General features: G+C 33.8%; 139 protein-coding genes, 1 pseudogene and 1 riboswitch (1 of these 141 running past the window's edge). Of the genes and pseudogenes, 106 read left to right on the top strand and 34 right to left on the bottom strand.

All coding sequences use genetic code 11. From position 1 onward, the window contains the following. Positions 1-106 precede the first annotated feature (106 nt). A complete protein-coding gene (locus ACSULM_RS02560; RefSeq protein WP_436860283.1) occupies positions 107-754 on the bottom strand; it encodes a hypothetical protein in 648 nt (215 codons plus the stop codon). 213 nt (positions 755-967) lie between these two features. On the opposite strand from ACSULM_RS02560, the gene ACSULM_RS02565 reads away from it, so the two are divergent. Continuing rightward, entirely contained in the window at positions 968-1,870 is a 903-nt protein-coding gene (locus tag ACSULM_RS02565; RefSeq protein WP_436860285.1) for an alpha/beta hydrolase fold domain-containing protein, read from the top strand. A 100-nt stretch (positions 1,871-1,970) separates the two neighbouring features. On the opposite strand, the gene ACSULM_RS02570 is transcribed toward ACSULM_RS02565, so the two are convergent. Beyond that, positions 1,971-2,375, bottom strand: coding sequence for a hypothetical protein (locus ACSULM_RS02570; protein ID WP_436860287.1), 405 nt, complete (start codon positions 2,373-2,375; stop codon positions 1,971-1,973). Positions 2,376-2,386: 11 nt separating this feature from the next. Beyond that, a complete protein-coding gene (locus ACSULM_RS02575) occupies positions 2,387-2,854 on the bottom strand; it encodes a thioesterase family protein (RefSeq protein ID WP_436860289.1) in 468 nt (155 codons plus the stop codon). 145 nt (positions 2,855-2,999) lie between these two features. On the opposite strand from ACSULM_RS02575, the gene corA reads away from it, so the two are divergent. Together corA and fni are read left to right on the top strand one after the other, a co-directional pair. Continuing rightward, positions 3,000-3,947 (top strand): magnesium/cobalt transporter CorA, encoded by a 948-nt coding sequence (gene corA / locus ACSULM_RS02580; RefSeq protein ID WP_436860291.1) that lies wholly within the window; start codon positions 3,000-3,002, stop codon positions 3,945-3,947. A 64-nt stretch (positions 3,948-4,011) separates the two neighbouring features. After that, a complete protein-coding gene (gene fni, locus ACSULM_RS02585) occupies positions 4,012-5,055 on the top strand; it encodes a type 2 isopentenyl-diphosphate Delta-isomerase (protein WP_436860293.1) in 1,044 nt (347 codons plus the stop codon). Between the two features lie 96 nt (positions 5,056-5,151). Here the strand turns inward: fni and gltS are convergent, their stop codons facing one another. Further along, positions 5,152-6,360 (bottom strand): sodium/glutamate symporter, encoded by a 1,209-nt coding sequence (gene gltS, locus ACSULM_RS02590; RefSeq protein WP_436860295.1) that lies wholly within the window; start codon positions 6,358-6,360, stop codon positions 5,152-5,154. A 244-nt stretch (positions 6,361-6,604) separates the two neighbouring features. On the opposite strand from gltS, the gene ACSULM_RS02595 reads away from it, so the two are divergent. From ACSULM_RS02595 to ACSULM_RS02610, 4 genes are all read left to right on the top strand, one after another. Further along, on the top strand, positions 6,605-6,928 hold the full coding sequence (locus tag ACSULM_RS02595) for a PadR family transcriptional regulator (protein ID WP_069995146.1): 324 nt from the start codon (positions 6,605-6,607) through the stop codon (positions 6,926-6,928). Beyond that, positions 6,921-7,481 (top strand): DUF1700 domain-containing protein, encoded by a 561-nt coding sequence (locus ACSULM_RS02600; protein WP_436860296.1) that lies wholly within the window; start codon positions 6,921-6,923, stop codon positions 7,479-7,481. The genes ACSULM_RS02595 and ACSULM_RS02600 overlap by 8 nt, the downstream gene beginning before the upstream one ends. After that, the gene (locus ACSULM_RS02605) at positions 7,478-8,278 is read left to right on the top strand and encodes a DUF4097 family beta strand repeat-containing protein (RefSeq protein ID WP_436860298.1); all 801 of its coding nucleotides are present in this window, start codon (positions 7,478-7,480) and stop codon (positions 8,276-8,278) included. The genes ACSULM_RS02600 and ACSULM_RS02605 overlap by 4 nt, the downstream gene beginning before the upstream one ends. Before the next feature lie 100 nt (positions 8,279-8,378). Next, positions 8,379-9,704 carry a Na+/H+ antiporter NhaC family protein gene (locus tag ACSULM_RS02610; RefSeq protein ID WP_436854612.1) on the top strand — a complete coding sequence of 442 codons (1,326 nt, stop codon included), beginning with the start codon at positions 8,379-8,381 and terminating at the stop codon, positions 9,702-9,704. Positions 9,705-9,803: 99 nt separating this feature from the next. Here ACSULM_RS02610 and ACSULM_RS02615 read toward each other — a convergent pair whose 3' ends face one another. After that, entirely contained in the window at positions 9,804-10,415 is a 612-nt protein-coding gene (locus ACSULM_RS02615; protein WP_436860300.1) for a DNA-3-methyladenine glycosylase, read from the bottom strand. A gap of 199 nt (positions 10,416-10,614) precedes the next feature. Here ACSULM_RS02615 and ACSULM_RS02620 point away from each other — a divergent pair, with 199 nt between their 5' ends. Further along, entirely contained in the window at positions 10,615-11,382 is a 768-nt protein-coding gene (locus ACSULM_RS02620; RefSeq protein ID WP_436860302.1) for a DUF805 domain-containing protein, read from the top strand. A 68-nt stretch (positions 11,383-11,450) separates the two neighbouring features. Here ACSULM_RS02620 and ACSULM_RS02625 read toward each other — a convergent pair whose 3' ends face one another. Then, positions 11,451-13,067: a ribulokinase gene (locus tag ACSULM_RS02625; RefSeq protein WP_436860303.1), complete on the bottom strand. Its 1,617-nt coding sequence runs from the start codon at positions 13,065-13,067 to the stop codon at positions 11,451-11,453. Between the two features lie 301 nt (positions 13,068-13,368). On the opposite strand from ACSULM_RS02625, the gene ACSULM_RS02630 reads away from it, so the two are divergent. The 3 genes and pseudogenes from ACSULM_RS02630 to ACSULM_RS02640 all read left to right on the top strand — a co-directional run bounded on the left by ACSULM_RS02630 (position 13,369) and on the right by ACSULM_RS02640 (position 17,033). Continuing rightward, on the top strand, positions 13,369-14,268 hold the full coding sequence (locus ACSULM_RS02630) for an ABC transporter ATP-binding protein (protein ID WP_436860305.1): 900 nt from the start codon (positions 13,369-13,371) through the stop codon (positions 14,266-14,268). After that, positions 14,261-15,499 carry an ABC transporter permease gene (locus tag ACSULM_RS02635; RefSeq protein WP_436860307.1) on the top strand — a complete coding sequence of 413 codons (1,239 nt, stop codon included), beginning with the start codon at positions 14,261-14,263 and terminating at the stop codon, positions 15,497-15,499. Before ACSULM_RS02630 ends, ACSULM_RS02635 begins: the two co-directional genes overlap by 8 nt. A gap of 523 nt (positions 15,500-16,022) precedes the next feature. Beyond that, a pseudogene (locus tag ACSULM_RS02640) lies at positions 16,023-17,033 on the top strand (aldose epimerase family protein). Between the two features lie 83 nt (positions 17,034-17,116). Here ACSULM_RS02640 and ACSULM_RS02645 read toward each other — a convergent pair. Beyond that, entirely contained in the window at positions 17,117-17,776 is a 660-nt protein-coding gene (locus tag ACSULM_RS02645; protein ID WP_436860309.1) for an MOSC domain-containing protein, read from the bottom strand. Positions 17,777-17,934: 158 nt separating this feature from the next. Here ACSULM_RS02645 and ACSULM_RS02650 point away from each other — a divergent pair, with 158 nt between their 5' ends. Further along, positions 17,935-18,621 (top strand): ribose 5-phosphate isomerase A, encoded by a 687-nt coding sequence (locus ACSULM_RS02650; protein WP_436860310.1) that lies wholly within the window; start codon positions 17,935-17,937, stop codon positions 18,619-18,621. Between the two features lie 83 nt (positions 18,622-18,704). On the opposite strand, the gene ACSULM_RS02655 is transcribed toward ACSULM_RS02650, so the two are convergent. Next, positions 18,705-20,006 (bottom strand): CPBP family glutamic-type intramembrane protease, encoded by a 1,302-nt coding sequence (locus ACSULM_RS02655; protein WP_436860313.1) that lies wholly within the window; start codon positions 20,004-20,006, stop codon positions 18,705-18,707. Positions 20,007-20,259: 253 nt separating this feature from the next. Here ACSULM_RS02655 and hutG point away from each other — a divergent pair, with 253 nt between their 5' ends. Beyond that, a complete protein-coding gene (gene hutG, locus ACSULM_RS02660) occupies positions 20,260-21,189 on the top strand; it encodes a formimidoylglutamase (protein ID WP_436860314.1) in 930 nt (309 codons plus the stop codon). Here the strand turns inward: hutG and ACSULM_RS02665 are convergent. Next, entirely contained in the window at positions 21,179-22,054 is an 876-nt protein-coding gene (locus ACSULM_RS02665; RefSeq protein ID WP_436860316.1) for a LysR substrate-binding domain-containing protein, read from the bottom strand. The two genes, hutG and ACSULM_RS02665, sit on opposite strands and share 11 nt — an antisense overlap. Positions 22,055-22,196: 142 nt before the next feature. Here ACSULM_RS02665 and ACSULM_RS02670 point away from each other — a divergent pair, with 142 nt between their 5' ends. The 8 genes from ACSULM_RS02670 (at position 22,197) to ACSULM_RS02705 (ending at position 31,868) form a co-directional block, all read left to right on the top strand. Then, positions 22,197-23,471 (top strand): YjiH family protein, encoded by a 1,275-nt coding sequence (locus tag ACSULM_RS02670; protein ID WP_436860317.1) that lies wholly within the window; start codon positions 22,197-22,199, stop codon positions 23,469-23,471. A 51-nt stretch (positions 23,472-23,522) separates the two neighbouring features. After that, a complete protein-coding gene (hutU, locus tag ACSULM_RS02675) occupies positions 23,523-25,184 on the top strand; it encodes a urocanate hydratase (RefSeq protein ID WP_436860318.1) in 1,662 nt (553 codons plus the stop codon). Further along, positions 25,184-26,419: an imidazolonepropionase gene (hutI, locus tag ACSULM_RS02680; RefSeq protein ID WP_436860321.1), complete on the top strand. Its 1,236-nt coding sequence runs from the start codon at positions 25,184-25,186 to the stop codon at positions 26,417-26,419. The genes hutU and hutI overlap by 1 nt, the downstream gene beginning before the upstream one ends. A gap of 239 nt (positions 26,420-26,658) precedes the next feature. After that, positions 26,659-27,783 carry an amidohydrolase gene (locus ACSULM_RS02685; protein ID WP_436860323.1) on the top strand — a complete coding sequence of 375 codons (1,125 nt, stop codon included), beginning with the start codon at positions 26,659-26,661 and terminating at the stop codon, positions 27,781-27,783. Between the two features lie 93 nt (positions 27,784-27,876). Next, positions 27,877-28,758 carry an SDR family oxidoreductase gene (locus ACSULM_RS02690; protein ID WP_436860326.1) on the top strand — a complete coding sequence of 294 codons (882 nt, stop codon included), beginning with the start codon at positions 27,877-27,879 and terminating at the stop codon, positions 28,756-28,758. A 208-nt stretch (positions 28,759-28,966) separates the two neighbouring features. Next, entirely contained in the window at positions 28,967-29,578 is a 612-nt protein-coding gene (locus ACSULM_RS02695) for a flavin reductase family protein (RefSeq protein ID WP_436860328.1), read from the top strand. A gap of 55 nt (positions 29,579-29,633) precedes the next feature. Then, positions 29,634-29,734: riboswitch (SAM riboswitch) on the top strand. Between the two features lie 112 nt (positions 29,735-29,846). Beyond that, a complete protein-coding gene (locus ACSULM_RS02700) occupies positions 29,847-31,139 on the top strand; it encodes a Na+/H+ antiporter NhaC family protein (protein WP_436860329.1) in 1,293 nt (430 codons plus the stop codon). Between the two features lie 222 nt (positions 31,140-31,361). Next, positions 31,362-31,868 (top strand): SRPBCC family protein, encoded by a 507-nt coding sequence (locus tag ACSULM_RS02705; protein WP_436860332.1) that lies wholly within the window; start codon positions 31,362-31,364, stop codon positions 31,866-31,868. Positions 31,869-31,963: 95 nt separating this feature from the next. Here the strand turns inward: ACSULM_RS02705 and ACSULM_RS02710 are convergent, their stop codons facing one another. Continuing rightward, complete coding sequence (locus ACSULM_RS02710; RefSeq protein WP_436860335.1) at positions 31,964-32,731, bottom strand: MurR/RpiR family transcriptional regulator; 768 nt, start codon at positions 32,729-32,731, stop codon at positions 31,964-31,966. Positions 32,732-32,946: 215 nt separating this feature from the next. Between ACSULM_RS02710 and ACSULM_RS02715 the strand changes: the two genes are divergently transcribed. Further along, complete coding sequence (locus ACSULM_RS02715) at positions 32,947-34,533, top strand: alpha-glucoside-specific PTS transporter subunit IIBC (RefSeq protein ID WP_436860338.1); 1,587 nt, start codon at positions 32,947-32,949, stop codon at positions 34,531-34,533. Positions 34,534-34,676: 143 nt separating this feature from the next. Here ACSULM_RS02715 and ACSULM_RS02720 read toward each other — a convergent pair whose 3' ends face one another. Next, the gene (locus ACSULM_RS02720; protein ID WP_436860340.1) at positions 34,677-35,207 is read right to left on the bottom strand and encodes a hypothetical protein; all 531 of its coding nucleotides are present in this window, start codon (positions 35,205-35,207) and stop codon (positions 34,677-34,679) included. A gap of 268 nt (positions 35,208-35,475) precedes the next feature. Between ACSULM_RS02720 and ACSULM_RS02725 the strand changes: the two genes are divergently transcribed. The 3 genes from ACSULM_RS02725 (at position 35,476) to ACSULM_RS02735 (ending at position 37,570) form a co-directional block, all read left to right on the top strand. Further along, positions 35,476-36,390, top strand: a complete 915-nt coding sequence (locus ACSULM_RS02725) for a bile acid:sodium symporter family protein (protein ID WP_436860341.1) — start codon at positions 35,476-35,478, stop codon at positions 36,388-36,390. 340 nt (positions 36,391-36,730) lie between these two features. Continuing rightward, positions 36,731-37,375, top strand: a complete 645-nt coding sequence (locus ACSULM_RS02730; RefSeq protein ID WP_436860590.1) for an HAD family hydrolase — start codon at positions 36,731-36,733, stop codon at positions 37,373-37,375. A gap of 3 nt (positions 37,376-37,378) precedes the next feature. Further along, positions 37,379-37,570 carry a hypothetical protein gene (locus tag ACSULM_RS02735; RefSeq protein ID WP_436854662.1) on the top strand — a complete coding sequence of 64 codons (192 nt, stop codon included), beginning with the start codon at positions 37,379-37,381 and terminating at the stop codon, positions 37,568-37,570. 58 nt (positions 37,571-37,628) lie between these two features. Here ACSULM_RS02735 and ACSULM_RS02740 read toward each other — a convergent pair whose 3' ends face one another. From ACSULM_RS02740 to ACSULM_RS02750, 3 genes are all read right to left on the bottom strand, one after another. Beyond that, complete coding sequence (locus ACSULM_RS02740; protein ID WP_436854664.1) at positions 37,629-37,811, bottom strand: hypothetical protein; 183 nt, start codon at positions 37,809-37,811, stop codon at positions 37,629-37,631. Beyond that, positions 37,808-38,167, bottom strand: coding sequence for a hypothetical protein (locus tag ACSULM_RS02745; protein ID WP_436860342.1), 360 nt, complete (start codon positions 38,165-38,167; stop codon positions 37,808-37,810). Before ACSULM_RS02745 ends, ACSULM_RS02740 begins: the two co-directional genes overlap by 4 nt. A gap of 64 nt (positions 38,168-38,231) precedes the next feature. Continuing rightward, entirely contained in the window at positions 38,232-39,068 is an 837-nt protein-coding gene (locus ACSULM_RS02750; RefSeq protein ID WP_436860344.1) for a formate/nitrite transporter family protein, read from the bottom strand. 405 nt (positions 39,069-39,473) lie between these two features. On the opposite strand from ACSULM_RS02750, the gene ACSULM_RS02755 reads away from it, so the two are divergent. Together ACSULM_RS02755 and ACSULM_RS02760 are read left to right on the top strand one after the other, a co-directional pair. Further along, entirely contained in the window at positions 39,474-40,862 is a 1,389-nt protein-coding gene (locus ACSULM_RS02755) for an amino acid permease (protein WP_436860346.1), read from the top strand. 254 nt (positions 40,863-41,116) lie between these two features. Continuing rightward, a complete protein-coding gene (locus tag ACSULM_RS02760) occupies positions 41,117-42,547 on the top strand; it encodes an alkaline phosphatase (RefSeq protein ID WP_436860348.1) in 1,431 nt (476 codons plus the stop codon). A 141-nt stretch (positions 42,548-42,688) separates the two neighbouring features. Here the strand turns inward: ACSULM_RS02760 and ACSULM_RS02765 are convergent, their stop codons facing one another. From ACSULM_RS02765 to ACSULM_RS02790, 6 genes are all read right to left on the bottom strand, one after another. Beyond that, entirely contained in the window at positions 42,689-43,564 is an 876-nt protein-coding gene (locus ACSULM_RS02765; protein ID WP_436854674.1) for a MurR/RpiR family transcriptional regulator, read from the bottom strand. A 2-nt stretch (positions 43,565-43,566) separates the two neighbouring features. Beyond that, positions 43,567-45,006, bottom strand: a complete 1,440-nt coding sequence (locus ACSULM_RS02770; protein WP_436860350.1) for a PTS transporter subunit EIIC — start codon at positions 45,004-45,006, stop codon at positions 43,567-43,569. A 79-nt stretch (positions 45,007-45,085) separates the two neighbouring features. Then, positions 45,086-45,973 (bottom strand): N-acetylmuramic acid 6-phosphate etherase, encoded by an 888-nt coding sequence (gene murQ, locus ACSULM_RS02775; RefSeq protein WP_436860353.1) that lies wholly within the window; start codon positions 45,971-45,973, stop codon positions 45,086-45,088. A gap of 3 nt (positions 45,974-45,976) precedes the next feature. Continuing rightward, positions 45,977-47,026, bottom strand: a complete 1,050-nt coding sequence (locus ACSULM_RS02780) for a MupG family TIM beta-alpha barrel fold protein (protein WP_436860356.1) — start codon at positions 47,024-47,026, stop codon at positions 45,977-45,979. Positions 47,027-47,130: 104 nt separating this feature from the next. Then, positions 47,131-47,460, bottom strand: coding sequence for a hypothetical protein (locus ACSULM_RS02785; RefSeq protein WP_436860358.1), 330 nt, complete (start codon positions 47,458-47,460; stop codon positions 47,131-47,133). Between the two features lie 308 nt (positions 47,461-47,768). Further along, complete coding sequence (locus tag ACSULM_RS02790; protein ID WP_436860360.1) at positions 47,769-48,461, bottom strand: helix-turn-helix transcriptional regulator; 693 nt, start codon at positions 48,459-48,461, stop codon at positions 47,769-47,771. A gap of 403 nt (positions 48,462-48,864) precedes the next feature. Here ACSULM_RS02790 and ACSULM_RS02795 point away from each other — a divergent pair, with 403 nt between their 5' ends. The 7 genes from ACSULM_RS02795 (at position 48,865) to ACSULM_RS02825 (ending at position 56,947) form a co-directional block, all read left to right on the top strand. After that, a complete protein-coding gene (locus ACSULM_RS02795) occupies positions 48,865-49,659 on the top strand; it encodes an inositol monophosphatase family protein (RefSeq protein ID WP_436860362.1) in 795 nt (264 codons plus the stop codon). Between the two features lie 116 nt (positions 49,660-49,775). Then, a complete protein-coding gene (locus tag ACSULM_RS02800) occupies positions 49,776-50,738 on the top strand; it encodes an LCP family glycopolymer transferase (RefSeq protein WP_436860364.1) in 963 nt (320 codons plus the stop codon). Positions 50,739-51,050: 312 nt separating this feature from the next. After that, the gene (gene fdhF / locus ACSULM_RS02805) at positions 51,051-54,005 is read left to right on the top strand and encodes a formate dehydrogenase subunit alpha (protein ID WP_436860366.1); all 2,955 of its coding nucleotides are present in this window, start codon (positions 51,051-51,053) and stop codon (positions 54,003-54,005) included. After that, entirely contained in the window at positions 54,005-54,475 is a 471-nt protein-coding gene (locus ACSULM_RS02810; protein WP_436854693.1) for a DUF1641 domain-containing protein, read from the top strand. Before fdhF ends, ACSULM_RS02810 begins: the two co-directional genes overlap by 1 nt. Before the next feature lie 243 nt (positions 54,476-54,718). Continuing rightward, positions 54,719-54,940, top strand: a complete 222-nt coding sequence (locus tag ACSULM_RS02815) for a hypothetical protein (RefSeq protein WP_436860367.1) — start codon at positions 54,719-54,721, stop codon at positions 54,938-54,940. Between the two features lie 25 nt (positions 54,941-54,965). Then, on the top strand, positions 54,966-55,742 hold the full coding sequence (locus ACSULM_RS02820; protein ID WP_436860369.1) for an N-acetylglucosaminidase: 777 nt from the start codon (positions 54,966-54,968) through the stop codon (positions 55,740-55,742). Between the two features lie 80 nt (positions 55,743-55,822). Continuing rightward, positions 55,823-56,947, top strand: a complete 1,125-nt coding sequence (locus ACSULM_RS02825; protein ID WP_436860371.1) for an FAD-dependent monooxygenase — start codon at positions 55,823-55,825, stop codon at positions 56,945-56,947. Between the two features lie 104 nt (positions 56,948-57,051). On the opposite strand, the gene ACSULM_RS02830 is transcribed toward ACSULM_RS02825, so the two are convergent. The 5 genes from ACSULM_RS02830 to ACSULM_RS02850 all read right to left on the bottom strand — a co-directional run bounded on the left by ACSULM_RS02830 (position 57,052) and on the right by ACSULM_RS02850 (position 60,089). Next, positions 57,052-58,008 (bottom strand): 2-hydroxyacid dehydrogenase family protein, encoded by a 957-nt coding sequence (locus ACSULM_RS02830; protein ID WP_436860373.1) that lies wholly within the window; start codon positions 58,006-58,008, stop codon positions 57,052-57,054. A 135-nt stretch (positions 58,009-58,143) separates the two neighbouring features. Then, positions 58,144-58,458 carry a DMT family transporter gene (locus tag ACSULM_RS02835; protein ID WP_436860374.1) on the bottom strand — a complete coding sequence of 105 codons (315 nt, stop codon included), beginning with the start codon at positions 58,456-58,458 and terminating at the stop codon, positions 58,144-58,146. Beyond that, positions 58,458-58,778, bottom strand: coding sequence for a DMT family transporter (locus ACSULM_RS02840; RefSeq protein WP_436860376.1), 321 nt, complete (start codon positions 58,776-58,778; stop codon positions 58,458-58,460). Before ACSULM_RS02840 ends, ACSULM_RS02835 begins: the two co-directional genes overlap by 1 nt. A 138-nt stretch (positions 58,779-58,916) precedes the next feature. After that, a complete protein-coding gene (locus tag ACSULM_RS02845; protein WP_436860377.1) occupies positions 58,917-59,381 on the bottom strand; it encodes a CHAP domain-containing protein in 465 nt (154 codons plus the stop codon). Between the two features lie 327 nt (positions 59,382-59,708). Further along, the gene (locus tag ACSULM_RS02850; RefSeq protein WP_436860379.1) at positions 59,709-60,089 is read right to left on the bottom strand and encodes a DUF4870 domain-containing protein; all 381 of its coding nucleotides are present in this window, start codon (positions 60,087-60,089) and stop codon (positions 59,709-59,711) included. 280 nt (positions 60,090-60,369) lie between these two features. Between ACSULM_RS02850 and ACSULM_RS02855 the strand changes: the two genes are divergently transcribed. Together ACSULM_RS02855 and nhaC are read left to right on the top strand one after the other, a co-directional pair. After that, positions 60,370-61,440, top strand: a complete 1,071-nt coding sequence (locus ACSULM_RS02855) for an NAD/NADP octopine/nopaline dehydrogenase family protein (RefSeq protein ID WP_436860381.1) — start codon at positions 60,370-60,372, stop codon at positions 61,438-61,440. A 29-nt stretch (positions 61,441-61,469) separates the two neighbouring features. Then, entirely contained in the window at positions 61,470-62,873 is a 1,404-nt protein-coding gene (gene nhaC / locus ACSULM_RS02860) for a Na+/H+ antiporter NhaC (RefSeq protein WP_436860383.1), read from the top strand. A 764-nt stretch (positions 62,874-63,637) separates the two neighbouring features. Here nhaC and ACSULM_RS02865 read toward each other — a convergent pair. Continuing rightward, on the bottom strand, positions 63,638-64,351 hold the full coding sequence (locus ACSULM_RS02865) for a CHAP domain-containing protein (protein WP_436860385.1): 714 nt from the start codon (positions 64,349-64,351) through the stop codon (positions 63,638-63,640). A 518-nt stretch (positions 64,352-64,869) separates the two neighbouring features. Here ACSULM_RS02865 and ACSULM_RS02870 point away from each other — a divergent pair. From ACSULM_RS02870 to ACSULM_RS02885, 4 genes are all read left to right on the top strand, one after another. Beyond that, on the top strand, positions 64,870-65,922 hold the full coding sequence (locus ACSULM_RS02870; RefSeq protein WP_436860387.1) for an LLM class flavin-dependent oxidoreductase: 1,053 nt from the start codon (positions 64,870-64,872) through the stop codon (positions 65,920-65,922). Between the two features lie 14 nt (positions 65,923-65,936). Beyond that, entirely contained in the window at positions 65,937-66,296 is a 360-nt protein-coding gene (locus tag ACSULM_RS02875) for a hypothetical protein (protein ID WP_436860389.1), read from the top strand. 443 nt (positions 66,297-66,739) lie between these two features. Then, complete coding sequence (locus ACSULM_RS02880) at positions 66,740-67,087, top strand: transcriptional regulator, SarA/Rot family (protein ID WP_436860391.1); 348 nt, start codon at positions 66,740-66,742, stop codon at positions 67,085-67,087. Between the two features lie 176 nt (positions 67,088-67,263). Continuing rightward, positions 67,264-68,346 (top strand): PTS sugar transporter subunit IIC, encoded by a 1,083-nt coding sequence (locus ACSULM_RS02885; RefSeq protein ID WP_436860394.1) that lies wholly within the window; start codon positions 67,264-67,266, stop codon positions 68,344-68,346. A gap of 123 nt (positions 68,347-68,469) precedes the next feature. Here the strand turns inward: ACSULM_RS02885 and ACSULM_RS02890 are convergent, their stop codons facing one another. From ACSULM_RS02890 to ACSULM_RS02905, 4 genes are read right to left on the bottom strand one after another with little or no spacing between them, the layout of a single operon-like run. Next, a complete protein-coding gene (locus tag ACSULM_RS02890; protein ID WP_436860395.1) occupies positions 68,470-69,168 on the bottom strand; it encodes an amino acid ABC transporter permease in 699 nt (232 codons plus the stop codon). Positions 69,169-69,180: 12 nt separating this feature from the next. Then, positions 69,181-69,864: an amino acid ABC transporter permease gene (locus tag ACSULM_RS02895; RefSeq protein WP_436860396.1), complete on the bottom strand. Its 684-nt coding sequence runs from the start codon at positions 69,862-69,864 to the stop codon at positions 69,181-69,183. After that, positions 69,864-70,715 (bottom strand): amino acid ABC transporter substrate-binding protein, encoded by an 852-nt coding sequence (locus ACSULM_RS02900; RefSeq protein WP_436860397.1) that lies wholly within the window; start codon positions 70,713-70,715, stop codon positions 69,864-69,866. The genes ACSULM_RS02895 and ACSULM_RS02900 overlap by 1 nt, the downstream gene beginning before the upstream one ends. Next, positions 70,715-71,461, bottom strand: a complete 747-nt coding sequence (locus ACSULM_RS02905) for an amino acid ABC transporter ATP-binding protein (RefSeq protein ID WP_436860399.1) — start codon at positions 71,459-71,461, stop codon at positions 70,715-70,717. The genes ACSULM_RS02900 and ACSULM_RS02905 overlap by 1 nt, the downstream gene beginning before the upstream one ends. A gap of 155 nt (positions 71,462-71,616) precedes the next feature. Between ACSULM_RS02905 and ACSULM_RS02910 the strand changes: the two genes are divergently transcribed. Further along, on the top strand, positions 71,617-72,771 hold the full coding sequence (locus ACSULM_RS02910) for an acyl-CoA dehydrogenase family protein (RefSeq protein WP_436860400.1): 1,155 nt from the start codon (positions 71,617-71,619) through the stop codon (positions 72,769-72,771). A gap of 37 nt (positions 72,772-72,808) precedes the next feature. Here ACSULM_RS02910 and ACSULM_RS02915 read toward each other — a convergent pair whose 3' ends face one another. The 3 genes from ACSULM_RS02915 to ACSULM_RS02925 form a co-directional block, all read right to left on the bottom strand. Next, a complete protein-coding gene (locus ACSULM_RS02915; protein WP_436860402.1) occupies positions 72,809-73,855 on the bottom strand; it encodes a tyrosine-type recombinase/integrase in 1,047 nt (348 codons plus the stop codon). A 205-nt stretch (positions 73,856-74,060) separates the two neighbouring features. Next, positions 74,061-74,504, bottom strand: a complete 444-nt coding sequence (locus ACSULM_RS02920; protein ID WP_436860403.1) for a hypothetical protein — start codon at positions 74,502-74,504, stop codon at positions 74,061-74,063. Positions 74,505-74,558: 54 nt separating this feature from the next. Next, the gene (locus ACSULM_RS02925) at positions 74,559-75,185 is read right to left on the bottom strand and encodes a LexA family protein (RefSeq protein ID WP_436860404.1); all 627 of its coding nucleotides are present in this window, start codon (positions 75,183-75,185) and stop codon (positions 74,559-74,561) included. Positions 75,186-75,403: 218 nt separating this feature from the next. Here ACSULM_RS02925 and ACSULM_RS02930 point away from each other — a divergent pair, with 218 nt between their 5' ends. The 3 genes from ACSULM_RS02930 to ACSULM_RS02940 are packed head-to-tail and all read left to right on the top strand — an operon-like array spanning position 75,404 to position 76,273. Further along, the gene (locus ACSULM_RS02930; RefSeq protein WP_436860406.1) at positions 75,404-75,601 is read left to right on the top strand and encodes a helix-turn-helix domain-containing protein; all 198 of its coding nucleotides are present in this window, start codon (positions 75,404-75,406) and stop codon (positions 75,599-75,601) included. A 35-nt stretch (positions 75,602-75,636) separates the two neighbouring features. Beyond that, on the top strand, positions 75,637-76,080 hold the full coding sequence (locus ACSULM_RS02935) for a hypothetical protein (protein ID WP_436860408.1): 444 nt from the start codon (positions 75,637-75,639) through the stop codon (positions 76,078-76,080). A 28-nt stretch (positions 76,081-76,108) separates the two neighbouring features. Continuing rightward, positions 76,109-76,273, top strand: a complete 165-nt coding sequence (locus ACSULM_RS02940; RefSeq protein WP_436860409.1) for a hypothetical protein — start codon at positions 76,109-76,111, stop codon at positions 76,271-76,273. Here the strand turns inward: ACSULM_RS02940 and ACSULM_RS02945 are convergent. Continuing rightward, positions 76,256-76,588: a hypothetical protein gene (locus ACSULM_RS02945; RefSeq protein WP_436860411.1), complete on the bottom strand. Its 333-nt coding sequence runs from the start codon at positions 76,586-76,588 to the stop codon at positions 76,256-76,258. The genes ACSULM_RS02940 and ACSULM_RS02945 overlap by 18 nt on opposite strands. A 65-nt stretch (positions 76,589-76,653) precedes the next feature. Here ACSULM_RS02945 and ACSULM_RS02950 point away from each other — a divergent pair, with 65 nt between their 5' ends. The 62 genes from ACSULM_RS02950 to ACSULM_RS03255 form a co-directional block, all read left to right on the top strand. Beyond that, a complete protein-coding gene (locus ACSULM_RS02950; protein WP_436860413.1) occupies positions 76,654-77,394 on the top strand; it encodes a phage antirepressor KilAC domain-containing protein in 741 nt (246 codons plus the stop codon). Positions 77,395-77,405: 11 nt separating this feature from the next. Then, positions 77,406-77,609 (top strand): ICEBs1 excisionase, encoded by a 204-nt coding sequence (locus tag ACSULM_RS02955; protein ID WP_436860414.1) that lies wholly within the window; start codon positions 77,406-77,408, stop codon positions 77,607-77,609. An 11-nt stretch (positions 77,610-77,620) separates the two neighbouring features. Beyond that, positions 77,621-77,803, top strand: a complete 183-nt coding sequence (locus ACSULM_RS02960; protein ID WP_436860415.1) for a hypothetical protein — start codon at positions 77,621-77,623, stop codon at positions 77,801-77,803. Positions 77,804-77,863: 60 nt separating this feature from the next. Next, positions 77,864-78,355, top strand: a complete 492-nt coding sequence (locus ACSULM_RS02965; RefSeq protein ID WP_436860417.1) for a siphovirus Gp157 family protein — start codon at positions 77,864-77,866, stop codon at positions 78,353-78,355. Continuing rightward, positions 78,356-79,030 carry an ERF family protein gene (locus ACSULM_RS02970; RefSeq protein ID WP_436860419.1) on the top strand — a complete coding sequence of 225 codons (675 nt, stop codon included), beginning with the start codon at positions 78,356-78,358 and terminating at the stop codon, positions 79,028-79,030. Next, a complete protein-coding gene (locus ACSULM_RS02975) occupies positions 79,027-79,440 on the top strand; it encodes a single-stranded DNA-binding protein (RefSeq protein WP_436860592.1) in 414 nt (137 codons plus the stop codon). The genes ACSULM_RS02970 and ACSULM_RS02975 overlap by 4 nt, the downstream gene beginning before the upstream one ends. A gap of 13 nt (positions 79,441-79,453) precedes the next feature. Continuing rightward, entirely contained in the window at positions 79,454-80,122 is a 669-nt protein-coding gene (locus ACSULM_RS02980; protein WP_436860421.1) for a putative HNHc nuclease, read from the top strand. Next, positions 80,119-80,385: a helix-turn-helix transcriptional regulator gene (locus ACSULM_RS02985; RefSeq protein WP_436860423.1), complete on the top strand. Its 267-nt coding sequence runs from the start codon at positions 80,119-80,121 to the stop codon at positions 80,383-80,385. The genes ACSULM_RS02980 and ACSULM_RS02985 overlap by 4 nt, the downstream gene beginning before the upstream one ends. After that, the gene (locus ACSULM_RS02990) at positions 80,357-80,605 is read left to right on the top strand and encodes a helix-turn-helix domain-containing protein (protein ID WP_436860425.1); all 249 of its coding nucleotides are present in this window, start codon (positions 80,357-80,359) and stop codon (positions 80,603-80,605) included. Before ACSULM_RS02985 ends, ACSULM_RS02990 begins: the two co-directional genes overlap by 29 nt. Further along, positions 80,577-81,371 (top strand): phage replisome organizer N-terminal domain-containing protein, encoded by a 795-nt coding sequence (locus tag ACSULM_RS02995; RefSeq protein WP_436860426.1) that lies wholly within the window; start codon positions 80,577-80,579, stop codon positions 81,369-81,371. The genes ACSULM_RS02990 and ACSULM_RS02995 overlap by 29 nt, the downstream gene beginning before the upstream one ends. Before the next feature lie 11 nt (positions 81,372-81,382). Continuing rightward, positions 81,383-82,168, top strand: coding sequence for an ATP-binding protein (locus tag ACSULM_RS03000; RefSeq protein WP_436860427.1), 786 nt, complete (start codon positions 81,383-81,385; stop codon positions 82,166-82,168). Then, positions 82,165-82,326 (top strand): hypothetical protein, encoded by a 162-nt coding sequence (locus tag ACSULM_RS03005; RefSeq protein ID WP_436860428.1) that lies wholly within the window; start codon positions 82,165-82,167, stop codon positions 82,324-82,326. The genes ACSULM_RS03000 and ACSULM_RS03005 overlap by 4 nt, the downstream gene beginning before the upstream one ends. Further along, positions 82,327-82,548, top strand: a complete 222-nt coding sequence (locus tag ACSULM_RS03010; protein WP_436860429.1) for a DUF3269 family protein — start codon at positions 82,327-82,329, stop codon at positions 82,546-82,548. Between the two features lie 10 nt (positions 82,549-82,558). Next, entirely contained in the window at positions 82,559-82,960 is a 402-nt protein-coding gene (locus ACSULM_RS03015) for a DUF1064 domain-containing protein (RefSeq protein WP_436860431.1), read from the top strand. Positions 82,961-82,965: 5 nt separating this feature from the next. After that, a complete protein-coding gene (locus tag ACSULM_RS03020) occupies positions 82,966-83,169 on the top strand; it encodes a hypothetical protein (RefSeq protein WP_436860433.1) in 204 nt (67 codons plus the stop codon). A 13-nt stretch (positions 83,170-83,182) separates the two neighbouring features. Then, entirely contained in the window at positions 83,183-83,530 is a 348-nt protein-coding gene (locus ACSULM_RS03025) for an SA1788 family PVL leukocidin-associated protein (RefSeq protein ID WP_436860435.1), read from the top strand. Next, positions 83,531-84,301 carry a DUF3310 domain-containing protein gene (locus ACSULM_RS03030; RefSeq protein ID WP_436860437.1) on the top strand — a complete coding sequence of 257 codons (771 nt, stop codon included), beginning with the start codon at positions 83,531-83,533 and terminating at the stop codon, positions 84,299-84,301. Beyond that, positions 84,302-84,607 (top strand): DUF1140 family protein, encoded by a 306-nt coding sequence (locus ACSULM_RS03035; RefSeq protein ID WP_436860439.1) that lies wholly within the window; start codon positions 84,302-84,304, stop codon positions 84,605-84,607. It abuts the gene before it with no gap. A gap of 189 nt (positions 84,608-84,796) precedes the next feature. Then, the gene (locus ACSULM_RS03040) at positions 84,797-85,168 is read left to right on the top strand and encodes a hypothetical protein (protein WP_436860441.1); all 372 of its coding nucleotides are present in this window, start codon (positions 84,797-84,799) and stop codon (positions 85,166-85,168) included. Then, entirely contained in the window at positions 85,169-85,525 is a 357-nt protein-coding gene (locus ACSULM_RS03045) for a YopX family protein (RefSeq protein ID WP_436860443.1), read from the top strand. 6 nt (positions 85,526-85,531) lie between these two features. Continuing rightward, complete coding sequence (locus ACSULM_RS03050; RefSeq protein WP_436860445.1) at positions 85,532-85,810, top strand: hypothetical protein; 279 nt, start codon at positions 85,532-85,534, stop codon at positions 85,808-85,810. After that, on the top strand, positions 85,811-86,341 hold the full coding sequence (locus ACSULM_RS03055) for an NUMOD4 domain-containing protein (protein WP_436860447.1): 531 nt from the start codon (positions 85,811-85,813) through the stop codon (positions 86,339-86,341). A 14-nt stretch (positions 86,342-86,355) separates the two neighbouring features. Then, positions 86,356-86,502 (top strand): hypothetical protein, encoded by a 147-nt coding sequence (locus ACSULM_RS03060; protein WP_436860450.1) that lies wholly within the window; start codon positions 86,356-86,358, stop codon positions 86,500-86,502. Next, a complete protein-coding gene (locus tag ACSULM_RS03065; protein ID WP_436860453.1) occupies positions 86,492-87,076 on the top strand; it encodes a dUTP diphosphatase in 585 nt (194 codons plus the stop codon). Before ACSULM_RS03060 ends, ACSULM_RS03065 begins: the two co-directional genes overlap by 11 nt. Positions 87,077-87,123: 47 nt before the next feature. Continuing rightward, complete coding sequence (locus ACSULM_RS03070) at positions 87,124-87,330, top strand: DUF7366 family protein (protein ID WP_436860455.1); 207 nt, start codon at positions 87,124-87,126, stop codon at positions 87,328-87,330. Between the two features lie 12 nt (positions 87,331-87,342). Further along, positions 87,343-87,732, top strand: coding sequence for a DUF7448 domain-containing protein (locus ACSULM_RS03075; RefSeq protein WP_436860457.1), 390 nt, complete (start codon positions 87,343-87,345; stop codon positions 87,730-87,732). Continuing rightward, complete coding sequence (locus ACSULM_RS03080) at positions 87,732-88,010, top strand: DUF1381 domain-containing protein (protein ID WP_436860459.1); 279 nt, start codon at positions 87,732-87,734, stop codon at positions 88,008-88,010. Before ACSULM_RS03075 ends, ACSULM_RS03080 begins: the two co-directional genes overlap by 1 nt. A 3-nt stretch (positions 88,011-88,013) precedes the next feature. Next, positions 88,014-88,148: a transcriptional activator RinB gene (gene rinB / locus ACSULM_RS03085; protein ID WP_436860462.1), complete on the top strand. Its 135-nt coding sequence runs from the start codon at positions 88,014-88,016 to the stop codon at positions 88,146-88,148. 1 nt (position 88,149) lies between these two features. Next, positions 88,150-88,497, top strand: coding sequence for a hypothetical protein (locus tag ACSULM_RS03090; protein ID WP_436860465.1), 348 nt, complete (start codon positions 88,150-88,152; stop codon positions 88,495-88,497). 9 nt (positions 88,498-88,506) lie between these two features. Beyond that, positions 88,507-88,830, top strand: a complete 324-nt coding sequence (locus tag ACSULM_RS03095; RefSeq protein WP_436860468.1) for a hypothetical protein — start codon at positions 88,507-88,509, stop codon at positions 88,828-88,830. 17 nt (positions 88,831-88,847) lie between these two features. After that, positions 88,848-89,081, top strand: a complete 234-nt coding sequence (locus ACSULM_RS03100) for a helix-turn-helix domain-containing protein (RefSeq protein WP_436860471.1) — start codon at positions 88,848-88,850, stop codon at positions 89,079-89,081. 12 nt (positions 89,082-89,093) lie between these two features. Next, the gene (locus tag ACSULM_RS03105; RefSeq protein ID WP_436860473.1) at positions 89,094-89,492 is read left to right on the top strand and encodes a hypothetical protein; all 399 of its coding nucleotides are present in this window, start codon (positions 89,094-89,096) and stop codon (positions 89,490-89,492) included. A 282-nt stretch (positions 89,493-89,774) separates the two neighbouring features. Continuing rightward, positions 89,775-90,086, top strand: coding sequence for an HNH endonuclease (locus tag ACSULM_RS03110; protein WP_436860476.1), 312 nt, complete (start codon positions 89,775-89,777; stop codon positions 90,084-90,086). A gap of 143 nt (positions 90,087-90,229) precedes the next feature. Further along, positions 90,230-90,595 carry a hypothetical protein gene (locus tag ACSULM_RS03115; protein WP_436860479.1) on the top strand — a complete coding sequence of 122 codons (366 nt, stop codon included), beginning with the start codon at positions 90,230-90,232 and terminating at the stop codon, positions 90,593-90,595. Then, positions 90,592-92,244, top strand: coding sequence for a terminase TerL endonuclease subunit (locus ACSULM_RS03120; RefSeq protein ID WP_436860482.1), 1,653 nt, complete (start codon positions 90,592-90,594; stop codon positions 92,242-92,244). The genes ACSULM_RS03115 and ACSULM_RS03120 overlap by 4 nt, the downstream gene beginning before the upstream one ends. A gap of 11 nt (positions 92,245-92,255) precedes the next feature. Then, positions 92,256-93,419 (top strand): phage portal protein, encoded by a 1,164-nt coding sequence (locus ACSULM_RS03125; protein WP_436860485.1) that lies wholly within the window; start codon positions 92,256-92,258, stop codon positions 93,417-93,419. Next, positions 93,409-94,188 carry a head maturation protease, ClpP-related gene (locus tag ACSULM_RS03130; RefSeq protein WP_436860487.1) on the top strand — a complete coding sequence of 260 codons (780 nt, stop codon included), beginning with the start codon at positions 93,409-93,411 and terminating at the stop codon, positions 94,186-94,188. Before ACSULM_RS03125 ends, ACSULM_RS03130 begins: the two co-directional genes overlap by 11 nt. A 24-nt stretch (positions 94,189-94,212) precedes the next feature. Then, entirely contained in the window at positions 94,213-95,424 is a 1,212-nt protein-coding gene (locus ACSULM_RS03135) for a phage major capsid protein (protein ID WP_436860489.1), read from the top strand. A gap of 18 nt (positions 95,425-95,442) precedes the next feature. After that, positions 95,443-95,613 carry a hypothetical protein gene (locus ACSULM_RS03140; RefSeq protein ID WP_164905593.1) on the top strand — a complete coding sequence of 57 codons (171 nt, stop codon included), beginning with the start codon at positions 95,443-95,445 and terminating at the stop codon, positions 95,611-95,613. Positions 95,614-95,618: 5 nt separating this feature from the next. Beyond that, positions 95,619-95,903, top strand: a complete 285-nt coding sequence (locus ACSULM_RS03145) for a hypothetical protein (protein ID WP_436860492.1) — start codon at positions 95,619-95,621, stop codon at positions 95,901-95,903. Continuing rightward, complete coding sequence (locus ACSULM_RS03150) at positions 95,890-96,237, top strand: phage head-tail adapter protein (RefSeq protein WP_436860495.1); 348 nt, start codon at positions 95,890-95,892, stop codon at positions 96,235-96,237. The genes ACSULM_RS03145 and ACSULM_RS03150 overlap by 14 nt, the downstream gene beginning before the upstream one ends. After that, a complete protein-coding gene (locus ACSULM_RS03155) occupies positions 96,234-96,629 on the top strand; it encodes a hypothetical protein (RefSeq protein ID WP_436860497.1) in 396 nt (131 codons plus the stop codon). Before ACSULM_RS03150 ends, ACSULM_RS03155 begins: the two co-directional genes overlap by 4 nt. Continuing rightward, positions 96,630-97,040 (top strand): hypothetical protein, encoded by a 411-nt coding sequence (locus tag ACSULM_RS03160; protein WP_436860500.1) that lies wholly within the window; start codon positions 96,630-96,632, stop codon positions 97,038-97,040. It abuts the gene before it with no gap. Positions 97,041-97,102: 62 nt separating this feature from the next. Further along, positions 97,103-97,741 (top strand): major tail protein, encoded by a 639-nt coding sequence (locus ACSULM_RS03165; protein ID WP_436860503.1) that lies wholly within the window; start codon positions 97,103-97,105, stop codon positions 97,739-97,741. 105 nt (positions 97,742-97,846) lie between these two features. Further along, positions 97,847-98,173: a phage tail assembly chaperone G gene (gpG, locus tag ACSULM_RS03170; RefSeq protein WP_107562647.1), complete on the top strand. Its 327-nt coding sequence runs from the start codon at positions 97,847-97,849 to the stop codon at positions 98,171-98,173. 95 nt (positions 98,174-98,268) lie between these two features. Beyond that, entirely contained in the window at positions 98,269-98,415 is a 147-nt protein-coding gene (locus ACSULM_RS03175; protein WP_308886828.1) for a hypothetical protein, read from the top strand. A 41-nt stretch (positions 98,416-98,456) separates the two neighbouring features. Then, positions 98,457-103,787: a peptidoglycan DD-metalloendopeptidase family protein gene (locus ACSULM_RS03180; RefSeq protein ID WP_436860506.1), complete on the top strand. Its 5,331-nt coding sequence runs from the start codon at positions 98,457-98,459 to the stop codon at positions 103,785-103,787. A 13-nt stretch (positions 103,788-103,800) separates the two neighbouring features. Further along, entirely contained in the window at positions 103,801-104,625 is an 825-nt protein-coding gene (locus ACSULM_RS03185; RefSeq protein WP_436860509.1) for a phage tail domain-containing protein, read from the top strand. A gap of 8 nt (positions 104,626-104,633) precedes the next feature. Next, positions 104,634-106,217 (top strand): prophage endopeptidase tail family protein, encoded by a 1,584-nt coding sequence (locus ACSULM_RS03190; protein WP_436860511.1) that lies wholly within the window; start codon positions 104,634-104,636, stop codon positions 106,215-106,217. Further along, positions 106,210-106,776 (top strand): hypothetical protein, encoded by a 567-nt coding sequence (locus ACSULM_RS03195; protein ID WP_436860513.1) that lies wholly within the window; start codon positions 106,210-106,212, stop codon positions 106,774-106,776. Before ACSULM_RS03190 ends, ACSULM_RS03195 begins: the two co-directional genes overlap by 8 nt. Before the next feature lie 16 nt (positions 106,777-106,792). Continuing rightward, positions 106,793-108,718: a phage baseplate protein gene (locus ACSULM_RS03200; RefSeq protein WP_436860515.1), complete on the top strand. Its 1,926-nt coding sequence runs from the start codon at positions 106,793-106,795 to the stop codon at positions 108,716-108,718. Between the two features lie 15 nt (positions 108,719-108,733). Beyond that, positions 108,734-110,209 carry a BppU family phage baseplate upper protein gene (locus ACSULM_RS03205; RefSeq protein WP_436860518.1) on the top strand — a complete coding sequence of 492 codons (1,476 nt, stop codon included), beginning with the start codon at positions 108,734-108,736 and terminating at the stop codon, positions 110,207-110,209. Then, positions 110,190-110,588 carry a DUF2977 domain-containing protein gene (locus tag ACSULM_RS03210; RefSeq protein WP_436860520.1) on the top strand — a complete coding sequence of 133 codons (399 nt, stop codon included), beginning with the start codon at positions 110,190-110,192 and terminating at the stop codon, positions 110,586-110,588. The genes ACSULM_RS03205 and ACSULM_RS03210 overlap by 20 nt, the downstream gene beginning before the upstream one ends. Before the next feature lies 1 nt (position 110,589). Beyond that, positions 110,590-110,751 carry an XkdX family protein gene (locus ACSULM_RS03215; RefSeq protein ID WP_436860522.1) on the top strand — a complete coding sequence of 54 codons (162 nt, stop codon included), beginning with the start codon at positions 110,590-110,592 and terminating at the stop codon, positions 110,749-110,751. Between the two features lie 36 nt (positions 110,752-110,787). After that, the gene (locus ACSULM_RS03220; protein ID WP_436860524.1) at positions 110,788-111,210 is read left to right on the top strand and encodes a hypothetical protein; all 423 of its coding nucleotides are present in this window, start codon (positions 110,788-110,790) and stop codon (positions 111,208-111,210) included. Next, the gene (locus ACSULM_RS03225; protein ID WP_436860526.1) at positions 111,185-111,649 is read left to right on the top strand and encodes a hypothetical protein; all 465 of its coding nucleotides are present in this window, start codon (positions 111,185-111,187) and stop codon (positions 111,647-111,649) included. The genes ACSULM_RS03220 and ACSULM_RS03225 overlap by 26 nt, the downstream gene beginning before the upstream one ends. 42 nt (positions 111,650-111,691) lie before the next feature. Continuing rightward, complete coding sequence (locus ACSULM_RS03230; RefSeq protein ID WP_436860528.1) at positions 111,692-111,943, top strand: phage holin; 252 nt, start codon at positions 111,692-111,694, stop codon at positions 111,941-111,943. 1 nt (position 111,944) lies between these two features. Then, positions 111,945-113,018: an N-acetylmuramoyl-L-alanine amidase gene (locus tag ACSULM_RS03235; RefSeq protein WP_436860530.1), complete on the top strand. Its 1,074-nt coding sequence runs from the start codon at positions 111,945-111,947 to the stop codon at positions 113,016-113,018. Between the two features lie 71 nt (positions 113,019-113,089). Next, complete coding sequence (locus tag ACSULM_RS03240) at positions 113,090-113,674, top strand: hypothetical protein (RefSeq protein WP_436860533.1); 585 nt, start codon at positions 113,090-113,092, stop codon at positions 113,672-113,674. Between the two features lie 227 nt (positions 113,675-113,901). Next, positions 113,902-114,369, top strand: coding sequence for a hypothetical protein (locus ACSULM_RS03245; protein ID WP_436860534.1), 468 nt, complete (start codon positions 113,902-113,904; stop codon positions 114,367-114,369). Between the two features lie 373 nt (positions 114,370-114,742). Next, positions 114,743-114,922 carry a hypothetical protein gene (locus ACSULM_RS03250; protein ID WP_436860535.1) on the top strand — a complete coding sequence of 60 codons (180 nt, stop codon included), beginning with the start codon at positions 114,743-114,745 and terminating at the stop codon, positions 114,920-114,922. Beyond that, positions 114,919-115,343: the 5' portion of a hypothetical protein gene (locus ACSULM_RS03255; protein ID WP_436860537.1), read on the top strand. It continues 202 nt past the right edge of the window; only the first 425 of its 627 coding nucleotides appear in the window; the start codon lies at positions 114,919-114,921; its stop codon lies off the right edge, out of view. Before ACSULM_RS03250 ends, ACSULM_RS03255 begins: the two co-directional genes overlap by 4 nt.

The raw sequence follows: 115,343 nt of genomic DNA on the forward strand, positions 1-115,343 counted from the left end.
GGACGATCTACTCCTCTCTATAACTATAAAAAATAGCTATGAAAAAATCTATCGTCATAGATTTCTTCATAGCTAATCTTAGTATGTTTTTGATATTTAAATGATATTATATTTTTTGATAAGACTTACGATTTCTAAAAAATAAACTAATGATTAACAAAGCAATACTACAACCTAAAAGTGTAATAGAATTATGAATAGCATCAGCTTCTGTTAACACTTGAGTCGGTTTAACAGTAAGATAGTATTGACTCATAGACTCAGCAATGCGCGTTGCTATATTTTTAATGAGGTATGAAAAACCAAAAGTAATAATAAACATGATTGCAATGATTAGTAAATTAACGATTTTTAAAGCAGTTCTATTAAATATTAGCGTCAAAATCGTCAATATTAAACTTAAGATACAAGCTATAAAAAACACATAAAAAACTAAAATCAGACGATCGATACTTGTTTGTAAATCATTAATATTGTCAATATTGAGATTTAAATTTGCTACATCATTCATCGTATTTTGAAAATTTGTAAGTTGATGGAAATTAATAGGTGTTTTAGCAAAAACCAAATTAAATAAAGGTTCTTTAAACATGCTATAACCTGAAATTGCGACTAAAATAAGGACGATAATCTGTATAATCATACTTACCCATGATTTTTTCTTCTTTCCAAAACGTGTTCCACGTTGCATGGGTTCACTGGTAAAGCTATGTTCAAAATTTTTGAATTGATTGCTACTATTATTTTCGGTCATAATATGTACCCTCCTTTTATTATTATTACTCCAGTATGATTTTATTACTTTTATTTTGTTATAATGTTCAATAACTGTTACATTTTAGTTATTACAAAAATTAACTTGAAAATTTTCGTCATATTATAACTATATTTTGATGCATTGAATTAATTTTACCATAAAATTAATTTAAATAAATTAAAGATTAAAAACAGATTGGATTGAATTTGTATGAAATCAAGATTAACTAGTAAGTTTATTAATAAGTATTTATTACCGCATCGTTCTATCATTTTTAATTCTGAACAAGCATTCGATGAATTCTTGACTAAACGAAAAACGCTCAATGAAAAGAAACATAAGCAGCCAGAAACGTTAAATGTAAAATCTGATTTAGATAAACAAATGTTAGGTGATATGCAAGTTTTTAGATTCCGTTTTAGACATAGTCATGAAAAGAAAATACTGTATATACCTGGTGGTTACAATATATTACAACCTTCTGCATTTCATTGGAGGTTTATGGATAAGCTTGCATTAAGTACTTTAAATGAAGTAGTGATGCCAATTTATCCGAAAGCACCTAATTATAATATTGATGATACATTTAAGGCTATTTTTGAAATATATAATCAATTATTAACTGAAGTTAAAAGTGAAGATATTGTGATTATGGGTGATGGTACAGGTGGCGCGCTAGCACTAAGTATGATCCAACAATTGCGCGAAAGAAATGAACCGTTACCTAGCAAGTTGTATTTAATCTCACCTATGCTAGACGCACAATTAGATAATGAAGGTATCACTGAAGCGCTAGATAAGAAGGATGTAATTGTTGATAGAGAAGGCGTTCAAAAAATATTAGACGTATGGTCACAACATTTACCATTAGCAGACAAACGTGTATCACCAATTAATGGGACTTTAGAGGGATTACCACCGATATTTATGTATGGTGGAGCTTATGAAATCTATTTACCAGATATGCAACGTTTTGCGGAAATGTTGAGAGACAATGATCAAGAAATTCATTTTTATGAATATAAGCGCATGATACATGCATTTCCACTATTACCAATTCGTGAGTCGCATAAAGTAGTTAAACAAATTGTAGAAACGTTGAACTTTGATTAAATCAAAGCATTATGAGGCTAGGGCATAAAAATGTCCTAGCTTGTTTAGTATTGTTTATAATAGGTAAGATCAAAAATCACTATACTCTGCATGTTAAAATTTAAGATTGTGTAACTGTACTATTTACTGCATCGACAACTGATTTTTGTCCCATTAATGTATAATGGTGAGCCAAAATAACATCGTAATCAGCTGGTGGATAGCCGATATTTTTAAAATTTGTAAACGAACGGTTATAACTATTTAAAATGGATAAAGTATAGGTATTGAAGTTAGTTATAAATGAAGTATCATCATGATTATCTTTTAAAATTGTGTCTATAGCATCGATAGCTTTTTTCTGACCTTGCAGGTAACTAATATCAAGACCACGTTTGATTAGCTTATTATCTGGTCCATTTAATACAAGGGACTTACTTTGATTTAGTTCGCTAAGTTCATATTTAGTATTATCGAATAAATCGTACAATTGGCTTTCAACTGCTGTATGAATATCCTGTGTCATTTTACCACTCCTTATCTTGAAATGCTGATACGGTGACCCAACTGCTTTGGCCATTCAATCAGTTGTTGATTATCGTAATAGGTGATGATTTGTGATGCATACTGTTCTGGGAAAGGGGCAGTTTTTTGCGTTTTACGATCGATTCCTAACATTAATGCTTCATTAGTAGCAACTGTAGTCCCATCTTCCTTAGATAAGATAGAAAAGAAATGAACACTTTTTTCATTATAGTCATATAGATAAATCGCAATTTGATAATGCTCGTTTGCAGTTAATTGGGCTAAATATGCAGTGTGTTCCTCTACTGTAAAAAGGGTATAATCTAATGCTTCGCGTTCGTCTAATGATAAGCCATGTTCATAATTAAATTGATTTATAGCTTCACTAAAGACGATATTGTAATGTGCATCGTGTACATGGTTATTATGGTCAATCATGTCATTTGTGACTTGTTGCGACACAGTGAAAGTCGTGTTCATTAGTACAACTCCTAAAGTTAAGATTAATGCTTAAATTTTAACATGTTTATATGAATTTTGTAGCTTGTTTGCATCAAACAAAGCTTCACCTTACATACAACCCATTTCATGGTAAAATGAAGGAAATGATTTGAGGAGGTACGTCGTGAGTTTAACAATCAAATATCAAACTACCGAGCAATCATTAACACAAGTTTCACATTTCAGTGAAATACCTCAATCAGCAACGTTTATATGGTGTGATTTTGATGACCCAACACAAGCGGAAAATGCAATTTTAGAATCACATTTTAATTTTAATAAACTAGAAATCGATGATACAGTGAATGGTACACCAAGAGCGAAATACAAGGCATATGAATCCTATCAATACTTAGTCTTTCATAGTATGGATACCCGTATGAATGGAGATAAAGCACTAAATTTATTTATCAAAGACAATACACTCATCACATATCACCATAAGCCTTTCGAGAGTTTAAAAGAAATTGAACAAAAAATTGTAACACAATTTAACAAAGATTTAGATACATCAGATGTAGCTTTGTTTATTTTAGATCAACTAGTAGATAATTATTTTCATCTTATAAATGAAATTGAAGATAAAGTATTTGAATTTGAAGATTTTCAGTTAAGTGAACAATCAACAAAACGAATTATGGAAGATGTATTCAAAATACGTTCTAATATCATAAAAATGAAGCGCGTTATTTATCCAATGCATGAATTGATTGATGATATCAAAGAAAGTAAGCTATTACTTGTAGATGCAAAAAATCATATGTATATTCAACATATAGAGGATCATATTATCAAGCAACAGAATATCCTGAAAATGGCGCAAGAGATGACAAATGAGATTAGAGATAATTATGCATCTTACACTTCATTTAAAATGAACAATATCATGCAAGTATTAACATTAGTGTCTGTAATATTTTTGCCACTCACATTAATTACAGGTATATACGGCATGAATTTTACAAATATGCCTGAATTGAAATGGCATTATGGTTATTATATTGTCTTATCATTGATGTTAGCGATCAGTGTAGGATGTATATATTATTTTAAAAGGGAAAAATGGTTTTAGAAACTTAAGTAATGAATGTAGCGCACGATGATTTTACAAAATTGATTGAAAGTAGGAGCAGAAGATGAGCGATAACAAAAGAGAACAAAGAAAAAATGAACATGTAGAAATTGCAATGGCACAACAGGATGCTACCGTTTCTGATTTTGATGGCATAAGGTTTGTCCACCATTCAATCCCTAACATTGATGTAGATGATGTAGATTTAACAAGTCATTTAAAAGATTTCACATTAAATCAACCTTTGTATATTAATGCAATGACAGGTGGAAGTGAATGGACGAAACAAATAAACGAAAAATTGGCAGTAATTGCACGTGAAACTGGTATGGCAATGGCTGTTGGTTCAACACATGCAGCATTGCGAAACAGTAAAATGGCATCGTCATTTACAGTAGTTAGAGACACAAATCCTAATGGTATTATCTTTAGTAATGTAGGGGCAGATGTACCTGTTGATAAAGCTATTGAATCAGTAAGATTGCTAGATGCACAAGCGCTACAAGTACATGTAAATGCACCTCAGGAACTTGTTATGCCAGAGGGAAATAGAACATTTTCAACATGGATGGATAATCTTGCTCAAATTGTTAAGCGTGTAGATGTTCCAGTCATTGTAAAAGAAGTTGGCTTTGGCATGAGCAAAGAAACGATTAAAAGCTTAAATGAAATTGGTATTTCATATGTAGATGTAAGTGGTAGAGGTGGTACGAATTTTGTTGATATTGAAAATGAAAGACGTACATACAAAGATATGGACTATTTAGGGCAATGGGGGCAAACTACGGTTGAGTCACTATTGGAAAGTACTGCACATCAACAAGATATGAACATTTTAGCAAGTGGTGGAGTAAGAACACCATTAGACGCAGTGAAATGTTTAGCATTAGGTGCAAGTGCGGTTGGTATGTCACGTCCATTCTTAAATCAAGTAGAACATAATGGCATTACGGAAACATTGAATTATACAGAACAATTCATTGAGCATATGAAGAAAATAATGACAATGTTAGATGCTAGAACAATAAAAGATTTAAAACAAACGCAAATGGTTTTAAGTCCAAAGTTACAATCTTGGATAGAACAAAGAAACCTAGATATTCACTAATATTTTTAATGCTATTTAATAATAGAATAAATGGAGGGGAAGACATATCAGATGTCTTCTCCTCCATTTTATTGTTTCATATGACTTAAACAAGATTTATTTGAAAACGTTAATAAATGTTGTGACGATGGGTACACCGAGTAAGTCGATTAGAAATGCGCCAACGATTGGCACGACTAGGTATGCTTTTGGTGAAGCACCGTATTTTTTAGTAATAACGTCTAAATTTGCCATCGCATTGGGTGTAGCACCAAGTCCGTGACCAATAAAGCCACCAACCATCACTGCAGCATCATAATTTTTACCTAAGCCGCGGAATAAAATAAATACCGAGAATAGAATAATAAATATGACTTGTACCAAAACGATGATAATTAATGGTATTGCTAATTGATAAATTTCAGTCAATTGTATACTCATCAATGCAATAGATAGGAATAGGCTCAATGAAATGTCGCTAATACTGTCTACGATTTTCATATCAATCAATTGTAAGTTTCCGTATTCAGAGATATTGCGAATAATTACGGCAACAAACATTGCACCTACGTAAATAGGGATATTAATACCTGTTAAATCCGTAAAAGTATTACCTATGTAAGAACCGATAGCCATACAAATAGCAACAATAGAAAATTGTAATAAGAATATTGTTGTTGGAGCCATGCGTTGATGTAAGTATGAGTTACTCTCGCTCTTTCCATAATCTTTAGTCATGGCTTCGGCTTGTTTAGGTTGTAGTTGATGTTTATTGATTAAATATTTTACAACGGGACCGCCTATTAAACCGCCAGCCACTAATCCTAACGTTGCAGCTGCTAGAGCTGCAGTAACAGCGGAATCTATACCTAGGTCTTTGATTGTTTGACCATATGCAGCTGCATTACCATGTCCACCTTCCATTGACATTGAACCTGCAGTAAGACCGAGCAGTGGCGGAATATTTAACACTTTCGCCAAAGATACACCGATGACATTTTGGAAAAATGCAAGAATTCCACAGAAAATGAAATAAAGAATGAGTACTTTACCACCCAATTTGAGTAATTTAAGTGAAGCGCCTAGACCAATTGTTGTAAAGAATGCGAGCATGAAGAAATTCTGGATAAATTCAGAATCTAATTTAATAGTTAATATATTTAAAGACTGTAAAATGGCAACAAGTATTGCAAATAGCAATCCTCCAATAACTGGTGCAGGTATGCATAAACGTTTCAAAATATTGACATGATTAACGATATAAACACCTAGCAAATATAAAATGCTTGCTAGCGCTAAGGTCGTTATCGCATCTAACGTTAACATAGAGATTCCCCCTTATTTTAGATTTAAAAACAACTGTAATTGTAGTAAACGCTTACAAAACCCATGCTTACTATTATACAGATTATAAAACGAGAATGATAGTGTCGCTCATTTTTTAAAGTAAAATTTGAATATAACTAATCATTAATCAGTACCTTGCAATGTATAGTAGTATATGGTATATTCTTTTTGAAAGCACTACTGTATTATGTATAGTACGGATTTTTAGCAAAGGAGGACTTGAATGAACAGTCAATTTAAAAAAGGTGCACTTGAACTCATCGTATTATTAATTATAAAACGAGATGATCAATATGGTTATTCACTCGTTCAAAATATTTCACGATATATGACAATAGCAGAAGGTACAGTTTATCCGTTGCTTAGAAGATTAGTAAAAAGCGGTGAATTAACAACATATTATCAACCCTCAACAGAAGGTCCAGCAAGAAAATATTATCAAATTACGGATCAAGGTAAAGAACGATTACAACTATTATTAGAAGAATGGCGTGCATTTTCTCATGCGGTAGATCAATTTATTAAGGAGAGTGACTCTAATGCGTAGAAATGAATATTTAAAACAATTACATAAACATTTAAAACATGTAAACGATAATGAGCGTCAGGATATTATTAATGAGTATGACACGCACTTTTATAGCGGGTTACAAGAAGGTAAATCAGAGGAACAAATTGCAGAAGAGTTAGGAAATCCAAAACAGTTGGCAAAGGAATTAAATGCAAGTGCGGCAATTGAAAAGGCGGAACAAAGTAATCAAGTTGGAGATGTAAGTCAAGCTATTTTAGCCGTAATGGGACTTAGTATTTTAAACTTCTTCGTCATCTTAATCCCATTTATTATTATTTTGAGTATTGTGTTGACGTTCATACTGACGACAGTATCATTTATTCTTTCGCCATTAGCACTGATTTTTAAAGGTATGGTTGAAGGATTTCAAGAAATAATCTTGTTAGATATTTTCGTAACGGGCGCAATGTTTGGTGCTGGATTGATGCTATTTGTTATAACGTACCTTATTACTAAAGGATTTTATATATTATGCGTTAAATATTTAAAATGGAATATTCAAGTAATGAAAGGGAGTGTTGGCAAATGAAGAAAGCATTAATAGTCATTTTTATTATTGGATTTATTTTAACGGTCGTTTGCGGCATTGGTGGTGTTCAACAATTTAAAGAAGAATATAAAAAAGCAAATCACACGACGACAAATTTTAATGAAACGTATAATGATTCAAAAATTAAATCTGCTGATATAAAGATAAGATATAGTAATTTGACCATTAAAAAAGGTAATGAATTTAAAGTCACATCAAAAGGATCGAATGACAAAATTAACATGGATGCGAAAGTAAAAGGCGATAAATTAGTAGTAAGCGATTATAAAGGATCGTCTAATATTAATATTTCATTTTTAAATTTAAGATATAATGATGTTGTTGTTACAATTCCTAAAAAGTTAAAGGATTTAGATGTCACTACAGATAATGGACTTATCAATATTCAACAAATCGAAGCGGATCAAGCGAAACTATTTTCAGATGTAGGAGACTTAACATTAAAGCATTCTAAATTTAATAATTTAGTTGCTACAGGAGATACAGCTGAAATTGATATTAAACATACAACTTTTAATCGCGGAGAGTTTAAAACGGATACCGGAGATGTGAAGATAGAACAAGTACCTGCTGATAAACCAATACAGATTCGCACAGATACCGGGAATGTAGAGTTAGTATATGGTCAGAATGAACCTAAAAATAGTCAAATTGATTTTACTGGCGATACTGGAGAGTTAGATATAGAGCATGAACGTTTTAAAGATAAGAAAGTGGGATATGGTGATAATCGAATTACCATTGAAACAGATACAGGTGATGCAACAATAAAATAATACGTTTAGTAGAAAGGATAGTGTCAATTCAATGACATTATCTTTTTTTTGATTTACTATATATAACATATGGAAATCCTAAGAAATAAGGAGAAAATTTATGGAACAATCATTACGTAGTGAAAAACAATATGGTGCTTTAGCATTGTTACCATTACTTATATTCTTAATATTGTATATTGGTGTGGGTATTACATTTACGATTATGGGAAAAGCTGATGCTTTCGATCAACTTCCACGCCATGTTGCAATCCTTATCGGTATTGTTATCGCATGGACTTGCTATGATAGAAAAACGGCTTTCACTAAAAAAGTTCAAATTTTTACAGAGCATGCAGGTAATTCAGGCATTGTGAATTTAGGATTGATTCTATTATTAGCAGGTGCATTTTCAACCGTAACGTCTGAAATGGGCGGAAAAACAGCAATGGTCAACATGGGGTTATCCGTTATTCCACCGAGTTTACTCATTCCAGGCATATTTATAATGAGTGGATTTGCAGCGTTAACGCTAGGTACATCAACTGGAGCGCAAGCGGCGTTTATTCCAGTGGGTGTCGCAGTAGCACAAGCAGCTGATTTAAGTGTAGCTGCAGCAGGTGCAGCCGTAATTGCTGGTGCATATTTTGGTGATAATTTGTCGATTATTTCGGATACAACAATTGCTGCTACCAATGGTGTTGGTGCCAAAATGCGCGATAAATTCAAAATGAATGTCTTAATTGCTATACCAGCGGCGACCATTACAGCTATCTTCTATGCAATTGTAGGCGGTACAGGAAAAGTTGACGGTGATTTAAGCTTTAACTTTATTAATATTTTGCCGTATTTATTTGTGTTAATTGCAGCGATTGCAGGGTTAGATGTTATTCTGGTGTTAATTATTGGAATTGTTATGGCAGGTGTTTTGGGAATTGTACAAGGTCAAATGGGCGTATTCCAATTTACAAAAGCAATAGGTGATGGTATGGAAAGTATGTTTACCATCTTCTTAGTGGCGTTCTTGGTTTCAGGTCTTGTTGCGCTCATTCGTTATTATGGTGGTATAGATTGGATTATTAAAACGATGAAAGCGAAGGCCAAAGGGCGTAAAAGTGCAGAATATGTCATCAGTTTAATGTCTGGTGTGTTATCAGCGGCGTTATCACATAACACACTTGCTATTATTATATCTGCACCGATTGCTAAAGAAATTGGAGATGAATATAAAGTGCCACCAAAACGCATGGCGAGTTTACTTGATATTTTTGCTTGTTGTGCTTTGATGGTATTGCCACATGATAGCGGTATGCTTATGGTAGAAAAATATGGGGACGTATCCTATCTAGAAGTTTTAAAATATTCATTTTATCCAGTGATATTTGTGATTTGTACGATTATCACAATACAATTTGGTCTTTTAGATAAAAATAAATCAACAAGATAACTGATGGTCTCAGAGTTGAAATAAAATTCTGATATAACAAATAAAGACATGTGACTCTTATCATTTTTTGTGAATAGAGTACATGTCTTTTTTGTATGATTAAGTTCGCCAAGTTGTATCTGGTTGTAACATATCTGATTTACGCATACGTGACACATATGGGTTGCCTTTGACAGTAAAGCGTAAGGGTTTATGTGTCCATTCTCCTTTGTTTGGTATACCAATACGACTGCTGGCTTCTATTGATTTTGGGTATTTACGATGTTTTGTATCTATTTTAAGGCGACCTTCATTCACTCTTGAACCGTCTAAATGTCTAGGTATATTAAAGGCTTTTGTCCATTTACCAGGACCATTGGTAAGTGAAACACCTGATTTACCACGATTTAATTGCATTAATTCTATGCCTTCTTCAGGCTCAACTGCTCTTATAAGGACGCCTTCAGGTTGTCCTTCCTGTTGTGTAACAAAATTTATTAATAAATGAGTGTGCATGACATGTGCGTAAATTGTGCCACCACGCTTATATAAAGACTCTACTTTAGGTGTTCGCTTACCTTTATAACCATGAGCAGCTTGATCATTTTTTCCGATATAAGCTTCTGTTTCTACAATATATCCTGTGAAAGTTTGTAACTCATCTTGATAGATGATACGTACCCCTAATAAATCTTTCGCTATTGTAATTGTATCTCGTTGTAAAAAATCCATAATGCATCCTCCAATTGAAGATTGTAAAACTAAATTTTTTTAAATGTTTTTAAAATATTTGTAAAATTGTGTTACTAGTACTATAAATATTTGGTACACTATTTATTATAAGATTAGTAGGGAATATACATACAAAGTTATTATACTAAGTATAAAATAATTCTAATCTAAAACAAACAATTATGAAACGAGGGATAATATGGAGAGGAAAGTTGGTTTCAAAGAAGCATTAAAAATGTTTTGGAAAAACTATGTTAATTTCAAAGGGCGTTCTCGTAGAAGTGAGTATTGGTACATGGTGCTTTGGCATTTAATCTTTATGGCACCTGCACTTGTATTGTATTTCTTCGCTTTAATCTTTTTGGCATCAGGAGCTGCGTCAAATTCTGAGGGTATGTTGGCATTTGGTGTTATTTTAATGTTCTTAGGCATTGGTTATTCATTAATTTACAGTTTGGCAACACTTGTACCGAACTGGGCGCTTATGATTAGACGATTCCATGATACGGGCAGAACAATGTTATTACCATTAATCTTTTTAGGGGTATTTGTCGTTACTTATCCAATTACTATTGTAATCAATATTCGTGACGAACAACTAACAAATCCAATCAACATGGTACTTATGATTTTAATTTGTCTAATTTATTTTGGTTTTAGTATCTTTATGATTGTGATTGCATGTCTTGATAGTGAACGAAAAACTAACAAATATGGTCCAAGCCATAAATATGGTAATCATATTCCGGCATCTAATAAGGACACACAAGCTTATAATCAAAATCAATCAACAAATCAAACATCGAATCAATCAACAAATCAAGCGGCTAATAATGCACAACACAATAGCAACTTGAACGAAGACAATAGCGATACGAAACAATTCAATCGCAATAATTATCCTTTTGGCGAACATCAGGATGATAAAAACCCTTCATCAAATCATAATAACGACCATAAATATTAAGTTGTCGTGAAATATAAAGGCCAGCAACTTCACCCTAATATCAGGGCTGTTGCTGGTCTTTTTTTGATTTAAACAAGATAGGATAACTCAGGGTGCTCTTTACCTAATAAATCATGCAATGCTTTATATCTTTGAAACAACACTTCATATTGTTTAACTTTGTTAGAATCAGGTTGTTTACGATAATAAACAGGTTGCTTCATATGTTGTACAGTTTCTTTTAAAGTTGGATAAGCACCGCCTACGTTCGCGCCTAACATAGCTGCACCGAGTGCAGTCGCATTACTTGAATCAATAACAACGACTTCTTTATTTAATACATTTGCGTAGATATCGACGAGTAACTCACTTTTAATAGGTATTCCACCTGCTGCATATACAGTTTGTACAGGAATATCATTATTTTCGAATTGCTGCATAATCATCTTTGTACCAAATGCTGTAGCTTCTATATAAGCGCGGTGTATCATAGCGAAAGGTGTCTGTAGGGTTAGACCAAAGATACTTCCAGTGAGATGACTATCACTTAAGATGCTACGATTACCATTATGCCAATCTAATACAGTCACATGTTGTTTTTCAATAGGAATTTCTTTTGCAAGTGCTTCTAAATATTCTAGAACTGTTATACCTTGCTGTTCTGCCTCATCAACGATGTCTTTAGGCGCAAGACTTGCAGAATAATTAAATAAATCTCCAACAGCTGCTTGTCCAGCTTCATAAGCATAGAGACCAGGGATGATGGCATCCTTTACAGAACCAGTAATAGCAGGGATAGGTGCTTGTTTGGCATCAAGCATCAAATGACAAGTACTTGTCCCTATAACGGGTGTGAATTCACCTTGTTCTATTGCACCTACACCTAATACACCAGAATGTGCATCAATTATGTATGGTGATATTTGTACGTCAGCAGATAGTCCCCATAAATTTTGATAATAAGGACTCAGTGATCCTGCACTTTCACCAATGTTTACGACAGGCGCTTCACATTTACTTTTTATAATTTCGGGTAATTCAGGATCGACTGCTTCGAAAAATGAATAGTTATAGCCATTTGATTCATTGTAAAACCCTTTAAAGCCAATACCACAGTTAGAACGAATATTCTTATCAGTAAGTAAGCTGACGAGATAATCTCCTGCTTCCATGATGTAAGCACACTGATCTAGTATTTCTGGCGCTTTATGTTTCACTTCTAAAATTTTAGGAATCATCCATTCACTATTGACACTATGTCCATAAAAATCTAGCCAGGAAGGATTCACTTTATCACTGATTTCCTTCATATATGTAGCTTCATCTTGTGCACCATGATGTTTCCATAATTTTACATATGCATGAGGATTATCTTTTAAATTATCATGTAAGTGCAGTGGTTTGAAATCTTTGTCTAAAAATACAATCGTACAACTTGTAAAGTCTAAACCAATACCCACTACTGACGATGGATCTACATCGCTATCTTCTAAGACATAATTTATGCCTTCTTCTAGAATAGAAGTATAATCTTCTGCATGTTGTAAAAAATAATTGTGTGGTAATTCTGTACCATTTAATGAACCAGAAATCGTACCATGTGGATATGTTTTAATGTAGGTTGAAATAATTTCTCCATTAGCGGTATCTACTAAAAATACGCGGCCTGAAGCGGTACCATAATCGATGCCGATACTATAAGTCATGTTACATTGCCCCCTAATATTATTTTTAGAAATAAGCCGATATCTTATTTAATCTAATGATAGTGCTTACATATAGTGATGTAAAGTTAAGTCTTTTACAAAAAATGAAAGTAGGCGTGTCGTCATTATTTAAAATTTGTGCAGCAACGTTACGAAATAATTAATTTTAAAGAAGTGATTGCTATTTCATGAATGAAGCTAATTTTAATTGGTAATTAACATAAAATTTAAAATGTATATTTGATATCACAAATGGTATCATCAAGGTAGTATATTTATAAAAGAGAGGTGTTAAGGCAGTATGTCATTAAACATAGAGCATGTCACAAAAAAATATAAAAATTTTACTGCGGTAAATGATATCTCATTATCGTTAGAAAAAGGAAAGATGCTAGGCTTTTTAGGCAGAAATGGTGCGGGCAAAACAACAACGTTTAGAATGATATTAGGACTGACTCCAATTACCGAAGGACACATTACATATAATGGACAAAAAGTTGATCGTGCGATTTATGATCGTATCGGTTATTTGCCAGAAGAGCGAGGATTACATCCAAAGATGAAAGTGGAAGACGAATTACGTTATTTGGCCACTTTAAAAGGGATGAAGTCCAAAGCGATAACGAAAGAGATTGATTACTGGTTGGAACGATTCGATATCAAGGAAAATAAAGAAAAGAAAATCGAAGCACTTTCAAAAGGTAATCAACAAAAAATTCAACTTCTAGCAAGTATGTTACATAAGCCAGAATTATTAATTTTGGACGAACCTTTTAGTGGATTAGATCCGGTTAATGTTGAATTATTAAAGTCTGCAGTGCAAGATTTAAATGATGCGGGTACAACAATTATATATAGTTCACATAGAATGGAACATGTGGAAGAACTTTGTGATAATGTCTGTATTTTGAATAAAGGCGAACTGGTTGTTTCAGGGGCAATTGATGATGTGAAAGCAAACCATGGTAATAAGAGCGTGGTTATTGAGACACATCATGAAATGCCAGAAATAGAGCAAGTTCCAGGCGTACTAAAAGTAGATAGGAATAAACGTGAAATTAAGGCAATGATTGAGACAGAACATGTAGCTGAAAAAATTTATGACATCGTAACACAGTATGGTTTTGTTAAACGATTCCAAGTAGTAGAACCAACACTCAATGAAATATTTATAGATAAAGTAGGTGATATCCATGGATAAGTTTTGGGCTACGTTTTCACTTACTTATAGAAATAAAGTTAGAACTAAATCATTTATGATATTCACAGGGTTAGTCATTCTGTTAATGCTTGCTGCATCTAATGTTAATAAAATTATCGATTTATTCGATGATGGTCCGGATAAAATAGGTGTTGTTGCTTCAAATACAGAAATTTATAAAGCATTGACAGCGCAAGGAAAGCAGCTAGATGATGGTGCTAAATTTAAGAAAGTTACAGAAAAGCAAGCGAAAGCACAAGTGAAAAATGAAAAGTTAGATAAAGCGTATATCATTAATATGAAAGACAATAATAAACTTTCAGGTAAAATTGTTAGTAAAGATACAGTGTCAGATCAAGAAAAACAAAAATTGCAAGTCACTTTATCAACGATACAAACACAATTAGTTGCGTCGAATTTGAAGTTGTCACAAGAAAAGTTGCAACAATTGCAGGCACAAAGTGATGTTACTTCAGAAATTGTTGCAGATAAGGCAAACAATTCAAACTTAAATGAAGCTCAAAAAGGCTTTAATACATTAATGGTTTATGCAGGTTTAATGCTTATCTTCTTTATCGTATTTAATTATGCGAGTCAAGTTGCTATGGAAATTGCTACTGAAAAAACATCACGCGTAATTGAAATGATCATCACGAGTGTTTCACCAGTAACACATATTTTGGCTAAGATTACCGGTGTGATTGCAGTAGCGATTACACAACTTGTCATATTTGCAGTCTTTGGTGCATTATGTTTCTTAATATTCGATATCGGTGATATGTTGAAAGGATTTAAAATAGAACCGAATGAATTAACACTGCAAATTTCAATCGTTGGCGTTATTTCACTTGTAATCGGGATTCTGTCATATGTTATTATGGCAGCGATTTTAGGAGCGATAACGGCACGTATTGAAGATATCAACCAGGCATTGATGCCAATGACTTTAGTCAGCATGATTGCCTTCTATGTTTCACTATTTAGTGTTATGAACCCAAATACATTATTGACGAAGATAACAAGTTTTATCCCATTATTATCACCATTTGTAATGTTTGTACGTTCGTCTTCACCAGAAGTGGCTGTATGGGAAATTGTGGTTAGTATCATATTATCAATTATCACGATTTTCATCTTATTGTGGATTGCTGTTCGTAGTTATAAAAATACGATTCTTAGTTTCGATAAAGGATTTAAGCATTCTATGAAGCGCATATTTAATAAAAATTAATAGTTTCATATATAAAGCTGCCCTCAATTATGAGAAGGGCAGCTTGTTTAATTAAAAAATTAAAAAATATAGAAAATGAAGTAAGAGTAAAAATTCATAATTTTAGCATTTTTTAGTATAAAATCAGAAAAAAATATAACAATTATCAATATTGTCTGATAGAATTTAGAGTGCATATAAAAAATATGTTATATCAACGCTACATTATAAAGATATAATTTTTCGAAATTGACTCGATACGCATCGACTTTACCAACTATATGCAGGAGGGAAACATAGCGCGTTGCTATGCATGTTGGATTCGATAGCTAATAGTATGTGTTATTAAACGTTTAACGATGAAGAATAGGTGAGGGAACATCTATTTATTATTGTCTTGAAATTGAAATGGCTGATCTAAATTTATGACGATACCCCTCGAAATAAATGAATGGATTGCTGCTTTTACAATTTGAGATATATTCATGATTAAACGTCATATCTAAACATTAAAAGTACAATGTTTGAAAGGGAGTAATGAATGATGTTTGCAAAAGTAGAAAGTCAAAGTAATGGTATTGATTTGATTAAAATTGATAATGAAGAAACAAAAATTGTTTTTACTAACTATGGAGCGAGAATTGTATCTTGGAAATATGATGATAATAATATAGTGCTAGGTAATGTTGTCGAAGCTGATGAATTTTATGAGGCGAATCCTTATAACTTTGGTGCAACAATTGGCCGTTATGGTGGTAGAATTGCGAATGCAACATTTGAATTGGACGGTAAGACATACGTCTTAGATGCAAATAATGGTGGGCATAATTTACACGGAGGACCAAAAGGTATAGACCGTCGTTTCTTTGAATATAAAATATAAGAGCAAGTTGGGCAAGTGAAGGTTATTTTTTCAACAACAATTAAAAGTGAAGATGATTATTTCCCGGGTGATATAGACTTAGAAGTGATACATACATATGATGTTGATCACAAATGGACGGTTGAATACAAGGCAGTTGCAACAGAAAAAACTTTATTCAACCCTATGAACCACGTTTACTTTAATTTAAATAGAGATAATAATGTTATAGATAATCATGCAATTTCAAGTTCTAAATTAGATATGTATTTATTAGGTGAAGACAATATTGTAAAAGATCTGCAACCATTAAATTTAGTCGATGTGTTTAACGAAGAAACTATACAATTTAAAGATATTTTTAATAGTGAGCATCCTATAGTGAAACAGCAAATGACTCAATTTGGTGGTATAGATCATCCATTTGATATTGGTGGGCAAGAAATGAAGGTTGAAAATAAGCATTTCGTACTAAAAGTTAATACGGACATGCCAAATATTGTTATTTATACATTTAATGATACTACTGGATGGCAAAGTGATTTTAATATTTATAAGTCACATTCTGGATTTACATTGGAAACGCAATATTTACCAAATGATATTAATTTATTAGGTGATAAAGCACCATCAATCTTAGAAGCCAATGAACCATTCTATTCTAAAACATCATATAAAATATCTGAAAAATAAATAAAATAGTACTTATAAATAGGAGTGAGGCGATTCGTTAATTAGATGAATTATCTCACTCCTGTGTTATATAAGTACTATTATTATGCTTTTTGAGCACGTTTTAGAAATCGTTCGAGTTTTGAAATCCGTTGAGCAGTTAGATAAGGATTCTTGAGGGCATATTGTAAACGTTCAGTATTTTTATTGTCATTATAGTATAGGTCATTGAGCTCGAAAACTGAAAGCTTTGCTTCATTTTCTGCATTTTTCAACAATTTCAAATGTGCATCTGCAGGTACATTGCCCTCTTGAATAACTCTAAAATAGAACCCTGTTTTACATGTTTTGGACATGCGTTTGACTAAATCAGATATTTTATATTTTTCTTGAATCTTCCAACAAGGTTCTCTAATTTCCGATACTTCTATAATGGCATCACCTAACTGAAATTGATCGCCAAAATGTACATCTCGTTCGTCTAAATTTTGAGCGGTTAAATTTTCGCCAAACATTGCATATTCCGGAAGTTCAGCGATGTCATTTTTCCATAATTCATAATTGTGTTTACTATACAAACACACTGCTTTATCTGGCCCACCATGGTCTTTGTATTCTTGTTCATCTTCAGTAAATCCCGTCTGTGTGAGCCACATGTGACCTGTGAATTTTTCTTTGTTTAAAGCAGAACGCATTGGTCGCTTGGAACTGTATGGTAAGTCTTGTATTTTTCCTGTTGAAATGGCATCTAATGCATAAATCATAATGTTGTACCCCCATCGTCTAATTATTTTAATTTTAAAACAAACTACTAATTATGCAAGTAATGAGATAATTTAGTCACAGAAAATTATTTTACAACTAGGTATTTTAATAAATCTCATGTACAATAAAAGTAAAAGTACAGTGTAAAAGGGGAAGCATGATGGATAAGAAACAGTTGAAAATGAGTACATTTAATGATGCATTAGCACAAATAAAAGATGGTATGATTGTTGGTATCGGCTCTGGATCAACAATTGAATTGCTTGTCCCAAAAATTGCAGAAAAACTTGAACAAGAGCAAATCAATATTACAGGTGTATGTACGTCTAATAAGACTGCATTTATCGCTAAAAAACTAGGCATACGTATTATTGATGTGAATGATGTAGAAAGTATGGATATTGCAATCGATGGTGCGGATGAAATTGATAATGACTTGAATCTAATTAAAGGTGGCGGTGGTGCACTGTTTAGAGAAAAAGTTATCGATGCTATGGCGGATCGATTTATTGTATTGGCTGATGAAAGCAAATGTGTCGACTATTTAGGCCAAACATTCAAGTTACCAGTGGAAGTAGATAAGTTTAATTGGTTGTTAGTTTCAAAAAAAATTACTGCTTATGACAATTTGATTGTTGAACGTCGTATGGTAGATGACGTCCCATTTATAACAGATAATGGAAATTATATTTTGGATGTTGTACTTAATGAACGTATCAAACCTTTAGAGATGCATGAATTTCTCATTCATCTTATCGGGGTATTAGAAACAGGGTACTTCTTGAATGTTACTGATCAGGCGATTATTGGGACAACGTCTGGCGTTAAAATTATAGATAAATAAGAAAACACCGTTATTCCTAAATTGCTAGGAATAACGGTGTTTTCATTGTGAAGTAATTTTAAGTGAATCGTTCACAAATTCTCTTAACGACGGTGGTTTCGATTGTTTTTTCTATCAAAAGAAGTACGCTCAGATGCAGTATCACGTGTATTTTCTTGATAATCTTGTTCAATCTCTGCTTGGGCATCAGTTACCGCAGAAGATTTACGATTTGAAGCATAACGTGCATTTGTTTTTAAATCGTCAGTCGATGAATTCGTGTTTGCTTTTTCAGTAGAAGCTTCTACCGCACTGTTTGCACGTGTATTTGATTGTTCTTGCTGATGCGTTGTTTCGTTATTAGGTGTATTTTCAGAAATGATATTGTTACGACTAGCATCTTGTTCGCTTTGATGTGTGTATGTGTCATCATGCGTAACATTATCTGTTTGTGATGCTTCATCTGAATGCTCAGTTGTATGACTAGGCGTTGTTGTATCTGAGTCCGAATTTGAATAAGTTTCAGTGTTGTGGTTATCTGTTGCTACATCATTAATATTGTCTTCACTGTCATCATTTACGTGATCTAGATAATTATTTTCATCAACTTCATCTAAATTACGTTTAGTAAAGAAGTAGAGTAACACGCGAATGATTAAGCTAAGTAATATATATACGATAGCTACAACTACTGTAGAAAGTGCAATCACTTTCATTGCAAATACTTCACCTAATTCTTCATTAAATAAGAATACTAAACCAAATGACATTGCCGCGTGAAAGACCATTGCGATATATATCGTACGTCCTTTTGTTGCGCGGATTAATTCACCAATAATCATTGAGAATGCAAATGAGTATAAGAAACTGAACATTGCAAATTCAAAGCTGAACGCAATATTCGCATTCCATACAGCATACATAATACCGACAATGATTGAAGAGAAGAAAGTATTCATTTTATTTTCAACAATATGTTGTAAATAAGAACGGAATCCAATTTCTACTAGGAATGCCATTACTAGTTGTCCTATAAGAATTGTGAAGACTGACACTGATAAATCTTTAGCTTGTAATAATACAAAGCTATCTGCAAATATATTAAAACTTGTCATGGCTATTATAAAAATGATTAAAGGTAAAACAAGTGCTAAAATAAGACGTTCAATCACTTTTAAGCTTATTGTGAATTTCAAACTTTCAATTTGTGTGCCTTTGTCCTTAAATACTGCAATACAAATAATCATTGCAATAAATGGGGCAATTGTACTCATATCAAAGACAAAAGCTTTGAATGGAACAGAACTTTGTAAATCTTTCAGTATAATAGGTGATGCATAAGCAATAATAAAGAATATAAAAATCATCATTGCCCATTGAAAACCTGGTATACGTTTTGTATTCATTATGTAACCTCCAATAGGGTTCAAAAAAATCATTTGTACCTAATTATACATATTTATGGTGGATAAATAAATTAAATTCCTGATTTATCATTGAAATGTAATAGTTTGGAGAAAATGTAACATTAAATTGAAATATTTATTGCGAAATTTTGAAATTATTAGGCAGACAAATGGGTAAACATAATTATAAATTGAATTGATGAAAATGTAAGCGTATACTTTTAAATGGATAATAGTTAAAAGGAGGAGCATTATGTATAAATTAGCACAACGTGATCTTTGGACTGGAAGATTGGATAGTGACACAGATGAATCACAGTTTAGACACTTTCAAACCATAGCGTTTCGCAACATTGAAGATAACTATGACGAGGTACGACATGGAGTTGGGTTGTTAGGTTATGAAGTAGACAAAGGTGTTGAGCTAAATAAAGGGCGTACGGGTGCTAAAGAAGGGCCAAACGCCATTAAGAAAACATTTGCTAATTTACCTGTCATTAGGCAATGCCAAATATATGATTATGGTAATGTAATACATGATCACGAACATTTAGAAGAAACACAGAAGGAATTTGGACAACTAGTTGCCAAATCTATACAAAAACATAATCAGACCTTTTTGCTTGGTGGTGGGCATGATATTGCGTACGCACAATATTTAGGTACCAGAGAAGCTTACCCTGATGCCTCAATTGGTGTCATAAATATAGATGCGCATTTTGACACGAGGGAAGCACCAGGTTCAACATCGGGTACAAGTTTCAGACAGATATTAGAACAAGATAATGATGCAGATTATTTAGTATTAGGTATTCAACAAAGTGGTAATACGCAATCCTTGTTCGACTATGCTGAAGCACGAGGCATTGGTTATGTATATGCTGATGAACTCTTACACCAAATTTCTCCTCCGATTAAAGATAAAGTAGAACGATTTGTACACGATCATGATGTGATTATGTTTACGATTTGCATGGATGCGATTGATAGTGCATTTGCACCTGGCGTGAGTGCTAATGGTGTACTAGGATTAACGCCTCATATTGTACTTGAATTGGCAAAACGTATTATTCCGAACGACAAAGTGGTATCGATAAGTATTGCTGAAACAAATCCTAAGTATGATATTGACCAAAGGACAGCAAAATTGTCGGCTAATTTTTTACATCATTTTATTCTCTAAAATTCCAATAATCGATACATTGGTCGATGAAAGAAAGCACGCGTGATGCGTGTTTTCTTTTTTTTAGGTAATTGATATAAATAGAGCGTGTCAATTTAGGCTTAATATCAATAGCGTCTAAATCACGTGCATTGAAAGATTGATAGTAAACTCTAGGAATTACAGCGTAACCAAGACCTCTATGTACAAAATTTGTAGCTGCTTCGAAACGATCTACTTCAATTACGATGTTTGGATGAATGTTCATTCGATTAAAGTAATCATCAAGGTGTTTGCGCACTTGTGAACCTTTCGTTGGTAGAATTAACGGTAGATGCGCAATAGAAGTTGTATGCGTATTTGGAAAAGCATTTTTAGAAGTTAGTAACACATATGATTCCTCGTAAAGTGGTATAGAAGTGATGGCTTCATGACTAATTTGTTCGTTTGTAAAAGCGACATGACTTTCAAAGTTTATTAATAATTCGATGATTTTACTTTGATCGTGAACTTCGGAAATAAGGTAGGTTTGATTGTCATTAAGTTTTGCATGTGTTGCTAAAATTTGTGAAATCCATTGATTAGTGGATTCCAAAATTGAAATTTTGATTTTAGCTACATGGCCCATTTTAAGATCATGCATTTTCTCAAGTGTTTGATGATAATTTTGGATTAGCTGTTGGGCATAATTATAAAAATGAATGCCTTTTTCAGTAATTTTGATATCCTTCGTAGAACGCATCAAAAGATCATAGCCTAAATCTGCCTCCATTTTCTTAATTGTTGTTGTAAGGGATGGTTGACTAATATGTAAAAAATTAGCCGCCTTAGTAAAACTATTGTAGTTTACAACAGCAACAAAATATTCCAATTGAATGATTTTCATGATAAGCACCTCATATGATTTGAGTTATTTATAGTTTTAAGTTATTAATAATTAGTTTATTTATATTGGTAGTCTATATTTTATCATACTATACTTAGAAATATAGAGGGAGATGTACTTTCATGTAAGGGGCGTGGAGTACATGTGGAAATTTTTCATTTATAGTTTCATTGGCATTATATTTTTCTTTGTACCAATTACAATCAATGGTCAGTCGACAATTATGATTGACCATGTTGTGCAATGGATTACAGCATTGGTTCATCCAATATTGCCATATTATGTGTTGATTTTAATTATTATTGGTGCAGCACATCCATTTATAAATAAAAAGTGGAACCAATCTAAAACAGATATGATTTTTAGTTTCTTTAAAGTCATAGGGATTGTGATTGCATTGATGGTTGTGTTCAACTTTGGACCGAATTTTGTATTGAAAGATAGCATTGGTCCATTTTTGTATGAAAAGTTAGCGATACCATTAAGCGTATTAATACCTATTGGTGCTATATTTTTATCATTTTTAGTTGGATTTGGATTATTGGAATTTATCGGTGTTATATGTAGACCAATCATGCGACCAATATTTAAAACACCTGGTAAGTCAGCTGTAGATGCCGTCGCATCATTTGTAGGCAGTTATTCTATTGGATTACTCATTACAAATAGAGTCTATAAAGATGGTGGATATACACATAAAGAAGCTGTCGTGGTAGCAACAGGATTTTCGACAGTATCTGCAACATTTATGATTATCGTTGCCAATACATTAGGTATTATAGAACATTGGAATCTTTATTTTTGGTTTACACTCGCAGTCACATTTATTGTTACTGCAATTACTGTACAACTCCCACCTATAAGATTTGAGAAAAATACAACGCATCAAGTACAACCATACAAAAAAGAAGTACGTAGAGATATGCCTTTATTAAAAGAATCATGGTTAGAAGCTAAATTAGCAGTTGAACATTCGAAGTCTTTGGTTGAAAATGTTGTAGAAAATCTAAGAGACGGTGTAAAGATGACGATTGCTATATTGCCATCGATTATGTCTATAGGATTTTTAGGACTGATTATTGCGGAATATACACCCATAATTGAATACATTTCTTATATTTTTTATCCATTTATAAGTATATTTCCAGTCAAAGATGTTGCTGTTTTGGCACAAGCATCAACGATTTCAATTGTTGAGATGTTGTTGCCAGCAGCAATTGCGCAAACAGCCGATTTAGCTACACGCTTTACAGTTGCTGTGATGAGCGTATCAGCGATTATTTTCTTTTCAAGTGTAGTACCGGTAATTCTATCTACAGAAATCAAAGTTTCGGTTGGAAAATTAGTCATTATTTGGTTTGAACGTGTAGTTCTGACTTTATTGATTACAATTCCATTTGCATTGTGGATTTTTTAGTAAACGTATTTAAACAAAAGATAAATTTATTGAAAATAGGAGTGGTTTTTCATGAGAAAAATAGAAGCAAAAAAAGGTTTAGACATTGAATGTAAAGGCTGGGAACAAGAAGCAGTACTTAGAATGTTGTACAACAATCTTGATCCAGAAGTAGCAGAGCGTCCAGAAGATTTAGTTGTTTATGGTGGTATTGGTAAAGCAGCGCGTAATTGGGAAGCTTTTGAAGCGATTGAAGAAACGTTACGTTCATTAGAAGCGGATGAAACAATGTTAGTACAATCAGGTAAACCTGTCGCTGTATTTAAAACACATGAAGAGGCACCACGTGTATTAATTTCAAACTCTGTATTGGTACCAGAATGGGCAAATTGGGATCACTTTAATGAATTAGATAAAAAAGGCTTAATGATGTATGGCCAAATGACTGCCGGTAGTTGGATTTATATAGGTTCACAAGGTATTGTACAAGGAACATATGAAACATTTGGTGAACTTGCGAATCAACATTTTGACGGTAAATTAAATGGTACGGTTACTTTAACAGCTGGACTTGGTGGTATGGGTGGTGCACAACCACTAGCCGTAACAATGAATGGCGGTGTAGTCATTGGTGTAGATGTAGATGAAACACGCATTGATAAACGTATTGAAACACGTTATTGTGACGTTAAAACGCATGATTTAGATGAAGCATTACGTTTAGCTGAAGAAGCACGCGACAAAGGACAACCATTATCAATTGGTTTAGTAGGAAATGCAGTAGATACACATAAAGCAATCTTAGACAAAGGATTTAAGATTGATATTGTTACAGACCAAACGAGTGCGCATGATCCATTGAATGGTTATGTTCCACAAGGTTATTCATTAGCAGAAGCTAAAGCGATTCGTGATAAAGATCCAAAACAATATGTGAAAGAAGCACAGAATTCTATGAGAAAACACGTAGAATTAATGCTTGAATTCCAGAAAAATGGTGCAGTCGCATTCGACTATGGTAACAACATTAGACAAGTTGCATTTAACAATGGATTAGAAAATGCCTTTGACTTCCCTGGATTTGTTCCGGCTTATATCCGTCCACTATTCTGTGAAGGTAAAGGACCATTCCGTTTCGCTGCTTTAAGTGGTGATCCAAAAGATATCGAACGTGCAGATGAAGAAATGAGAAAAATATTCCCAGAAAATGATAAACTAATTCGTTGGTTAGATTTAGCACAGGAAAAAATTGCGTTCCAAGGATTACCATCACGTATTGCTTGGTTAGGCTATGAAGAACGTGCAAAAATGGGCTTAGCATTGAATAAACTTGTAAGAGATGGCGAAATTTCTGCACCTATTGTTATAGGTAGAGACCACCTTGACTCAGGTTCAGTTGCAAGTCCAAACCGTGAAACAGAGGGTATGCAAGACGGTTCTGATGCTGTTGGTGATTGGGCAATCCTCAATGCTTTAATCAATACAGCGGCAGGCGGTTCATGGATTTCGTTCCATCACGGTGGCGGTGTAGGTATGGGTTATTCGTTACATGCCGGTATGGTAGTAGTAGCTGATGGATCTGAACGTGCAGATCGAAGATTAGGACGTGTATTAACTACAGATCCGGGTATGGGAGTAGTGAGACATGCTGATGCAGGTTATGAATCTGCAATTCAAGTTGCTAAAGAAAAAGGTATCAACATTCCAATGATTACAGGTAAAGGAGACAAATAATGAACGATTTAATCATTCAAAATATTAAAGAATTAATTTTACCGAAATCTACAGAACGTCCTTTAAAAGGAAAAGAGTTAGATGAACTTACTATTATTGAAAATGGTACAGTTGTCGTTAAAGATGGCAAAGTAATCTACGCCGGTGCGCATTCAGATGAATACGAAGCAAATGAAATCATTGATGCAACAGGTAAAGTCGTTTCGCCAGCATTGGTTGAAGCACATACACATCTTGTACATGGTGGCTCACGTGAACATGAAATGTCCTTGAAGAGACAAGGTGTTTCGTATTTAGAAATTTTAGAACAAGGTGGAGGGATACTTTCAACAGTTGAAGCGACTCGCAATGCAACAGAAGATGAATTATTTAAAAAAGCAGAAAAGAACTTAGTAACGATGATAGAACATGGTGTTCTTGCAGTAGAAAGTAAGAGTGGCTATGGCTTAGATAAAGAAAATGAATTGAAACAACTACGTGTATCCAATCGACTTGCTGAAAAATATAATTTAGACATGAAACATACATTTTTAGGTCCACACGCTGTTCCTAAAGATGCAACGTCAAATCAAGCATTCTTACAAGAGATGATTGATTTATTACCAGAAGTTAAACCATATGCAGATTTTGCTGATATCTTCTGTGAAACGGGTGTATTCACGATTGAAGAATCTAAGAAATACATGGAAGCAGCTAAGGCATTAGGCTTCGATGTCAAAATTCATGCAGACGAAATCGATCCGCTAGGTGGATTAGAATTGGCAATCGATGAAGGCGCAATTTCAGCTGATCATCTTGTTGCTTCAAGTACAGAAGGTAAAGCTAAGCTTAAAGAGAGTGACACAGTCGCTGTGTTATTGCCAGGTACAACATTCTATTTAGGTAAAGAACAATATGCCGATGCACGAGGGATGTTAGACAATGGTGGCGCAATTGCGATTGCTACAGACTTCAACCCAGGTAGTTGCGTAACAAACAATTTACAGCTTGTAATGTCAATTGCTGCACTTAAGTTAAAATTATCACCTAATGAAATTTGGAATGCTGTAACAGTAAATGCTGCCAAAGCCATCGATGTTGATGCCGGAACTATTAATGCTGGCGACAAAGCCAATATTGTAATTTGGGATGCACCAAACCATGAATATATTCCTTACCATTATGGTATTAACCATGCTGAAAAGGTAATCAAAGATGGTAAAGTCTTAGTTGATAACCAAATAAAACTTAAATAATACTATATGTTTATACTATGCAAATAAATAGGAACGGTAGAACGTAATCAGATGTGAGAGTTTGATTGCGTCTACCGTTCTTTTTATATTTGAATTGACTAGAGTTGATTAAATATTTTGACAATTATGATAACATAGAGTTAAAGAGATATGAAAATGATTATTGTGCAATTTGTGAACAGTATATCATTAGAGTAATAAGTTCAATATTTTAAAGGAATGAAAGGAAGCGTGTTAGTATGCCACAATACGAAGATTATATCAATTGGAGAAGAACGTTCCACCAATTTCCAGAATTATCAGATGCAGAATATGAAACGACGAAACGAATTCGACGTATTTTAGAATCGTTTGATATTAAAGTGTTAGATTTGCCTTTAGAAACAGGTTTAGTTGCTGAGATAGGGCAAGGGGAACAATTAGTTGCAGTAAGATCTGATATTGATGCCTTGCCGATAAATGAACAAGTCGTCCACGAATTCACCTCAACCAATGAAGGCGTGATGCATGCATGTGGACATGATTTACATATGGCAAGTGTTTTAGCAGTAGCCACTAGATTAAAAGAAATTGAAAGTCAGTTAAATGGTCGTGTGAGAATCATATTCCAGCCTGCTGAAGAGCTAGGTTATGGCGCAGTAAATATAGCGAATACGGGTGCCATAGAAGGGGCTAAAGCTGTGTTAGGTTACCATAATTATCCAACGATGAATATTGGTGAGTTTGCAGTTAAATCAGGTGTTATTACATCGTCAGTTGATCGCTTTGAATTTAAAATCAAAGGTAAAGGTGCCCACGCAGCCAAACCAGAACAAGGCAATGATCCAGTCATTGTGTTAGGTCAATTGATTAACAGTGTACAATCCATCGTCAGTAGAAATTTATCTGCATTTGATAATGCAGTTGTCACAATTGGTGAAGTATCAAGTGGAAATACATGGAATGTAATCGCCGATGAAGCGTATGTTCAAGGTACCGTTAGAAGCTTTGATGAAGCGAAACGTACAATGATTGAGGAACGCTTAAAATCTATTGGTCGAGGGCTGTCAGAAGCATTTGATGTTGAAATTGAATCGTTATACCACCGTTTACCTGGTGTTGTAATAAATGATGAGAAGTTGACTAATGATGCGGTAGCAGTTGCAAAAGAGGTAGGTTATGAAGTACACATGATGGACCTGCCATTGACAATTGGTGAAGACTTTTCCGGTTTTTCAAATAAATATCCAAGTGTATTTGTATTTATCGGTTCTAACAGTGAATATGATTTACATCATCCTAAATATGATCCAGATGAGCGTATTTTAGAAAAAGTTCCTGAATATTTTGTAACGTTTGTACAAAAACTATTGAATGAAGCATAAGGCGTCGTCAATGCACTGTTCACTTAAATAATGTATTAGACAATAGAATTGTTGGGTAAACAAGAATAGAACATTATTTAAGGAGTGAATAATATGGCAGGACAAGATCCAAGAACAAAATTCTCAAGTCAAGATTTTCCGAAGCAAGAACAACCTGTACCAGGTTTACAAAATAAATTAGAGCCCAAACCTGATTGTGGTGAAACATCATATGAAGGACATGGCCGATTAACAGATTATAAAATGTTAGTGACAGGTGGAGATTCTGCAATAGGAAGAGCTGCTGCTATTGCATACGCCAAAGAAGGTGCCGATGTAGCCATCAACTATCTACCTGACGAACAACAAGATGCTGAAGAGGTACAACAAGTTATTGAAGCAGCAGGGCGAAAAGCAGTGCTCATTGCAGGAGATTTACGTGATGAGCAATTCAACTATGATTTAGTTGAACAAGCGTACAATGAACTTGGTGGTTTAGATAACGTTACACTCGTAGCTGGTCATCAACAATACAAAGATAATATTAAAGGCTTTGATACTGCCTCATTTGCTGAGACATTTGAAACGAATGTATATCCTATATTTTGGACTGTTCAAAAGGCATTAGACTATTTACAAGCGGGTGCAACGATAACGTTAACGTCATCAGTTCAAGGTTATAATCCAAGTCCAATTTTACATGATTATGCAGCATCTAAAGCAGCGATTATTTCACTGACTAAAAGTTTATCAGAAGAACTTGGTGCACAAGGTATTCGTGTGAATTGTGTCGCTCCAGGTCCATTTTGGTCACCATTACAAATATCAGGTGGTCAACCACAATCAAAAATTCCAGCATTCGGACAAAAAGAAGTGCTAGGAAGAGCAGGTCAACCTGTCGAACTAGCTGGTATTTATGTACACCTAGCTGCGGAAGAATCTAGTTATACGACTGGGCAAGTCTATGGTGTGACAGGTGGCACACAAATCGACTAGTTTGATAGATTGTGAATGTAACGTAGTAGAATTCATGTAAATATTGCTGTAAAATATAAACGCAGATTTGTTTGATATGTAATATATCAATATCGCTTTAAATGAAATTAATTATAAAAGAAAATAATAGGGTTAGCACAATGAAATTTGTTTAGTAGATAAATTTCAGTCTAACCCTTTTTGTTTTTTTGAAAGGTATGAGTCATATATGAAAATGTTTAAAGCAGATACATTATCAAAACAGCAAAATTATAAATTATTGAGTGGCGGTATCATTCCTAGACCTATCGCATTTGTGACATCTCAAGATAAATTAGGTAATTTAAATGCAGCACCTTTTAGTTTTTTTAATGTGGTGTGTAGCGCGCCACCAATGATTATGATTTCAGTTGGGCGATCAAATGGACAGCGCAAAGATACATCTTTAAATATAGAGGAAACACAATGTTTTGTTGTTCACATTTCAGATGAGTCAACGATCGAGCAAATTAATGAAACTGCAGCGCCAATACATAGAACGCAAAATGAATTAGACAGAACCAATTTGACTTGCGTTGATTCTGAGTGTATTTCAGTGCCAGGCATAGTAGAAGCGAAGATGCGCATGGAGTGTCGCTTAGAGCGAATCATTTCATTAGGAGATGCAGATGAAGGCTCTGATTTAATCATTGGTCAGGTAGAGATGTTTCATATTGATGATGACATTTATATAGAAGATAGTAAAATAGATCCACAAGCGTTAAAGCCAGTTGGACGCTTAGCAGGACATGATTATATGTCGCTTGGTAACCCCTTTACGATTCAACGCCCCACAGAGTAACAGCAACATTTGACGGAATGACATTAATACTGTACTGTAAGACAATAAATTAAATAACTTATCTAGAGAAGTGGAGGGACTGGCCCGTTGATACTTCGGCAACATGAAGATGCGTGTGCCAATTCCAGTAGCATGATATGTGCTAGAAGATAAGATTAAATGTGTTGAGTTTACTCTTTCTTCTTTATAAGAAAGAGTTTTTTATTTGTTCAGTATCTAAAATTGAAGATTTTATAACGTTTTATAAATTGAAGAAAGTGGGTTCTGTATGGAAGAGACAAAGAAAGGCAATGCGTGGGCATTGATACCGCTCATTATATTTGTGGGTATGTTTTTAGGTGTAGGTATCGCAACAGGAGATTTTACGACTATGCCATTGAACGTTGCGATATTGGTAGCATCTATTATTGGATTAGTATTAAATAGAAAAGAATCGTTTCAAAAAAAGATAGAAGTGTTTACTAAGGGTGCTGGACATTCAAATATTATTTTAATGATGCTTATATTCTTATTAGCAGGTGCGTTTTCACAGACAACCGAAGATATGGGTGGCGTAAAATCTACAGTTAACTTAGGGTTATCGCTTATTCCAGAAAATTTAATCATCGTAGGTTTATTTGTCATATGTATGTTTGTATCATTATCAATGGGGACTTCTGTTGGTACAGTGGCAGCAATTGCCCCAGTTGGCTTTGGTTTAAGTCAAGCAACGGATGTCTCAGCGGCTATCACAATGGCAACTGTTGTTGGTGGTGCGATGTTTGGTGATAATCTATCAATGATATCTGATACGACGATTGCTGCAGTGAGAACACAAAAGACCAAAATGAGCGATAAATTCAAAGTAAATATCAAAATCGTCTTGCCAGGTGCCATCGTTACAATTATTATATTGTGGTTATTGACTAATGGTGCACAAGTTGATGCCACTAAAAATTATGACTATGATTTAATTAAAGTCATCCCGTATCTATTTGTATTGATACTTGCACTTATAGGTATAAATGTGATTATCGTACTTATTGGTGGCGTTGTACTATCAGCTATCATTGGACTATGCTATGGTTCATTTGGTTGGACAGGTTTATTGAGTTCAATTTCAAAAGGTATCATCGGAATGGAAGATATTGCCATCATTGCTTTGTTAATTGGAGGGCTCGTAGCATTAATCCAACATAATGGTGGTATTACATGGTTATTAAACTTTGTGCGCAACAGAGTGAAATCTAAACGTGGTGCAGAAATGGGTATAGCAGGATTAGTAAGTGTGGCAGATATTTCTACAGCGAATAATACAATTTCTATATTGATGGCTGGTCCACTCGCTAAAGATATCTCAGACGAATATGGTGTTGATCCACGTAAGTCAGCGAGTATTCTCGATATGTTTGCGAGTTGTTTTAAAGGTTTATTACCCTACAGTCCGCAACTTATCGCAGCAGCTGGTGTAGCGTCTATATCACCATTTGAACTTGTACCATATTCTATTTATCCTATTATATTAGGTATATGTGGTATTATTGCCATCGTGTTTAGATTGCCAAGATTATCTAAACGTTGATGAAATGATTAGGAGGACATGTATATAAGTGTTCATAATGCACTGTTATATGTCCTCCTTTTCAGTGGTAAACTTTTGACGGTGATTGATATATAGCGCTAAACTGAAGAGAGTAAATAAAAACAATTTATAATGTTAAACTATTGAATATGATTATTGTTTAGAAGTCTAAGATAATACGTTAAAATAGAATTAAGTGTGAAAGTAGGTGAACTATCAATCATGGCTAAATATAATGTGGAAAATGAAAATGTAGAAGTTCGACTTGAACGATTATTTAAAGTTGAACCCGAATTACTTTACCAAGCATGGACGGACGAACGCTTTTTAAAACAATGGTTCATGACGACGGATAGAACGAATAAATCTATTCAAATAACTCCTGAACAAAATGGTAGCTATAAAATAGTTGATGTTCGTAAAGGGAAAGAAAATATTGTGCAAGGATCATATGTGACCTTAACACCTTACGAGTATGTTGTAATGACTATCGGTATGCCTGAACTGAGCGATTCCGAAGATACGATAGAGGTAGAAGTGTTTGAAAGAGAACCAGGTATTACGCAAATGATATTCAATTATACTGCGTTTGTACCAAGAGAACGTAGATTAACGACATTAGAATATAAACAGAAAAAGAAAGAATACCATGATTCTACTGCACATGGGTTTGAAATGATGTTCGATCAATTGCAACATGTGTTAGAAACATTTGAAGCGGATTTATAATCGGAATATTGAAACGTAAAATAAAATCGAAGATGAAATAAAAAAAGGACTTATGTACCAAAACAGAATGGTATGTAAGTCCTTTAGCTGTTATATTAACGTGATAATAATTCGCCTTTTTCTTGACGTTCATTGTATTTTCGCAATAATGTTTCAAAGAAAATGTGATAACTAATAAAACTAGAATAGTCTATACCATCTGCAAGATAAAATGTGTTACTAGATACATAAATATTGTAGTTTGCTTTTTGAGCTAATGTATTATCTTTTAAAGTCGTTATAGAGAAGAAATATTTTTGACGTAATTGCAATAAATTCGTGATATCTGTGAGCTGTTCTGTTTCACCGGAAAGTGAAATAATAAAGAAGATATCTTTAGGGGTCGTTTTGTTTAAGACCATTTTAATTTCGTGAACATCATGTAGCACAATAATGCTCTTGTGAATCGTCAATAAGATTCTTTGCGCCTCTTGAGCAACATTCATTTGAGCTAGTCCAGTACCATACAAATACACTGTTTCAGCTTGATTGATTTTATGTGTGATGAGATCGTAATCAATACGTTCCAGATAGGTGAATGTATTTTCAATTTCTTGTTTGAAATCTTCAATTGAATCTGAAGGTAATTGATGGGACTGCTCTGTTTCAAATTTTAAATATGATTTGAAATCACTATAACCATCGAAGCCTAATTTGCGAGTAAAGCGATGGATGGTTGCATTGGAAGCATGTGTATGTGACGCAAGTGTTTGGATTTTCATCGTTTTACATTGCGTTATATGTGTATTGATAAAATGAGCAATTTGTAGGTCATTTTCATTTAGTTTATTAAAATTTTTGTTGATACGTTCATCTAGGAACAAAGTAATCACCTCTCAATCGTGAAAATATTTTCACTCTATGAAAATATAATCTGATTATACAAAATAATTCCGAATGACGTCAAACTATTGTTTGTATGTAAGCGTTTCCTTTAAAATAAAATTAATAATATCGGTATTGAGAAATGAATGATATAGAAAATAATAATCAATATGGAAGGGAAACTTCCATAATATAGAAAATGGGGGACAGCACTATGAATGCAATAAAAAGGTTTGGTAGCGCAATGATCGTACCAGTATTAATGTTCGCATTTTTTGGGATTGTGTTAGGTTTTGCGACGTTATTTAAAAATCCGTCAATCATGGGAAGTATTGCGGAAGATGGCACAACATGGTTCAAAATATGGTCAGTAATAGAGTCAGGCGGTTGGACGATATTCAATCATATGGAAATTATATTTGTTGTAGGTTTGCCACTGTCATTAGCTAAGAAAGCACCGGGACATGCCGCTTTGGCTGCGCTAATGGGATATCTCATGTTTAATACATTTATTAATGCGATTTTAACGCAATGGCCACATACATTTGGTGCTAATTTAGAAAAAGGCGTGGAAAATGTAACTGGACTTAAAGCGATTGCTGGAATTGAAACGTTAGATACCAATATATTAGGTGGTATTATTATTTCAAGTATTATTACATGGATACATAATCGATTTTATAGTAGAAAATTGCCAGAAATGTTAGGTGTATTCCAAGGTTTAACTTTTGTTGTAACAATCTCATTCTTTGTGATGTTACCAGTCGCTTTAATTACTTGTATCATATGGCCTACTGTACAAGGCGGTATTTCATCGCTACAAGGGTTCATCATAGGTTCTGGCTATATAGGTGTTTGGTTATATCATTTCTTAGAAAGAGTATTGATTCCAACAGGTTTGCATCACTTCATATATGCACCGATTGAAGTTGGGCCAGTTATCGTCAATCATGGTTTGAAAGCAGAATGGTTTGAACATGTTAATGAATTTGCTAAGAGCACAAAACCGTTGAAAGAACTATTTCCATATGGATATATGTTACAAGGGAATGGAAAAGTATTTGGTGCAATTGGAATTGCATTAGCCATGTATTCCACAACTCCTAAAGAGAATAAGAAGAAAATTGCAGCATTATTGATTCCAGCAACATTAACGGCAGCGGTTGTTGGTATTACGGAACCATTAGAATTTACGTTCTTATTTATTGCACCGTATTTATTCTTATTACATGCATTGCTTGCAGCAACGATGGATACATTAATGTATGCTTTTGGTCTTGTAGGTAACTTTGGTGGTGGATTATTAGACTTCTTCGCAACCAACTGGATTCCACTTGCACAGAATCACTGGCTGACATATGTCATTCAAATCGTGATTGGATTAAGTTTTACAGCCATTTACTATTTCTTATTCAGATTCTTAATTTTAAAATTCAATATTCCACTTCCAGGGCGTAAAAAGGATGAGGAAGATTTGAAACTATATAGCAAAAATGATTATAAAGATAAAAAAGGTGAGACTCATAATTCCACACCTACTGGAAATGGATATGAAGAAAAGGCACAATATTACTTAAGTGGACTTGGTGGCAAAGACAATATTAAAGATGTTACAAACTGTACAACGCGCCTAAGACTAACAGTTAATGATGTTGATAAAGTGGAAGACAGCAGTTATTTCACACATAATCAAATGGCTCATGGCTTAGTGAAAAGTGGGAAGAACGTACAAGTTGTGGTTGGGATGTCTGTTCCACAAGTTAGAGAAGCATTTGAAAATATTATAAATGAAGAAGCGTAAATAATAGAAACCCTGAACAAGCGTGTTATTTGGATAATAACCTACTTATTCAGGGTTTTTATAATGAAAAAAACTGCCAACGCACAATAAATATGCGATTGGCAGTAATTCAATTCTTTAGCAATGTCAATTATAATAAGACATTATGAGATTCTTGCTTTATTCATCAAACGTGGTTGATATATCGCACCGAGTATATCTATGTTATGTGTTGCTATCATATAAATAAGTTTTGCAAACACGGTTGGGGAACAAGATACATTGACCTTGTTTCGATTAAAAGTAAATGTAATATAATCTGTTTGATTTATTAAATTCAAAATATCAATGACTTTATCTTTTATAAATGCGTCATGTAAACCATCGATTGCTAATTCAAATCGTTTTGAAGATAAAAGTAAGTGATCTGAATCTAAAAGTTCATCTGCATGCGCTTTATCTAAAATTTGATAAATAGAATATTTGTGGAAACTCAAAAAGCTAATCATATATGGTAATTGCTGCTTAGGAAGATTAATCTCTAAAGCATACAAATTATTTTTCTTGAAAATTGCAAATTTAAAGGACTTACAAAATTGAATTTGTTTGAAAAGTTTTGTTAATTGTTTTCGTGATGCACGTTTATCAAGGCCACCAATATTTAACACAAACGTTTCAGTTTTATCTAAAAACATATTATACCCCCAATATCTATATAAAGTGTTTTGTCGTTATTTATCATAATATTCTTTTACACTTAAATTTTCACAAGTTTTTATTTCTATTAGATTGTACCACTCTTTTTCGAACTATTCACTAGGTCTTTAGAACTAAGTTGAAAAATTTTTATTAGTAATAAATCAGGTAGAGATTAAATTTGGAATATTTAGAAAATTCAGTTGTTTAGTCATATAAAGTATGATACATTTCTCTTTATTAATACATAAAGGGAAGTGTTTAAAGATGTTAACAAAAGTAAGTCGATTTGCCACCAACACATTCTTAATATGGATGTTAGTTGCTGCTATTATTGGATTTGTGTTTCCAGCACAACTTGCAACAATGAGTGCCTGGGTACCTTATTTACTAGGGATAGTCATGTTGGGAATGGGGTTAACTATTGATCCAAAAGATTTTAAAATAGTGTTTCAATCACCACGTTCAGTTATTATTGGAGTGGTATTACAATATACAATTATGCCATTAACAGCCTTTGCTATAGCGAAACTATTTCATTTGCCACCAGAAGTTGCTATCGGTGTAATCTTAGTAGGGTGCTGTCCAGGTGGTACTTCAAGCAATGTAATGAGCTACCTTGCAAATGCAAATGTTGCGTTATCAGTTGCAATTACAAGTGTTTCGACGTTACTTGCACCAATATTGACACCAGCTTTAATTTATTTATTTGCACATGAATGGCTACAAGTATCATTTATGAGTATGTTTTGGTCAGTCATTCAAGTCATTTTAATACCGATTGCGATAGGTTTTATTTTACAGAAATTATTTAAAAATTTTGCTGCCAAATCTGCTAATGCCTTGCCGATTGTGTCGGTTATCGCAATTTTATTGATTTTAGCTTCAGTAGTAGGTGGTAGTAAGTCTCAAATACTTGAAACTGGATTATTAATTTTTGCAGTTGTCATCTTACATAATCTTGTAGGATACGCACTTGGGTATACATTAGCTAAAATATTTAAGTTAGATAAAGCAGATAAGAAAGCTGTATCTATAGAAGTAGGTATGCAGAACTCTGGGTTAGCTGTATCGTTAGCAACTGTACACTTTAGTCCGCTAGCTGCGGTACCTGGTGCGGTATTTAGTTTGATTCACAATATCACAGGACCGATATTAGCGAAATATTGGCATAAGCGTTAACATATACAAAAACAGTTTGAGTCCGGGACATAAATAAACGTCTCGGACTTATTTCCAATTAGGCAGTAGATGGCTGAATTAAAAATGTAAAGTCTCACTGCTTAATTCATTAAGTTAGTGAAACTTATACACGAACTTCAGCTCAGGTAAACCTTTCAACTCTAGTCATCCTTGCCGGGGTGGGACTACGAAATCTTTATTAGAAAATTTGCTTTCTATCTCACTCCCAAGCTGTTTTTTTGATGGATATTTAGTGCGCAGTAACATCAATACACTTTTAAATATGATAAACTAACAATAAATTCATATTGAATACTAGGGATTATTGGAGGTACTTATGATGTATAAAGCTGTCGTATTTGATTTTGATGGTACGATTATAGATACTGAAAAGCACTTGTTTGAAATTATTAATAAACATTTGAAATACTATGATTTACAAGAAATAACGCTAGGTTTCTATAGACAGTCTATCGGTGGTGCAGCAACTGAGCTACATGAATATTTGGAAGAACAGTTAGGTTTAGCGCGAAAACAATTGGTTTACGACGAACATAACCAAACTAGCAAAGATTTACCAATGATTGCTGATATGCATGACCTCATGAAATACTGTAAACAACGTCACATACCAATGGCAATTGCTACGAGCAGCTATCGAAAAGATATTATGCCAACGTTTGAACAGTTAGGATTGGCATCATATATTGAAGTGGTAGTTGGACGAGAAGACGTGGATGAAATCAAACCGAATCCGGACCCATATTTAACAGCTGTGCAACAATTGAACTATAATCCAGCTAACTGTTTAGCTATTGAAGATTCAGTCAATGGTGCTACCGCGGCGATACGTGCTGGCTTAGACGTGATTGTAAATACTAATGAAATGACACAGTTTCAAGATTTTAGCGAAATGAATTATGTAGGTAAAGATTTAACAGCTGATGAAATCATTTCACGTTATTTTGAAAAGGGTGACAAATAAAGTATGAATGGTTATATCTTATTATTCTTTCTTAGTGGACCATTGGTACTAGCCATTGGCAATTTAGTACTAGGTCCAATATTTAACAAACGAATTCCGTTTAAGGTACATGTTCGATCCTTTATGGTTGGGACTATGGTGTATTTATTAGGCGCAGCATTATTGTATTATTTTGTGTTGCGATCTCAATTTTAATTATAAGTAAAAAGCAGGGCATGCGCTAAACTGACGCATGTCCTGCTTTTTAAATCTATTAGATAAGTTTGAAAATTAAAGTTACAACGACAAGTACTAATAATATTGCATCTATACCAACCATTAAAGCGAAGCGGGGATTTTTTTCACCAGTTTCTTTAGATTTTCTTACAGCTTTTAAATTGGGAATCAAACTAACAATTAACAATATTAATACAATAACACCTAAAATAACACTCACGATTGATCACCACCATGTTTATTTTTGGCTACCCATTCCCATATATATCCAGCGAGTATACCTAAGATTAGACCGACGATAATGCCAATTTTTAAAGCAGAAAATACTGCACTCAATAATATGCAAATAAGTAGTGCTATAGGAATAGTAATCCCGAACTTATATTTTCTTTCAGGCGAATTAACGATGGAAAATAGTGTGAAATATAAAATGCCAAATACAACGATAACAAGTATGCTCTTGAATATTAATTGGCTAATCGAGCTATTAGCGCCACTAAAATAATTTAAAACGAAAAACAATACACCAAAAATAACAGATAGTATCAATGTACGTTTCATTAACTGTTGATTCATATAGAACTCCTTTGAAATAAAATCTCAAGGAAATTATAACATAAAACGTCGTACAATCAGTGATTTATCGGTTTCTCAAAGATTCACTATCGTATTGATGATGGTCGTTCAAATAAGCATAGAATAAACCAATGATTAAACCGCCACCGATATAGTTACCAATTCCGGCACCGATTAAATTGACGATAGCAGATATGAATGACAATGTGTCACTTTGGTAAATGAGTCCACCAGCGAAAAGTACGGAATTATAAACGACGTGTTCATAACCCATAAATGCAAAAATAGAAACACCAAACATCATGACAAACATTTTGGCTAGAATATCATCGATTTGCATAGCGATTACTAAAGAAATGTTAATAAAGAAATTAGCAAATATACCTTTGATGAGAATGGCTAAAAAGCCGGCAGTTAATGTTTTATGTTCAATAGTAGCTTCAAGTTGTGCAAACATTTCTGGTGTCATTACATCGGAACCACGTAGTATGACAAAGAATATAAAACCACCTAAGGCATTGCCTACAAAGCAAAGGGTGAAAATATTTAATACACGAATTGGACTTATGACGTGATAATAGAGTCCAACTGTAAAATACATAAAATTACTTGTTAGTAATTCTGAATTGGTAAAGAGAATTAAAACGAGTGCAAAGCTAAATACAATAGACGCAATTAAATTTGTAGCTCCGACAGGTATTTGTGTATCTAAAGAAGCTCTTATTAGTAATACGAAGACGGTAATTACCCCTAAAATAAAACCAGCCATAATTGCGCGGAGTAAATAGCGTTTGAAATAAAAACTTTGAAGCACATCTTTGGTTCTAATTGTATCGACTACATGATTAATCCATGCTTTACCATAAAAAACTTTATCCCATTTTATGTTTTTCTCATTCAATGTATTGTCCTCACTTTCTTGGAATAAGCAAAGTATACTATGATATCTTGTTTTTGTGAATTAATTCACAAAATATACTAAAATACATTTCTGATGCAGGATGGGATAAAGTAAAATATAACAGTACTTTCTAAAAACATTTAGGTTATTTTCACCCAAATCGTAGTTCCCATTAATATTAAAATTAAAGTGATATACTAAGACAATGCATTTGCAAAATTAAAATAATCAACTAATAAAAAAGACTTTGCTTTTTATTCTAAAATCGCATACAATTAATTACGGGAAATGTAAGCCCTTACAAAAACCAAAATAATTGTTTTAATTTTTTGAATTTATAGTATAATAACGACATAATAAGTGAATTTACAATTACTTATATTTGAATGAGATGGGGTTTGAAAGATGGAAGAGAATAACGAATTACAAAGGGGACTAGGTGCACGTCAAATGCGTATGATTGCACTTGGTGGAACAATTGGTGTAGGACTCTTTATGGGAGCGACGAGTACTATAAAATGGACTGGGCCATCCGTAATATTTGCATATTTAATTGCAGGTATTTTCTTATTTTTAGTTATGAGAGCAATGGGAGAAATGGTTTATTTACACCCAACTTCAGGTTCATTTGCTAACTTCGCAAGTGATTACATACATCCAGTAGCAGGTTATTTAACAGCATGGAGTAATATTTTCCAATGGGTAGTAGTTGGTATGAGTGAGGTAATAGCAGTTGGTGAATATATGAACTATTGGTTCCCAGATTTACCTCAATGGATTCCAGGTGTTATTGTAGTTTTATTATTAGCAGGTGCGAACTTAGTATCTGTAAAAGCATTTGGTGAGTTTGAATTTTGGTTTGCGATGATTAAAGTAGTAACGATTATATTGATGATTGTTGCTGGTTTCGGATTAATTTTCTTTGGGCTTGGAAACGGTGGCGAAGCAATTGGACTTTCTAATTTATGGTCACATGGTGGATTCTTCCCGAATGGTTGGGTAGGTTTCTTCTTTGCACTTTCAATTGTTATCGGTTCGTACCAAGGTGTGGAACTTATCGGTATTACAGCTGGTGAAACTAAAGATCCACAGAAAAATATTAAGAGTGCAGTAAATGGTGTTATCTGGCGTATACTTATCTTCTATATTGGTGCGATTTTCGTAATCGTCACTGTTTATCCATGGGATGAGTTAGGCAATATTGGTAGCCCATTCGTAGCGACATTTGCTAAAGTAGGTATCACATTTGCAGCTGGTCTTATCAACTTTGTAGTGTTAACTGCAGCGATGTCTGGTTGTAACTCAGGTATCTTTAGTGCAAGTCGTATGACGTTGAACTTATCTCAAAAAGGTATGTTACCTAAATTCTTTACGAAAGTAATGAAGAATGGTGTGCCAGTATGGACAGTAGTAGCAATCGCAGTAGGTATTTTAATCGGTGCATTATTAAATGTAATTCTACCTTTATTTATTAAAGGTGCTGATAGTGTATTCGTTTATGTATATAGTGCGTCTATATTACCTGGTATGGTACCGTGGTTTATGATATTAATCAGTCATTTGAGATTTAGAAAAAACCATCCTGAAGAAATTGAAGGACATCCTTTCAAAATGCCAGGTGGTGCGTTCACGAACTACATTACAATGGCATTCTTTATCATGGTATTGATCGGTATGTTATTTAATAAAGAAACTGTAGTTTCTGTAGTAATTGGTATCGTATTCTTATCATTTATGACACTGTTCTTTTTCATCAAAGGTTATCATAAATTAAGTAAAGACCAACAACTTTAATAATTTGTAAGATATGAGGACTTATCCAGTTAATGGATGGGTCCTTTTTTGATGAAAATGCGCATTTATTCGATCATATCTACAAGCATCGTCGTATCAATCTAGTAGAATTGAACAAGCCCTTAATATTCAATTTATATTTTGAAAATGATTAATTTACAGAAAATTAACGTTATTAAAATGTTCACTCAAAACTCGTGATTTAAACTGAATATGTAGCATGATAATACATATTTTAAAGGAGTTATTAATTTATGAAAATCTTCAACAGGTTAGCAACTATTTCTGTAGCAAGTGCAATTGTGGCTGGAACTGCATTGGGGAGTGCACAACCAACGTTTGCGTCTGGTGGTGGAGAAACAGCAAATCAAGATGATAATGTATCTTATATGGGAAATACTAAAAACCCTAAAAACGTAATCTTTTTAGTTGGTGATGGTATGGGTCCTTCATATAACTCAGCATACCGTTATTTTGCAGACAAACCAGAAACAAAAGAAATGGATAAGACAGCATTTGATAACTTTTTAGTAGGGAACCAACGTACGAATCCTAATGATCCAAAAGAAAATGTAACAGATTCTGCAGCAGGTGCTACTGCATTTAGCTCAGGACATAAAACATATAATGGTGCAATAGGTGTCGATGAAAACAAACAAAAAGTTAAAACTGTATTAGAGCAAGCTAAAGAAAATGGTAAATCTACGGGACTTGTCTCTACAGCAGAAATCACAGATGCAACACCTGCAGCATATGCGTCACATGTTGACGATCGTGACAAAAAAGATGAAATTGCGCAACAATTTTACAATGACAAAATCAATGGTCAACATAAAGTAGATGTATTACTTGGTGGTGGTGCAGAGTATTTTGGTAAAGAAAATGGCGATTTAACGAAGAAATTCAAAAAAGATGGCTATGATGTGGTGAAGAATAAATCACAAATGCAAAATTCTAAGAGTAACCAAATTTTAGGTTTGTTTGCAGATAATGACATGCCTCTACAAATTGATGCTCCTAAAAAGAATCCAAAACTAGTTGATATGACAGATACTGCAATCAATAAATTGAAACAAAATCAAAAAGGCTTCTTCTTAATGGTAGAAGGTGCTTCAATTGATAAATCTGGTCACCCGAATGATATTACAGGTGTAATGTCAGAGATGCAAGGTTTCGAAAAAGCGTTTGATTATGCAACAACATATGCGAAAGAAAATCCAGATACACTTATCGTTGCTACTGCTGACCATTCAACGGGTGGTTTATCAATTGCAAAAGGTAAAGATTATGTTTGGAACCCAGACGCAATTCATTCAATGAAACATTCTGGTGCATACATGACTAAACAAATTGCAAGTGGTAAAGATGCAGCTAAAGTTATCAAAGATGGTTATGGTTTCGAAGTGAAACAAGACCAAATTGATAAAATCAATGAAGAAGCTAAGAAAGTAAGCAAACTTGATGAAGAAGACAAAGCATATAAAGATGCATATCAAAAACTTCAAGATGCTGTTCAAAAACCAATTAATGATAAATCTAATACGGGTTGGACAACTTACGGTCATACAGGGGAAGACGTAAATACTTACGCATTTGGTCCTGGTAGTGACAGATTCCACGGCAATATTGATAACACAGATAATGCTAAAAATATCTTTGATTTCTTCCAAAATAACCAACAATAACCAAATGAGTACTGACAGACCGGGACAATAATTTTGTCTCGGTTTTTTCTATACTAAAATATGTAATTTAAAAAGACACTTTCGATTACATGGATAGCTTTTCCATGAAAAATAACGAAAGTGTCTTTTATTATTAATGTATTAATGTTTAAAGCGGATATTTGAAAGATGTTTGCGATAATTATCGAGTGCCATTTTTGATTGTGTAATGGAATCCAAAGCACTTTGATAATTTAAGGCGATGTAACGGTAATATAATATGTCTACTGTAAATAGTTGGGCAAACAAGGATGTAGTTGCTGCCATGCGTAATTCATTTTCATCTGTTTGACCATAAATAATAGTATAATCAGATATTTTAGCAACTGGATTATCATTTGAACTAGAGATTGTAATAATTGGCACACTATAATCTGAAGCAACCTTTGCCATTGATTGCATTTCACTATGATTGCCTTGATTTGTCACGAATATAATACAATCGCGTTCATCATGTGTTGCTAAAGTTGACATGAATAAATGTGTTTCTTGTATAAGCCGCACATTTAGTCCAATGCGTGATAATTTTTGAAATAAATCTGTCACAATAACAAGTGATGCGCCATAGCCAAAGAGAAAAATTGTGCGTGAACGCTTCATAGTATCACAAATATGATCAATACATTGATCATCAATATGGTTGGACACAAAGTTCATTGTATCTGTGGCACGTGATAGCATCTTGTTTTTAAGTGTTGTCACAGATTCATTATCGACGAGTTCAAGATGACTATTGTTAATAGCGTCATCTGGCATATAGCGCGAGATTGCTATTTTAAGGTCTTGAAAGCCTTTATTTGTAATCTTTTTACTAAATCTTACAATAGAAGCTGTACTCGTATCAATTTCGTTAGACAAATCTTGGACAGACATATTTATGATTTTGTGTGGTGTATTTAATATATAATCTGCTATCTTCTTTTCGCTTTTAGTTAGTTGTTTATAATTGCTGTCAATTTTATAGAGTACGTTGGTCATATTTAATCACCTAATGTATCAGATTCTCGCATAGTCTTGGTTGTTCCAAAGAGATAGGTGAATGCGAAGCCACCTGCATATGCTGCGATTAGTCCTGCAATGTAGCCTAAATACATATGATTTGAAATCAATGGCAATAGCGAAATACCACTTGGACCAATTGCTGTTGAGCCGATATGACCGATGCCGCCAATAACAGCGCCTCCGATACCGCCACCAATACATGCAGTGATGAATGGTTTGCCAAGAGGTAAAGTCACACCGTAAATTAGAGGTTCACCAATTCCTAAAAATCCGATTGGTAGCGCACCTTTAATAGTATTTCTTAATGTTGTATTCTTACGGCATCTTACCCAAAGTGCAAGGGCAGCGCCCACTTGTCCAGCTCCAGCCATTGCGGCAATTGGAAGTAAGTATGTTGCTCCAGTTTGATTAATCATTTCGATATGAATAGGCGTAAACATATGATGTAATCCTAACATAACTAATGGTAGGAAGAATGCCCCAATAATAAATCCACTAAAAACGCCCCCAATATCAATGATGCCATTGATAACATGTACCAATCCGTCAGAAACGAATCCTGCTACAGGCATAAAGATAAAGATAGTTAATAAGCCGATGATCAATAATGAAATGGTTGGTGTAACTATGATATCAATGGCATTTGGAACAACTTTATGTAGACGTTTTTCAACGACACTAAGCAACCAAACTGCAAAGATGACACCGATAATACCACCTTGACCAGGTTGAAGGGGTTCACCAGTAAAAATATTAGTAATCATATTTTTATCTGTTAGTCCCGTCAATAATGTAGTACCACCTATAACGCCACCTAAACCAGGAGTTGCTCCGAATTCTTTTGCAGCATTAATTCCAGTGAATATAGCAAGATAAGCAAGCATCCCATCTTTAATCACATTAAATACAGTAACAAGTTGTGTAATCCAATCTCCTGAAATCGTACCTGCAGTTAATAAGTTATTTAACACTGCGGCGATACCGCCAATCAAACCAGCACCTATAAACGCAGGAATTAGAGGAATGAAAATATTGGCAATTGTTTTTAACAATTTGTTAAATTTACCGCGTTTTTGCTGGCTTTGAAATTCTGATTTATTTTTTTGTGCTTGGGCTTCTGCATGCGCACGATAATTTTTTGAATGATGTGGAATTGTTTCACCTAGATCAACGCCACTTAATTCTGACATATGTGCTGCCACTTTATTGACAGTTCCAGGGCCGACAACAATTTGAAGACGTTCATCTTTAACAACACCCATAACCCCTTGTATGGATTTAAGTTGCTCGTAATTTACTTTGCTTTCATCAATCAATTTAATTCTGACTCGAGTCATACAATTGATGATGCTATCGATATTGTCCATACCGCCGACAGCATCAATAATATTTTCGGCTAATACTTGTTCTTTTGTCATATCAGGGCCTCCTTTAAATAATCGTATATATGATTATCATTAAAATTTGAAGCATATTTATTTTATTTTAAAAAATGAATTAAAATTGAATGGCCTTTTTAATGATATTGCCATTTTCAGCTAGTCTTGTGATTGCTTCTGATTTATCAATATTACATATATGCATGACGACTGCGACTTTCAAGTTTTGGTCAGCAGCGTGATACAGTTGTTCTGCCTCAGTATATGTTGCATCGCATATATCTTGAATGATTCGTATTGAACGATCGACAAGTTTTTCATTTGTTGCTTTAACATCGACCATCAGGTTACCGTAAACTTTACCGACACCGACCATAGTTAATGTAGAGATCATGTTAAGGATGAGCTTTTGAGCAGTACCTGACTTTAATCGTGTGGATCCGGTTAATACTTCTGGACCAACATTTACTTCGATAGGGTGCTGAGCCAATTTACTAATTTCTGTATGAGTATTACATGAGATAGCGACTGTTTGAGCACCTATAGAAGTAGCGTATTTCAAACCACCTTTTACATAAGGGGTTCTACCACTAGCAGCTATACCGATAACGACATCATTATGATTAAGATGTAATTGAGCTAAATCATTTTGTGCAAGTGATTCACTATCTTCTGCTCCTTCAACTGCAACGGTCATTGCTTTTTGACCACCTGCAATCAAACCAATGATTTCGTCTGGAGATGTGTTGAACGTAGGCACACATTCTGCTGCATCAAGTACACCTAAACGACCACTTGTGCCGGCACCAATGTAAAAGATACGGCCACCAAGCTTAAACTGATGTGTTGTCATCTGTATGACATTGGCTAGCTGGGGTAAGATGGATTTTATCTGTTGAGGTACTTTTTGATCTTCAGCATTCATTGTTTCTAAAGCTTCAAGAATCGTCATTTCATCTAAATGCATTGTGGCTTCATTTCTTGCTTCTGTAATTGAATTATTCATGGTTCAACTCCTAGAAATTATATTAAATTCAAATGTGTCATTTGGACGTAAGCACTCAATTAGTGGTAAATCATGCTTGGCAACGTGACCTACAATATTGATGTGTGGATGTTGTGGTAAGGGTTGCTTAATTAATTGTAATTCTCCTTGATAGCGACCATTTAGTTGATTATCAACCGTTATAGCACCATACGTACGCATTTTTATGAAATTAGGTTGAATATCGGACTGGCAATAATGACGTGCTTCTTGGGAACGAATAACATGTTCAGGGTTGTCAACGCGCACAGTGTGTTGATTTTGTAAAATGTATTCACATTGTTCATCGTATAAAGTTATCGGTAACTTGAAGTGTCTATCTCTAATAGCTGTAATTAATTGTTGTGCTTGATCTGGTTCAAAAGATGGATCGCCAATGATGACGTGTTGGGTGTGATGATTCAGTAATAACTGTGCGCTAACGACAGGATGCACATCACGAGTTACTTCAATCGTTGGAAGGCCTTTATATAAAGGTCCTCGCTTTGTTGTGCCAGCAATAAATGCATAAATATTTGCGTTAGCGTTATATTTTAAGATGCGTTTATTCTGTGAATGAACATATGAAGCGGTTAAGCCTGTGTCTGGACGAGGATAGTAGTTGTGACAATAACATAATCGGTCGAAACTATCTAATTGCGTGTTGAGTTGACGTAACAATGATTCTGATATAATGCTTGCATTTAGACAACAAAGAAAGCCATTATCAACAATTTCACGGATAACTTCAATAGAGGTGCTATGGTCGATACGTATAATAAATTCAGCCGATGTATGTTGCTTTAGAAATTGAAAAAAAGAACGGTTAAGTAGTGAAGGATTGATATCTATCATGTAGGTTAAAGTATCGTTAGCTAAATATGCGAAAAGTTCCTCTAAATAACGATACTTAGTACTTTCATCTTCTTCTGGTATTTGAACAGAAGTGAAAATCGTTGAATAGCCTAAATCAACCATATGCCTAATATATGATTTGTTTATTGGTTGTCCAAGGTAAACCGAAAAGCCATGCATTAAGATCACTCCCTTTGTTTATATACTGTAATCGGTTTCATTGTACAATACATGAAATAGTATTACAATTTCAAATTTCTTAAATCTATAAATCCGTAATATTGTTACAGAAAATATAAAAGTTGTTGGTGAATTCTTAGTAATCGTTGTTGAATGGCATCAATATGTTTAGGCGTATTGCCAACGGTTAATTCGTCAATGGGCTGTTTTATTTGGTCTGAAAGAAATAGGTAATAATTGTAGTGGAATAGCGACATGTGTCTGAGGTTCAAATCACTAAAGGCTTCATACTCAGATTCAACAAATGTGTGGATATCAGTTTTATATTGAAGTTTGTGCTTATGATTTGTGACATAACCAAATTTAAATATTTCTATTAGATTTATGAGTTTAGCAATGCGTGTTTCTAAATCGTGGAATTCTAGATGATACATATAATCTTCCTTTCATTGATAATGAGTTAATGTAAGATATGTAAATATGAATCGAGAGGGGAAAGGTGCTAGAGCAGAAAGCAAATTAGCTAATAGAGATTTCGTAGACCTACAACGGTAAGGATGGCTTGTTTTGAAAAAGTATCTGAGACTTCTTTTTTAGTAGGAAGTTTGGAAAATGTGAGTGAAGCGATGATAGGTAAAATAGATTGTATTAAAAGGGTTGTTTAGAATGTTACCACATTAAGTTAAAAGTTGAGGAAGTGTTTTGTGAACAAATGATTAGTTCTAAAAAATCCAACTGAAGGCTAAAGCTCAGTTGGATTTGAAAATTGCTGATAATTATTAACGGTTATGTCTTGTGTCTTAATTGTCTTGCCAAATGAGTATGAAATATCATGTATATCAACAATAGGTATTTCATTCGTTTTACCAAGTCCAATTTCAAAAATTACAGCTTTCCATAGACCTTCTTCACAAAGTAAGCCAATAAAAATAACATTTTCAGTTACAATAGCTGAGCGATTGTCATATTCCATTGCCATTACATTTCTTTCAGTACAATAGATAAGTATATCTGAAAAAATAGTAGGCAAGTTTGCATGTTCACTATGGTCAAATTTTATATAGCGATCTAGTTTTTTTAAAGCACGCCTCATTTTCGTATAAGGCAAGTTCAAACATTTTTTTATAATTGCATTAATTTCTTCTTTATAAGGTAATGTTGAATAAGATTGACTTTCATTAAGTACGAGAAATAAAGCGGACAATTGATGTTCTGTTAGCTCTATTTCATAACTATTCGGTGCTTCTTGCAATTGGTAACCGCCGAGTTTACCGTGTTTTGCAAGAATTTTAACGCCTTGATCTTCTAAGTCTTGGATGTCACGTAAAATTGTACGTTTCGAAACATTTAAGTCTGTTGCTAATTCTGACGCAGTAATTTGTCTATTCTCTTGAATAGCTAGAACAAGTTTGTTTTGTCTTTCGCGTTTATTCATTTAGAAAGTCACCTCCCGAATGATTACATATTACATTTATTATAGCATAAAAGTGACAATGACGACATTTAGAACAAAAAAAGTGAATTTTTTAAAGAAAACGCTTACATTTTCGTGTAACTTATGTTAATATAAATTTAGTAACAAGGGGGTAGCGAATAGATGGCAAAGGGGTAGGCTATTACATATAGTTTTGTTTACATCTATTTGTTCGAGTTACGAATCAAACATCTTCAATATTTATTACTTACTTTCCTTTCTATTTAACCGATTAGCCACGCTAATCGGTTTTATTTTATTCAATATATAAATGGGCGATTTTAAATAATGTTATATGATAAAATATAACAAATTATACATAGTAATTTTTAAATAATTATATAAAAAAAGAGGTGTAACTCAAATGGAAAGCGCGCAATTAATGCAAGTCGATGATGCTATTAATACATGGCTTGCGACACTTGACGATATTATTCCGAAGCTGATAAATGATATGGTTACGACGACTAAGCAAAATAGATTTGACTTAGTTACGAATGTAGATAAAATGATTCAACAAAATTTTGAACGATTTTTGAATGAACATTTTCCCAATCATCAGTTGTTTGCCGAAGAAAAATCGAATGATGATATTAATGCAAAACAGGGACATGTTTGGATTATGGATCCTATAGATGGTACGACAAATTTAGTTAAGCAACAAGAAGATTATTGTATTATACTGGGATATTTTGTCGACGGAGAACCAATACTATCATACATATATGATTACCCTCATGGCCAACTTTATAAAGCTATAAAAGGTTATGGTGCTTATGTTAATGGCAAGTCGTTACAGGAACCAGAGATGCTTGAATTAAAGGATGCGATTGTATCATATAATCCATTGGTGATTAATGATGACACGATTAGCGATTTAAATGCAGCTACGTTTGGATATAGATGTATTGGTTCATGTGGGTTAGATTCTATGAGAGTAGTTAAGGGGCAATTTGGTGCACACGTTAACACTAATCCTAAACCATGGGATATTGCAGCCCAATTTTTATTTGCTAGTGAGTTAGGCTTGAAAATGACTACCTTAGATAATGAACCGTTAGATTTTTCAACGGCTGGTCCTTTTATTATTAGTAATAAAGGCTGTCACGCAGACATGTTAGCAATCTTGAATGCTGGCGATGGTTATAAGAAATATTAAATTGATAACTTTTATTAATTAAAAAAAGAATAGGACTAAAGCACTATGTCATAATTTTTTTATTACTATATAATGTAATATTAAATAGAGTATAAAATTGAATAGAGAAATGGAGAATGATAAATGTGAATCGTTCTGATAAAAAAAGAAAGATGAGTGTACCTGCTAAGATTATGTTATGGTTTTTTGGAATATTAGTATTATTGGCATTATTAGCAGTTATTTATTTAGGATTTAAAATCTTTTCAGTTGGGGGAGCTATACACAATCCTTTAGATAGAGAAAAATCTGAACTTAGAGATAAAAATGTGAATTTAAAAGATGGAGATCCATTCACTATTGCATTATTTGGTGTTGATTCTGATGCAAAAAGAGCAGCAAATGGTGGTGGCCAACGTAGTGATACGATTATGGTATTGTCAGTGAATCCAGAAAAGAAAACAACTGAAATCGTAAGTATCCCAAGAGACACTCAAGCGGATATCGTAGGTAAAGGAACAACAGAAAAAATTAATCATGCTTATGCTTATGGTGGCCCTGATATGGCAGTTAAATCTGTAGAAAAATTATTAAATGTGCCAATTGATCACTATGCAACGATAGATATGGATGGTATGAAAGACATGATCGATACAGTTGGTGGCATTACAGTAACAAGTAATGCAACATTCTCATTCCATGGCTATCACTTCACACAAGGTGAAAAAACTGAAATGGATGGTAATGAAGCGATGGCGTTTATTAGAAGTCGTAAAGAAGATGGTGCAGGTGGAGACTTTGGTAGACAAGAACGTCAACAACTCGTAATTCAAGGATTAGCAAATAAATTAACAGGCATAAGTTCTGTAACACATTTTAATTCTTTGATGAATCACGTTGAAGATAATGTGAAAACTGATTTAACAATCGGTGAATTAAACACAGTTAGAAGTAATTATAAAAATGCGAACGACAACGTTCATAGACATCAACTTGATGGTCAAGGCGGTATTCAAGACGACGGATTATATTATTTTGTGCCAAGTGAAAGTTCATTAAGTGAAATCGAATCTAGCATCAAAGACAACTTAGGTATTTAATTTTTAGAGACTCTGTAAATTGCGTTTTTCGCAAATACGGAGTCTTTTTTTATACGTTATCCCTGAAAGGTAACAAATATCTTCGTATGTCTTTAGCGCATAGTAATAAAAAAGGACATGAATTAAATGTGAGGCTATTTTATTAAAAGTGAGTAAATATAATAGAAAACCTTAACATTTCCTCAAAATACCTATACAATATAAAGTAACATTATCTTGAAAAAGTGTGGGGCTTTTTAGATGTAATGTTATAAAACATCTTAAGAAGTTAAATGCATGGGCAAAACAAATATAAAAGCAGGGGTGAAGAAGATGCAAGAACATTTAATTGTCTCATTAGATGGCAAAGATTATCTTGTTGAACCTGGAACAAATTTATTACAATTTATTAAATCTCAAGACACGTTTGTTCCATCAATATGTTATAACGAATCGCTTGGTCCAATTCAAACATGTGATACATGTACCGTTGAAATTGATGGTCAAATGCAACGCGCATGTAGTACAACAATCGACAAACCAATGGTTGTACATACACAAAATGACAAAGTACAAACGAGTCAAAAAGAAGCATTGGATCGAATTTTAGAGAAACACATGCTATATTGTACAGTTTGTGATTATAACAATGGTGATTGTGAAATTCACAATACGATGGATCAGTGGGGCTTAGAACATCAAACATACGAATATAAAGAGAAACCATATGAAAAAGATTACGGTCCATTTTATCGTTATGATCCAAATCAATGTATCTTATGTGGACGTTGTGTAGAAGTATGTCAGGACGTACAAGTTAACGAAACATTGACGATTGACTGGGAACGCCAACAACCACGTGTTATATGGGATAATGATACTTCAATTAATGACTCATCATGTGTTGGATGTGGCCAATGTGCAACTGTTTGTCCATGTAACGCAATGATGGAAGTCAATATGGAAGGTAACGCCGGCTATATGACAGATTTAGAACCAGGTTCTTTAGCAGCGATGATTGATTTAACGAAAAAAGCAGAACCAGGTTATGGTCCTTTATTTGCAGTTTCTGACTCAGAAGCAGCTATGCGTGAAGAACGCATCGAAAAAACAAAAACGGTATGTACATATTGTGGTGTAGGTTGTTCTTTCGATGTTTGGACAAAAGATAGAGAAGTATTAAAAGTTCAACCTCAACATGAATCACCAGCCAATAAAATTTCTTCATGTGTGAAAGGTAAATTTGGTTGGGATTATATTGACTCTGACGAACGTTTGACGAAACCATTAGTTCGTAAAAATGGTCAGTTTGAAGAAGTAGAGTGGGAAGAAGCATTAAGTGTTGTAGCTGAAAACTTTAATAAAGTTAAAGCATCGCACGGTTCTGATGGATTAGCCTTTATTTCTTCTTCAAAAGCAACAAATGAAGAATCTTACCTTATGCAGAAATTAGCAAGACAAGTCATTGGTACAAATAATGTGGATAACTGTTCACGTTATTGCCAAGCACCAGCAACGAAAGGCTTGTTCAGAACGGTTGGTCATGGTGGTGACTCAGGTTCCATTGAAGACCTTGAAATTGCTGATATGGTTGTATTAATAGGAACAAATACAGCCGAAGCACACCCAGTTATTGCATCACGTATTAAACGTGGTCATAAATTATATAACAATACGCTCAATGTATTCGATATTCGTAAGCATGAAATGGCTGAGCGTGCAGACAACTTCTATCAACCGAAACCAGGTACAGACTTAGTATGGCTATCTGCTGTAACGAAGTATATTATTGATAACGACTTACATGATCAAGCATTTATCAATGAGTGGGTAAATAGTTTTGATGAATATTATAAATCTTTAGAACCTTATACAATGGCATTCGCCGAAGAAACTACAGGCATCTCTCAAGACGCATTAATTGATTTTGCTCAACAAGTTGCAGATGCGAAATCTGTATCAATTGCTTGGGCAATGGGTGTAACGCAACAAGATATTGGTAGTGATACGTCTACTGCAATTTCAAACTTATTATTAGCAACAGGAAACTATAGAAAACCAGGTTCTGGTGCATATCCACTACGTGGACACAACAACGTTCAAGGCTGTAGTGATATGGGTAGTATGCCTGATCAATTCCCTGGTTATCAGAAAGTTACAGATGATGTTATTAGAGCTAAATTTGAACGTGAATATGGCGAAACATTACCAAGCAAAGTTGGTAAAGATAATCATCAAATGATGGAAGGAATTCATAACGGCGAAATCGATTCACTCTATTTATATGGTGAAGATACTGGCATCGTTGATTCAAATATAAACTTTGTGCAAGCTGCGCTAGAAAAAGTTGGATTTTTAGTTGTTCAAGATGAGTTCTTTACGTTTACAGCAACGTATGCAGATGTGGTATTACCTGCGAGTCCATCATTAGAAAAAACTGGAACATTCACTAATACAGAACGCCGTATTCAACGTTTATATCAAGCATTAGAACCTAAAGGCGATTCAAAACCAGACTGGCAAATTATTCAAGCTGTAGCTAAATCATTAGGTTATGATTGGAATTATGAACATCCAAGTCAAATCATGGACGAAATTGCACGTCTAACACCGCTTTACTCTGGTGTGAACTATGACAGATTAGATGGTTATAATAGTTTACAATGGCCAGTAGCAGAAGATGGTACGGATGAGCCAACGCTATATCTTAATGGATTTAATTTTGAAGATAAAAAAGCGAATTTCTATCCATTGACATTCGATAATTTCTTTAAAGTAAATGAAGAGTATGATTTACATGTTAATAATGGTCGTTTACTAGAGCATTTCCATGAAGGTAACATGACGTATAAAGTGCCTGGTTTAGAATACAAAGTGCCAAATGCGTTTGTTGAAGTATCGCCAGAACTTGCTGAAGATAGAGGCATTCATGAAGGTGCTGAAATTAAATTAATTTCTGAAACTGGTGAAGTGGAACTCGTTGCACACGTAACAGATAGAGTTAAGGGCAAAGAGATTTATATTCCATTAAATAACAATGCGATGGCAAATGGTGATCACGGTGCAATTAATCTACTAACAAATAGTGATGTAGATAAAGATACAGATACGCCATCATATAAACGTACAAGTTGCCGTATGGAAGTGAAAACGCGTAGAGGTAAGTCACCATTGAACCCTACAAACTTCCGTATGAATAAGCAACGTCAACCACAATATAGTGTTCGTGTTCAAGATAAATGGAAGCGTGAAGATTATACATTCCCAGGAAGTCAGGTGAATAAATAATGGCTGAAAGAATAACGAATATTAAACGTATGCAGAAATCTGAAGAACAGATTAAACAAGAAAGCTTAGCAGAAGTGACTGATGCCATTGCAGCAAATAAGGATAGTATCTTAAAAGCAATCAATCTAATTAGTACTTTAGATGATGCGAAACTCCTAGATGCTATGTCTGGTGCAGTCAAGAGTAGAGGCGTTATTGCGAATAAATTCTCTGTAGAGTTAAACAAAGAACAATATACTGGATTAATATCGAACATGGCTTCATTGGTATTTTTACTTGGAGATTTAGATGTTGATGATTTAACGACTATGTTGAATAAAGTTAACAAAGGGCTTAGTGTTGCAAATAAAGCAAATCCAAATCAAAAAACATCAATTACTGGCTTAATGGGCATCTTAAAAGATGACGAAATGAATCGTAGCTTAACTTATATGTTGAACATGTTAAGAGGTATGTCGAGAGATTCGTAAAGTATATTTTGGGAAAACGATTTTAAATCAGTTTTGAAGTTGATAAAACTATATATGTACATGAGTGAGCTTTAGAAATCAAATGTGAATCATTTGGTTTCTGACTCACTCTTTTTTTGTTGTTTGAAAAATGACATATTGAAACTATACTAAATGTGATACAATTTCTATTATTGGAGATAAATTTATACTTAGTAAAGTGCAAGGAGTGGAAGGCATATCAACCCGAAAATAATCAAAATAATGGCTATTATCTCAAATGTATTTTTAGTCATTGGTATCATACTATTAGCAACGATGCATATGGTAATGGCTATAACTATGTTTGTGGTATCATTAGCAATTAGTTTAATGATATTTAACACGTTATTTAGAGATAGAAAAGCAATGAAAATTATAATTAATGTTTCATTTGTAATTGTCCTCATCGCTATCATTATTGCGTATATTACGTTAACAAAATAGCTGCAAATTAAGGAGATTCCACATAATGAATGACAATATCAAACGTAAAATGCCATTGTTTATAATTATCCTTATTGCTATGATATTTGCTGTGCTATTCATCATTAATGAAACACATCTTTTTGATAATCAAAAAACACATACTTTTAATGAAGCGGTAGAGAAACAAGTTGGAGCAGGCACATTAAATATGACAGAGAAAGATGGTCAATTTGTAGAAGCGTCAAAGACTGATGTGAAAAAGGCAATGGCTGTCGATAGTGATAAAGGCAACTTAAATCATATGGATATTTCGGAAAAAGTTCCTATGTCTGAACAAGAGCTCAATGGCATTTTGAAAGATAAAGGGATTTTAAAAGGCAAAGGTAAGACATTTTTAAAAGCGCAAGATAAATATGAAGTTAATGTTATTTATCTTGTAAGTCATGCTTTAGTTGAGACAGGCAATGGTAAATCAGAGCTGGCAAAAGGCATCGAAGATAATGGTGAAAAATACTATAACTTTTATGGTATTGGTGCATTTGACGAGAATGCTGTTCATACTGGTAGTAGTTATGCTAAAAAACAAGCATGGACTTCACCTGACAAAGCTATTATGGGCGGCGCAAAATTTGTCAGAAATAATTATTTTGAAAACAAACAACTCTCGTTATACCAAATGAGATGGCACCCAGCATCGCCAGGAGAACATCAATATGCTAGTGATATTGAATGGGATGAGAACATCGCTACATTTATGAAGTTGTACTATGATAAACTTGGGATTAAGAAAGATCATGTTAACAAAGATTATTACTTATAGTGAATATATGATAATGCAACATTCGGATAGATTGAAGTAATACATTAAGACAAGAAAAGTGAATTTGGAGTGAAACAAAGATGAAAATAGCAATCATCGGTGCTGGTATAGGTGGTTTAACAGCAGCTGCATTATTAAGCGAACAAGGACACGAAGTTAAAATTTTTGAAAAAAATAAGGAAGTCACTGAAGTCGGTGCCGGCATAGGTATTGGTGGCAACGTTATCGATAAACTAGGCGATCATGATTTAGCAAAAGGTATTAAAAATATTGGACAAGTCGTCGATATAATGGAAATTTTAGATGACAAAAATAACATACTAAGTAAGGCTAAATTGAAGAAACATACAATTAATTTAACCATGACACGTCAAAACTTAATAGATGTCATCAAGTCTTATGTACCTGAATCTTCTATATATACTAACTATCAAGTGACACATATAGATAATGGCGCATTAAAAGTAACTGTACATTTCAGTGAACAAGCACCTGAAGCATTTGATTTATGTATTGGCGCAGATGGCTTGCATTCAGCTATTAGACAATCAGTAGTTCCAAATAGTAAGTCAATTTATCAAGGTTATACAGTCTTTAGAGGTTTAGTAGATGACGTAGATATTAAAGCGGATAATATTGCAAAAGAATATTGGTCACCAAAAGGTCGCGTAGGGGTTGTACCATTATTGAATAATCAAGCGTATTGGTTTATTTCTATTAATGCTAAGGAAAATGATGCAAAGATGCGTGCGTATGGGAAACCACATTTACAAGCACGATTTAATCATTTTCCAAATGAAGTACGACAAGTGTTAGACAAACAAAGTGAAACGGATATCTTATTGCATGATATCTATGATTTAAAACCTTTAAAATCATTTGTCTACCAACGTGTGATATTGCTAGGCGATGCAGCACATGCAACTACACCAAATATGGGACAGGGCGCAGGGCAAGCAATGGAAGATGCTATTGTTTTAGCGAATTGCTTGAAGGCTTATCCATTTGAAGCGGCATTGCAACGTTATGATAAACTACGTGTACAACATACTAAAAAAGTAATAATGCGTTCAAGAAAAATTGGTAAAATAGCACAAATACGTAATAAGGTCATTGTAGCTGGTAGGAATTTATTGGCCAAGGTGATACCGAACCGTCTTGTGGCTGGTCAGACGAAATTCTTATATAAATCAAAAAGTAAATAATAAGTATATTTAATACATTAAACCTCGGGTTGCGTGATGATAAGCAACTCGAGGTTTTAATTTGCGGTGCCATTTAAAAAATGAGACGAATTATTGAGGTATGATTAATTTACAATGAATTTAGGTTGTTGATTATTTAGTTTGCTAATCGTGTCATTAGCCACAATCTTAGACATCATATCGCGTGATTCGAATGTCGCATTTCCGATATGTGGTGTTAAGACAACATTATCTAGTGATTTAAGTGCATCATTTATTTCAGGCTCAAATTCGTAAACGTCTAGCGCTGCGCCTTCAATGACTTTATCTTGCAGTGCTTTGACAAGAGCTTGTTCATGAACAATTGGCCCTCTAGATGCATTGATAAGGTAACTCGTTGGTTTCATCATTTCTAATTGTTTTGTATCAATTTGATGATGCAAACTTGGGCTATACGCAGCATTAATTGTTACAAAATCTGAATGTTTAAGTAATGTTTCCAAGTCGACATATTTTGCGCCGATTTCACGTTCTTTATCTTTCTTTTGATGTGGACCTGTGTAAAGTACATTCATATCAAATGCTTTGGCGCGTTTGGCAACAGCACTACCAATTTCACCGAGACCTATAATGCCAATTGTTTTCCCAGAGACTTCTCTACCGCGGAAAAAGAGTGGTGCCCATCCATCGAAACCAGTTGTACGACATAATTTATCGCCTTCTGGTATACGTCTTGCTACTGCAAGCACGAGTGCGAATGTCAACTCAGCAGTTGAATTTGTCGAAGCTTTAGGTGTATTTGTTACATCAATATTTTGCTCTCTTGCATAGTCAATATCAACATTGTTAAAGCCTGCACCATAATTAGCGATGATTTTTAAGTTATCGGCTGCATCAATGATTTCTTGATCCACTTGTGTCGATAATAAGCTAATTAGGGCGTCTGCATCTTTGACACCGGCTTTTAAGGTTTCCTTATCTATAATCCCGTTGCCTTCATACATTTCAACAGTGTAACCTTGATCCTCTAACAATTGGTAACCCACGTCAGGTACTGGACCTGCAATATAAACTTTTACCATGTTTAATCACTTCCTTTAATATAAAGTATATTAAAATTCAATCACTCAAACAAATAATACTGTTGCTGATTATAAAATGACTTACTTAAGAACAACATATATTACAACATTTGCTTATGGCACAATGATAGAGTATTAATTTACGAGTTTTAATCCAACGATAGATAAAATAATTAAGGCAATAAAGAAAATACGTTTGGCGTTTTTAGACTCGTTATATAAAAACATACCGACCAATGTGCCGCCAGCTGTGCCAATGCCACTCCATATGGCATAAGCAGTGCCCATTGGAATATCATTCATTGCCACTTTAAGTGTGCTAAAGCTACAAATAAAGGCAATGGCTAATAAAATGATGAGCCATTTTTTCTTTGTGCGTGTAATTTCATTTAGAATAACAACACCGACTACTTCTAGTAAGCCAGCGAGTAATAGTAATAACCAAGCCATTAATTTTCAGCCTCCTCTGTAGATAACTTTAGGCCGATAATACCAATGACCAATAATAGAATGAGCACGAGTTTAACGATATTGAATGGATCATTGAATAGTATCATGTCGACGATAACCGTACCCACTGCACCGATACCTACAAAAACAGCATATACAGTACCTACTGGTAATGTTTTACATGCAGATATAACGAGAAAGAAACTAATAATAATGACGATAAATGTGCTAATCCAACTTAATAGAGAATCGGCTGTATTTAATCCAGTGACCCAGACGATTTCAATAAGACCAGCTAAGATGACTTTAAACCATTGCATGCATTGTACCTCCTTATTTTATGTAACTATACTATTTTCTCAAATTATGTATGAACGTTCAATCATCTGAGATACATAAAAAAAACGACTAAGTGCGCACACTTAATCGGTTATAAAAACATTCAATTGTTAATAATATTAGTTTACATGGATGTAGCTATATGAACTTGCTTCACCAGCTGAAATTGTACGTTCACTTACTGAGAATGGTCCACCGTTATAGTTCATTTCAGATACTGTGATAGAACCGTCATTGTTTACACTTTCAACGTATGCTACGTGACCGTAACCACCAGCAGTTGATTGTAAAATTGAACCAGCTTCTGGAGAGTTGTTTACTGTGTAACCTGCAGCTGAAGCAGCTGAAGCCCAGTTATTTGCATTGCCCCAAGTAGAACCGATGTTACCGCCAACTTTATCGAATACATACCAAGTACATTGACCTGCAGTGTATAAGTTAGCACTTGAACCAGAAGATTGCGTATTGTCTTGTGTTGCTGGTTGTGTTTGTTCTGCTGCGTCTGCTTCATTTCCGTGATCTAAACCTACGATTGCTGCACCGATACCTGCTGTTAATGTAGTTGCTGTTACTAATTTTTTCATAATTTAAAAATCCTCCCAAAGATTGTAAATATTTAAATGGCAAGTTGTTTTGCCTTAATGATATAAAGTTTATAAATTCGAGTTGCTTTCAACGACAAGTAATACTCTAACAGAAGAAAAAGGCTTTGTGTGCATTGTTACGCTTTTGTAAAACAATTAAAAAAACCTCACACATCGTTGTAATAAACGAGATGTAAGGTTACAAATTGGTGTCCGCTCGTAATATATCGCGAACACTGATGTTATAAGGTTTTTAACTCAAAATTATTCTTTTCTAATAATTGATTGTTACAATTGTTGTAAAGAATCACAAAATTGTGTTTCAAATTATTTGAAGAATCTAATAGATAGTGGAGCTAAATAATCTTCACCATTATATGCTTTTACCGCTGCGATGATTGTAAAGACGATTAATAAAATCGAAATTACAGGTGCGAGAATAAAGCCAATTAGAATAATCATAGCAATAGATGAAACAGTAAGCCAAATTGCATAAGAAATTAAAAAGTTAAAGTAGTTCTTCCCAGCTCTATCAACAAATGGAGATTCTTCACGTTTAATTAACCAAATGATTAATGGTGCAAGTAAAGGTGCGAAGAAGCTTAATACATAGATTAAAGTAGCCATTAATCTAGCATCGCTATCAGGTTCTTGATTGAAATTAGATTGATATGCTTGATTTGTTTGTTCATTGAATTGTTCTGTCATAAGGATACAACCTCCCGATTAATATATTTCACAATATAACTATACCAAAGTTTATATCGAGTTTATATGCATGTTCAAATTATTTATTTATTTTTTAAAAATGTCTATATTGTATTGTGTTTACTTGTTAAAATGTAGTGATGCAACTTTTAATAGCGTTAACTAACTATAGCCAGAAAACTAAGCTTTCAAACGATTGTTTATGAAATTTGGGAATAGGTTATAGTTGATAGTGATGCTAAAAAGTGAATGAAGTATTTTAATAGAAAGAAGGGTTAAAATGAAAATAGCTATCGTAGGCTCTGGGAATGGGGCAGTTACAGCAGCATTAGACATGTACAGTAAAGGACACGAAGTGAAGCTATATTGCAGAAATCAATCCTTGAATAAATTTGATAAAGCGATAGAACAAGGTGGTTTCACATTTAATAATGAAGGTGAAGAGAGTTTTGTATCTTTCACTGATATTAGTGATGACATGGAATATGTTCTTCAAGATGCTGAAGTCATTCAAATCGTCATTCCATCATCGTTCATTGAACATTATGCATATACAATGGCACCATTTGTTAAAAGTAATCAATTGATTTTCTTTAATATTGCAGCTTCGATGGGATCTATTCGTTTTATGAATGTGCTTGAAGATATGCATATTGACGAAATGCCACAATTTGCTGAGGCAAACACACTGACGTATGGTACACGTGTTAATTTTGAGGAAGCACGTGTTGATTTATCATTAAACGTAAGAAAAGTTCACTTTTCAACATATGATAAAGCGTATTTAAGTGAAGCTTTCGATAAAATTGAAACCTTATACCCTTATATTGTAAAAGAAGAAAGCTTATGGAAGACAAATTTAGAAAATGGTAACCCAGAAGTACATCCTGGCCCAACCTTATTGAATGTTGGACGCATAGACTATGCGGACGAATTTGCGTTATATGAAGAAGGTATTACGAAACATACAGTAAGACTTTTACATGCTGTCGAACTAGAAAGATTAACATTAGGACGTAAGCTCGGATTTGAATTATCTACAGCTAAGGAAGCTCGAATAGAACGTGGATATTTAGAAAGACAAGACGAAGACGAGCCTCTCAATCGTTTGTTTAATACAAGTCCTGTATTTTCACAAATTAAAGGACCTAATCGTGTGAAAAATCGTTACCTAACGGAAGATATTGCATATGGTTTAGTATTATGGTCTAGTTTGGGACGTGAAATCGATGTCGCAACACCTAATATTGATGCAATTATCGTTATAGCATCAACAATTTTAGAGCGTGATTTCTTTGAAGAAGGGTTAACAATTGATGAGTTAGGTAAAGATAAACTTGGCTTAGAATAATTTAATAATGTAAATAGGGGGGAATGTGTATGAAAAGGCAACCAACATTTTTAGAATCAATTTCTACAATAGTAGTGATGATTATTATAGTGATTACAGGGTTTGTAGTATTCCATATACCAATACAAGCATTATTAATATTAGCATCAGCATATGCAGCAATTATAGCTAGACGGGTAGGTTTAAAATGGCAAGACTTAGAAGAAGGTATCACGCACCGTTTAGCTACTGCGATGCCTGCAATATTTATCATATTAGCAGTAGGGATTATCGTAGGTACATGGATGTATTCAGGTACTGTGCCAGCATTAATATATTATGGTTTAGAATTTTTAAATCCTAATTTATTTTTAGTATCTGCATTTATCATCTGTGCTATTACTTCTGTAGCGACAGGCACGGCATGGGGTTCTGCATCTACAGCAGGGATTGCGCTTATGGCTATTGCTACACAATTACATATCACACCAGGCATGGCTGCTGGCGCAATTATAGCCGGTGCAGTATTCGGTGATAAAATGTCTCCGCTTTCTGACACTACAAATTTAGCTGCCCTGGTAACGAAAGTGAATATATTCTCACATATTAGGGCGATGGTTTGGACGACCGTACCAGCATCCGTTATTGGGTTGGTTGTTTGGTATATTGCAGGAAGACAATTTGGGGGTCAAACCAATACGTCCCAAGTGAATGAATTACTGAAAGAATTATCAAATATTTATAATATTAATGTTTTTGTTTGGATACCACTTGTTGTAATAATCGTTTGTCTATTATTGAAAATATCAACGGTACCGGCAATGTTGATATCTAGTTTAAGTGCGATAATTGTTGGTACATTTAATAATGGATTCAAAATAGTAGATGGATTTAATGCAACATTTAACGGGTTTAATAAAGATATGATTCCTGCCAGTAGTGGCGAATTAACTAAGAAAGCAATCAGCCTCGTTGAACAGGGTGGCATGATGAGCATGACTGAAATTGTTGTTACTATTTTTTGTGGGTATGCGTTTGCAGGAATTGTTGAAAAAACAGGTTGCTTAGATGTAATTTTAAATAAAATTTCTAAAAATATTAATACCGTTGGCCAATTAGTACTTGCAACAGTACTAGGAGGTCTCATGATGGTATTAGCAGCAGGTGTTGCTTCGGTAGTAATTATCATGGTCGGTGTATTGATGATGGAAATGTACAATAAAATGGGGCTTGACCGCTCGAATTTATCGAGAACACTCGAAGATTCAGGTACGATGATTATTCCGTTAATCCCGTGGGGGACATCGGGTATTTACTATGCCCAGCAACTCGGTGTTACTGTTGATCAATTCTTCATTTGGACAGTACCTTGTTACCTATGTATTGTATTTGCATTGTTTTATGGCTTTACAGGTATCGGTATTAAAAAAGCAAAGCCTAGTGAATCACATTAAATTAAAATATATAAATTAGATACGGGACGGGATATAAAACTGAGTTTTAAAGTTATATCTCAACCCGTATTTATTTTATTAAAAGCTGGCACTGCGCATATGATGGTAGTATAGAATCAGATATTTACAAATTCTTTATCTAAATTTTAAAATAGAAGTTTGAAACTCTATATTTAGGCTAAACATAACTATGAATGAAATGAGTTTTTTTACATAGTAATCATTGTAGCGATATTACTTATGTAAAATGAGTTCATTGCTACTTCATTCAATCATATGTATAGATAAAGATTTTAAATATCCTTCTATTATCTATTTTAGAATCGGTTTTGTTGTGTATATTGTAGCGATATTACATTATAAAACCGGTTCGTTTGCGCATTCAATTGATGTATGCACGATAAAGATATTAAATAAGTATTTATATAAGTAAGGTTAAGATGAAAGTAATGTCTTAAAATTAAACAGCCAACAAAGTTTGCGACTTTGTTGGCTGTTTTTGTTTCTATTCAATGGGCAATAGCATAACTTGTAAGCCGTACGGATGTTTATCTTAATACTACTAGCAATTATATATGGTAGTAGTATAGTCAATTTGTTCGGAAAAAATGATACGTAGAAACGTTAACGAGCTGTGTTACGGGTGCACTCAGATGTATTTTAGAAGGCAAAGTCTATATTATGAGGTTGTGAGTTGTATGTGTAATCTATTTGTTGTAACAAAAAAAGACAATCCGCAATGGATTGTCTTTGATAAACACTAATTAGTGAATGTAGTTGTAACCTGCTGCTTCGCTAGCAGAGATTGTACGTGAAGTTACAACACCAGGACCTTGACCATAGTTCATTTCAGAAACTCTGATAGAACCGTCACTGTTTACACTTTCAACGTATGCTACGTGACCATAACCACCAGCTGTTGATTGTAAGATTGAACCTGATGCAGGTTTGTTGTTTACTGTGTAACCTGAAGCAGCTGCTGCGCTTGCCCAGTTGTTTGCGTTACCCCAAGTAGAACCGATCTTACCGCCAACTTTGTCGTATACATAGTATGTACATTGACCAGCAGTGTAAAGGTTGTTTGATGAACCTGAAGTGCTTGAGATAGAGTTTGAAGAACTTGATGGTGCACTAGTTGTACTTACTTTAACATTGCTGTTTGAAGTAGAGTTTGAAACTGCGCCTCTTCCACCAGTACCTTGATTGTTTACTGTATAAGATTGTGTTGCTGTAGCGTTACTATTGCTGTAACCATAGTTACTATTGTGACCTTGGTCAGCTGAACTTGGATTCCAGTTACCTTGCCAAGTGTAGTGATAGTTACCTTGTTGGTCTATAGTATATGAGTAGCTATATGAAGTTGGGTCATTTGGGTTGTACCCACCATTGTTATTTTCTGATGCGTCTGCTTCATTTTGAGCAAATGCAAAAGTAGCGATTCCTGCAGTAGCGATAGTTGCTGTAGCGATTTTTTTCATTGTTAAATATCCTCCTAAGAATAGTAAATAATTAAATTTTAGTCTTAATTGTATCCCAGTCTCTAAACGACAATTTGTTATAATTTTTATTCGCTGTTTCAACGACAAGCATTACTTTATCAGAAAAAGTTTGCTTTGTGTGGGTTGTTATCGTTTTGTAATTTAGTTCTAATAATTAATGCTTTGATGTAACAAAGATGAGGTGGTCAAATATACTGCTAAAGACTGAGCTTATCGACTTCTTGCATTTCTATGTGTAAGATTGCACTTTAGTATATTACAAAGCTGTAAAATAACAGAAAATTACAAACAGTAATAAATGAGACAATTTATATATTTAAAAACATAAATAATTATTGTTAATACATAGTATGATTTGTTGATTATATTTTGATTAATCTAATTTAAGTGTGAAACATAACTAGAAATAAAATATGTAAGCAAGCATATTGACACTTCATTAACAAAGCCTTAATATAGTTAGTATAAAAAATATACTAGTTTAGTGAGGTGAATACATGAAAATTGAACTTGGATTAACGTCATTTGCTGACAATAGCGATATTTATACAGAAGAAGGTCATCAACCGGCGCTATCAAATGCACAAAGAATTCGTAATATAATAGAAGAAATTGAAATTGCTGATCAATCTGGTTTAGATGTATATGGATTAGGGGAACATCATAGACCTGATTATGCTGTTTCCGATCCTGTTACAGTTTTAGCCGCCGCTGCAAGAAATACAGAGCATATCAAACTAAGTAGTGCAGTTACTGTGTTATCTTCAGATGATCCCGTACGTGTATATGAACGATTCTCTACATTAGATGCTGTATCTAATGGAAGAGCTGAAATCATGGTCGGCAGAGGTTCATTTATTGAATCTTTTCCATTATTCGGATATCATCTGAATGACTATGAACAACTATTTAATGAAAAGATTGATTTACTTTTAAATATCAATCAAAATGAAATTGTACATTGGGAGGGGCAGCTTAGACCTTCTATAGAACATTTAGGTGTTTATCCAAGAGCTGAAAATGGTCCATTACCAATTTCAATTGCAACTGGCGGTACACCTGAATCTTCTTTAAAAGCAGGTGCACTGGGTTTACCGATTACCTATGCTATAATTGGTGGAGATCCTAAAAGGTTTAAAAGAAATATAGATATGTATAAAGCGATTGCTGAATCTTACGGACATGATGTTAATCAATTACCCATTGCGACACATTCATGGGGATACATTGCAGAAACAGATGAACAAGCCAAACGAGAATTTTTCCCGTCTGTAAAAGCAAGCCATGATGTTTTAGCAAAAGAACGTGGTTGGGCAATGTATGATGAAAATAGCTTTGACAGAGAAGCAGACGCACATGGTGCATTATATGTAGGTAGTCCAGAAACTGTAGCAAAGAAAATCATAGAGACAGTAGAAACTTTGGGACTAACACGATTCATGCTGCATACACCTGTAGGTTCTATGCCACATGAAAAAACAATGCATACTATTAAATTATTAGGCGAACGGGTAAAACCGATTGTAGATAAATATTTTGAAAACAAATAAAAGGAGATTTTGTCATGATATTACGTTATTTAACAAACTTAAAATTAGCTAAAGAATTATACGGTGCGGCCAAACCAAAACTTAAAGGCGACCAATCGATGAAAGATACATTTGTAGAAGTTTTTAACTTACCTGCAAATGCAGTACCGTTAGCAGGTGCTGTTGAAGCATTAAGTGCAGTATTCTTTGTGTTAAGTTTTGCAAGCAAGAGACTATCTCGTATCGCTTCATTACTCACTATTTCTGTTTTAGGTGTTGCTGCATACAAACATTTTGAAGCAGGTCATGGTAAAGCTGGTGCTAAACATGCCTTAGATTTAACAGGTTTAGCGGCTTTAAGTTTCCTAGATACACTTGATTGTAAGAAAAAATAATTACAGAAACTGAGACCATAATAGATGACTAAGTTACTTTTTCGTTCCTAGTTATCTTCGATAGGGTAGGACGTTGGAATCACTATTAGAAAAAAGATTTCATTCCTATTCCTTTAAAATAAACTATAAAAGGCTATTCGTTACGTTCAAGTTGCGAATAGTCTATTTTTTATTTATGTCATTTATAAACCCATTTTATGAATTAGATCAATTAATAAATACAATGGATAGGCATATTCTTTTTTTAGTAATAAAAAGAAAAATAGCTCACTAAAATTTAAAATCTAAAAGTAAATATTAAAAAAATAGTAGGAAATTTTAATATTTCACATAGTTGGTCATATTGAACTTGAGAACTAAAATGGGCTAAAATTGATATATTAATATAGTTAGAAATCACTGTGACATATATTAACATCACGAAATTCATAAGGAGTGGTTTGATGAACACAAAAACTTTTAAAACATTAAATGAGTTAATCGCAACATATCAGGAAGGGAAGAAATTTTTTAAAGAGACGAAAAAGAATTATAAGTTGAATTATGAAGAAGTATTTATTTTAAATTACATTTATAACTGCAGCGATAATGAAATTACGGCAAAAGACATTGCTAAATACTCCGAGTTACAACCATACTACTTAACAAAAGCGCTTCAAAAGTTGATTAAACTAGACTATTTAAGTAAAAAGAGAAGTGAAATAGACGAAAGAACGGTTGTTGTCTACATAAATGAAGCGCAACGTGGACGCATTAACGAGATGATCGAGACGCTACAAAAGACACTATAATTTTAGTTTTTGAGGTCAAATAATACACTTTTAATAAGCGCAATATTCTGAAAAATGTAATTTTATAATAATAGTTATATATTGAACAAATATTTGTTTTTAGAAACAAATTAACTGTGTTATACTTATATTTATTAAATGAAAGCGCATTCAAAGAGATTGGGAAAGGTGTTATTATGAATTTACTAATAGGGATTATATTTTTAGGTATTGTTTTATGTTTATTTACATTATTTACAAGTAAGGCACCCAATGGTGGGAAGGCAATGGGTGCACTTGCTAATGCTGCGATTGCATCGTTTCTTGTAGAAGCATTTCATAAATATGTAGGTGGAGATTTGTTTGGTATTCCATTTTTAGGACAGCTTGGTGAAGCAGCAGGCGGACTTGGTGGAGTTGCAGCTGCAGGTTTAGTTGCTTTAGCTATGGGTGTTTCTCCAGTATATGCATTTGTTATTGCTGTTGCATGTGGCAATATGGATTTATTACCAGGATTTGTTGCAGCATATATTGCAAGTTTTGGAATGAAGTGGATGGAACAAAAATTACCAGATGGTCTTGATTTAATTGCTGCAATTATCGTAATTGCGCCAATTACAAGATTAATTGCAATGGGGACGACACCTGTTGTAGATGCGACATTAGTACAAATTGGTAATATTATTAAAGATTCAACAACATCTAGTCCTATATTAATGGGGATTGTGCTTGGTGGTATTATTACAGTTGTGGCAACAGCGCCATTAAGTTCTATGGCATTGACGGCGCTATTAGGATTGACAGGTACACCGATGGCAATTGGTGCACTGGCTGTATTTGGTTCTTCCTTTATGAACTTTGTCTTATTTAAACGTATGAAATTTGGTGATCGTAAGACGACAATTTCAGTTGCGATTGAACCACTTTCTCAAGCGGATATTGTTACAGCGAATCCAGTGCCAGTGTATTTAACTAATTTTGCTGGAGGCGCAATCTCAGGTATCATAATTGCCTCTTTTGGTTTGGTTAATGATGCTACAGGTACTGCAACACCTATTGCAGGTTTAATGGTCATGTTCGGTTTCAATAATGCATTAACAGTGATTGCTGTTGCATGCATGTGTGCAGCTAGTAGTGCTTTATGCGGATATCTTGGTTCACTTGTATTTAAAAATTATCCTATTATTACGAAACAAGAACTTCAAAATGGAACTATGCCTAAAAAGGTAAAACAATACTACAAGCTTAAACGCCAATATGCGGAAAGTTTAGCAATGTAGTTATATAGAAGATAAATAAACTGAAAACGCCCGTATTGATATGTCAAATATCGATACGGGCGTTTTATTTTATTTTGTGCATAATATTAAGCAAGTCATTTCTTTTCAAATATTTTACTTTAATTAGGTAGTACTCGTTTTTATATAACGTGTTGTTCTATTCTCCATTTTATTAAAGATATACTCTAAGCAAATAGCTAATAACCAATAAAATACTGCAGCAACTGAATAAACGGTAATGAATCGATAGCCTTCATTGGCAATAACGTGACTGATAGCCATGATTTCAGTGACTTGTACGGCAAATGCTAACGAAGTACCTTTGATCAACATAATGAATTGATTTTCAATGTTAGGTAATGCATAAGCGAATGCCTGTGGAAGTACAATTTCTTTATAAATGTAGTATTTGGATAAACCCACAGATTGGGCAGCTTCAATTTGATCAGTTTCCACAGATTGTAAACCACCTTTGATTGATTCCGAAAGATAGGCAACGGCATGCAATGAAAACACGATAAATGCAATTATTAAAGGTGAGAATAAATCTGGATTTATGTGCCAGTTTAGTAACTTGTTTAAATATAATATTAAAGTAGGTAAACCATAGTAGACTATAAACAGCTGAACAATGAGCGGTGTACTTCTAAAAAATGAATTATAGACAATAATTATTTGAGACAACACAGGTATACGTTTCAATCGAATCATTGCAAAAATTAATCCAATACACAGACCAACGATAATGGCGACAATAGATATCAAGATTGTATTTGGAACACCTTTAAGTACTTCAGTTATCGTATATAAAATAAAAGTCATATTTGTTCCTCCTTAAATACGGTATGGTTTTTGAGCACGTTTATCAATAAATGTAAATGTTCCTTGGATTATTAAAGCAATCATCCAATAGACCATAGAGATGACGATATAAACTTCTAACATACCTAACCCATAGTTATTGCCAATGATAAGTTTAACTTGACCCATCATGTCGATGATGCCAATAGTAAACGCTAGTGAAGTATCTTTAACAAGTTCAATAATCTGTGTCGTTAAATTTGGAATGCTGTTACGTAATGCTTGTGGTATAACAATTTCTTTTAATATTCTTGGATAGCTTAAACCAATAGATAGAGCAGCCTCTATTTGACGATAATCTACAGATTGGTAACCAGCACGTATGATTTCAGATAAATAAGCTCCTGTGTGTAAAGTAAAAGCTAAAATTACAAAGAATAATCTACTAAAATGATTGATATCAATATGTACGAGCAATAATAATTGTGGCAAAGCAAAATAAACTAAAAATAATTGTAATAGCAAAGGTGTACTTCGGATAAATGAGAAATATATTCTCACAATAGGAGACAATACTCTCAATTTTTTAATGCGTACGATAGCTAATATGAAACCAAGTATTAGCGCAAAGATGAGCGATATTACAATCATTATCAAAGTTATGGGTAATTGTTGTAATACTTGATTTAATAAGTCTAACCAATTTACTGATTGCATTAGCGTTGCACCTCCAACTGTACTTTTTTGTTATTAATGTCGTCTAAATCGTCAAAGACATTGATATCAAAATATTTTTTTGAAAGTGCCTGTAGCTTTCCTTCATTTTTTAATTCAAGTGTGGCACGGTCAATCTCATCATGAAGTTTTTGATGCTTTTTATTGTAAACAATGTGAAGGGGCTCTTTTTTAACAATGCCACCAATCTTAACGTCTTCCTTAATTTGTGACTGGATTGCCTTATATGTATTCCAATTTAATAACATCGCATCTCGGCGCTGCTGACTAACCATTTTTAAATTATCGCCATTCGAAGGTTCTTGAATCGTATCGATATTAATTTTGTCAGCGTGCGTCTTGTTATATTCAGATAGAATAGAATAGAGGCCACCACTTGGAGCCATTGGCGTAAGTTTCTTACCAGGTAAATCATCTAAGCTATGGATGTCTTTATTACCTTGGTTAACTACTAGCATTGGTAAAGCGTAGCTATAGGGTACGTCTTGATATAGAAATTGTTTTTCGCGTTCCGGCGTCTTAAAAAACCAATTGATGCCCATATCAAATTTTCCAGCACCAATACCTACTAAATTCGATTCTTCTTCGCCAACTTCATATTTAAAGTCATATTGCGGTAACTTTTGCTCGAGCAATTTCATATATTCCATATCGAGTCCGACAAAATCATTTTGCTTATTAGTGTAAAGATATGGTGGATTGACTTCAGCAGATAATGCGACTTTAATTTCTTTTTGATGATTTGTATGTTGTTGATTGTTCGCAGTGCAAGCGGTTAATAAGATACATGACAAACAAAGTAAGGCATATAACCATTTCTTGCTAATTGTCATTAGTAATCACGCTCCATACTGACGTGATTTAAAAAGCGCTGGATTCTTTCTGAATTGGAATGTTCTAATACTTCTTGAGGTGTCCCACGGTGAATAATTGTCCCTTCGTCGATAAATAATATTTGATCGGCAATTGCTTTCGCAAATTGTATTTCATGGGTAACTAAAACCATAGTCATACCTTCTTGAGCGATGGATTTAATTAGAGAAAGCACACTTTGAATTGATTCAGGATCTAGTGCAGAGGTAGGTTCATCAAGTAAAAGTACTTCTGGATTCAAAGCCAGTGCGCGTATAATTCCGATTCGTTGGCTTTGTCCACCAGATAATTGAATGGGATATTTATCTTTTTGGTTCAGTAAATCAATGCGTTCTAAGTAAGACAAGGCAATATTATTTGCTTCTTCGGAGTTATATTTTTTACCATGTCTTAAACCTACAGTAATGTTTTCTAAAATCGTTTTATTTTTAAATAAATTATAGTTTTGGAAGACCATTGCGGATTTTTGACGTAATTGAAAAATATCTTTTTTAGTAAAGTTTGAGGTGTCAAACGTGTCTGTTCCTATAGAAATAGTTCCTGATTTAGGTAGTGCAAGTGCATTTAAAGTTCGTAGTAATGTCGTTTTTCCCGAACCACTTGGACCGATGATTGCGGTGACAGTTCCTTTTGGTTGTGTGAAACTAACATCATTTAATATCAAATGATCATTGTATTTATGTATTAGATGACTAACATTAATCATATTTATCCCCCCATATTACAGTAATTATAAACTATCACATTAATTCTTATCGGTAAAGTAAGGATTTTTGGTCTGGAAAGCTTTATTTCAGTCATGGCGAGTGTTACACTTATATTTAAGAGTGAGCGAAAAATTAATGGATGAGGTGAAAGGTAATGGAAGTTTCTGCATTAGTACATACAGAAATTCAAGAGAAATGGATTGCAAAATTTGAGACTGTGAAGGAAACATTCAAATCACATGCGACTTATAATGATTTACATTCACGCTTTCCATATGAAAATATAGAATGGCTTGTCAATGAAGGATATACATTATTAACACTGCCTAAAGCATATGGTGGTGAAGGCGCGACGGTTGAAGACATGGTCATACTACAAAGCTATTTAGGTGCGATTGATGGTGCAACTGCATTGTCTATCGGATGGCACTTAAGTGTTGTTGGCCAATTATTCGAACAACAAATGTGGCAAACAGACATGTTAAATGATTTTGCAGAAGCGGTACGACAAGGCGCATTAGTAAACCGCGCAGTTAGTGAGGCGGAAACCGGTAGCCCGACACGAGGTGGAAGACCTGCGACAAATGCTGTTAAAGCAGATGATGGTTATATTCTTAATGGCGTGAAGACGTTTACTTCAATGAGTAAAGGGCTAACACATTTTATTGTGAGTGCCTATAACGATGAAATAGACCAAGTTGGATTCTTCTTGATTTCTAAAGATACAGTAGGTGTGGAAATTGCCGATAATTGGGATATGGTAGGTATGCGTGCTACAGAAAGTCATGATTTGATACTTAACGATGTCCATGTACCACTAGAAAATTTTGTGGAAATTAGAGGCGCAGGAGGAAAGAAACCTAATGGTTGGATTTTACATATTCCGAGTGTTTATTTAGGAATAGCGCAAGCTGCACGTGACTATGCAGTTGAATTTGCTCAAACATATAGCCCTAACAGTATAGATGGAACTATTGGTGATTTGCCAACTGTGCAACAAAATATAGGTAAAATGGAGTCGCTCTTACTGTCGGCGCGTCATTTTTTATGGAGCACTGCTGCACTTTATGCAAAAAAAGAAGTGAAGACACCAGTTTGGAATGAAACGTCAGCGAGTAAAGTGTTAGTGATGAATCAAGGCTTAGAAGTGATTGATATTGCAATGCGTGTTGTCGGGGCTAAGAGTTTAGAAATGGATCGACCATTGCAAAGGTACTATAGAGATATGCGTGCAGGGTTGCATAATCCGCCTATGGAAGATATGGCTTACTCCAATATCGCCAAGTCATTACTGGGTTTATTTGATTGAAACATAGCCATTGATACCACTTTGATACCATTTGTTTTTAGTCGTCAAAAAATTTCATAGCTTCGTGTTTTTTACTCGTATAAAAGTGAGTGTAAGTATCGACAGTTTCTGTTATGCTTGAATGGCGAAGTAAATCTCTTAACACGTATATATCACAACCCTTATCAGCTAAGTAACTTGCGTAGGAATGACGTAAGCCATGCGAAGTGATATTAGGGAATAAGGCTTTAACGACTCTTGAAAAGTGTGCGTAATCTGGTGGGCGGTAACCACCAAATACAAACATTTCATCGTTAAAGTCTTTTATTTTTAGTTTACTTTCTTCATATTTTCTTTGTAATAATTCCACCAATATTTTCGGCATAGGTAGTAATGCTACTGAGGAACTTGTTTTAGGATACTCTGACATCTTACGTGCTGTTATATCCCAAGTTTTTGATATAGAGACCTCACGCTTATTTAAATCTATATCAGACCAAAGCATACCCATAGCTTCTCCAATTCTTGTACCAGTATAAAACATAAAAATTAGCATATCCTTATAATTTTCATTATCTAACTTTTCTACTTTTTCATGAAATTGTTCTTTATTAACAAAAGCGATTTTTGTTTTCACTCTTGGTATTGCCTTAACTCCTAAGCAAGGATTATGAGATAGTTTGTAATAAGTCATTGCATATGTGATGACTGCTTTAAAGGTAGTCCAAATCGTCCTAGCAGTATTGATAGATTTACAATTTTCCACTAAGTAAGTACGAAATTCTAAACACTGTGATTGCGTTATTTTTCCAACAGGTATATCTCCGAAATGTTTCTTTATATGGTTTTTGTAGTCATATTTTTTTCTTCTCAAAGTTCTATCTCTTAAATCAGTATGTTTTAGATAGTCGTAGAAAACTTCTTCAAATGTTTTGTTGTCACTATATCCATGTTTAACTTGTTGAATGAATTCGCTTTCTGCTAACTTAGCATCTTTCTTTTTGCTAAAACCTCTTTTTACTTTTCTTTTACTTTTTCCAAACGTATCTTTATACCTAACAGAAAAGTAATATTTCTTAGTTTTTTCGTCTTTATATACGGGCATTTTTACTCATTCCTCCTAAAAAAAGTAAAAAAATAATAAGGGTAGGCGTGCTACCCATAAAAATTGCATAAAAAAAAGAGAGAGTACAAATGCACTCTCTCAATACCGTAAATGTTTCAACGGCTTGTTGTTAAATTAATATTATCACTAGAGAGAGTTAAAATCAACTAAAATTATTCAATTTAAAAATCTATTAGAAATACTTTTATCTATTTTCGACATTAGCATTATGTTCAGCTACCTCTGCATCATATTCACTTGCTTGGTCTGCCATTCTTTGTGCGTCATCTTCACTTAAATCACCACTTGGATTATTCGATTTATTTTCTTGAGGATAATTGTAATCTAATCCATAAGCTTTTGAGGTTTCAGGTATCTGTTGTTGCTGTGATTGATTATTTTGCTGAACTTGTCCTTCGTTACTTTGTGGTTCTTGTGATTGAACAATTGCTTCTGTACTTTGTTGCTCTTGAATGTTGTTGTTCTCAGTTACTTGCTTCTTATTGTCTTTTTTCTTTTCGTCGTTCTTCTTACTTCCTTTGTCAGATGATTTACTCTCTTTTTTATCATTCGTTTTACTTTCTTCATTATTTCCACATGCACCTAATATTAATAAACTTGCAAATATTAAAAACAGTACCTTTTTCATTCAACATTTCTCCTTTGTCTATATAAAATATACTAAATCGTCACTAGGACGCTATTAATCAAAAGTTTTTACACTTGCTACAACTCTACCTACAATTTTAACTTCATCATTTTTACCGTAAACTTGCGGATAATGATTAGGGTTATTTGATTCTGGAATTAATATAATTTGGTCGCCATTATATCTAATACGTTTAACTGTACCGTTATAACCATTTATCATAACTACACCTAACTGCCCGTTTTCAACGATAGAGTCTTTTTCAATAACAACTACGTCACCTTCATCGAAAATTTTATTCATACTATCACCAGAAACTTTTAAGCCAAACTCTTCTTTGCCATCGTTCAATTTCTCTTTAGAAAAGTATATATAATCAATTAAATTCTCTTCACTATAGATAGGGAGACCAGCTGATATTTGAGAAACAACGGGTATCTTTTTGACTGGTAGTGTTTCGATTTGAGAGTGTTCTCCTACTCCTAATAAGTATTCGGGTGAAACTTTCAGAACTTTGGCGAAGTCATTAACTTTGTTTAATGGGAATTGTGATGTTTTATTCAAATATCTAGAAACTGATGATTTTGCAATATCCAATCTTCTAGCTAATTCACTCGTTGATAAATCTCTTTGATCCATTAATTGGTTTACTAATTTAATGATTTCGTCATTATTTCTCATTATACATACCTCTTTTTCGGTGTTTTATTTTGGGAACAACAAAATTATAACATTGTTTCTTAAATGGAACAACACTTTTTTGAAATTTATTTTTTTATAGGTAGAAACAAGGGTTAAAATGATTTTTTTAGAAAAATTTAATTTTAAGTGTTGCAAGTATGGAACGGAAGTGGTATATTTGTGTTGTTCCAAAAAAGGAACGAAAGTGAGGTGTAAACATGAAACTTAATCTAGATAGACTTCAACGTGTTAGAAAAAGAAAAAATTATACACAAGAAGAAATAGCTAAAGCACTAGGGTTTAAATCAAGGTCTGCATATTCTAAAAGAGAAAATGGTTTAGCAACAATTGGAGCTGATGAATTAGCATTGATTTCAGAATTACTCGGATACGACATGGAATATTTTTTTGATTAATTCGTTCCAAAAAAGGAACGCTTAGGAGGAGCTAAATGGAAACAATCACATTAACAAAGAAAGACTTAATTCAAATTGTAGAGCAAGAAGTTAGCAAAAGGTTAGACGGTAAGAAATCACTTAGCAGTAATTCTATATTCAATCAAGTAAGAATTAAACCTGATGATTTTACAAGAATTAATAATAAATATGAAGTAACTGGAAATGCAGATGCTGGAAGATTAGGAGTATTAAATCATCCCATTACATTAAAAAAATATAATAGTGGTTTTGAAAAAGTTCACTACAAAGCGTTCGTTTATGATGTTCACGACCATATCAGAAAGCTAACTTTATCAGCATTTGGAGTAACACTAAATTCCGATTTAAGCGAGAGTGAATATGAACTAGCAGCTAAGATTTATCGAGATATCAAAGGTTACTACTTACATTTATACGAAAAACGTATATCCGGATTAACAGTAGATGATTTTGAATAAAGGAAACTAACTTATAAGGAGGGATAGTATGAACTTAAAACAGATATTAAAAATAGCACTCCTAATCGTCATCTTGGCGGAAGAGATTAAGAGTGCTTTCAAAAGTAATTACAAAGTTAAGGTGACGATTGATTCATCTGAACTTATCAAAAACATCGATAATTTAAAAAGTGAATTACAGTCCTTTGAATAAATTGTTTGAAATGTAATTTTGTAAAGCACTTTCTTGCATTTCATCCCATGAATTAAAATCGCTAGAACTTTTAACGTAGCTATTCCATTCATTGGAATTTTGAACCTTATCAAAATCATCAGAATTTTTGATATCTAATTTACTATTTTCAATAAAATCGTAGATATCATCAGTATTTGTATGATTAGTCATAAATTTAGTTGAAAATAAATCTTTAAAATCAACATCATTTGTACCGTCTATCGATTTAGCGTTTTTCCGTAATTTATCTAAATCATCATACAACTTATCAAAACCCGTAATTTTAGAACTCATAACTTAACACCACCCACTATCGCAGTAGCGATAACAATATTATACACGAAAGGAGCATATAGATTATGCAAGATTTACAAAATAAACCGAGCATCGGACAGATGTTCAATATTCAAGAAAAAGAAAACGGAGAAATCGCAATTAGTGGTCGAGAGCTACATCAAGCATTAGAAGTTAAGACTGCTTATAAAGATTGGTTTCCTAGAATGCTTAAATACGGTTTTGAAGAAAATACTGATTTTACAGCTATTGCTCAAAAAAGAGCAACAGCTCAAGGTAACTTAACTCACTATATTGATCACGCACTAACTTTAGACACTGCGAAAGAAATTGCAATGATACAACGGAGTGAACCAGGTAAACGTGCAAGACAATATTTTATCCAAGTAGAGAAAGCATGGAATAGTCCAGAAATGATAATGCAACGTGCATTGAAAATTGCTAACGAAACCAAATTACAACTCGAAGCTCAAATTGCAAAAGACAAGCCTAAAGTAATATTTGCTGATGCAGTAGCTACAACTAAGACATCAATTTTAGTTGGGGAGTTAGCGAAAATCATTAAACAAAATGGTGTAGATATAGGTCAACGTAGGCTGTTTGAATGGTTACGACAAAATGGGTTCCTAATCAAACGCAAAGGTGTCGACTATAACATGCCAACTCAATATTCAATGGAACGAGAATTGTTTGAAATCAAAGAAACGACAATTGCACATTCAGACGGACATACATCTATTAGTAAAACGCCAAAGATTACAGGTAAGGGTCAACAATATTTTATCAATAAATTTTTATCAGAGTAGGAGTGATTTAAATGAAAAAACAATTCCTTAATTCTAAAGATGTACAAATCATATTAGGACGTTCAAAAGCAACGGCTAACAGACGTATTAATCAAATGAATGCTGAATTGAAGAAGCAAGGATATTACACAGAAAGAGGACTGGTACCAGTTACTGTCTTTCAAGAAAAGTATAAAGGCATTGAAATTCCAGAAGAGTTATTAGAAGTATTTTAAGGAGGGATAGCATGAGTAATTCATTTTATATAGCATTCGCAATGTTTCTAGTCTCGTTGTTTGTCATATCAATGCTAACGAGTAATGCAGTAACGGGTCTAGGCTACGCATGGATGTTAAGCATCTTAACGTATGTATTCTTTGAATATGTGTTCAAAGACACAAAAAAGACCGCTAAGCGCGCCAACGCTTAACAGTCGAACACTTTTTAAAATTAACAACTTAAATATACACAATCTTAGGGGGATTAGTCAATGAGCAATATATATAAATTATCAAGCGATTACTTAACTGTGCTGAATATGATTACCCAAGACCATGAAGAATTAGATCAATCATATATAGATACGTTAGAAAGTATCGATGAAGCATTAGAAGTTAAAGCAGACAATTATATCAAAGTAATTAAATCACTAGAAAGTGATAACGAAGCAATAGACGAAGAAATTAAGCGTTTAAGACAACGTAAAACAACATATGATGCGCATATAAAACGTATGAAAGAATCGTTACAAAACATGATGGAAGAAACTGGCAAAACTAAATTTAAAACTGCATTAAACAGTTACAACATTCAAAACAATCCACCAAGCTTAAATGTACTTGATGAAAAATTAATACCAAAAGATTATTGGATCTCACAAGCACCTAAATTGAACAAAAAAGATGCATTAGCTGAATTAAAAGAAGGCAAAGAGATCCCTGGTATTGAAGTTAAACAAACTAGAAGTTTGAGGGTGAGATAAATGAGCGAATTAAATTTATATCAAAAGATTGCTGATGTTAAAGCTAATATAGATGGATTTACCAAAGATACAAAAGGTTACAACTACAATTATGTTAGTGGGTCGCAAGTATTGCATAGAATACGTTCAAAAATGATTGAACACAGATTGTTGTTAGTTCCTAATACTGTAAACGAAGAACATTTTGTTGAAGATGTGACTAGATATAGTCCTAAATATAAAAAACAAGTAACTACTACAGAATATACGGTCAAACTGAGTCTTGTATATACATGGATTAACGCTGATAAACCAGAAGAAAAAATGGAATTAACGTTTTTTGCGATAGGACAACAAGACGACCCAGCGAAAGCATTGGGTACTGCTCTAACCTATTCTGAACGTTATTTCTTAATGAAATTCTTCAACATTCCGACAGATGAAGATGATGCAGATGCTAAAGAAAAACAAGACAAGTATTCGAAAGTAGACCCCAAGAATATTGCAGAATTAGAAAACGAGATAACTATGTTTAGTGAGTTAATGAAGTCATTAGGCAAAGATGTATCAACAGATCAAGTTAAACAACAACTAAAAATATCAGATATTAATCAACTATCAAATAATCAAATAGCAACAATGATAGCGACACTAGACAAATGGAGTAAACAATCAAAATCAAAGGAGAATGAATAATGAATATCGTAGCAATCACAGGAAGAATAACAAAAGACTTAGAGATTAAACCAGCAGGCAAAACGCAAGTAATTAATTTTTCAATAGCAGTAGAAAATCCATATAAAAAGGATGATGCATCATTCTTCGATATTGTTGCATTTGGTAAAACTGCAGAGTTACTCAATGAATATTGTGGTAAGGGTTCAAAAATTGGTGTGGATGGAACACTCAAACAAGATAGATTTACTGATAAAGAAGGTAACAATCGTTCTGTAGTACGTATCACTGCCAATCGAATTGAGTTCTTAGATACCAAGGGACAGTCAAACGGACAAAATAAACAACAACAGCAAACGCAACAACCTACAACACAAGATAATCCATTCGCAAATAGTAACGTAGATATTCAAGATGACGTTCCTTTCTGATTGGACTGATTAAATGCCAATAATTAAATCATACATCCAACAAGATGATGGCACGCTAACTGCTGTCATCGAGGGTGTGACATTAGATAATAAAGACTTTCTACTACTAGATAACGGATTAGAGGTTGAATGTGAAGTGAGGGTGAATGACCCGTATCGAATAACTGGTAAACAACGTCGGAAAATATTCGCGATGGTAAGAGATATTTACGAATACTATGGTCAACCTATGGATTACTTAAGATATATGTTCCAAAAACAACTAGAGTTTCTGAATGGTTATGAACCAATATCTTTAAGTAACTGCAAGAGAAGACAAGCCAGTGAATTAATACAGTTAATTTTAGATTTTATATTCGATAACAATATACCTATGAGGATAGCCACAAGCACCCTCATGACAAACGATAAGTATTTTTTATATAAATCTACAATCAACCGTAAATGTGTTATCTGTGGCGCTCCAAATAGCGATTTAGCACACTTTCAAGCAGTAGGTAGAGGGAGAAATAGAAACAAGATAAATCATTATGGAAACAAAGTGTTAGCACTATGTAGAAAACATCACAACCAACAGCACGACATGGGAATGAGTAGTTTTAATAAACTACACCATTTAGAAAATGCTTGGGTGGATGTAAATGACAAATTAAATAGCATGTTACGAGGTGAGAAACAATGATAGCAAGACCTCTTAATTATAGAGATAGGTGCTTAATGGGTCATAGGATAGCAATTCTAAGAATAGACTCAAACCAAACACAATCCATATTTGGTAAGAAATACGATGTTAACAGATTAGCTGTTATCAGATGGGAAAACGGTGTACACATACCGAGAATGAATGTATTAAAACAAATGGCAAAAGATTACAACACAACAGTTGAGTGGATCTTGTACGGAGAAGGTGAACGGGTTGGAAGTAAACAAAGAAGAAATCGCTAAACGTATAAAAATATTAAGAATTACTCATGGTGAAACAATGGCGCAATTTGGTAAAAGATTCGATACATCAGACAGCATAGTAAGTAGATGGGAAAAGGGTGTATCAATACCAAACGCAAAAAGATTAAAAGAAATAAGTGTTGATTTTGAAATAAATATGAATTGGCTTTTATACGGAGAAGGTGAAAAACATGGGCGAAGTCCAATGGATAAAACTTAAAGTTGGTATGTTCGACGACAGCAAGATTAAGTATATCGAAGCATTACCTGAAAGGGATACAATCATAACAATCTGGGTTAAGTTGCTAACACTAGCTGGCAAGTATAACGAACAAGGTTATATTATGCTATCTGAAAACTTGCCATATAACGCTGAAATGTTAGCAAATGAATTTAATAGACCACTCAATTCAGTGAGATTAGCTATACAAACTTTCCAAAAATTAGGGATGGTTGAAGATGTGCAAGGCGTAATAAAAGTTTCTAATTGGGACAAACATCAAAACATAGAAGGTTTAGAAAAAATTAGAGAACAAAACAGGTTGCGTAAACAAAGGCAAAGAGAGAAACAAAAGGAATTACCAGATAGTCACGTGACTTCACGTGACAGTCACGCAACAGAAGAAGAATTAGAACTAGATAAAGAATTAGAACTAGAAGAAGAAGTAAGTACATTGTCGGGCAACCCGACTACACATCAACCACATTATCAACCAATCATTAACTATCTTAACGAAAAAACAGGCAAGCACTATAAACATACTACGAATAAAACTCAAACTGTTATTAAAGCAAGATGGAATGAAGGATTTACAGAAGATGATTTCAAGAAGGTAATTGATAACAAAGTAGCTGAATGGAAAGGAACAGATATGGAGAAGTTCCTAAGACCGGAAACGCTATTTGGTAATAAGTTTGAAGGCTACCTTAACCAACAAGTAATTAATAAGGAAACAGAAAACAATCCTTATGCCAATCTATTTTAGGGAGTGAGTAGATGAATCCCTTTGAGAATATAGCAAAACAAACAGGATTTAAGAATAACATTGTCCAACAGGAACATGGTTTGAAATGTGATAAATGCGGTCGTACTTATGACTATTACGAATTTGATAACGGTCAAGTCGTTAAAGACGGTTGCGACTGCGAAATGATTGAGTTGGCTAAGCAGAAGAAAGTAGAGTTTGAAAAACGTAATAGAGCAGCTAAGGCTAACAGTATATTCAAAAAATCAATTATCAATGAAGAACTAGCACATTGTAATTTTAATAACTACCAAGCAACTAACGATGATTTAGCAAGAGCCAAGTCACTATGTGAAAGATATGCAAACAACTTCACATTAGACAACAAACAATCGCTATTGCTACAAGGCTCATTTGGTACAGGAAAATCACACTTATCAATGTCTATTGTCAACACAGTTAGAGATAAAGGTTATTCAGTGTTGTATATGAACGTGCCACAACTCATTTCAACTATCAAAGGTACCTACAATAAGAATACAAATCTTACTGAACAAGAATTGAATCACATTATTAGTCAAGTAGATCTGATGGTGTTTGACGACTTCGGAATCAATATGAATGAGTTTGCTACAGGTAAGATGTTTGAACTTATTGAATCAAGAGTAGGCAAACACAATATATACACAACTAACCTTAACGCACAGGAATTAAGCAAAAATAAAGACGCACAACGTATCTTTAGCCGAATGATGTCTAACACAACATTAATCAAAATGGACGGCGAAGATTACAGAATGAGAGGTATCAAATTTTGATAACCAAACAATTTATTAAACAAAATCTTGAGTGTTCAGATGTATATGCTCAGAAACTCATAGAACATGCACAGGGCGACGAAAAGAAGTTATATGAACTATTTATCCAGAAACGTATAGAACGTCAAAATAGGGTCGCTATTCGCGAGGTGATGTAAATGGAAAACAAACAATATTTTTTATTTAGAGAGAGTAACGAAAAAGTCATATCTGTAGTACCACTAGAAAATGGACTGAACGAAGTAGGCAACTTTACCGGTGCTTACTTCGGTGGTGCTACCAAAATCATGACAGACGAAGAATTATTACATTTCAAAGCAGTACACAATTTATATTACGAACAAGAATTAGGGTCACAGTTAAATATATTTGATCTATAGGAGTGACAGAATGAGCAAATACAACGCTAAGAAAGTTGAATATAAAGGGATTGTGTTTGATAGTACAGTCGAATGTGAGTATTACAAATATTTAGTAAATCGATTGCACATAGATGGTTTTGATGAAATTGAAGTGCAACCTAGATATGAACTAATACCTAAAGTAGGTAAGCAGCGTAAATCAGAATATATCGCAGACTTTGCACTATTGAGTGAAGGTAAATTAATTGAAGTGATAGATGTGAAGGGCATGGCAACTGAAACAGCGAAGTTAAAAGCTAAATTCTTTAGATACTTATATCCTGAAGTGAAGTTAACGTGGGTATGTAAAGCACCTAAGTATACAGGTTTAGAATGGATCAGTTACGAAGATTTAATTAAAGCAAGACGAGAGCGTAAGAAAGCGAAGTGATATTTATGGATGCAACAATCACACTAAAAATTAAAGTGGAAGTCGAACAGGAAGTAACAGTACCTGTGGCAGATAATTACGACTTAGAAGCAATTAAAGAACAGGAAGCCGATAAAGTAGCAGAACGATATAAAAGCAATCCAGAGTTATTAGGATTTGAAGATATTAAATTTAAAGACGTATCAGACGTACAAGTTAAGGATTATTAGGAGGACGAGAAGGATGAAAACAATTAGTGCATACGGTGTTGAGTACGATATATTAGGCGATAACTTAAAAGCGGTAGAGAGAAATGGAATTAGCGTACAAGGATTGAGAAGCAGAATTTTAAGTGGTTGGTCATTATATGATGCTTGTCATGTACCTAAACGTACAGACAAGGCAGAATATGAAATGCTTAAAGGTGTTAGAGAGTATGAATACGACAATACAGAAGCTAAAGAGAAGTACCAAGATGAACGATTGAGAAAAGAGAAACCACATTTGTTTAACGTACCACAGCAACACAGTAGAGGTAAGTGGTGTGAGTATTTGATGGAAACAAGTATATTTCCTAAGGCGGTGCATTAGATGAAGATAAGAGATTTAGAGCTAGATCAATACGTCATTGTTTATGACATTGGTAAGAGTGAATTCAGTGAAGGCATGACAGTTGTAGGACGTGTGGATGAATTAGAGTTCAGAGGCGATGATGACAATACGGCAATTATAAATTCAATAGGTAACTTATATGAAATCACAGATGATAACTACTTCGATTTGTGGAGTAACTATTTAAAGAATAAGACGGAAAGTGTGAATGGAATGAGAATAAAGGATTTGAATGTAGGCGACACAATAAAAATACCAAATGGCAAAATACCTTTAGAAGGTAAGGTAGTTGGTGTTACTAATAAATTAGCAACGGTACATTTTCCTTCGGTAGGTTATGAGTATATCGGTGATGAAACTACTTTCATAAGAGTTAGAGAAGCAAGTAAACCATTAGACCCAACTAAGTGGCTAGAAAAAGCTGCCAAAGAAAACATTGAAAAAGCAAAATCAATTTTAGAATCAGGTTTAGGAATTAGTAAGTCAACCACTGAATACAATAAATCCAACGACTTACAACAACGTAAGCGTAATGACACAGTCAACCACCCATCGCATTATAACTATGGTGATATAGAAGTCATAGATTTCATTGAGCAGGTAACTCAACACTACAATCCTAATGTAGCTTATCACATTGGTAATGCGATTAAATACTTGGCACGCAGTCCACACAAGAATGGTAAAGAGGATGTGGAAAAAGCTAGATGGTATATCGAGCGTGCATATGAGAATTGGGATGTGAAGTAGATGACACCTAATGACATACTATTAAAAAATTCAGACTTGATTGTTAAATCATTATTTCAAAGAATTGATAGGACGTACAAACAATTTTTAAAGTATAGCAACACAAGTTATAACGCAGAAGTTGGTACAAGTAGATACTGGAAAGCAGTGGCTGGTACTGAACAGACGCAAAGAGAAATAAAAGGATTAATTGAACAGCTTAAAGCAATGGACGAATACACACAATGGAGTGAGAAGCTACACCAAGACAGATATAAGTTTGTCGAGAAATACGACATTGTAATGGAAAAGTATAAATTATCATGATCCTATCAAACACAATCAACATACGTTACAAATATAAAACTGGTGGGATGAACACCAAAGAATTGGCACAGTTATTAAAATATTATCGCCTTAAGGGATTCTTGAAATCTGTAAATACTAACAGCTTTATTGTAGCAGTGTTGCCAGAGGATAAAGCACATAACAGGAAAGTAATGGAGGGGTTAAGGTATGAAAATCAAAACTAAGAAACAACTAAACTTACCACAGTTGATTGAGTGGGCGATGGAGAACGATGTAGACAATACTATTTTTATTGGAAAGAAAAACCTTTATAATGTTTGCTTTAATAAAAATGGTCTTATGTATTTTAATACTACAAGTCCTATACCAACAGGCGAAATATTCACAGTCGAAATCGAGGAAGAAATTACGGAAGATACAAGATTTGAGCACATGATTGAAATTACTGAAGATGATTTACACATAACATGGCAAAACACAAAAATTGATTGGGAAAAAGATGAAGAAAGCAAAGAATTTCACGCATACATTGATGGAGAGTTTAAATGTATTTGGCGCGACGGAAAGCTGGTGAAGTAGATGATACCGAAGTTTAGAGCGTGGGATAAAAAAACTAAACTAATGAACGATGTAACAGTTGTTGATTTTGAAAATAAAGAGGTTTATTACAATCATTGGAGATACGGACATAGTGAAGCTATTAGTTTTAAAGATGTCGAACTCCTCCAATCCACAGGAATTAAAGACCGAAACGGTGTGGAAATATACGAGGGAGATGTAGTCGAGTGTTTCAGCGAAGGTTTATCAGTAGTTGAATATAGATATGGAGGATTCGGATTAGTGTGTAATAAATATTTTGAGAGTTTTGTAAATGTATTGGGTGGAGTAGAAGTCATAGGAAACAAATACGAACACCCACATTTACTAAAGGAGTGATGGCGAGTGGGGTTAATAGAAACAGCTGAAGATATTATGAGATTAAGAATTGAAAATGAAAAACTAAGACAAGACATGAACCAATACAAAACAGAACGCGACTCCCTAATCGATGATTTAGCAGTGTTGAAAGCTAATATTAGTAGGTTGGAACGGGAGAATGAGAAACAAATAGACTTACTCCAAGACTTTAGCAAATTCATTAATTATAAGTTAATTGTCAGTCCTGCTAGTGATACCTATAAACACTATAGAAGCGAACTAGATAAGTTGGGGGTTAAGTAGATGGTGTATGAGTATTGGAAAGATATAAAAGGATATGAAGGGCTTTATCAAGTAAGTAATTTAGGAAACATTAAGAGTGTAGATAGAAAAATAGAACGCAGTACAAGTGTAATGGAATTGAAAGGCAAGACGATGTCGCAATACATTGGGAATACTGGTTATCCAATGGTTAGTTTGTGTATAAATGGAGAGTGCAAACGATATTCAGTTCATAGAATTGTAGCAAAAGCGTTTCTTTCTAATCCACTAAATAAAGCATATGTAAATCATATAGATGGTAATAAACAAAATTCAAATTTAGAAAATTTAGAATGGTCTACACCTACAGAGAATTCTATTCATGCACATGAAAACGGATTAACTAATGTTGCTAGAGGAGAAAGACAGCGTTCAGTTAAATTAACTGTTGATAAAGTTAAATTTATAAGAGAGAGTTCAAAAGCAGTCAGAGAACTATCATTAATGTTTAATGTTTCAAAGCAAGCTATCAGAGATGTAAAAATGAAACGGTCATGGAAACATGTAAGTTAAGGAGCGTGCAGACGATGAGCGATGACGATAAGATTCAAGACCTAATAAATAACAATGATTTACCCATAGATGACCATTGGGGAGAAGTTTCAAATGGTAAACCAGAACATTTTAATGAGTTTCTAAAAATAATATTTGGAGGACGAGTAGATGGCAAATAAATTTGATGAATTACTAGAACAATTTAGTAGAGAAGAAAACAAAAGAGATACACTACAAATCAAACTACTAAGCAACAATGCAACTAAACCTAAACGAGCAGATGATGAATCAGCTGGTTATGATATATACGCAGCAGAAACAGTAATACTTGAGCCACAACAAAAAGCATTAATTGCTACTGATCTAGCAGTGAACATTCCTAAAGGCTATGTGGGATTACTTACAAGCAGAAGTGGTGTAAGTAGTAAGACACATCTTGTTGTTGAGACAGGGAAGATTGACGCAGGGTTTCAAGGTCATATGAAGATTAATATTAAGAATGATATAGAAATAGCAGAACCGTGGGATAGTTATAGTCATCATTGGTCTCCTATTGGAATAGACGGAGAATTTATTGAACGACCTAAAACAGAGGAGAATTTAGTTATGGAAGGTTGTTACAAAATACAAAAAGGCGACCGACTAGCGCAGTTAGTCATCGTACCTATATGGACACCAGAGTTAGTACCAGTTAAGGAGTTTAGTAATGAATCAGCAAGAGGAGAAAAAGGTTTTGGAAGTACAGGATACTAAAGACATACTACAAAAAGTTAAAGAGGTACTTAATAAGGAGTGAACCCATGTTAAAACTTACACCAGAATTAACTGAAAGAATTAAAAAGGTTAAACAAATGAATACAGAAGAAAAAATTGAACATGAAAATAATATTATTAAAGCAATTAGAGATAAAGGCAATAAAAATTATTCTAAGATGCTTGATTCATTAAGCGATGACCAATTAAGACAAATGTTTAAAGTCTCATTAACAATGATTAAAACTGACTAGGAGTGAGTGTGGATGTACGACATTAATTACAAAGAATTTAAAGAAATAAAAAAGCGAATATTATATAAAAAGATTATAGCTTGGACTGAAACAACATTAACACTAGATGACGGAATTGTTATTGAAATAGTAGAAAGTGAATCAGACTGTTGTGCACGTGCTGGTGGAAAATGGATGAATGTGAAACTAGATGCGGTTATCACTAACGTGAAAATAGAAGATGAAAGAGAAGAAGAACTATTTGATGAAGAAACTGAAAGTCTTGCAACTGTAGTTTTATATCACAATCAAAACCCAATTGCACAAGGTGAATGTAGTGCAGACGCAGGTAACGGTAACTATTATTACAGTGTTTGTTCGTTGAAAATTAAAGATGTTCACTATCCAGTGGTGGAACACTAATGACACAGTATTTAATACGCACACTAACCGATTCAACCGGCACACCTTTCACAGACGTTACTAAGATACGAGAGAACGAAACGTATCAAGTTGTTGAGGCAGAGAGTAAGGAAGAGGCGGAACGTAAAGCGAGTGACAAGAAACAATGCCCTAGATGTGAAAGTTGGAATACCAATCATGAATATTATTATGTAGAAAACGAACCTGTATATATTGCGTTTAAATGTTTCGATTGTGATGCGATATATGGAGGATATATAGAAAAGGACAGTGAGTGAATAATGTTACTAATATTTAAAACACTACTAATCATTGCACTATACGAACTAAGCAAATACGTTACAAATCAAATACTAATTAGAAAACAGGCGAATGATGATACAGATCAACCGAAAGATTATGAGGATGTGAATTGATATGTGGATAATTACATCAATAATATTGGGTTGTATTGCACTACTAAGTCTGATATCAGGAAGTATTAAGTCAGATAAAATACGCAGCCTTAAATATCAATTAGATTATAAGAGAAGTCGACCTCAAAAGTTAATGGTAGACACAGATAATAAAGTGGTTATATTTCAATTTATGACTGGACGATTAAGTGAGGATGCGTTGAAACAATTTGAAGATAGCAGTAAAACACTAATAGACAAAGATTATTTAGTACTAGCTGTAGATGATACTTTTGATGTTACAAATATAAATTTTAATAACGTAGATAAAGATAAAGCTATGCAAGAGTGGAAGAGATTTAAAGGGTAGGTGGAATATATGGGAGAAAGTATCACTAGAAAAGATGGACATAAAGCTACTGAATTAGATGAATTCAACCTTTCGAATCATAAGTACAAAATAGAAGCAATAAGTATAGAAAATCCTATGGGAAAACACTATGTTCGTTTTAGATTAGAAATATTTATTAAAGAGACCAGATATGAAATTACTGTAGCTAGCTATTTAGCAAATAAGTATTTATTTTTAATGAAAGCATTACATTTGGAAGAATCTGAAAAAGTATTTTTTATGGCACATAATATATTAGAGCTGGTTTCAAAGGACGATATAAGCCACAGAGAATTATATGAATTAAGATGAGTAACTGGAGGTAGCATATGAATACATTTGGAGATTATATCAAACAGTTACGTGGTGACATATCCATACGACAAGCTGCGAAAGATATAGGCGTTAGTCACACGTACTTAGACAGCTTAGAAAAAGGATATGATTTGCGTACCAATAGTAAAAGAAGTCCATCGGTAATGACAGTGCATAAAATAGCTGAACATTACAACGCAGACTTCAAACAATTATGTGAAATGATTATAACTGATATAGATGATTAATGGAGGTAACATATGTACACACCAAGTGAAGTGAAACAATTAATAACCGATTACCACTGGATGCGTAGACTTATGGACCATCAAATGTATGAGTACGATAGTACTTCCATAGGACAGTATGGTATAGAATCAGCTATGCCTAAAGGTCAAGGTGGCACTGGAGATAAGGTGCTAGTTAGAGTAATACGTAATGATAAGGATAGACGCAAGACACAAGAGCTTATAGAGAAGGTAGCATTCATTGATGACTATGAGCATGTGATTACTAACGATAAGAACTATCATATACTACAGTTACTTAAGCAGGGTGAGAAGATAAACACTATTGCTATGTTAATGAAGGTAGACCGTAAGGAAGTATATCGTAAGCTAGATATCATAGTGAGTATCTATATGGATGCACAGACATAGTATGGACAAATGTCACATATGCCACATATGACACACTATTATATATATGCATATGCTTCGGTATATAATATCCATATGGGATAAATACCTATCAATACTATATTCAGGCACACCAATTCCGCTGGTGTGTCTTTCTTTATATGTTGATTGATATGAGTGCATCACATGAAACCCCTTTAACTTTATGTATCCATTCAGTCATGATGGTGTACTCATATGAGTTAGCATACACAACTCACACGTCATAACTAATGGTGATCTAGACTAAGGAGCTTAACTCTTATGATTGATTACAATGAATATAAAGAACGTAAACGTTTCTATAATAGTAAAGCATGGGAAGATGTTCGAGCTATTGTATTAAGACGCGATAACTATGAATGTGTATGGTGCAAAGCAGAAGGAAAGGTTACGACTGAAGCTTTAGAAATAGACCATATAGAAGAATTACAAGATAGACCAGACCTGAAACTTGAACCAGATAATTTAAGAACATTATGCAAAGCTTGTCACAATAAAAGACATATACGATTTCAATATGGGGGAAATCAATTTAAACCAAAAGAAAATAAATGGAATGATGAACTATGGTAAATAAACACACCCCCGGGTAGAATCATTTCCCAATTATTTCCCGAATGGGAGAACGGCGTGTGGGCTCGACTTTACAAGATTTTGAAAAAAGTTCACATATAACCCCTATACCCCTACCCCCTATGAAAGGAAGGAGTGAAAATATGGAATTAAATGAAGAACAACGACTCGAACGTGAGAAACTTGTTAAAAAAGAAGAAAAAAGATTGCTTGAAGTCTACAAAGACTTATCTAACGAAAAGTTAAAAGTAGCACAAGGTCTTATTAAACAAGCAGCACGTAATAGAGTAATGCTCAATTACATGTGGGAAGATATTCAAGAGAATGGCGAATATGATTTGTTCCAACAATCTCAAAATGTTCCGGCATATGAGCGTGAACGTCCTGTTGCAAGGTTATACAATACACGTGATCAATCTTATCAACGAGCTATTAAACAATTAACTGACTTATTACCGAAAGAGTCTAAGCCGGTGGAAACAGACGACCCTGTTGATGATTATGTATGATTAGTAACAAATATGTTGATGAGTATATTCAACAGTGGCGAGATGGCAAGATTGTGTTCAACCAAGAACGTATTGATTTAGTTAATTACCTAGAGAAACACGTGTTAGTAAAAGAGACTGTTTATTTTGACGATGAAAAGATTGAAAACTGTATAAAATTTATTGAAAAATGGTATTTTCCTACGCAACCGTTTCAACGATTTATCATTGCTTTTATATTTCTTATTGATAAGGAAATGGATTCGCCGTATTTTACAGAGTTTGCATTATTAATGGGACGTGGTGGTGGTAAAAATGGATTCATCAGTGCGATTAGCAATTTTTTAATAACACCGTTACACGGTATTGATAATTATGATATTTCAATCGTGGCAAATAGTGAAGAACAAGCAACTACTTCGTTTAATGAAATATATAACACGTTATCTAAAAGTAAGCAAAACAAAACCGGTAAAAATCCTAAAGCGCCTTATTTAGTTAGTAAAACTAAAATAACAAATAGAAGTACAAATTCAACGATAAAATATAACACATCTAACACGAAAACCAAAGATGGTGGACGTGAAGGGTGTGTTATATTTGATGAAATTCATTTTTTTGAAGGACCTGAAATGATAAATGTGAAACGTGGTGGTTTAGGTAAGGTGCCTAATCGTCGAACATTTTACATTAGTACTGATGGTCACTTAAGAGAAGGTTATATGGATTCAATGAAGGAAAAAATATTAACCATTCTTTCAGGCGATGTTGAGAATAGTAGAATGTTCCCATTTTATTGCAAATTAGATGACCCAAAAGAAATAGATGACGCATCAATGTGGGAAAAAGCTAATCCAATGTTGCATAAGCCGCTATATGATTATGCAAAAGAGTTATTAAGTACAATTAGAGAAGAATATAACGATTTACCATTTAATCGTTCAAATAAACCTGAATTTGTAACTAAACGAATGAATTTACCTGAGCAAGACCCTGAAAGTGTAGTTGCACCTTGGGAAGAAATTAAAGCGATAAATAAACCGTTTCCTGAATTGGAAAATAAAGCCTGCATTGGTGGTCTTGACTATGCGTTAGTTAGAGACTTTGCCAGTGTAGGCTTGTTGTTTAGGGAGAATGACCAATATTATTGGAAAACTCATTCGTTTATACGGCGTGAGTTCTTAGAAACGACACATTTAGAGCCACCTATAGAACAATGGGCAGATGATGGGCTATTAACTATTGTGGATGACGATGTTATCGATATCTCTTATATAGTTAACTGGTTTGTACAGCAACAACAAAAATATTACTTAACTAAAGTTATATCAGATAACTTCAGAACAGACATTGTACGTAGACCATTTGAAGATGCTGGCATACCTTTAGAAGTTATTAGGAATCCGACTGCTATACATGGTTTGCTTGCGCCACGTATAGATACGATGTTCGCTAAAAAACAAATTACTTTCGGTGATAATCCATTAATGCGTTGGTTTACTAATAATGTTGCAGTAAAAATGCAACCAGATGGTAGCAAGAAATACATTAAAAAAGATGAAGTAAGACGTAAAACAGATGGATTCCACGCCATGCTACATGCATTGTATCGTGCTGATGAAATATTAGAGTACGATCAACCATTTATTATGGCTGATATTAAATTTTAGGAGGTGAAACATTGAGTATATTTGACCGAATTATAGGGAGAAACGAAGCAATCGAGTTTAGTTATGACTTTGACTTACTGAGAGAAACATCGCACAAGGCATACATTAAGCAATGGGCACTAGATACATGTATTAATCATATTGCTAGAACAATTAGTCAGACTAAATTTGAAATTATCGACGGTGAAAACAAAGATAGTTCATCTACCACACATTATAAATTGAATGTACGGCCAAACACTGATGAAAGTGCTGCTACATTTTGGCAAAAAGTTATACGGAAGCTTATCTACGACAATGAAGTGTTAATTGTGGTCACAGATAAGAAAGATTTAATAATTGCCGATGACTTCCACAGAGAAGAATACGCATTGTATGATGATATATTCGAACATGTCATAATTGGTGAGTTTGAATTTGAACGCAGTTTTAAAATGAGTGAAGTTATCTACTTAGAATATAACAACATTAGTATTACTAATATGTTATATGGCATGTTTGGGGATTACGGCGATATATTTGGTCGATTGATTAAGTCTAACTTAATGAATAATCAAATTAGAGCAACGTTAGGAATGGAAGCTAACGTTCCTTTAACTAATGCGACAAGTGAAGAAATGCAAAAGTTTGTGAATAAAGCTTACAAGGCATTCGAAAGTAACGATATTGCAATAGTACCTATACAAAAAGGTTACGAATATCAAGAACATACATCTAGTAATACTAAAAACTCATCACAAGTTGATGACTTAGCTAAAATACCGAATCAATTATTAAGTTATGTAGCTCGTAACTTAGGAATACCTGTTGGATTAATCAACGGAGATACAGCTGACATAGAAGCTATGACTGATAATTACATGAAGTTCTGTATTAAACCTATCATCGAGAAAATAACAGATGAATTAAACGCTAAATTGTTTAGTGAGCGTGGTTACAAAGAAGGTAAACGAATTAAAGCAATTTCTATAGATCAAAAAGGACCGTTAGAAGTGAGTGAAGCGGTAGACAAACTCATTGCTAGTGGTTCTTTTAATAGGGACGAAATAAGAGTATTAACAGGATTCGAACCTATAGGAAGTGAAGAAATGCAGAAATTTATTATCACTAAGAACTATCAAACTGTGGATGAAGAATCTACAAGCGATGAGGGAGGTGATATAGATGGCGAATAACGAAATAGATATTTACGGATTTATCGATAATGTCACTGTGGAGGGTATGACTATTAGTCCTCAAACAATTAAGGACCAACTTAATGCTATGGGCGATATAGACGAGGTTGTAGTGAATATAAACTCGAATGGCGGAGATGTCTTCTCCGGCGTAGCAATATACAACATGTTACGTAGACAAGATGCTCATATCACAGTGAATATTGACGGATTAGCTGCAAGTATTGCTTCTGTTATTGCAATGGCTGGTGACACAGTTAATATGCCTGGTAATGCAATGCTTATGGTTCATAATGCTTGGACTGAAATAGCTGGGGACTCTAATGCTTTCAAAAAACAAGCTGATTCGTTAGAACGTATCAACTCAGTTGTATTTAACAGTTATGTTGATAAAAATCCTGACATTGACCATGCGCTTCTTCAACAATATATGGATGACGAAACATGGTTCACGGCTAAAGAAGCAAAAGACTTAGGTTTGATAGATAACGTAACAAAAAGTTCAAGAGTAGCAGCAGCTGCCACATCAACAATGTTAGGGGGTGAAACATTTATGAAAAGATATCGTAACGAAGATGCAGGGCAACAAGAAGAAAATCAACAACCTACTGCTGAAGAAGTAATTACACTTTTACAAGAAATTAAATCTGACGTAAAAGCTATACGTGAAAAAGTAGAAAACAAAGATGATTCAAAAAAAGAAGATAACCCTCAGACACAAGAACCACAAAACAGTTTTGCAAGATTATTTAATATGCAAACAAAATAAACAATATAAGGAGAATGAAAAACTATGGCAATTGATTTAGAGAACAGAGAGCAATTTCAAAACTCTCAAGAATTATTAAAACAGTTTTCAAACATGAGTCCGAATGCTTCGGATGAGCAAGTAAAAGAAAAATATACAGAATACATGAACGCATACAGTGAGGATTTAGCAAACGCTATTCGTCGTGACATGCAACAAGAACAAGGAGACAATGCAGTTTTAAACTCTCGTAATGTTAATCGTTTAACAAACGAAGAAAAGAGATTCTACAACGCATTAGTTTCTGAAGATCACGTGAATACAGATACTAACTGGAAAGATGGAGAGTTACTTCCTGAAACAGTTATTGACCGTATTTTTGAAGATATTGAAACAGAACACCCTTTATTAAAACACATTAATATTCAACGTACAGGATTGAAAGCACGTGTTATTCGTTCTGTGCCTGAAGGTCAAGTAGTATGGGGTAAAATTTTCGGTGAAATCCGTGGTCAATTAGAGGCTACATTCTACGAACAAGACGTATCACTTGGTAAAGCTACAGCATTCGTAGTTGTTCCTAAAGATCTAAAAGACGCTGGCGTTCAATGGGTAGACCGTTATGTACGCTTACAAATTAAAGAGGCGTATGCAGTAGCAATTGAAAAAACTGCTATTCAAGGTGAAGGTGCTGCTAAAGACCAACCTGTTGGATTAATGAAAGAAATCAACCGTACAAACGGTGCAGTTTCTGATAAAGCAGTAGCTGGAACATTAACATTAAATGATTCTAAAACGTCTATTCGTGAAATTGGTAGTGTTATTAAAAACTTATCAACTAAAGAATACTACGATAAAGATGGTAATGTGAAACGTTCTAAAGGTGCTAACGTATTAAACAATGTAGTTATTGCATTAAACCCAGCAGATTACATTTACACTGGCGTTGCTTTCATGCAATTACACAATGGTGCTTTCGTTAGTCCAATTCCATTTAACGTTACATTCGAGCAATCTGAATTCGTACCTCAAGGTAAAGCAGTAGCATTCGATAAAACACGTTATAACTTCTATGCGGGTAGTGAAGTCATTGTACGTGAATTCGACCAAACATTAGCTTTAGAAGATATGGATTTATACACTGCTAAGCAATTCTTATATGCTGAACCAGATGATAACAAAACTTCATTTGTATATGATGTTGATTTCTCTGCATTAGGTGCACCAGACACAACAGATGTTAATCCAGAAGCATAATTAGGAGGTATTATACTAATGGCTCAATTTAAAGTGAATAAAAGCTACAAGGACCTTGAAATCGGTCGAGTGTTAAACACTGATGAACAAGTCGAAATGACTGTTAAACGTTCAGAAGAAGTTGAAAAAACACTTGAGAAAGCCGGTTACAAAGGTCCTTTTTTAGAACGCATTAAAGAAACGAAGTGATGTAAATGATTACTTCTGAAATAGTAGAAGAATTCAAAGCAAGAAATCGTATCTTTTATGACATGGAAAATGAACGTATTAAAAGGGATTTGGAAATGTCATATAAAGATATTAAAGACAAATGTGGTAATTTTGAAATGAACGATAACAATTTAGGACGCGAGTTAGTTTTAGAACGTACTAGATATGTTTTTAACGACAAATTAGAAGAGTTTCACGACAATTTTTTATCTAGTATCGTTCAATTCCAAATAACAAATATGGAGGTGTCAGAAGATGGCACAACGTAAACAATTAGTAACTGGTGGAGAAATGAGAACACCGGTTACTTTTTATGTTGCGAAACCTAGTGATGATTTTCTTCCTGGTGAAACTGTGGATGAAATCTATTATTCATGTTTTGCAAATGTTTATTCTCCCTCTCAAAAAGATTTGGAAATGACTAATAATGAAGCGACTATATCGATGGTTACATGGTTCCCAATGGATAAGTTAATAAACGATGAAATGTATTTCGAAATACAATTGCCAAGATATAAAGGGAAGAAGTTTAACATTATCCAAATTGATGATGACACTGATTTTCATGCAAATATCAAGATCATAGGAACGTATTCAAAATGACTGTAGAAATTGAAGGTACACATAATATGTTACGCAAAATACGAGAGCAATATGGAGAGGCGCGATTATTAAAAGCGCAAGATAAAGCCTTAAGGCGAGGCTCCAGTTATTTTGTGAGTGTACTAAAGAAAAATTTTGAAGTGTTTAGAGATACTGGTGGAAGTATTGAAGAGATCAGTGTAACAGAACCTCATTATATCTATGGCAATACACGAATGGTAAAAGTTTATTGGTCTGGTTCATTAAATCGTTATTCTATTATCCACATTAACGAATGGGGCTCAATTAAGAAACCTAACCCTCGAGGTAAAGGTGCAATTGCAAGAACGATGCTCACAACAGAGAAACCGTATCGTCAAATTATAAAAGATACGCTTGAGGAGGAACTGTAAATGTTTGATATGTTGAAAACTTTAAAAAAATACTTATTAAAAAACGCAACAATTGCTCAACATTGTACAGGTCGTGTTAGAGCGTATCATTATGATGAAACTGCGGATACTTCTGGACCTTATATATTAATTAGTCCATTAATTGCACCACAACCATCGACCTATGCAAGTGATACGAATTTATCAACTGAATATTTGTATCAAATAGATGTACGCGGTCCTAATTACGACATTGTTAAATTATTGCAAGAAGAAATACGACAAACATTGTGGAAGATTGGTTTTAAACAAATAGATGGAACTGATCAATACGACCACGAAATAAAAATTTATATGGATGCACGACGTTATCGTGGTAATCCATACACTATCGAAGAACTCAGGCACATTGATAAAGATTTAACTGAATAGGCAAGCCTTTCGTTAAAAACGGAGGGCTATTTTTTATGCCTAAATTTAAGGAGGAAATATAAATGGGTAGATATAATGCTGCAACAGGATTAGGTAAAGCATATTATGCAGTTTTAACAGAACAAGCAGATGGTTCTCTTGAAGTTGGAGAAATTAAAGATATTGATTACGTACAAGAGATGTCGTTAGAATTCGGTGAGGAATTAGAAAAAGCTTACGGTTCAAATAAAGTAGCTGAGATTGCAAAATCTCCTGGTGAAACTACACTTAACCTAACTTTCCACAAATTACCAATTGATGTTCAAAAAGACTTATTAGGTTTAGTTGAACATAGCGAAAACAAAAATGTATATGGATTCGGACAATCAACAGGTATCACGTATACTGCTATTGCTATTCCACGTACAATGGAAGACGGTTCAATGGAATGGTTTGGTCTTTCAAAAGGTGTATTCACTCGTCCAAATAAAGAAGGACAAACAAAAGAGGATGGCGTAGAATTCGGTTCAGATGAAATCGAAGGTCAATTCATGGAACGTAAAATTAATGGTTTCGAAGAAGAATTAGCTGTAATCATGTCTTATGAACCAAAAGGTTCCACAGAAGGTAAAGATACTGTGTTTGAATCAATCTTTGGTAAAAAAGAAAATACTGCAAACAATGTAACTGAAGAACCAGTAGTTGAAACACCAGAAGCATAAAGATATTAGACGACTTTAATCGGTCGTCTATTTTTGTATACAAAAATAAAAAATCTAAAATAATCGGTCGAATATAAAACCCGATGAAAAAGGAGAAATTAAATTATGGCAAAAGCATTAGTATTAAACATTAACGGTGAAGATAAAAAGTTTTATAAAGCAGGTAGCTTTACAGGTAAACAAGCTCGTAAAGGTACACGTTTATCAATGCGTATGAGTGCATTAAGCACTAATCCAGAAGGATTAAATATTGAACAAGCAGAAAAATTTGAAGAAACATTAGATCAAATAGAAAAAATGGTTGTAGAAGATTTATACGATAACCAATTCACTGTGGACGAACTTCAAGATGGTATCGATGGAGATAAATATTTCGAAACATTAATCACTGAAGTTAGTGGTGCCAATGAGGACACGGGAAAGAAAAAATAAACGATGAATCGCTATCTAATGAAGATTTAACTTTTGAAAAAATGGCTCAAAATATTGATATTATCTACCAAGATTTATTGGATGCTGGATGGAAGATGTCAGAGATAGACAATACTGAAATATTTGAGCTATTAAGAATCTTACATGCTAAGAATAAAAAACAAAGTAAAGTCAAAAAAGTTGGCGCAAACGAGTCATTAATTGGAGCAATTACTGGAAAAGATCCTAGAGCTTCCAGTTAATGACTCTTTTTTTATATCAAAAATGAAAGGGGGATGAGTTAATGGCAGATGAAATTAAAGGCTTCACCATAGACCTCGGACTTGATACTTCTGATATTGATAGAGGTATGGCAAATTTACAACGTAAATTAAAAACAGCTGATGCACAAATGAAAGCTAACCTCTCTACTTTTGATAAAGCAGAGAAGTCAGTTGATAAATTTGAAACTGAGATTGAAGGTTTAAATAAAAAACTTACACAACAAGGTAGAGCAAGTGAACAATCTCAGAAAAAGTTAGATCAATTGCGTAAAGCGCAAGAAAATATGTCTGATAAATTGAAAGAATCGGCAATAAATGCGCAAAATGCTAAAAAACGTTACGACTCTTTAAGTAATACTTACGAAAAGATGAATAATGAGTTAAAAGAGCATCAAGCGAACGTTAAGTCTGCACAAAATGCACAGAAACAAATGCAAAATACTGTAACAGCATTGAGTGCAAAGATGAAAAATGCCAAATCTTCTGTGGACGAATTGCAAGAAGAATTTAATCAATTGAGTGAATCAGGTAATGCATCTAAACAAGAAATGGTTTCATTAGGGAATCAACTTGCAAAAGCTAAAGTACAATATAATAATCTTTCAAAAGCAGTAGACAGTGCTAAACAAGATTTAAATGAATATAAAGTTGCTACGGCAAATGCAAAAAATGAATTACAAAACTTTAGCGATGCAAATAAAGAAGCTATGGTAAGTGCTAAAACTGCAATGACTGAAGCTAAGAAAGAAGCAAATAACGCTGAACGTTCTTATGCATCGTTAAATAATGAAGTTGGACAATTACCTTCTAAATTAGACAAAGCAGAAAAAGAAGTTTACCAACAAGCTTTAGCATATAACGTTTTACAAAATCGTATTGATGAAACTAACGATGAGTTAGGGGAATTTCAACGTAAACAAGCGTTACTTGCAGTGACTGGTCGTGCAATGACTGGTGCTTGGACAAGTATGAATAGCCAAATGAGTAGAATTGCTAATACATTAAGAAGTGTGGGAGAAATTACTCAAGGTGTTATTAGTGGAATTGTTATTCAACAAATTTCAACTATAGTTCCAGTTGCAGGTAGTGCAGTAAGTGCTATTGCAGGTATCGGTGGCGCGGCAAGTGCAGCAGCTGGTGGCGCTATTGGTCTAGGTGGTGCTTATGGTGTTGCTTTGGGTGGTATTGTGGCTTTCACAGGTCAAGCTACTACCGCATTAAAAATGCTTGAAGATGGCGAAATACGTGTTACAAATGAAGTACAACGTTATCAAACAGCTTTAAGTGGTTTGCAAAACAAATGGAAAGATATTGTAAAAGCAAATCAAGCATCAATATTCAATACTATGTCTAACGGTATTAATATTGCACGATTAGCTTTAACTAGATTGACGCCATTTATCACACAAACAACGAATAAAATAGCCAATGCTTCTAAAGAAATGCGTAACTGGGTTACATCTTCACAAAATGCACAAAATGCCTTCAAACTCATCAATAATATTGGTCCACCAATATTCCAGAACTTATTAAATGCTGCAATGCGTGTAGGCGATGGTATTACCCACATGTTCACACAATTTGGACCATTGTTTTCTTGGACAGGAAAAGGAATAGAAAGTATAGCTAATAAATTTAATACTTGGGCTAATAGTGCAAACACCGATAAAGGTATTGCGCAGTTTATTCAATATACTAAAACTAATTTACCAATAGTCGGTCAAATATTTGGCAATGTCTTTAGTGGTATTATCAGTTTATTCAAGGCATTTAGTGGACATTCACATACTGTAATGCAAGGAATGGCTGGAGTAACTAAAACGTTCAAAGATTGGGCGGCTAACCTCCATAATACAGAGGGATTCAAAAACTTTATAGCTTATTTAAACGAAAATGGTCCAAGAGTGTGGCAATTATTAAAAAACATTGGATCTATACTTGTTAGTTTAGTTCAAGGTATGGCACCTGTTGGCGCTATGATGTTGAAAATAACAACGGCTGTTACTGGTTGGATATCTTCCATGATGCAAGCACATCCTATGATAGGTAAAGTCGTTGGTGGTATGACTGCGTTAATTGGTACTGCGTTATTAATAGGTAAACCCTTCCTATTATTAAGAGCTGCTTTATTGGGTGCAACTGGTGCAACTAAAGTGTTTGGTGCAACTGGTGCAATTGCTGCAATTAAAACTAAACTATTAGGATTAGAAGCGAAATTAGCAAGTTTACATTTAAAATTATTCGGTAAACAAGGATTAATTGCTACTGCAGCAACAAAAGTTTGGAGTGGTGTAACTGCAACAGCAACTGGTATTGCAAGAGGATATCGTTATGCAATTGCTGCGTTAACTACTTCTCAAACATCAAATGCAATTAAGACTAAAATAGCAACAGTAGCAACTAAAATATGGACTGGTGTCACTAAAGCAGCGGCATTAGCCACTAAAGGCTTAGGTTTAGCTCTTAGATTTATGACAGGTCCTATTGGATTAGTTATTACCGCAATTGGTGCATTAGTCGCAGGTATCATTTACTTATGGAAGAATAACGAAGGTTTTAGAAAAGCTGTTATTACTATATGGAACGGTATTAAAGTTGCGGCTATATCAATTTTTTCTTTTATTAAAAAATACATTACTGCAATATGGAATGGTATTAAAGTAGTGAGTATTGCAGTTTGGAATGCTATAAAAATTGCAGTTTTAGCGATAATTCGCGGTTGGATAACTATGGTTCGCGCATATTTTGTGCTTTTAAAAACTATATTATTTGCAATATGGAATGGTATAAAAACTGCAGCTATATCGATATGGAATGGCATAAAAATTGCAGTAACTGCGATTGTTAAAGGTTTAATTATAGCAATTAGGTTTTATATCAATTCTGTAAGAACAATTGTGTCAACTGCGTTTAATTTTGCTAAAAAAGTAGCTATAACAGCGTGGACAATTTTAAAAAATACTGTCATATCCGTATCTAAAGTGCTTTGGAATGGAATACGCACTATTTTTAATGGCATTAGAAATACTATAAAAACTATTTTTAATAGCATAAAATCGTTTGCGATAACAGTTTGGACAGTTATTAAAAATAAAATAATTGCGTTGGCACGGGCGCTTTGGAATGGTGTAAAAAATGCATTCAATAGCTTACGTAATGGTGTTAAAAGTATTTTTAATGCAGTTCGAAATATAGCTGTCCAAATATGGACGACAATCAAAAATAAAGTGATTGCGTTAGCAAAAAGTTTGTGGAACGGTGTAAGAAATACTTTTAACAATTTGCGTAATGGACTTAGAAATATTATAAATAGCGTAAAGAATACGATGGTTAGTATTTGGAATACTATTAAAAACAAAGTTACTGGAATTGTTTCAAGTTTATGGAATGCAGTTAAACGAACTTTTAATAACATGGCTAATGGTCTTAAAAATATTATAGGTACAATTAAAGATCATATAACTGGAATGGTAAATGCCGTTAAATCTGGACTGAATGGTTTAATTAAAGGTTTGAACTGGGTTGGAGGTAAATTAGGACTACCTAAGATACCTAAACTTTCTACTGGTACACAAACTATTAATCGTCAAATCAAAACTACTGGCGACGGTAAACTTAAACAAGGAACTATGGCAGTAGTTGGAGATAAAGGACCTGGTAATGGTAAAGGTAGAGAAGGACGCCGAGAAATGATTCGTTATCCAAACGGTCGTACTGCTTTAACACCTACCAAAGATACAACGACATACTTACCTAAAGGGTCATCAGTTATTAATGGTGCTACTACTCAGAAAATGCTGTCTACTGGTACAATGCCACAATTCAATACTGGAACGGTTGATTTGCCACACTTTAGCTTGGGTAGTTGGGTTAAAGATAAAGCAATTGATACAGGTAAATGGGTTGGTAATTCGGCAAAGAAAGCCTACACAAAAGCAAAAGAAGCAGTTGGTGGAGGCGCTAAATGGTTAGGCGGTAAAGTAAAAGATGTCATGGATTACATGGATAATCCTGGAAAACTTTTAGATTTAGCCTTACAAGCGTTTAATGTAGATTTTTCACAATTTAAAGATGATAACCTAGTTGGTCAAATGACTAAAGCGGGTTGGAAAAAAATTAAATCTGCAGCTATTCAATGGATAAAAAGTGGAATGGAAGCCCAAGTAGGCGACGGTTCTGTATTTGATGGCTTTAGAATATTACAACCATATTCTGCGCCTCCAAAAAAACCAAATCCTAATTATCCATTTAATGGTGGTGTCCATCACGGTGTCGACTATGATACTCCGACAGGAACACCTATAAAGACACCAATGGATGGTAGAGTTCGTAAATGGTATGACAATTACGGTGGTGGTAATGCAATCACTGTAAGTAAAGGTAAAACTCATTTATGGTTCATGCACTTACAAGAACAATTGCGTAAAACGGGTGAACAAGTTAAGGCAGGACAGTTGATTGGTAAGTCTGGTAATACTGGCTCAATGACTAACTATCGACACTTGCATTTCCAAGTCAATGAAGGTGGAGAAAGTAATTCTAATTCTACTGATCCTATTCCATGGTTAAAGAAAAATGGAAAAGGTGGTTCAACTGGTAGTAAACCTGCAAAACAATGGATTCCTGAAATCAAACGTGCTGCAAAACAAATGAAAGTTAACCTTTCTGGTAGTGAGTTAAATGGTATTTTAGCGCAAATCCAGCGTGAATCAAACGGTAACGCAGGCATCACACAAGGTAATATTGGAGATATAAATAATATTAATGGTACTCCTGCTAGAGGATTACTACAATATGTTCCTAGTACATTCAAAGCATATGCAGTTAAAGGGCATAATAATATAGTTTCTGGTTATGACCAACTACTTGCTTTCTTTAATAATAGTAATTGGAGAAGAAATTTACCTTATGGACGTTCTGGCTGGGGTCCTACTGGTAGCAGACGTTTTGCTACAGGTGGATTAATAAAAAATGCTGGTTGGTATAACATTGCTGAAGCGGGTCATCCGGAGTGGGTAATCCCTACTGACCCAAGTAAACGTAATGATGCTATGAAACTATTGGCATTAGCTGCACAAGATATTCAAGGTGGTAAATCTACTACAGGCAATAAACGCCCTAATCAATTAGGGAAAGCACCTAAATCATCTAATGACGATGCAATGCTAAATAAAGTAGTAGAACAACAAGCGACACAAATTAGTCAAATGCAACAAGCCATTGATTATCTTGCACAATTAGTTGCAAGTACGATGAATATCGAACAACAACCTAAAGGCTTTAATACAGATGATGTGACTCAAGCTATGGGTAAAAAACAAAGAATAAAAGGATATAATTTAGGTATTTAGGAGGTGTAAGTTATTGAAACAAACAGCTCGTATGTTTAATGATAAATTCGATATTATGATTACTGATTTACCGTATTTGAAACTATTAGATTTTAAAGAAGAAGATGTGGAAGTTCAAACGAATAATATTGAAATGAAAGGTAAAGATGGTGTTATTTCAGGATTAAGCACATTCGGACCATTTAAATTAGTATTGAGATTCTATTTTAAAGGTCATGATTTAAATGATTACAATTTAATGAAACATAAGTTAAGAGGGCTCCTTTATAAAAGGGAGCCTTATTATATTGTTCATTCTTTTATGCCTGGTAAGAAATACGCTGTTCAATGTGAAAGTAATGCTATAACAGATGTTGGAAATAAAGCAGGAGAATTTGAAATAACTTTCAATGTAATAAAAGGATATTCAGAGTCATTGATGGATACTTTAGATGTAAATTTTTTATCGGAAAATTGGCAGTTTGAGAATGGTTTAATAACTGATAGAGATATTAAGTATCAACATAACAACAAACGATTTGAAATATGGAACGGAAGTTATGACACAATAGATCCGTTGAAACACAAATTGTTAATAAGAATAAACGTGAATGCACCAAATGGATTTAAAATGACTAACCACATGAATGGCACAACCTTTACTTATAAAGGTGCATTGAAAGATTATCAAACACTTATTTTAAACGGTGTTCATCCTATACTTGGAGACAATAGAGTGGGTATCAACACTGAGTGGGATTGGATTGAGCTAGACCCTGGATTTAATAACATAGAAATTGATGGCGTAGGAGTTAGTAACGTATCAGTCGAATTTCAATTTGATTTTATTTATAGGTAGGTGAGTAAATGAAAGAGTTAATACTAATGAATCGCAAGGGAAACTATGCAGAGATTTTAAAAGATTATGATCTATCATCATTCAAATATGAGTATGAAATAAATAATGAACGTTCTATTTCATTTACTGCCTATAAAGCTACTGGAAATGAAGATATATTCGATATGTTAGTAAATGAAAATTACATTGTGTACGAAGGACAATACTACGTTATTAAATCCACATCTCTTAAATATGATAGTCAAACAGTACTTGTTGAAATAGTAGCAAAACATATATTCATGGAATTTCAAAATCACTTTATAGATAAAGATATTGAAAATGAAGAATTAAACACTGATATGGATGAAGAAATTACTCCAAATTATACTTTAAAACAGTATTTAGAATTTGGATTCAAAAATAACGATTTAAATTTCGAATATGAAATCATAGGTGTGTTTAATAGTGTCGCCCCTGTGTCTGAATTAGGTGGTCAAAATGGTATGGAATTTATTGTGTCAGGTGCTGAATACTTCAATTATATTTATTTTGCAGACAATAAGAAAATTTATTTTTATCACCCTGAAATGTTTTATGAACGGTCAGATATACCTATCATATATCGTGGTAATTCAGATGAAATGACTGCGGATATTACAACTACTGATATGAAAACTTATATCAGAGGATTTGGTAAAAAGAAAACGAAATCTGAAACAAATAACTATAATCCAATTAAACCTCCGAATTTAAAATACTCTGGTAACTTCACGAAAGACGGTACATGGAGAACAGATGAACTTAATAATTACTATACAAAAACATTTAATTGCAAATGGGGCAATGAAACATTGACATGGGGACTAAAAAAAATGTCTCGTGGTGGAATGATTGACGTTTATTTTGATAATAAAAAAGTCGGAACATACAGTTGTTATAGTAAAACATCAAGAACTACACAAATCGTAATTGCAGACAATTTAGAAAAGGGAGAGCATACTTTTAAAGCTGTATTTAAAGGTCCAGACCCTAACGTTAAATATAAAACAAAACCTGTTATGTACGTTGGAACTGAAAAGGGTAATGTATTGAATTTAACAGCTAAATTAAAAGGCAAAGATGTCTATTATGCTTACGATGAATATAAATCGCCTAACACATATGAAACATTCGGTAAAATGACTGCCCCAACAGTTTTTGATGATACTGTGACTAGTCAAAGTGCATTGAGAGAGAAATTAATCGAGCAATTAAATGATGAACCGACAATTGAATTATCGACTAATTATTTAGGAGATACTTTTGAACGTAGGTATATAACAAATGAAGATTTAAAAGAAAATAACTTAGTTAGATTCATACACAAACCATTACATTTCAATGTAGATTTAAAAATAGTCAAATTGACTAAGTTTCATCCGTTAATGGGCCAACCTGTGGAAGTTGAATTTAGCAATGCTAAGAAAGACATCATTGATATACAAAATCAAATTGATTTAAGAATGAAACGTGCCACAAACTCAATCGCTAATGGTAATTGGAATGTTAATAAAAATGTAAAAAGTAATTATTTTACAGATGTAGTGGGGAGTGTGTTATCCGATGGCTAATGAACCAATCATATTTATGAAAGATGATAATGACGTGAATTTTTATCCACTTGTTCACATTGAAGGAATACAAGGTTGGCCAGAAAATTTAAGTGATCTAGACATAGATAGTTTGAAAGATGAAATATCTAGTGTTAGTAGTGGAATAGCTGGAATACAATCACAAATTAATATTTTACAAACTGCAATATCTAGCATACCTAATATTACTGATACTGGTTGGGTTGATATTCAACTGAAAACAGGTATTACAGCATTTACTGCATCTGAAACTCCACAGGCTCGACTTTTGTCGGTCAATGGGGTTTATTTTTTATCCTTAAGAGGTGCAGTTAAAGGTGCGACAGGGAGAGGTACTATTGCCAGTATTCCAAGTTCGATTTCATCTGAAATAAAAAATTCAATTCCATTTGCTCAAAATACAACGTTTATTAATAACTTGGCAAATTTCATAAGACTCAGAATCAAAACAAATGGAGATATTGATTTAGAAGGTTCAACTCAGAATCCAATACTCAATTCTCATTGGTTACCAATAGATATAACAATAATGCTTTAAGAATAGGAGAATGCAAATGTTGAAATTATTGAAGTCCTTAACACAAACGTTAGGGAAAGATTTCAGACAACAGATACACACTAACTTTTTAAGAATAGAAGATTTTGTGAATAATTTTAAGAATCTATTCGATTTTCATAAAAGTGATGAAATGAACGCCCACAATTCAAAACAGATTAATGATGATAAATTCGGTACAGTCAATAATGGATTGAAGGTCATAAGCAAACGGTACAGTAATTTAGTTTTATCTAAAGCTAAAAATAGTTTGCAAGAAGTAAAAGACGCTCGTGTTGATAATAGAGGAGAGGCACACTTAACATTATTTGACCGTTTATTAGCAGATAATGTCCGATTCGAAACAGATAAAAATGAAGTCATGCAAAGTGTAAAGGATGCAAAAGATAAGGTGTTAGCGCAAGAATTTGCTTTTGATATACCCAATCAATCTTGGCAATATTTAACTAACTTAAGTCCGTGGACGAACGCGGTAATGCAAAGTTTCCACTTGGACAATAGAACAGGTTTAATATACATGACACAGGCTTATGGAGAGGGATATAAATTAACTAAAATGAAATCAAACGGTCAATTTATGTCGCAAATGTTCGTTGAAGGTGGAGGTCATGGTACCCACAATGCATATAGATGGCAAGATGATAAATTTTGGATTTATTCATTTATAAAAGATGATGAAGGGTTTAATAAATTGGTGAGGTTTTCTTATAGACCTGACATTACTATCACTTATGGCGATTATGATATGGAAGAAGTTTTCACAGGTCATCCAGAGTTACCTTATATTACACCTATTATAAATGAAGAAGAACAGAAAATTTTATATAGAATCGAATACCCTAAATCTGAATGGGAAACAAGAGGTTCTATGAATTATATCGAAATTAGGAATTTATCAGATGTTGATGAACGTACTGATAAGGTTATTCACAGAATGGATATACCTATGAGATTAACGGATGGACCTGGTGGACAGCCTATGCAAGGTGTTGCATTTGGTGAAGGTGAATTATATTGGTATACAGGGGATTCAGACTCTAATATACCTAACTTTGTGACCATATTCGATTTGAAAACAGGTGAGCAAAAACTGCAAAAAACTGCTGATATTGGTAGAACAGGTAATATATTTGCCGGTAATTTCCAAGAAGCGGAAGGAATTCAACTATATTATGACAAAAGTACAGGTAAAAAAGCATTATTAGCAGGTGTAACAGTCGGTGCAGGTAATTACCGTTCACATCAAGTACATGGTATTTTTATGCGTGATGTGTATGATAAATTGACTGCGCAAGCATTACCAACATTACAATATGAAACAGGTGGAAGAACAAAAACATTGCCTGTCGAAAATTTTACAAGGTTGTCTGAAATTATTGAACCAGGAGTTTATTATTTATACACAGTAGATACTAAGAATTTAACTGATTTTCCATTACCTAAAGAAATGAGAGATGGTGGTTATTTCTTAGAAGTATCAGCTCCTAACCAAGCAGGACAAGTTAAACAAACGCTTACAAGAAATACTTACGAAAGAGATATAATGCAATTTATTCGCATTGTCTCAATTAATAAGTTTTCAGATACTGACGGAGCTACAAATTGGAATCATACTGTTTATTCTAGTGCAGGAGGAAGACGTGAATACGTACCAGATCATATCACTAATATGAATCAGTTAGGTATCATCACAAATAAAAGATGGTACTGTGATACCGCTAGGAGCAGTCAGTTGAAAGATCATCCTAATCCAGGAGTCGCTGGTTGGACTATTGATGTGGAAAATGTAAGTGAATATGTATTTAAACTTATAGTTACACGTGTTACATCTGCTACAGCCATAGAAAAGTATGAAGCTTATTTTTCAACTACTGAAAATAAACGAACGTCTCCATGGACAAAATTTACAGGTCAAACTATATAAAGGGGTATTTAAGTTATGTCAATGAATAAAATTAAAAACATACCATTAGAAACAACAGCAACATATCAAGCTCTATCAAGCTTAAACGTTCAGTTTTGGAATCAAGATACACACACAGCTATACTGCGATTTCAAATAACTAGAAATAACTATCCTTTAGCTTTAAGTGAAGAAAACGTAAAAGTTTTCGTAGCACTTGAATCAGGGGATAGTTTTTTAGTGGACGATAACTTAGAATATCTTGATGAATTGAATGGAATTGTGTCTTATACGATTACAGATGATTTTATGAAAGTGGCTACAAATGTAGTAGGTCAAGTATATGTAACCACATTAGATGGTGAAGAAACGATTGTTCAACGAAAGTTTAGTTTTGATGTTGCAAATGACCTAATTGCTAGTTTACCAGCTGAAGATAAAATCAGAGAAATTAAATACTTCTCTGATATGAGAGCAGAAGTTGCTCAAATGATGGAAAAATTAAACAATGATTTCGAACACATGAATGATTATGTGTCACAAGTTAATCAAGCTACAGAAGATGGTATTAGTAGGCTTACTGCTTTAATTGATACAAAGCAAAAAGCATATAACGATAATCATACGGCTAAAATGAAAGAGCTAAATGACAAAGGTACTCAATACTCTACAAAGTTTGATGCTGACAAGAAATATATAGATGATGCTCAAGCTCAGTTTGTTCAATCTGTTAATGGTAGTGGTGTAGTAACAACTGCACAAACAACTAACTGGCAGAAAGCTAAATTAACTAAAGATGATGGGCAAAATTTTTATGATCCGAATTTAAAAATAGATTGGAATAACACTCAACAATTAACAGATTTACCAATTGGAACGAGATATATTGTATCTCCTTTAAACGGACCATCAGGAGCCACTTCTAATAATGGTTGGTTAACTAAATATTCACGTGGGGCAATCCAAAGAATAGAATTTGCGCCTTATGACTCTAATCAATTATTTGTAAAAACATTCTATGAATCTTGGTCAGAATGGAAGAATGTTGGAATAGACCCTGCTGTAGTAGAAACAAAATTAGGTGCAACTGAAAAAGCAAATACAGCAGAATCTAATGCTAAAAGTTATACAGATCAAAAAATATCAGAAGCTAATGAAATTATATATGAAGGTTCTGCAAAAGGCGTTGGTGCTGTTATTAAATTAACTAAACCATACGATGAATTTAACGAGATGAAGATATTCGCAAGAGGACATGGTTCATCAGAATGTTATATCCGAGATACTGATTCACGAAATATTGTTATGTATTCTTTTAACATTACTGATGCAGCTGCGGATAATGGTGATATTGTAGAAACTCAAATCGTTAAAACAGATAAGCAAACTTTAACCTTTAAAAATGTAGGGGCATATAATTTACCTACATCTACAGGAACTGTAAATTCAAGTTTAGGTTTAGAAGTGTATAAAATAGTAGGAGTGAGATATCTTGCGAATATTAATAAATAAAAACAATGAAATAGTAGGCTATTCTATAGTGGGAAACTTAGATGGAGATATTGAAGTGAGTGATTCTATATTTCCATCTACTTTTAGAGACGAATATAAAGCAGGCAAATTTAAATATATAGACGATACCATCATTTTTAACAATGATTTTTATGAAGAAGAAAAACCATCAATAGAAACACCAATAAATTCTGCACCAACACAAGATTCTAAAAGTATTGATCAGTTGAAAATCATGGTTTCTAATCTTCAAAAACAATCACTTCAAGGTACCAAATTGTCTATGCAAATGGCTCAACAAAATGCAAAAGCAACTCAGAAAATTGTTGAGTTAGAAAATGAAATAAATAAATTAAAAGAAGATAAGGGAGTTGAATAATATGGAGATGTTCTTTCCTACATTTAATGATATTCAGATAACTTATAGTTGGGGTTGTTACACTAACGAAGATATTCAATGGTTTGTGACAATGGGAGCCATTGATAAAGAAGATTATGTATTAATTACAGGGGAGAAATACCCGGATGAACCACAGGCTTAGGCTTGTGGTTTTAATGTATAGAAAGCAGGTGTGGGGATGAATGATGAAACAAGAATGTCAGAAATGGAAAAAACTACAGTAGTTTCGCTATTAGTTATTGGATCAACTGCATTAGCAAGAGGCTTTTATTGGATTGTGTCATCAAAAGAACAAGCCCATGATAGTCCTTTGTATATGAGCATGCATGAAATGTTGAGCTTAACTTTTTGGGGTATCCCCTTTTTTATAGGGGGATTGTTTTTAATTATTGCAGCGATAACACTGCCTTATAGAAATATTAAACCTATATACAGAGTTTCACTTATCTTAGGTGGAATAATTTGTGCGTTATTCTTTTTCATTATCACTCTAGCTGGTATGAATAATTCACTAAATTGGTTGTCGCCTTTATTATTCTTTGTTCTTTCTGTGGGTTCTGGTGGTTACGCTTATATTGGAGTGTTGTACTATCGAAAATAAACAATTGCCACAAAGCTACTATGACGACAGAGATGCTATTCATAAACGCATAAGAGAAGTCGATGAAAAGCACACTAATAATTATAATAGTCTGTCTTTGATATTGGCAGAATTCAAACCAGTATTTACACAAATAATTGAAACAAGTAAAGAGATGAATCAAAGTCAAAAAGAACTTGCTAAAGAACAAAAAACGACAAATGAGCATTTAAGTAATCAAGGCATACGAATTAGCAATATTGAAAATGATGTTGCAAATCTTGAAGAAGATACTACTTCTTTCAAAGCATATATGAAGAAAGAAGAAGAAGACGCAAAATTAAAAGGTAAAGAAAACAAGGATTTTATATTAAAAGCATTAGGTATTTTTGTAGGCGGTGGCGGAATAGCATGGTTGATTCATCCACTTTTCGATTTTCTTAAAATAATATTTAAATAAGTCAGCCCTTATGGGTTGGCTATTTTTTATGGAGGTAATGAGATGAATAACGACAAAATAAAACAGTTAATAGCGATGATAGGTGGATTCTTAGGTGCTTTGTATCTTGCACTTAATGCATCAGGTGTTAGTGCAGAATGGATCAATCCACAAAAAGTAGATTTATGGGTCAATGTATTAAATACAGGTTTACCTATCGCTTTAACTTTCTACGGTGTGTACAAAAACACATATCTGATTAAGCCAAAAGCGAAAGTCCAAGAAGAATATTTGAAAGAAAAGGGGCTAAAATAATATGACACAAGAAACATGGAAAGGCGTACCAATTGAATTTCAATTATTGCCATATGGCACACGTCGTTCGGGTCAAAAATTAAGAAAAGGTAAACCAGAATTTTTAGTAGTTCATGATACTGGTAATCCAAATAGTACGGCACAAGATAATGTTAATTATTATAAAAATACTTTCAATATAGACATCAATCAAACAGCAAGCGCTCATATCTTTGTTGATGATAAGCACGCAATCATTTGTGTACCAACAATAGAGAAAGCGTGGCACGTACTTTACAATGCCATACAAGACAATTTATGGTACGGCGTTGACGCAAACGATGCAGCAGTTGGTGGAGAAATTAGTTATTTCATTGACAAAGCTAACCCTAAACGAGCGAAAGAACGTTCATTAAAAGCGTTAGATAACGCAGCAAGAGTATTCGCATATTTAGCAGAATACTGGAAGATTGACTATAAAACTGAAATGCCAGGACACCAAAATATTCAAGACGACAAACAAGACCCAGGCAACGCATTGGAAGCATGTGGCTATGGTCGAGATACTTCAAACTTTGATAAAGTAGTAGCAAAATACTACAAGAAAGGTGTCAAAGTAGAGCAAGTTAAGACACCAAAAACAGCTACTAAAGCAGAACAAAAAGCTAACAAAAAAGTTATGAAAGGTTATGCCACACAATCACAAGTTAACGCACGCTTGAAAGGTTATCTAAACAAGACTGTAGATAGTCCGTATAGAGTTAAATCGCGTACGTATCGTGAAAACGATATGTTACCTATGGAGGCAGGCGCAATTGACGTAGATAAGCGTTTTAATGCACAATGTGCCGACTTAATTTTAGATTATGTATTATGGTTTACTGAAAACAAAGTTAGACCATGGGGCAATGCACGTGACATGATACCAGGTCAAAACAATTTCAGTCCTTACTTTACATGGTATGCAAATACACCTAGCTTCGTACCACCTAAAGGCTCAATTGGTGTAGCAACATATGGCACGCCGTCTTTCGTAAAGTATGGGCATATTTGGATTGTTGAAAAGGCAGACCGTAACTATCAAACCGTGGTTTAAATTTAATTTTTGATTGTTTTCGACCATATTGGTATAATTATTATTAAATTACTGATATGGAGGGCTTAAAGGTGTATTATAAAGAAAGAGTAGGGCAAACAAAAGGTATCTTCACTCTAACTGAAGTTTTAAATCGTCAATATGGTTTGTTTTATTGTTCTGTTTGCGATGATTATCATGAAGCAAGATTGGAATCTTGGGCATCGAGAGGTCGCAAAAGATGTGGAAGAATGAAAACAAATCATAGGTTATATGATAGATATGAAAAAATGTTGAAACGTTGCCATGATGTGAACAATAAAAGATACGTTTATTACGGTGGTAGAGGAATAACTGTTTGTGAAAGATGGAGAAAGTCATTTGATAATTTTCTTACAGATATGGGACCGACTTTTAAAGAAGGATTAGAATTGGATAGAATAGATAATTCTAAAGGTTATAGTCCTGAAAATTGTAGATGGGTAACTCATAGCGAAAATATGTTAAATCGTAATGGCTTTAAAAATACAACTGGTTACCCAGGTGTTAGGAAGAATAGCGGCAGTGAAAAATATCATGGTAGATTTCAAAAAAATAAAAAGAACTATATAACTAAAATGTGTGATACACCAGAACAAGCCTATAAAGAATTACAAAAATTAAAACAGACCCTATAATCAGCAATGGTTATAGCAAACCCTTTTAATTCATGGGAACCCCTAACGAATAGACGAGGGCAATCATGAGCGAAGTCCTATAAAGGAAACGTGCAACGACTATCTCGAAAGAGAGTACACTCAAGCGAGTGGAAACGGAGGGCAACCCTTGTTGGTTGATGATATAGTCTATCCTATATAGAAATATATAGCAGTTCATAAGAGAACGGTATTATATTAGCGACATAATGCGAATGTATGAGGAACAGAATTGGAATGGAAATGGTAATTTAGCGCCTAAACGTCGAGTAGATAATTATTTCGGTTGTGCAGGTTTCTGGGTGCCTAACGTAAGCACTACAGTGGCGCAAAAAGTCACATCAACAGTTAAGAAAGCAGCAGCAAAAGTTGCGCCTAAAAAGACTAAGTGGGCATGGAAAGGTCGTTTCTTCCCTAATGCTAAAAAAGGTATTAGAGTTAGACGTTCTCCAAGCACTTCTGGTGCAACGGTTGATGTCAATTCGTGGTTGTTTGATAAAGATGATTGGGTAGATTTCGACCAAATCATCAAAGCAAATGGCTATTGGTGGGTACGCTTTAAATATCCAACAAACCCTAGTGCAGGTTACTTCTATTGTGCAGTATGTAAAATCACTGATAAGAAAGAACGTATCAAACATGAAAAGGATATGTTTGGCACAGTTAAATGGAAATAAATATGTTACAATAAAATTACCACGAAATCATATTACAAGGGTAGACATCGCCATGTGTCTGCCCTGTTTTTTTTATGGTATAATATATACGAGGAAACAGTACATTCGTACTGGCATACTATCATTTGATATGTATGTTTTATTATGCGCAGAGGACTTACTTGCGTTTAGCAGTAAGAAGCTGACTGCGCCGTATTGATTCAAACCACCCACACATGTCACTGGGTGGTTAATTTTTTATGTAATTATGTCTTTTTAGAAGTAGTTAAGTTCATAAAATGAGAAATAATTTCCTTATTTCGTTGCAATATTGCTACAGATAGTATTACAATATATGTACAGTATAAAACTAAATAGGAGAGAAGTGAGTAGTATGGCGACGATAAGTTTCACTACTGAGTATAAATTTACCGCTAAAACTGCACCAAAGCTTTTAAATGCTATTGAACAACAAGAAAATAAAAAAAACTATCATTATAATGCCAAAACAATTAGAGCCGTAAACGATTCGAGAAAAATAGATTCAATATTAGAGAATTTTAAGGATAAATGAGTTTAGAAGTTATAGCATTGGCTGATTTGTTAGAAAATGAAAAATATGATGAATCAGTAGTTCAGAATATATTAGATACTTTTAAATCTATTAGATTTACTGGAAGTCAAGAAGCTCACGATGTAGAAGATTTCTTAAAAAGAAATGCTATATTGTTTAATAAAACTGGCGTGGCTAGTACGCATTTGATTTTTAGTGAATACAAAAATAAGCCAATTTTAGTAGCTTATTTTACGATAGCTAATAAAGATTTATATATATCTAAAAGAAACATGGCTAAATTGTCAAAAGGATTACAAAGGAAAATAAAACAAAGAGCTCAGTTTTTAGAGGAGAGTTCTGTGTATAAACTTAATTCATTTTTGATTGGTCAGTTAGGTAAAAATTATGATGATAATGCATTAAAAGCAAGTACGATTAA

This window comes from Staphylococcus caeli (assembly GCF_051413795.1).
In the GTDB taxonomy this organism is placed as follows: domain Bacteria; phylum Bacillota; class Bacilli; order Staphylococcales; family Staphylococcaceae; genus Staphylococcus; species Staphylococcus caeli_A.

Bases quoted from the DNA above. Each gene is read 5' to 3' on its own strand.
- ACSULM_RS02560 (WP_436860283.1), bottom strand. From the start codon at position 754: ATGACCGAAAATAATAGTAGCAATCAATTCAAAAATTTTGAACATAGC.
- ACSULM_RS02565 (WP_436860285.1), top strand. From the start codon at position 968: ATGAAATCAAGATTAACTAGTAAGTTTATTAATAAGTATTTATTACCG.
- ACSULM_RS02570 (WP_436860287.1), bottom strand. From the start codon at position 2,375: ATGACACAGGATATTCATACAGCAGTTGAAAGCCAATTGTACGATTTA.
- ACSULM_RS02575 (WP_436860289.1), bottom strand. From the start codon at position 2,854: ATGAACACGACTTTCACTGTGTCGCAACAAGTCACAAATGACATGATT.
- fni (WP_436860293.1), top strand. From the start codon at position 4,012: ATGAGCGATAACAAAAGAGAACAAAGAAAAAATGAACATGTAGAAATT.
- gltS (WP_436860295.1), bottom strand. From the start codon at position 6,360: ATGTTAACGTTAGATGCGATAACGACCTTAGCGCTAGCAAGCATTTTA.
- ACSULM_RS02595 (WP_069995146.1), top strand. From the start codon at position 6,605: ATGAACAGTCAATTTAAAAAAGGTGCACTTGAACTCATCGTATTATTA.
- ACSULM_RS02600 (WP_436860296.1), top strand. From the start codon at position 6,921: ATGCGTAGAAATGAATATTTAAAACAATTACATAAACATTTAAAACAT.
- ACSULM_RS02605 (WP_436860298.1), top strand. From the start codon at position 7,478: ATGAAGAAAGCATTAATAGTCATTTTTATTATTGGATTTATTTTAACG.
- ACSULM_RS02610 (WP_436854612.1), top strand. From the start codon at position 8,379: ATGGAACAATCATTACGTAGTGAAAAACAATATGGTGCTTTAGCATTG.
- ACSULM_RS02615 (WP_436860300.1), bottom strand. From the start codon at position 10,415: ATGGATTTTTTACAACGAGATACAATTACAATAGCGAAAGATTTATTA.
- ACSULM_RS02620 (WP_436860302.1), top strand. From the start codon at position 10,615: ATGGAGAGGAAAGTTGGTTTCAAAGAAGCATTAAAAATGTTTTGGAAA.
- ACSULM_RS02625 (WP_436860303.1), bottom strand. From the start codon at position 13,067: ATGACTTATAGTATCGGCATCGATTATGGTACCGCTTCAGGCCGCGTA.
- ACSULM_RS02630 (WP_436860305.1), top strand. From the start codon at position 13,369: ATGTCATTAAACATAGAGCATGTCACAAAAAAATATAAAAATTTTACT.
- ACSULM_RS02635 (WP_436860307.1), top strand. From the start codon at position 14,261: ATGGATAAGTTTTGGGCTACGTTTTCACTTACTTATAGAAATAAAGTT.
- ACSULM_RS02645 (WP_436860309.1), bottom strand. From the start codon at position 17,776: ATGATTTATGCATTAGATGCCATTTCAACAGGAAAAATACAAGACTTA.
- ACSULM_RS02650 (WP_436860310.1), top strand. From the start codon at position 17,935: ATGATGGATAAGAAACAGTTGAAAATGAGTACATTTAATGATGCATTA.
- ACSULM_RS02655 (WP_436860313.1), bottom strand. From the start codon at position 20,006: ATGAATACAAAACGTATACCAGGTTTTCAATGGGCAATGATGATTTTT.
- hutG (WP_436860314.1), top strand. From the start codon at position 20,260: ATGTATAAATTAGCACAACGTGATCTTTGGACTGGAAGATTGGATAGT.
- ACSULM_RS02665 (WP_436860316.1), bottom strand. From the start codon at position 22,054: ATGAAAATCATTCAATTGGAATATTTTGTTGCTGTTGTAAACTACAAT.
- ACSULM_RS02670 (WP_436860317.1), top strand. From the start codon at position 22,197: ATGTGGAAATTTTTCATTTATAGTTTCATTGGCATTATATTTTTCTTT.
- hutU (WP_436860318.1), top strand. From the start codon at position 23,523: ATGAGAAAAATAGAAGCAAAAAAAGGTTTAGACATTGAATGTAAAGGC.
- hutI (WP_436860321.1), top strand. From the start codon at position 25,184: ATGAACGATTTAATCATTCAAAATATTAAAGAATTAATTTTACCGAAA.
- ACSULM_RS02685 (WP_436860323.1), top strand. From the start codon at position 26,659: ATGCCACAATACGAAGATTATATCAATTGGAGAAGAACGTTCCACCAA.
- ACSULM_RS02690 (WP_436860326.1), top strand. From the start codon at position 27,877: ATGGCAGGACAAGATCCAAGAACAAAATTCTCAAGTCAAGATTTTCCG.
- ACSULM_RS02695 (WP_436860328.1), top strand. From the start codon at position 28,967: ATGAAAATGTTTAAAGCAGATACATTATCAAAACAGCAAAATTATAAA.
- ACSULM_RS02700 (WP_436860329.1), top strand. From the start codon at position 29,847: ATGGAAGAGACAAAGAAAGGCAATGCGTGGGCATTGATACCGCTCATT.
- ACSULM_RS02705 (WP_436860332.1), top strand. From the start codon at position 31,362: ATGGCTAAATATAATGTGGAAAATGAAAATGTAGAAGTTCGACTTGAA.
- ACSULM_RS02715 (WP_436860338.1), top strand. From the start codon at position 32,947: ATGAATGCAATAAAAAGGTTTGGTAGCGCAATGATCGTACCAGTATTA.
- ACSULM_RS02720 (WP_436860340.1), bottom strand. From the start codon at position 35,207: ATGTTTTTAGATAAAACTGAAACGTTTGTGTTAAATATTGGTGGCCTT.
- ACSULM_RS02725 (WP_436860341.1), top strand. From the start codon at position 35,476: ATGTTAACAAAAGTAAGTCGATTTGCCACCAACACATTCTTAATATGG.
- ACSULM_RS02730 (WP_436860590.1), top strand. From the start codon at position 36,731: ATGTATAAAGCTGTCGTATTTGATTTTGATGGTACGATTATAGATACT.
- ACSULM_RS02735 (WP_436854662.1), top strand. From the start codon at position 37,379: ATGAATGGTTATATCTTATTATTCTTTCTTAGTGGACCATTGGTACTA.
- ACSULM_RS02745 (WP_436860342.1), bottom strand. From the start codon at position 38,167: ATGAATCAACAGTTAATGAAACGTACATTGATACTATCTGTTATTTTT.
- ACSULM_RS02755 (WP_436860346.1), top strand. From the start codon at position 39,474: ATGGAAGAGAATAACGAATTACAAAGGGGACTAGGTGCACGTCAAATG.
- ACSULM_RS02760 (WP_436860348.1), top strand. From the start codon at position 41,117: ATGAAAATCTTCAACAGGTTAGCAACTATTTCTGTAGCAAGTGCAATT.
- ACSULM_RS02765 (WP_436854674.1), bottom strand. From the start codon at position 43,564: ATGACCAACGTACTCTATAAAATTGACAGCAATTATAAACAACTAACT.
- ACSULM_RS02770 (WP_436860350.1), bottom strand. From the start codon at position 45,006: ATGACAAAAGAACAAGTATTAGCCGAAAATATTATTGATGCTGTCGGC.
- murQ (WP_436860353.1), bottom strand. From the start codon at position 45,973: ATGAATAATTCAATTACAGAAGCAAGAAATGAAGCCACAATGCATTTA.
- ACSULM_RS02780 (WP_436860356.1), bottom strand. From the start codon at position 47,026: ATGCATGGCTTTTCGGTTTACCTTGGACAACCAATAAACAAATCATAT.
- ACSULM_RS02785 (WP_436860358.1), bottom strand. From the start codon at position 47,460: ATGTATCATCTAGAATTCCACGATTTAGAAACACGCATTGCTAAACTC.
- ACSULM_RS02790 (WP_436860360.1), bottom strand. From the start codon at position 48,461: ATGAATAAACGCGAAAGACAAAACAAACTTGTTCTAGCTATTCAAGAG.
- ACSULM_RS02795 (WP_436860362.1), top strand. From the start codon at position 48,865: ATGGAAAGCGCGCAATTAATGCAAGTCGATGATGCTATTAATACATGG.
- ACSULM_RS02800 (WP_436860364.1), top strand. From the start codon at position 49,776: ATGATAAATGTGAATCGTTCTGATAAAAAAAGAAAGATGAGTGTACCT.
- fdhF (WP_436860366.1), top strand. From the start codon at position 51,051: ATGCAAGAACATTTAATTGTCTCATTAGATGGCAAAGATTATCTTGTT.
- ACSULM_RS02810 (WP_436854693.1), top strand. From the start codon at position 54,005: ATGGCTGAAAGAATAACGAATATTAAACGTATGCAGAAATCTGAAGAA.
- ACSULM_RS02815 (WP_436860367.1), top strand. From the start codon at position 54,719: ATGGCTATTATCTCAAATGTATTTTTAGTCATTGGTATCATACTATTA.
- ACSULM_RS02820 (WP_436860369.1), top strand. From the start codon at position 54,966: ATGAATGACAATATCAAACGTAAAATGCCATTGTTTATAATTATCCTT.
- ACSULM_RS02825 (WP_436860371.1), top strand. From the start codon at position 55,823: ATGAAAATAGCAATCATCGGTGCTGGTATAGGTGGTTTAACAGCAGCT.
- ACSULM_RS02830 (WP_436860373.1), bottom strand. From the start codon at position 58,008: ATGGTAAAAGTTTATATTGCAGGTCCAGTACCTGACGTGGGTTACCAA.
- ACSULM_RS02835 (WP_436860374.1), bottom strand. From the start codon at position 58,458: ATGGCTTGGTTATTACTATTACTCGCTGGCTTACTAGAAGTAGTCGGT.
- ACSULM_RS02840 (WP_436860376.1), bottom strand. From the start codon at position 58,778: ATGCAATGGTTTAAAGTCATCTTAGCTGGTCTTATTGAAATCGTCTGG.
- ACSULM_RS02845 (WP_436860377.1), bottom strand. From the start codon at position 59,381: ATGAAAAAATTAGTAACAGCAACTACATTAACAGCAGGTATCGGTGCA.
- ACSULM_RS02850 (WP_436860379.1), bottom strand. From the start codon at position 60,089: ATGACAGAACAATTCAATGAACAAACAAATCAAGCATATCAATCTAAT.
- ACSULM_RS02855 (WP_436860381.1), top strand. From the start codon at position 60,370: ATGAAAATAGCTATCGTAGGCTCTGGGAATGGGGCAGTTACAGCAGCA.
- nhaC (WP_436860383.1), top strand. From the start codon at position 61,470: ATGAAAAGGCAACCAACATTTTTAGAATCAATTTCTACAATAGTAGTG.
- ACSULM_RS02865 (WP_436860385.1), bottom strand. From the start codon at position 64,351: ATGAAAAAAATCGCTACAGCAACTATCGCTACTGCAGGAATCGCTACT.
- ACSULM_RS02870 (WP_436860387.1), top strand. From the start codon at position 64,870: ATGAAAATTGAACTTGGATTAACGTCATTTGCTGACAATAGCGATATT.
- ACSULM_RS02875 (WP_436860389.1), top strand. From the start codon at position 65,937: ATGATATTACGTTATTTAACAAACTTAAAATTAGCTAAAGAATTATAC.
- ACSULM_RS02880 (WP_436860391.1), top strand. From the start codon at position 66,740: ATGAACACAAAAACTTTTAAAACATTAAATGAGTTAATCGCAACATAT.
- ACSULM_RS02885 (WP_436860394.1), top strand. From the start codon at position 67,264: ATGAATTTACTAATAGGGATTATATTTTTAGGTATTGTTTTATGTTTA.
- ACSULM_RS02890 (WP_436860395.1), bottom strand. From the start codon at position 69,168: ATGACTTTTATTTTATATACGATAACTGAAGTACTTAAAGGTGTTCCA.
- ACSULM_RS02895 (WP_436860396.1), bottom strand. From the start codon at position 69,864: ATGCAATCAGTAAATTGGTTAGACTTATTAAATCAAGTATTACAACAA.
- ACSULM_RS02900 (WP_436860397.1), bottom strand. From the start codon at position 70,715: ATGACAATTAGCAAGAAATGGTTATATGCCTTACTTTGTTTGTCATGT.
- ACSULM_RS02905 (WP_436860399.1), bottom strand. From the start codon at position 71,461: ATGATTAATGTTAGTCATCTAATACATAAATACAATGATCATTTGATA.
- ACSULM_RS02910 (WP_436860400.1), top strand. From the start codon at position 71,617: ATGGAAGTTTCTGCATTAGTACATACAGAAATTCAAGAGAAATGGATT.
- ACSULM_RS02915 (WP_436860402.1), bottom strand. From the start codon at position 73,855: ATGCCCGTATATAAAGACGAAAAAACTAAGAAATATTACTTTTCTGTT.
- ACSULM_RS02920 (WP_436860403.1), bottom strand. From the start codon at position 74,504: ATGAAAAAGGTACTGTTTTTAATATTTGCAAGTTTATTAATATTAGGT.
- ACSULM_RS02925 (WP_436860404.1), bottom strand. From the start codon at position 75,185: ATGAGAAATAATGACGAAATCATTAAATTAGTAAACCAATTAATGGAT.
- ACSULM_RS02930 (WP_436860406.1), top strand. From the start codon at position 75,404: ATGAAACTTAATCTAGATAGACTTCAACGTGTTAGAAAAAGAAAAAAT.
- ACSULM_RS02935 (WP_436860408.1), top strand. From the start codon at position 75,637: ATGGAAACAATCACATTAACAAAGAAAGACTTAATTCAAATTGTAGAG.
- ACSULM_RS02940 (WP_436860409.1), top strand. From the start codon at position 76,109: ATGAACTTAAAACAGATATTAAAAATAGCACTCCTAATCGTCATCTTG.
- ACSULM_RS02945 (WP_436860411.1), bottom strand. From the start codon at position 76,588: ATGAGTTCTAAAATTACGGGTTTTGATAAGTTGTATGATGATTTAGAT.
- ACSULM_RS02950 (WP_436860413.1), top strand. From the start codon at position 76,654: ATGCAAGATTTACAAAATAAACCGAGCATCGGACAGATGTTCAATATT.
- ACSULM_RS02955 (WP_436860414.1), top strand. From the start codon at position 77,406: ATGAAAAAACAATTCCTTAATTCTAAAGATGTACAAATCATATTAGGA.
- ACSULM_RS02960 (WP_436860415.1), top strand. From the start codon at position 77,621: ATGAGTAATTCATTTTATATAGCATTCGCAATGTTTCTAGTCTCGTTG.
- ACSULM_RS02965 (WP_436860417.1), top strand. From the start codon at position 77,864: ATGAGCAATATATATAAATTATCAAGCGATTACTTAACTGTGCTGAAT.
- ACSULM_RS02970 (WP_436860419.1), top strand. From the start codon at position 78,356: ATGAGCGAATTAAATTTATATCAAAAGATTGCTGATGTTAAAGCTAAT.
- ACSULM_RS02980 (WP_436860421.1), top strand. From the start codon at position 79,454: ATGCCAATAATTAAATCATACATCCAACAAGATGATGGCACGCTAACT.
- ACSULM_RS02985 (WP_436860423.1), top strand. From the start codon at position 80,119: ATGATAGCAAGACCTCTTAATTATAGAGATAGGTGCTTAATGGGTCAT.
- ACSULM_RS02995 (WP_436860426.1), top strand. From the start codon at position 80,577: ATGGGCGAAGTCCAATGGATAAAACTTAAAGTTGGTATGTTCGACGAC.
- ACSULM_RS03000 (WP_436860427.1), top strand. From the start codon at position 81,383: ATGAATCCCTTTGAGAATATAGCAAAACAAACAGGATTTAAGAATAAC.
- ACSULM_RS03010 (WP_436860429.1), top strand. From the start codon at position 82,327: ATGGAAAACAAACAATATTTTTTATTTAGAGAGAGTAACGAAAAAGTC.
- ACSULM_RS03015 (WP_436860431.1), top strand. From the start codon at position 82,559: ATGAGCAAATACAACGCTAAGAAAGTTGAATATAAAGGGATTGTGTTT.
- ACSULM_RS03020 (WP_436860433.1), top strand. From the start codon at position 82,966: ATGGATGCAACAATCACACTAAAAATTAAAGTGGAAGTCGAACAGGAA.
- ACSULM_RS03025 (WP_436860435.1), top strand. From the start codon at position 83,183: ATGAAAACAATTAGTGCATACGGTGTTGAGTACGATATATTAGGCGAT.
- ACSULM_RS03030 (WP_436860437.1), top strand. From the start codon at position 83,531: ATGAAGATAAGAGATTTAGAGCTAGATCAATACGTCATTGTTTATGAC.
- ACSULM_RS03035 (WP_436860439.1), top strand. From the start codon at position 84,302: ATGACACCTAATGACATACTATTAAAAAATTCAGACTTGATTGTTAAA.
- ACSULM_RS03040 (WP_436860441.1), top strand. From the start codon at position 84,797: ATGAAAATCAAAACTAAGAAACAACTAAACTTACCACAGTTGATTGAG.
- ACSULM_RS03045 (WP_436860443.1), top strand. From the start codon at position 85,169: ATGATACCGAAGTTTAGAGCGTGGGATAAAAAAACTAAACTAATGAAC.
- ACSULM_RS03055 (WP_436860447.1), top strand. From the start codon at position 85,811: ATGGTGTATGAGTATTGGAAAGATATAAAAGGATATGAAGGGCTTTAT.
- ACSULM_RS03060 (WP_436860450.1), top strand. From the start codon at position 86,356: ATGAGCGATGACGATAAGATTCAAGACCTAATAAATAACAATGATTTA.
- ACSULM_RS03065 (WP_436860453.1), top strand. From the start codon at position 86,492: ATGGCAAATAAATTTGATGAATTACTAGAACAATTTAGTAGAGAAGAA.
- ACSULM_RS03070 (WP_436860455.1), top strand. From the start codon at position 87,124: ATGTTAAAACTTACACCAGAATTAACTGAAAGAATTAAAAAGGTTAAA.
- ACSULM_RS03075 (WP_436860457.1), top strand. From the start codon at position 87,343: ATGTACGACATTAATTACAAAGAATTTAAAGAAATAAAAAAGCGAATA.
- ACSULM_RS03080 (WP_436860459.1), top strand. From the start codon at position 87,732: ATGACACAGTATTTAATACGCACACTAACCGATTCAACCGGCACACCT.
- rinB (WP_436860462.1), top strand. From the start codon at position 88,014: ATGTTACTAATATTTAAAACACTACTAATCATTGCACTATACGAACTA.
- ACSULM_RS03090 (WP_436860465.1), top strand. From the start codon at position 88,150: ATGTGGATAATTACATCAATAATATTGGGTTGTATTGCACTACTAAGT.
- ACSULM_RS03095 (WP_436860468.1), top strand. From the start codon at position 88,507: ATGGGAGAAAGTATCACTAGAAAAGATGGACATAAAGCTACTGAATTA.
- ACSULM_RS03100 (WP_436860471.1), top strand. From the start codon at position 88,848: ATGAATACATTTGGAGATTATATCAAACAGTTACGTGGTGACATATCC.
- ACSULM_RS03105 (WP_436860473.1), top strand. From the start codon at position 89,094: ATGTACACACCAAGTGAAGTGAAACAATTAATAACCGATTACCACTGG.
- ACSULM_RS03110 (WP_436860476.1), top strand. From the start codon at position 89,775: ATGATTGATTACAATGAATATAAAGAACGTAAACGTTTCTATAATAGT.
- ACSULM_RS03115 (WP_436860479.1), top strand. From the start codon at position 90,230: ATGGAATTAAATGAAGAACAACGACTCGAACGTGAGAAACTTGTTAAA.
- ACSULM_RS03120 (WP_436860482.1), top strand. From the start codon at position 90,592: ATGATTAGTAACAAATATGTTGATGAGTATATTCAACAGTGGCGAGAT.
- ACSULM_RS03130 (WP_436860487.1), top strand. From the start codon at position 93,409: ATGGCGAATAACGAAATAGATATTTACGGATTTATCGATAATGTCACT.
- ACSULM_RS03135 (WP_436860489.1), top strand. From the start codon at position 94,213: ATGGCAATTGATTTAGAGAACAGAGAGCAATTTCAAAACTCTCAAGAA.
- ACSULM_RS03140 (WP_164905593.1), top strand. From the start codon at position 95,443: ATGGCTCAATTTAAAGTGAATAAAAGCTACAAGGACCTTGAAATCGGT.
- ACSULM_RS03145 (WP_436860492.1), top strand. From the start codon at position 95,619: ATGATTACTTCTGAAATAGTAGAAGAATTCAAAGCAAGAAATCGTATC.
- ACSULM_RS03150 (WP_436860495.1), top strand. From the start codon at position 95,890: ATGGCACAACGTAAACAATTAGTAACTGGTGGAGAAATGAGAACACCG.
- ACSULM_RS03155 (WP_436860497.1), top strand. From the start codon at position 96,234: ATGACTGTAGAAATTGAAGGTACACATAATATGTTACGCAAAATACGA.
- ACSULM_RS03160 (WP_436860500.1), top strand. From the start codon at position 96,630: ATGTTTGATATGTTGAAAACTTTAAAAAAATACTTATTAAAAAACGCA.
- ACSULM_RS03165 (WP_436860503.1), top strand. From the start codon at position 97,103: ATGGGTAGATATAATGCTGCAACAGGATTAGGTAAAGCATATTATGCA.
- gpG (WP_107562647.1), top strand. From the start codon at position 97,847: ATGGCAAAAGCATTAGTATTAAACATTAACGGTGAAGATAAAAAGTTT.
- ACSULM_RS03175 (WP_308886828.1), top strand. From the start codon at position 98,269: ATGTCAGAGATAGACAATACTGAAATATTTGAGCTATTAAGAATCTTA.
- ACSULM_RS03180 (WP_436860506.1), top strand. From the start codon at position 98,457: ATGGCAGATGAAATTAAAGGCTTCACCATAGACCTCGGACTTGATACT.
- ACSULM_RS03190 (WP_436860511.1), top strand. From the start codon at position 104,634: ATGAAAGAGTTAATACTAATGAATCGCAAGGGAAACTATGCAGAGATT.
- ACSULM_RS03195 (WP_436860513.1), top strand. From the start codon at position 106,210: ATGGCTAATGAACCAATCATATTTATGAAAGATGATAATGACGTGAAT.
- ACSULM_RS03200 (WP_436860515.1), top strand. From the start codon at position 106,793: ATGTTGAAATTATTGAAGTCCTTAACACAAACGTTAGGGAAAGATTTC.
- ACSULM_RS03205 (WP_436860518.1), top strand. From the start codon at position 108,734: ATGTCAATGAATAAAATTAAAAACATACCATTAGAAACAACAGCAACA.
- ACSULM_RS03215 (WP_436860522.1), top strand. From the start codon at position 110,590: ATGGAGATGTTCTTTCCTACATTTAATGATATTCAGATAACTTATAGT.
- ACSULM_RS03220 (WP_436860524.1), top strand. From the start codon at position 110,788: ATGAATGATGAAACAAGAATGTCAGAAATGGAAAAAACTACAGTAGTT.
- ACSULM_RS03230 (WP_436860528.1), top strand. From the start codon at position 111,692: ATGAATAACGACAAAATAAAACAGTTAATAGCGATGATAGGTGGATTC.
- ACSULM_RS03235 (WP_436860530.1), top strand. From the start codon at position 111,945: ATGACACAAGAAACATGGAAAGGCGTACCAATTGAATTTCAATTATTG.
- ACSULM_RS03245 (WP_436860534.1), top strand. From the start codon at position 113,902: ATGCGAATGTATGAGGAACAGAATTGGAATGGAAATGGTAATTTAGCG.
- ACSULM_RS03250 (WP_436860535.1), top strand. From the start codon at position 114,743: ATGGCGACGATAAGTTTCACTACTGAGTATAAATTTACCGCTAAAACT.